This window comes from Pseudomonas sp. WS 5410 (assembly GCF_012985645.1).
In the GTDB taxonomy this organism is placed as follows: Bacteria; Pseudomonadota; Gammaproteobacteria; order Pseudomonadales; family Pseudomonadaceae; genus Aquipseudomonas; species Aquipseudomonas shahriarae.
On record NZ_JAAQWS010000008.1, the window covers coordinates 169,684 to 254,117 of the forward strand.

Below are 84,434 nucleotides of genomic sequence, written 5' to 3' on the forward strand. Positions count from 1 at the left end.
AGCTGGCCCGCGACTACCAGTTGGCGCCCCTGGCCGACGCGATCCGCTACCTGCATCACCCGCCGGCCGATGCCGATGTCGATGAATTGGCCCTGGGTCATCACTGGGCCCAGCATCGCCTGGCCTTTGAAGAGTTGCTGACCCACCAACTGTCCCAGCAGCGCCTGCGCGAAAGCATGCGCTCCCTGCGGGCGCCGGCGATGCCCAAGGCCACGCGCCTGCCCGCGCAGTACCTGGCCAACCTGGGCTTTGCACCGACTGGCGCGCAGCAACGCGTAGGCAATGAAATCGCCTACGACCTGAGCCAGAAAGAACCAATGCTGCGCCTGATCCAGGGCGATGTTGGCGCCGGCAAGACCGTGGTCGCCGCCCTGGCCGCGCTGCAGGCCCTGGAGGCCGGTTATCAGGTGGCCCTGATGGCACCGACCGAGATCCTCGCCGAGCAGCACTTCATCACCTTCAAGCGCTGGCTCGAACCCCTGGGCCTGGAAGTGGCGTGGCTGGCGGGCAAGCTCAAGGGCAAGAACCGCACGGCCGCCCTGGAACAGATCGCCGCCGGCGCACCGATGGTGGTGGGTACCCACGCGCTGTTCCAGGACGAAGTTAAATTCAAGAACCTGGCCCTGGTGATCATCGACGAACAGCACCGTTTCGGCGTGCAACAACGCCTGGCCCTGCGCGAAAAGGGCGTGGGCGGGCGGATGAACCCGCACCAGTTGATCATGACCGCCACGCCGATCCCGCGCACGCTGGCCATGAGTGCCTACGCCGACCTCGACACCTCGATCCTCGACGAGCTGCCGCCCGGCCGAACGCCGGTCAACACGGTCCTGGTCACCGACACCCGACGGGTCGAAGTGATCGAACGGGTGCGCGGCGCCTGTGCCGAAGGGCGCCAGGCGTATTGGGTATGCACGCTGATCGAAGAGTCCGAAGAGCTGACCTGCCAGGCCGCTGAAACCACCTATGAAGACCTCACCAGCGCCTTGGGCGAGCTCAAGGTCGGGCTGATCCACGGGCGCATGAAGCCTGCGGAAAAAGCCGCGGTGATGGCCGAGTTCAAGGCCGGCAACCTGCAATTGCTGGTGGCCACCACGGTGATCGAAGTCGGCGTGGACGTGCCCAACGCCAGCCTGATGATCATCGAAAACCCCGAACGCCTGGGCCTGGCACAGTTACACCAGCTGCGCGGCCGGGTCGGCCGGGGCAGCGCCGCCAGCCACTGCGTGCTGCTCTACCATCCGCCGCTGTCGCAGATTGGTCGCCAGCGCCTGGGGATCATGCGCGAGACCAACGATGGCTTCGTGATCGCCGAAAAAGACCTGGAACTGCGTGGCCCCGGCGAAATGCTCGGCACCCGCCAGACCGGCCTGCTGCAATTCAAGGTGGCCGACCTGATGCGCGATGCCGACCTGCTACCCGCCGTGCGCGATGCGGCCCAGGCCCTGCTGGAGCGCTGGCCGCACCACGTCAGCCCGCTGCTGGATCGCTGGCTGCGCCACGGCCAGCAATACGGCCAGGTCTGACAGACCGCCAATAGCCGACACCATCACAAACCGCAGTTAGACACCCCCGGCCGGACCAAGCTGGTTATACTCCAAGCAAATGTAGAAAATTGGATCCGGCCATGTCAGAAGTTGCCCACGCCACAGCCCCGCCGACCGCACCCCCGGTCATTCGGGACTTGCTCGCAAAACTCGCCGTCAACTACACGGAAGTCACCGACCACCCCGGCCTGAACCCGGCCCGAAAGGTTCAAGCGGTGCTGCTCGATGACGCGGTGGGCGCCCTGATGGTGCTGTTTCCCCAGAGCCAGTTGCTGGATCTCAATCGCCTCACCGAACTGACCGGCCGCAACCTGACCGCTGTCGCGCCGGAGCGCCTGGATCGCATGCTCGGCAAACACAGCCTGAGCCTGCTGCCCGGCCTGCCGCCGCTGACCAGCTCGCCTTGCCTGTACGAAGAAAGCCTGCTGCGCGAGCCGACCCTGCTGGTGCACTCGGGCGAAGCCACTGTGCTGCTGGAAATCGCCAGCGACGACTTCAAGCGCCTGCTGAACAAAGCCAGTGCCGCCAACTTCGGCGAACCCCTGAGCCGCATCCTGCCCAACTTCGACCGTCCCAACGACGACCGCGACGAAATTACCCAGGCGATGCAGGCGTTTACCGCGCGCCGCATCCAGCAACGCCTGGAAGCCACCATTGAAATTCCACCGCTGGCCGATACCGCGCAGAAGATCATCAAGCTGCGGGTCGATCCCAACGCAACCATCGACGACATCACCGGCGTGGTCGAGACCGACCCGGCCCTGGCCGCGCAAGTAGTGAGCTGGGCGGCCTCGCCGTACTACGCCTCACCGGGCAAGATCCGTTCGGTAGAAGACGCAATTGTGCGTGTGCTGGGCTTCGACCTGGTGATCAACCTGGCCCTGGGCCTGGCGCTGGGCAAGACCTTGAGCCTGCCCAAGGACCATCCGCAACAGGCCACGCCCTACTGGCACCAGTCGATCTACACCGCCGCGGTGATCGAGGGCCTGACCCGCGCAATGCCCCGCGCCCAGCGCCCGGAAGCCGGCCTGACCTACCTGGCGGGCCTGCTGCACAACTTTGGCTACCTGTTGCTGGCCCACGTCTTCCCGCCGCACTTCTCGCTGATCTGCCGGCACCTGGAGGTCAACCCGCACCTGTGCCACAGCTATGTCGAGCAGCACTTGCTGGGCATCAGCCGCGAGCAGATCGGCGCCTGGCTGATGCGTTACTGGGATATGCCGCAAGAGCTGTCCACGGCCCTGCGCTTCCAGCATGACCCGAGCTACGACGGCCAATACGCCGAGTACCCGAACCTGGTATGCCTGGCCGTGCGCTTGCTGCGCGGGCGTGGGATTGGCTCCGGGCCTGAGGCCGAGATTCCGGACGAACTGCTGGAGCGCCTGGGCCTGAGCCGCGACAAGGCCGAGGAGGTGGTGAGCAAGGTGCTGGATGCCGAGGTGTTGTTGCGCGAACTGGCGTCGCAGTTCAGCCAGGGCTGAAGCCGGCGCCTGCTGTACCGCTATCGCAGGCACGCCAGCTCCCACAGTTGACCGGGTTCCAACGTTGGAATGCACTCAACCGGTGGAAGCTGGCTTGCCTGCGATGAATCCAACCCGGTCTCTCAGGCCTTCTTTTTCTTCGGCTTCAGATACTTGGTCAAGCCCTGGAACCACATCACCAGGGCCGGGTTGCCCTTGATCTGGATCGACTTGTCCTGAATCCCCGTCATGAACGCCAGTTGCTTGTTCTTCGCCTGCATCGTGGCGAAGCCGTAGGCGGCGTCTTTAAAAGCGATGGCAAATGCCGGCTCCGGGTGGACACCCGAGCGGCTGGTGATGCGCTGGTCTTTGACGATGAAGTGACGGGCAACCTTGCCGTCAAGGGTCTGCAGCTGGAATGCCAGATCCTTGTCACCCAACTGCTGCTGGAACGCAGGGTTGTTGCGGCTGGCTTTGGCCATCATCAGGCCCAGCACCCACAGAAGAAAACGAAATTTCATGCACACGGCCTCAGTGTAATTATTGGGTGGCCGCAGCAGTTTAACGATTTGTGCGCGGAACGCTACCGATCTCCCGCGTTAGCAGGAGATCGGCTGGCGTTTACCGCTTATAGCAACAACTTGGCTTAAACGTTAGGGCAAGGTACCGGTGCCCAGTCGGCCAGGTTCGGGTCGCGGCAGGTGCCTTCGATCTGTGCTTTACCGGCGCTGGCCACTTGCTTACTTTCAGTCTGCTTGACCTTGGCGGTCTGGATGCTTCGCTCGGTGCTCACCGCTTCGGTCGGCACCTTGGGCAGTGGCGGACGCTTGGTCACGACCTTGCCGGTCGACTTGCCTTTTTTCGCCGGCACCACCGCCGGGGCGGTATCTGCCGTGGCCACGGTCACCACGTCATTGCGCTGCACACCCACCTGTTGCAGGTCTTTCTCGTAGGCCTGGGTGTAGTTGTTCAGGTCTTCGCTGGCCTTGCCGTTGACCGCGACGATCAGGTCGTTGGATTCCTTCAGGCCGGCGACGATTTCTGCCAGGCGCTTGCGGCCTTCGGTGTCATTGACGGTCTTGGCCTTGCGGTCAGCCACCAGCTTGGTGAACGCGCTCTGGTAGCACTGCTGGGACGCCTTGGCGTACGCGGTGCTACGGTCGATATCGGAAGCGCTTTTGTTGAAGTCCGTGGCGTAGGACGCGATGCGCTGGTTGTCATCGCTGATCTGCTTCTGGCGCTCGGTGTAGTAACCCGCCGCGCCGCCCGCCAGGGCTCCGCCCGCCGCGCCAATGGCGGCATTGCGGCCACGCTTGTCCGAATCGCCGGTCAGGGCACCCAACAGCGCACCACCGGCCGCGCCGAGGGCGGCGCCGGTGACGACCGACTTGGTCATGTCCGAATCAGTAGCGCGCAGGTGCTGCACCGGCTCGTAGCAGCTGGGGTAGTACTCGACCTTGGTGCTCGACGCGACCTTGGAAGCCGGCGACGTGGCGCAACCGGTCAGCACGGTGCTGAAGCCAGCCGCGATCAGCAGCAAGTAACGCTTGGAAACCGCCTTACGGGAAAAAAGCATAGGTGTGTTCTCTTTTAAGTTTGTCTTGCCCAGCACGGCCCATGCCGCCTGAGTCCCTTCCAAGCTCGCTATACAACCAACGGTCAAGACCGCTGACCGCTCGCTGCGAGCAATTCCTTCAAAATCGTTGCCGGGTCGGCTCGCTGTTGTTTGCGATAGTTGCCGACATGGCGAACGAATAACGTCGCGCGTGTCACCAGGCTCTTGCCCAGTACCGGCTTGCGCTCCAACTCTTGCTGGATCCGTTGAAACTGCGCCTGGATCACCGCATCGGTGTAGCGCGTGCCGGTGGCCAAGTTGTCGATATAGATCGCCACTGCGCCGTCGAGCGCGCTGCGGCCATTGGCGATGGCCGTGGCGAACAACTGCGCGCTGGCCTCGTCCTTGGCGTCCAGGGACTGCTGGCGACTCTTCTGCAGATTGATCAGGCGGATGTTGTAGTTATTGATGGTCTCGGCCACCAGGGCGGCAGACTGGATCAGGTTGCCAGCCGCCTCCTCACGCTGCTGGGCGATCAGCGACACGTTGCGCTTGAGCTCTTCGTTGACCAGCCCCAACTCGGCCTGCAGCCGTGGGTCGGCGCTGGCGGCAATGATGCTGTCCAGGCGCTTGGTCGGGTCCTGGGCGTCGTCGATGGCGTCGGTCAGCGCGGCCAGGCGCCCCTCTTTCTGCCACTGCGCGAACAGTTCGTTGTAGCGTGAGCGCGGTGCCGACAGCGCGCCAATCGCCACCCTGAAGCCCGTGGTCTCGTTGCTTTGCTCCGTGCCATCGGCGCCGAACAGCGGGTATTCGCGGCGCATGCCGCTGAACAGCGTGCCCTCGCCCTCCAAGTAGTTGCCGCCCTTGACGATAAAGCCGCCATAGGTGCCCTGGCGGCGCCCGGCGTGAACCAGTTGGAACGACTCCTGGACCATCTCCGCGGCGTTGCCGATCACATCGAACATGCCGATGGGGTTCGGTAACTTGGTACCGATAGGCATCAGCCGCGCCGCCTGGCCGGTGCCGCCGGCGACCTGGTTGAACACCGCCCAATCGCCCAGCGGGCCGTCGCTGTCGCTGCCCTCGATACGCCGGGGGAACAAGCGGCCTTCCAGATCCTGGCGGCTCACTGCCTGGCCGCCGCGCGCGGCGAACTCCCATTCCACTTCGGTAGGCAGCCGCACAAACCCCAGGCCGCCATCTTGCGCCGAAGCACCGCGGCCACTGACCGGCAGCAAGTCGCGGTGATATTTCATCAACCAGGCGCTGTAGACCGCCGAGAAACGCTCGGCTTCAAAGCGCGACAGCTTGACCTTGGGCAAGCGCCCGGCCATGCCCTCAGGCACCTCGCACGCTGGCGCCGGCTCACCACTGGCCAGGGACTGGGCCTGGGACATGACCTGGGCGTACTGGCGCGCGGTGACTTCGTACTTGCCGATAAAGTAGAGCATCGGCTTGAGCGGGGTCTTGGCGTCGGTCTTGGGCATCAGCGGCGCAATGACCTTGTTCCAGCTCTTGGGCAAATCCTTGAGGGTGAATTGGCCGTTGATAAAGTCGCGGCGGTAACCCGAGATAAACGACTGCTTGTAGCCCGCCTCGCCTTCGCTGAACGGGTAGCCGAGGCTGACCTCTCGGTCGTCCAGGGTGCCCTGGGCCAGGACATAGGCGTAGCGGAACACCATGTTGCCCTCACACGGCAGCGGCAGGCTGACGTCATCGGCCAACGGCTTGGGGTTGTCGAGCTTATCGCTTGCCTCGTCGGCCCAGGCCACAGTGGCCAGGCTCAGCGCCACGGCGGCGCCCAATAACTTATACATCTCTGATGCCCTCAGAAGCCTGGATACGCGCGACCCGCCACCCCCCACACAAGGCCGCCACGGCGCTGACGCCGAGCACCGCGACCAGGGCCAGGGCGTAATGCCGCGCCAACAGGTGGCTGGCGTATTCGCCCGGCACCTGCACGAATAATTGATTCAAACCCGCCTCGGCCAGGCCATACAGCCCGGCGCTGAGCACAGCGGCCAACCCCGCGCTGTAGAGCGCCTGCAGCGTCACGAACAACAACAGCGCGCCAGTGGAAACCCCCAACAGGCGCAACACCGATAACTCCCGGCGCTTGCGCGCGACAGCGGCCAACGCCCCGGCGAAAATCGCCGCAAATGCCCCCGCCAAGGCCAGGCCGGCGATGATCCAGAACACGATCGCCAAGTTGCGACTCAGCGACTGCACCTGGGCGATGCTCAGCGCCTGGGTCGAGACCAACAGGTTCTGCGCGGCGAAATACACCCGTAGCGGCTCAACATCGGTAAGGCTGCGTGCATACAAACGAAACGCCGGATACACCCGCTGCTCGCTCACGCCCACCACGTCACCCTCCCAGCCCAACGCCGGCACCGCACGGCCATCGCGGTAGTCTTCCGCCGCTTCCAGCAGGCTCAAGTCGGCAAACAAACCGTCCCGCGCAAACGCTTCCAGGGGCAGCACTGCCACCACCTGCAACCGTGCATCCAGGGCCTCGACGCGCCCGGCCACTTGCCGCGCAAAGCGGGTTTGCAGCCAATCTCCCGGCCGCGCCGCCAGCTTCTCGGCGGCGGTGTGGCTCAGCACGATCTGCTCCAGGCCCGCCGGGATAGGCAAACCGCCCAGCAACGGATCACCCGGCGCGGTGGGCAGCATCTCCAGGGTCAACGCGCCCACCTGGGCCGTGGCCGCAATCTGCCGCGTGCGCGGGATGGCAAACGCCACATCGCTGCGCCGGCCAAGTTGCTCGACAAAGGCGCGACTGAACCGCCCCCCGCCCAACGGGATGATTTCGCGGGTCGCCGGGTCATTCTCCAAGCGCTCGGTCAAGCTGCTGACCAGTCCGAATTTCAGGCCGAACAACACCAGCAACGGCGCGATCACCGCCACCAGCGCCAACACCGAACAGGCCGACAGCCAGCCATCATTGCGGTAATCCTGCCAAGCGAGGGAAGCCAACAGAGGGATACGCATCAACATGCCTCCCCGAGAGTCGCCGTGACGCCACCGTCGCTGTCGCGCTGGCAACTGATGCGCCGCACCTGCAAGCCACTGGCGCGGGCCAGGGGCTCGTCATGGGTGGCGATCACGCACGCGGCGCGGTGCTCACGGGCCTGGGCCAGCAGCGCCTGCATCACGCGCTCGGCATTGAGGGGATCCAGGGACGCGGTCGGCTCATCGGCCAGCACCAATTGCGGGGCATGGGCCAGGGCGCGGGCGCAACTGACGCGCTGGCGCTGACCCACCGACAACGCGCCAGGCTTCTTGGCCAACTGGTCGCTGATTTGCAACTGCGCAGCCAGCCGCGCCACGCTGCCATCGTCCTTCAGGCCCAACAGCTGCCGGGACAGAGCGATATTGCTGCGCACATCGAGAAAGCCCAGCAGGCCACCGGTTTGCAGCACGTAACCGAGATGCCGGCTGCGCAACCCGGCCAACGTGGATTGCTGATTGGCGCGCCACAGCCCGCCGATATCCAACTGGTTGAACTCAAAACGGCCCACCTGATCAGGTGCCAGGACCAACGCCAGCAGATCGAGCAAGGTGCTTTTGCCGCAACCGCTCGGCCCGACAATCGCCAGCTGTTCACCTGCACCCAGGTGCAGTGCCGGAATCACCAGGCCATAGCGCTGGCTACCGAGGCCCCGGTTCTTGTGCACCGCGCTCAGGTTCAACATCAAGGCAGCGTCGACAGTGGCACGCGGTACAACGCATCGCCCGGTTCGGCATCACCGAAACGGACCCAATTGGCCACGTCGTTATGGAAGGTTTCATAGAGGCGGATCTTCGAATCCAGCTCGTCGATAAAGTCTTCCTGTTCGGCCACGCTCAATGACAGCCACAGGTCCTGGGTCATGTTCAGGGACTTGCTGCGGTACGGCAGACCTTCCAGGTATTCACCCAGAATGCCGCCGTCGGCGAGGTTGCCACCCTTGCGCAGGGCCTGCGGGTCGCGGCTCATGTAGGCCGAGGCGCTGGCGATTTCCTGGAAGAAATCCCTGGGCGAAGTCTGGGTCTTGCGTGCCGCATCGACGATCAATTTCAGCGATTGCTGCAAATCGTTGAGCTGCAGTTTGGTCAGCATCACGCAGACCTGGAACGCCGGCAGGGCCGGGTTGGTCAGGTCGCGGTCGGCGGTCCAGGCGCTGACCAGTTGCGGCGCCTGGCTCGCGCCTTTGTGGCCGAGGAAGTCCATGTGCATGGCATAGCCGACGGCGGCGGATTTATCCGCCAGGCTCGGCGCACTGCTGAGCAACGGCACCGGCTGCGGGGTATTGCTGCGTACCTGATGCACCAGGTTGGCGAACACCGTGCCGATCTCATCGACCCGCTCGCCCAGCTTGCGCACATCACCGCCCGGCACTGCCGTGTACAGATCGCCGATCCGTGGGTTGGCGTCGGCGGTCAGGGTGCGGTACTGGGATTCGGCGCCGCCATGGGTTTTCTTGCCGGCGTCGGTGCGCAGGTGCAGGGCATAGATCTTGATCTGCTTGCCCAGCGCCGCCTGGCGCACTTCGGCTTCGTTCATCTGGGTCGCGGCAAACGGGTCGTTCTTGCGCAGGGCCCCGGCATCGGTCACCAGCAGGATCAGGCGCCCGCCATAGCCGGACCAATCCATGCCTTCCACCGCCTGCATCACCCCGGCAAACGCATCTTCATTGAACGAGTGGCTGGAGACGGTGGAGGCTTTGACCTGCCGCGCCATATCCAGAAACCGCTGGGGGTCGCGGCCCTGGTCGAGGGTGATCAGGGTCTTGGCCACGTACTCCAGGCCCGGGGTTTTCTTCACGCTGCTGCGAAAGCCGACCATGCCAAAGCTGACGCTGTCCAACTCGCCGCGCTCGGCAATGCGGGTTTGCAGTTCATGGACCACATCGCGCACCTGGTCGATATACGGCTGCATCGACACCGTGGTATCCACCACCAGCACCACGGCGGTGCGGAATGCATCGGCATTCGCATTGATCAGCGGGGTGGCCGGCTTGGCGGCCGCAGTGCCGGGGTCGATGGACGCCACATTGAGCAACTGCACCGGCTGGCCATTCTCGTCGAAGCTCTCTTTGGCATCGAAGATCGGCAACAGGTAGAACTGGTTCTGCGGCACGGCACTGGCTGTGGGCTCCAGGGCCAGGACCTGTTGATTGTCCTCAGGGTTTTTCTGCGCCTTGAGCAGCAGGTTTTTCGCGGCGGCCGGGTCAGCCAGGAGTTTTTCCACCTCGCCAGGCTGGCGCAGGAACATCACCGGTGCCCGTCCCGAACGCTCAGTGAACTTGAGCACCAGGCTCTGCTTCCAGTCGCTGACTTGCGCGGCCGGCAACCAACCGTCACTGCGCCCATCGGTGGCGGCGCCAATGCGCAGCCATGGGCTGCCGTCGACATCTTTGCGCTGGTACACATAAAGCACCGAGAACGCGGGCAAGGCCTTACCCGGTGCGCCGCCCGCCTCGCTGGAGAGCTTGGCGCCGGGCTTGCTCAGGACGCGCTGGAACAGGGTTTTCTTGCCGGCCATCAGCAAGGGGCGCTGACCGCCGTCGCTATCAGCGGCCAGCGGTTTAACCGCAGCCGGCGTAGCGGGCACGACCGCAGCAGGCGGCGGCGCAGGGGCGTCGTCACTCAGCCACCAGTAACTGGCGCCACCGATGGCCAGCGCGACCGCGACGGCCACGGCGGCCAATGCCAGGACCGGGCCACGCCGCTGCTCGGACTCCGCGCGATGCTGCGTGGGGCTCACCACCGGCTGGCGCACTGCTTGCGACTGCGGTTGCGGTTGCGGTTGCGGTTGCGGTTGCGGTTGCGGTTGCGGTTGCGGCGCAGCATTGGGAATTTCGATGGACACCGGGGTCAACCCGGCCAGATCCTGACCGGCCGGCATCACGGCAGGGCGAATCAAGGTCGCCTCCAAGGCTTCTTTCGGCGCCTCCAGGGGCAACCGATCCAGAGCCAGCAGCAGCGCGGCGGCATCCGGGAAACGCTGCGCCGGATCCTTGGCCAAGAGTTTTTTCAGCACCTCTTGATAACGGCCATGGTGCAGCGGCAGTTCCGGCAAGGGCTCGGTCAGGTGCGCCAGGGCGGTGGAGAGTGCATCGGTGCCGTTGTAAGGCAGCTTGCCGACGAGGATTTCGTAGAGCACCACCCCGAGGGCGTACAGGTCGGCGCGGCCGTCGATTTCCTGGCCCCGCGCCTGTTCCGGGCTCATGTAGCTGGGGGTGCCCACGGCAAACCCGGCCTGGGTGAACTGGGTGCGGTCATCCAGGGACTTGGCGATCCCGAAGTCCGACAGCACCGCCGTGCCATCGGCGCGAAACAGGATGTTCGCCGGCTTGACGTCGCGGTGCACCAAACCCTGGGCATGGGCGTAACCCAGGGCCGAGGCGATCTGGCGGATATACACCAGCCCATGTTCCGGCGTCAGGCCGGCGGCGATGCGCTCCTTGAGCGTGCCATTGGGCAGGTATTCCATGGCCATGTAATACAACTCGCCGACATTGCCGATGTCGTGGATGGTCACGGTGTGCGGGTGCGACAGCCGCGCCAGGGTCTTGCCCTCGCGCAGGAAACGCTCGCAGAAACTCGGGTCGGCAGCCAGCGCGGCGGCCATGACTTTCAACGCCACCTTGCGCTCCAGCGACCGCTGGGTCGCCAGGTACACGCTGGCCATGGCGCCTTCGCCGATTTCGCCGTCGATGTCGTAGCCGGGGATGATCAGGGTCATGGCGACACCTTCACGACGAGGGTGGTGATGTTGTCGGGCGCACCGCGATTGAGCCCCAGGTGCACCAGGCTGCGGGCGATTTCGTCAGGCTCGGCATGGCTCAGCACGTCACGGATTTCGTGGTCTTCGACGGTCTTGTTCAGGCCATCGCTGCACAGCAGGTAGCTGTCACCGGGGGCGATCAACAGGTCGACCACCGACAGCTCCAATTGCGCCTCCACACCAATGGCGCGGGTGACGATATTGGCCCGCGGATGCACCCGCGCATCGGCTTCGCTGAGTAGGCCGCTGTCCTGCAGGTCCTGCACGTAGCTGTGGTCGCGGGAGATGCGTTCCAACTCGCCATCGCGCAGGCGATACAAGCGGCTGTCGCCGGCCCACAGGCACACACCGCGCAGGCCGCGTGCGGCCAACACCACCACGGTGCTGCCCATCATGGTCACGCCACGGTTGGCGGTTTCTTCACGTACGGCCGCGTTGACCCGGGTCAGCTCGGTGCGCAGCGCCGCCGTATATTCGTCCAGGGACCGACCCACGGGCAGGCCGCGCAGGCTGTCGACGATCAGGCTGCTGACATAGTCGCCGGCCGCGTGCCCGCCCATGCCGTCGGCCACCACCCACAGGCGGTTTTCCGGGAGGTCCAGGCACGCGTCTTCATTGACCTGGCGCACCATGCCCACATGGCTTTTGCTCGCGGATTTGTACGTCGACCCCATCTACACCACACCTTCTTGTCCGAGCAGAAATTGCGCAAAATCGCCGGCAGCAGGCAAACCCTGGCACCGTAATAAACCGGGGGAAATACGTTGCGAACCACGCCCCCACCACAGGCTGGCGCCTTCGCAGGCCTGTTCGGCAAGGGCGGTCATGCGCCCATGGGGCACGGTGGCGGCGACCCGTTGCAGGCTGGCGAAGCGACTGTCCAGGGCACGCGGTTCACTGGCCGGCAAGCCCAGGCGGTCAACGCCGTGGTTAAACCCTTCGAACGTGGCGCCGGGCTGCAAGGTGCTGAGCAGCAGCTCCTCGATCTGTTCGAACCAGGCATCCGGGCCACCCACCAGGGACGCCGGATTGGTGTCGTGATCCAACAAGGCGACCACCGCCAGCGGGAAATACCGCCCGACCCGATCAATGCTCGGCATCACGACACCCGCCGCCGCATCCGGCCCGCACACCCCCGGCGCCAGTACGAAACGCCACAGCGGGCTGACCAGGTAAGCGTTGAGCCAGTTGTCGCCCAGGCTGTGCTGGCTGGCGAGCAAACCAGCAGCCAGCCAACTGTCCCAGGGGCCGATAAAGCTCTGGGGCAAGGCACGGCTGACAAAGTCCCCGCGACTGGCCAACTTGCCGTAGAACCCCAGGGTGGTCATAGCCGCTCCGGCAGGCTGAAGCCACTGAGCACGCGGCTCTTGAACGGGTTGAAAGCGCTGTTGGCACGCAATTCATAGGCGATGCTCGCGCCGTCGACCCGCAGACGCAGGTTGAAGCGGTCCGGCGAATTGCCGGCAGAAAGCTCCGATTGTTCTAACAGGCGGAACCACGCCCATGGGCCATCCAGGGTGACGCCGGAGCGACCGCTGGCCGATGGCGGCATGATCGAGATGCGCACCCCGCCACTGCTGCCGGGATTCGGCCATTGCATCGCCACCGGCCGGCTCGGGCCGTGGTCGTAGCTCAGTTGCTGGCCGTCCAGGTCAAGCAGGAACTGGGTGATGGTCGCGTCCATCGCCACCGGCTTGAGCTCGAAACGCACGATGGGCTGCGTGCCCCCCGCGCGAAAGAACGCATCCCGAATAGTCGCCGCGCGCTGGAAGGTTTGCAGCACGCCCGGCGCGATACCGAGCTTCTGCGCCGCCCCCGGCTGCCAGCGCCAGGTCTGCGCGGAGGTATCGACGTAGGGTTGCAGGTATTTGCGGAAGTAGTTGTCCATCACCCCGCCCACCCCAAAGAACTGGCCGAAGTCGTCCAGGGTGGCGTCCCGAGCACTGCCGGGGGACATCGGGTAGCGCCCGGCCAGGGACTGGCGATACACATTCACCACTTCACTGACCCAGGCCGCGTTCAGTTGATTGCGCACCCCGCCCATCATGCTGTTGGTGGTGGAGTTGACCACCGACTTGACCATGCCCTGTACCAGCGGCGGCTGGCGTTCGGCATTCAGGCTGACCCGGGTGGCGGCCGCTGCGGCCTGGTTCTTGGCTTCGCCGAGCAAGGCATCGCCACTGGCGCCGACCATGGCGCTGACCTGCACATACAGCGCATTCATATCCGCCAGCAGGCCGTCGATGGCCGCCGGCTCGCCTTCGTTCTTGGCGACGATGCTGTTGAGTTCGGCAAAGTGCGCGGTCACCGGGTCTTCCGTGAGGGCCGGTGCACTGGCCGTCGGCTGGGCCTCGCCGAGCAGGCTGCCGAGGCGCTCCTTGAGCTTGTCGACGCCACCTTCCACCGGCACGCCCTTGGCCGCCAATTGGCGTTCTTCAGCTTGCAGGTCGGTTTCCTTGGCCACCGCCACCAGCAGCTTTTTCAGCGGCGAGGTCGGGCCGGAGATCACCCGCAACACGTCCGCCGCCTGGGCCACGCTGGTGATGGGTACAAAGTCGATATCCGCCAGCAAGGCGTCCCATTGGCGCTGATAGTCCTGGAAGTACAGGCGTCGCACGTCGGCGGCAAGGCTCGCCACATTCTGTTGATCTGCCGGCGCCTGGCCCAACACCCATTGCTCTTCGGCCAGGGTCCCGGCCTGATTCAGGCTGGTCAGCAAAAAGCCCTGGCGATAGCCCTTGGCGGTAAACAAGCCACTCAACGGCTCGCCCAGCGGCTTGCCACTTTTGCGGCTGAACACCAGCGCAGCATCCCGCCCAGCGGCTTCGTTGATGCGGAAGTCAGTCACGCCGTCGGGCAGTTTCTGGCGCTTGACCCGGTCGTACACACGCTGGGCCACCGGCAGTTGTTGCAGTTGCCGGCGCAAGTCGTCGATCAGCCGTGGGTCGAGGCGCGCATTCGGCGGATGGCGGTCGAACAGCGCCTGCAGGTGAGCGCTGAGGGCCTGGCGCTGGTCGGCGGGCAGGTCGCGCGGCAGGTTGCGGTCCCAGTCCAGGGCGATCCAGGCCTTGATAAAGTCCGGGTCGTAATGCTCGCTGTCCGCCAGCATCAGGTAGGCCTTCAAGCCTTCGTAGAGGAAATCGGAACTGCCACCACCGTGCAGTTGCTCTTCGATGCGCGTCACCAGGCGCGGGGCGAACACCGCGATCAGCAGCTTGCGGTAGACACTGGCAGATTCGGCTTCGAGCATGTCGCCCTGATACAGGCCCAGGCCCTCGGACCAGCTTGGCGAATCGCCCGCCAGGTTCTTAACCGCGTTGAGCAGCGGCAACACCGCCAGCACATCACGCTGTGCCGGGCTCAGGCTCTGCACGGCCTGGCCCAGTGGTGCGACCTTGTGGTCGACCTGGGCGATATACGCCTGGTTGGCGCGATAACTCAGCCACCACAGACTGCTGACCACCAGCACCAGCGCAACCGTCGCGGCGAGCACGCCACGGGCGACCCATTTGCGGCGGCGCTCGACCTTCGGGTTGACCCCCACCAGGCCACGCTCGGCAAAGGCCACGGCGCTGAACAGTTTCTCGATGAAGTAGCTGCGCCCAGTACCGCTCTGGCGCGCCAGGTGCTGGCGGTCGAGGTTCATGCTCTGGGCCATGGCGCCGATCAGTCGGTCAATCGGGCTGCCTTCCTGGGTACCGCTGGTGAAATAGACGCCGCGCAGCAGCACGCGCTCTTCAAAGGCATTGGGCTTGAACACGCCCTCGAGGAAGCTTTGCAGGCAATCCTTCAGCGCACCGAATTGCTGCGGGAAGCCATAGATCAGGTCGCGCCGCGCCGGGTCGCGCTCCTGTTGCAGGCGTTCCACCAGGCGCTCGTTGAGGCGCTGCTCCAGGCCGGCGAATTCGCTTTGCAGATGGGCCAGGGGGCTGTCGCTGTGCTTGCCGTCGTCCAGGGCAAAGGTCATGCCCCACACCTGGGCGCGATCTTCCTTGCTCAGGTTGTCGAAAAACTCCATGAAACCCGGCACCAGATCGAGCTTGGTGAGCATCAGGTAAATCGGGAAACGCACGCCCAACTGGGTGTACAACTCCTGGATGCGCAGGCGGATTGCGGCAGCGTGGGCGGCGCGCTCGGCGTCAGTGCCCAGCAGCAGGTCCGACAGGCTGATGGCGATAAAAGCGCCATCGATCGGGCGGCGGGCGCGCTGCTTTTTCAGCAGGTCGAGGAAGCCCAGCCAGGCGGCTTTATCCACCGTGGAGTTGCTGTCCTGGGTGGTGTAGCGCCCGGCGGTGTCCAGCAGCACCGCTTGATCGGTAAACCACCAATCGCAGTTACGTGTACCGCCCACGCCGCGCACCGCACCGGCACCCAACTGGGCAGCCAGGGGGAAGTGCAACCCGGAGTTGACCAGCGCGGTGGTCTTGCCCGAGCCCGGCGGGCCTATGATCACGTACCACGGCAACTCATAGAGGTTGCGCCGTTCGTCACCGCCCAACTTGGCCTTTTTCAACAGCGCGAGGGCTTCGTCCATGCGTTGGCGCAGGGTGGCCAACTCTTCGGCAGTGGCGACACTGTTGGGGTCGGCCGGGGTTTCAGCGGCCAGGCTGCGCATCACTTCGGCGGCCTGACGGCGCGCCTGGATGATGCGAAACACGCGGTAGGCAATCCACACCGCGAAGACCAGGATGATCAAGGCCCAGCGCCGGCCTTCCGGCACCAGCACGTCGAGCAACGGCCCGACAAACCAGATGATCAGGCCCAGGGCAATCAGGCCCAGCACGGGGATCACCCAGCGAATCATGAAACTGAAAAACGCCTTCACTCGACGCCCTCCGCCAATACGGTGATTTCAACCCGACGATTGCGGGCACGGCCTTCGGCTGTGGCGTTGGTCGCCACCGGCTCGGTGTCGCTGCGGCCCTCGGCGCTGAAGCGCTCGCCCTGGCCGGTCTTGGCCGCGAGGATTTCCAGCACCGACTTGGCCCGCGCCTCGGACAAGGCCCAGTTGGACGGGAAGCGCAGGGTGGCAATCGGCCGATTGTCGCTGTGCCCGGTCACCCGCACCTGGCCCTTGACCTTGCGGATGGCGTCGGCGATGCGCAGCATCAGGGGTTGGTAGTCATCGACAATGCTGGAGCTGGCCGAGGCGAACAGTTCATCGCCACGGATCGTCACCACGGAGCGGTCGACGGCATCTTCCACCGCGACCCGGCCCGCCTTGATGTCCTCCACCAGAAAGCCCGCCAGGCGCGGGCGCTCGATGATTTTCGGCTGCGCCACCGGGCGGTCGATGGCCTGCACCGGGATTTCCCCCAATGCATGGATGTTCTTGAACACCGGCTCGGCATCCGACGCCAGTTTCAGGCGCAAGCCAAACAGTAGGGCCAGCAGCAAAGCCAGGCCGATGGCCACGGCGATCCACGGCGGCATGAATTGCGCCAGGCGATCGCGGGCCACGGTCACGCCGCGCCAATGGGGCGACAGCTCGCGCTCATGCTCGCCACGGGCACTGCGAATCGCCGCCGCCGTGCGTTCGCGCAGGGCTTCGAGCTGGCTGCGGCCGTCGTTCATTACCCGGTAGCGGCCTTCGAAACCCAGGCACATGCACAGGTACAACAGCTCCAGCAGATACAGACGTTCGCGCGGGCTTTGCAGGCAGTGGTCCAGCAGTTGGAAGACCTTTTCGCCGCCCCAGGCTTCGTTGTGCACGGTGATCAGCAGGCTCTGCTTGCCCCAGTCACTGGCGCTGCCCCAGGGCGTGCTCAGCACCGCTTCATCGAGGGCGGTGCACAGCGCGTAGCGAGCCAACAGCACTTCGTTGCGGGCCACACCGGCCGCCTCGGCGCGTTCTTCGAACTGGCGCAGGTAGGCCAGCAACTGCGCGCGCAGGCTTGAGGGTGCGGGATGGGCGATGGTATTGCGCAGGCGCGTCAGCAGTGCCAGCAAGGGGCCGGCGGCGCTTTCCAGCGGGTTGAGGCCCTGGCTTTTGCCGGTGAGGATCGGCGCCGCCGGCATCGACAAAGGCGCTGGTTCTGCGCGGGCAGGCTCCGGCGCTCGGCCACCCGGACGCGGCATGAACTGGGTGCGGTCGTCATCATTGGGATGCATCGCGGATTATCCTCGGATCGCCCAGAAGGCCAGGTTCAAGCCCGGGAACTGCCCGGCGATATGGAAGGCGAAGCCGCCGGAGTGAATCAGTTGCTGCCAATGCTCACTGCCGCGATCCAGCTCGTAGTAGGTGGAGCCCGCGTGGTAAGGGATCTGCCGTGGCGCCACCGGCAACGGCAGCAGGCCGATGCCCGGCAGTTGCAGGTTGACCAGGTCGCGGATGTGCTCCACCGAGCCGACCTTGCTCTGCTGGCCGAAGCGCGCACGCAGGGTTTCGCCCGGGACATCGGCACGCACCACAAGGATGAAGCTGGCGCTGTCGATCAGGGTTTTGTCCGCCAGCATCGCCACATGCACGCCATAGGCTTTTTCGACAATCGGGATAGGCGTGGCCTTGCTGTCGATCAGCATCGACAGCGCCTCGCGCAGGGCCTGCATCACCGGGGCGAAGCTGAGGGCCAGGTCGTCATGCTGGTAGCGCGGGTATTCCTCGGGGCGCCGCCCCGAGGTGGAGAAGGTCGAGAACTCGCCGGCCAGGCTTACCAGCTCACTGAACAAACGCTCCGGGTGCAGCGGGCTCAACTGGCTCAGGTGCTGGATCAGCGGCTGGGCGCGATTGACCAGTTGCAGCAGCATGAAGTCGGCAATCTCCGAGGCGCCACCGGCACCCGAGGCCACCACCCGCCCGGCCAGGGCTTCGCCGCGCTGGTGCAGCAGGCCCAGCAGTTCGCTGCGAAACGCCGTCAGCGGCTTGCTCGCGGCCACATCGAGCACCGGCGGGATGTAGCTGTCATCCAGCACCAGGGCGCGGTCCGCGCGTTTTTCCTTGATGCGCACCAGGCCGATGGCGGCGTAGTCGCTGATGCCATCGGCGGCGGTCAGCAAGCGCAAGGCACGGGAGCCGACGGCCACCGGCGCGCGGTTCTCGAAGGGTGCGTTGTCATCCCGCACCTCGCGCACCTGGCTCAGGTAACGTGCAGCGCCCAGGGGCTCGCCTTCGTCGACCGTATCGCGGGCACCGGCACGCTTGAGGGGCAAGGCCAGGTAAACCAGGCCGTCACGCAGGTTGTCGTCGATGTTCAGCGGGCTCGGCGCCAGGTCATCCTGGGGGATATTGAACGGTGTGCCATCGGGCAACAGGCCACGGGCCGAGACAATGGCCAGCTTGCCCTGGGCCAGCAGGCCCTGGTCGATCAGCAGTTCGGAAAACCCCCAGGCGCCGGCCGACAGCGGGCGGCTGCGGGCATCAATCAGGTTTTCCAGGTAACGGTCATGCTGCTGGAAGTGCTGCGTTCCGATAAACATGCCTTCCGACCAGACCACGCGATTGTTCCAGGACATGGGGGCTCCGATTGCTTCTTATTGGGCAGGGCTGGATGGGGAAACGCTGAGGTGCGCACGTACGGCGCGCACATCAAGGCTGATCTGGTATTCGCTGGCCTGGCGGGGCGGCACGCTGAGCACCGTGCGCCACTGCGCGCGGTCCAGCTCGCGATAGCCCACCAGCAGGCCGATCTGCCGGGTGGCCGGATCGAGGTCGCGCTGGATGCTCAATTGCTGCCCGGGCTGGATCACCACTTCATCCTGGTCCAGCAGGTCCAGGCCAAGGGTCGGCTGGGCGCGATCTGCCAGAGCGAAATAGTCGGCACGGCTGAAGGCAGCGGCGTTTTTCAGCTCGAAAATCCGCACCCGCACCGGGGCTGGCTGGCCCGTGGTGCCGGGGTTGAGCCCAGCGATGGCATGGAAGTGCAACTCGACACGGGTGGTGTCGATTTGTGCCTCTGGCGCCTGGGGCGGCGCGGCATCCTTGGCACAGGCCGTCAGCAGCAACACGCTGGCGGCTGCGAGTAAAAACCTGAAAATCATCCTGCGTCCTCAATGACGTATGTGGCTGTCCGTTGTTCCGGTTTCAGCGCCGCTGTCGTGCGCTGTGTGCTTCATAGGCCCGGCTGAATTCACGGCCGAACAGGTCCTGGAAATCCTCCTGGGCCTCACGGGAAATACTGTTGTAGAGCTCAGTGAACTGTTGCCAGTACTGGGCCTGGCGCGAACCGTTGAACAGGCTCGACAGCCCGCCGGGCTTGCCCATGCGCTCTTCCAATTGGGCCGGCTCGAAGCGCGTCAACAGATGCTTGATGGCCGCTTCGACACCGGCCATCACCGCCAGTTGGTGCGCGCGCAGGTCGTCGAAACTGTCGCGCACGGCCAGGTCCGGCGCCATAAACGCTTGGTTGCCGTGGCGTAGCAGCAGCAGTAACGCTTCGTCGGCATTCGGGGCGAATTTCAACGGATTGTTTTCCACCGGCTGGATCGTCGTCTGCTGCATGCGGAACTCGCCCTTGAGGCTGCTGCGTGCGCGCAGTACATCGATCAAGCCTTCGACCATCAGCCGGTAGCTGCGGCCGATGCTTTCCATCTGCGCCTCGGCCTGGGCCTTGTCCAGGCGCAGTTGATCGAGACCGGCACCACGCAGGAAGGCTTGCAGCAAATCGGGCTGGTTGGCGTCTGCCACAGGGCGCGCAGGCTCGAGCACAGGGGGCGCAGGTGGCGGCTCAGGCGGCGCAATGACAGGTGGTGGCGGGCTGATCGACGGCGTAGGTGTTTCGCCAAACAGATCCCAGTCTTCTGGAATCACCGAGCCCGAGTTCAGCGGCTGCTCGGGTGTGGGCACGGTAACCGCGACGGGCGGGCGGAAATCATGCTGCTCAGCCGGCACATGGTCAGGCTGGGTGGGCGGCGGCACGGCCGTCGGCGTGAGGAAATCAAACAGGTCCGGTAGCGTGTCCATTGACGACGCACCCTGGAACTGTGGGGCGATCACCGGGGTCGGCAGCGGCGTGACCACACCGGCACCCTGGCGCCCCATGAGGGCTTCGAAACTGTTGGAGCCGTCAGTGCCGAAAGGCTGGCTGTCGGTCACCTTCATCCCGGAATCAATCCGTGCCTGGATCTCGTAGTCGCCGATGCGGATCAATTCACCATCTTGTAATGGCTCACTGTTTCCCCGGCGCAAACGAATGCCGGCGTTAACCAATTCCACACCATTAGTACTGTTATCGGTTAGATAGTAACGACCATCTTTGTATTGAATAACGCAATGTTGCGCGGAGACCAAACGTTCTGGATCAGGCAATATCCAGTCGTTTTCACTGGAGCGGCCAATTGCCATCACTCCATTATCCATGGACTTTTCCGGACATTGACCTGGGGTGATCTTGTGATAACTAGTAATAGTCAAACACAGTGACATCTTGCCTCCTTGCTGTACCTCACGCGCGGGCGGCCCAAGGGAAATACCTTCCCAAGCGCGCCCTGGCAAATCCTTTAAACCACGCCAAAAAGGCTGGCTTATCAGCATGATCGCCGATTTTAACCAGTCAATGTGACAAAAAGCGTCAGGGAATTCCTATTTTGACTCATAGGTCGCACAGGTTGTTAAACACCGCACATCTGTCACACAGGACGAATAGCTTACCTTGACAACGCATAACTACTACACCAAAAATGCACAACTTCTTGAAGATGAGTAGTGGCACATTGAAATCAATGCGCTGACCTGACCAGGAAAACATGCCGATAAATTGCGCAACTAGCCGCGCAACTAACGCATGAATTGCCCAAGACTAAAGGGCCGATATGGAGATCGAATTTGGTGGATGTGCCGTTGCTGCTCACCGCTGTTTCTGCGACTTCGCCGTGTGGCGAAGACTTGGAATATGACGCGGATTTCCTGCACTTGGAACGTGCTGCCCAGGGTCAACCCGAGCGCAGCATGGGCGACGCCATTTTGCCCGCCGAGCCGCCAGACTGGCGCAGTATCCAGCAACAGTGCCTGGACTTGCTGCAGCGCAGCAAAGACCTGCGCATCACTCATTTTTTGCTGCAAAGCTCCCTCGCCCTGCAAGGTGTTGGCGGGCTGGCCAGCGTCCTGACCCTGATCAGTGAACTGCTCCAGCAGTACTGGGCCGATCTGCATCCACGCCTGGATGCCGATGACCACAACGACCCCACCGTACGCATCAACGCCCTCGCGGGAATGACCTGCGACACGAACATCCGCCTGCTGCGCGAAAGTGTCCTCACGCGCTCGCGGGCCTTTGGCCCCGTGAGCCTGCGTGGCGCCCTGAACGCCAGCGGCCTGCAAAGTTTCCCCGGCGAAACCCTTGGTACCGAGCAACTGGCCGGGGCCTTCCTCGACAGTGACCCAGAGCAGCTGCAAGCCACCCACGCAGCCCTCGTCGAGGCCCGTGCGGCCTGTGAAACCATTGAAAAACACGTCAGCGAGCAAGTCGGTTCCGCCCAGGGCGTAGACCTCGGCGCGCTGAAACACCTGCTCAAGCAGGCCCTGCAGATCTTCAGCCAGTTCGCTGCGCAGAGCGGCGACAGCCGTGAACCCGAGGTTGTCAGTGACGACAGCCACGCCTCGGTCGAACACGCCACCGCCCCTGCCGCTCCCCGCAATACTGGCGAGATCGCCAGCCGCGATGAGGTGCTGCGCGACCTGGACCGAATCCTTGCGTACTACACCCGGCACGAGCCTTCCAGCCCGTTGCCGGTGCTGTTGAACCGGGCGAAAAATCTGGTGCACGCCGATTTCGCGACCATCGTGCGCAATCTGATTCCCGACGGCATGTCCCAATTTGAAAACCTGCGCGGCCCGGACGGCGAGTAAGCCGCCCGACTGAGCAGTAACAACACCGTCGCTCAAGCGACCAGGAGCAGCAACGTGGCGAAGCAAAGTTCTCAGAAATTCATCGCGCGCAACCGCGCGCCTCGAGTGCAGATCGAGTACGACGTCGAGCTTTACGGCGCCGAGAAAAAGGTCCAACTGCCCTTCGTGATGGGTGTGATGGCCGACCTCGCCGGCAAGCCCGCCGAGCCTCTGGCGCCGGTCGCTGATCGCAAGTTCCTTGAAGTGGACGTCGACAACTTCGACTCACGCCTCAAGGCCATGCAGCCGCGCGTAGCCTTCCACGTACCCAACGAGCTGACCGGCGAAGGCAACCTGAGCCTGGACATCACCTTTGAAAGCATGGACGACTTCAGCCCGGCTGCCGTGGCGCGCAAGGTCGACTCGCTGAACAAGCTGCTCGAAGCGCGTACCCAGCTGGCCAACCTGCTGACCTACATGGACGGCAAGACTGGCGCTGAAGAAATCATCATGAAGGCGATCAAGGACCCGGCACTGCTGCAGGCCCTTGCGAGCGCGCCAAAACCTGCTGGGGACCAGTAATCATGAGCGAGAATACCGCCCGCGAAGGCGCACAGAACCTGGGCGCCACCGAAGAAACCAGTGAGTTCGCCTCGCTGTTGCTGCAAGAATTCAAGCCCAAGACCGAGCGTGCCCGCGAAGCCGTCGAGACGGCCGTGCGCACCCTGGCCGAGCAGGCCCTGGCGCAAACCGACCTGGTCTCCAACGACGCGATCAAGTCGATTGAGTCGATCATCGCCGCCATCGACGCCAAGCTCACCGCCCAGGTCAACCAGGTGATTCATCACCCGGATTTCCAGCAGCTGGAAAGCGCCTGGCGTGGCCTGCACTACCTGGTCAACAACACCGAGAGCGACGAGCAGCTGAAGATTCGCGTGCTCAATATCTCCAAGACTGACCTGCACAAGACCCTGAAGAAATTCAAGGGCACCGCGTGGGACCAGAGCCCGATCTTCAAGAAGATGTACGAAGAAGAATATGGCCAGTTCGGTGGCGAACCTTACGGTTGCCTGGTGGGCGATTACTACTTCGACCAGTCGCCACCTGACGTGGAACTGTTGGGCGAGCTGTCGAAAGTCTGCGCCGCGATGCACTCACCGTTCATCGCAGCTGCATCGCCGACCGTGATGGGCATGGGCTCGTGGCAGGAACTGTCGAACCCGCGTGACCTGACCAAGATCTTCACCACCCCGGAATACGCCGGCTGGCGCTCGCTGCGCGAATCGGAAGACTCGCGCTACATCGGCCTGACCATGCCGCGTTTCCTGGCACGCCTGCCGTATGGCGCCAAGACTGACCCGGTGGAAGCCTTCGCCTTCGAAGAAAACACCGACGGCGCCGACAGCTCGAAGTACACCTGGGCCAACGCCGCGTACGCGATGGCGGTGAACATCAACCGTTCGTTCAAGCACTACGGCTGGTGCTCGCGCATCCGTGGCGTGGAATCTGGCGGTGAAGTGGAAAACCTGCCGGCCCACACCTTCCCCACCGATGACGGTGGTGTGGACATGAAGTGCCCGACCGAAATCGCCATCAGCGACCGCCGTGAAGCAGAGTTGGCGAAGAACGGTTTCATGCCACTGCTGCACAAGAAAAACACCGACTTCGCCGCGTTCATCGGCGCCCAGTCGTTGCAGAAACCGGCCGAATACGACGACCCAGACGCCACCGCCAACGCCAACCTGGCCGCGCGCCTGCCGTACCTGTTCGCCACCTGCCGTTTCGCCCACTACCTGAAGTGCATCGTGCGCGACAAGATCGGTTCCTTCAAAGAGAAGGACGAGATGCAGCGCTGGTTGCAGGACTGGATCCTCAACTACGTCGACGGCGATCCGGCGCACTCCACCGAAACCACCAAGGCCCAGCACCCATTGGCTGCGGCGGAAGTGATCGTGGAAGACGTCGAAGGCAACCCGGGGTACTACAACTCCAAGTTCTACCTGCGTCCGCACTACCAGCTCGAAGGGCTGACCGTGTCGCTGCGCCTGGTATCGAAACTGCCTTCGGCAAAAAGCGCGTAAGTCATTCGCTTGTTCCCACGCTCCGCGTGGGAATGCCGCCCGGGATGCTCTGCGTCCCGGTGACGCAGAGCGTCACAGGATGCGTTACCACGCAGAGCGTGGGAACGATCACCAAATCAAGTGGCCCGTGCCACACAGGGAGAAAACATGGCTGTTGATATTTTCATCAAGATCGGCGACATCAAGGGCGAGTCCATGGACAAGGCCCACAAGGACGAAATCGACGTGCTGAACTGGAGCTGGGGCATGGCCCAGTCCGGCAACATGCACGTTGGCAGTGGCGGCGGTGCGGGCAAGGTAAATATCCAGGACCTGTCGCTGACCAAGTACGTGGACAAGGCTTCGCCTAACCTGATGATGCATTGCGCCAGCGGCAAGCACATCGACAAGGTCAAGCTGACCGTGCGCAAGGCCGGCGGCGAAAGCCAGGTCGAGTACATGATCATCAACCTCGAAGAAGTACTGATCACCTCCCTGAGCACCGGCGGTTCGGGCAGCGATGATCGCCTGACCGAAAACGTCACCCTGAACTTTGCCCAGGTGATGGTCGACTACCAGCCGCAGAAAGCCGACGGCACCAAGGACGGCGGCCCGATCAAGTTCGGCTGGAATATCCGTTCCAACACCAAGCGTTGATACGAAGCCCCCCGGCGCCACACGCCGGGGGATTTTGGTGCTTGCTCGAATTTCGACCTTCCTCTTTTCGGTATCTGAGTCATGGCCAAACCTTCGTTTATTAATTTGTGGAACAGCTATCCGCGCTACACCTATGCCGACCCCGCGTGCAACGATGGCTGGGCAAACCAGTGCGCCATTCGCGTGAGCATCGCGCTGTGCGGCGAACGCACGCTACCGGTCAACTCGTCGACCTATAACCTCGGCCCGCTCTGTGTGCACGGACACGCCCGAGGCGCAGAATCGCTGGCGCACTGGCTGTCGAAAAAACGCCAGCTCAGCCCACCAAAGACCTATACCACTAGCGTGGCCGACCGCGCCATATTGCGGGGCAAGACCGGCATCATTTTCTTCAAGGACTGCTACCAGACCAATACAGATCGGGCTGGCCGGCCCACTGGCGACCATATCGACCTGTGGAACCGTGGCCTGACCAAGAGTGGTGATCTGTCCTCAAGCGCCAAGGAAATCTGGTTCTGGGAGCTTTTGTAATGCGCAGGCCTTTTATTGTTGCAGTCCTGGCCGCGAACCTAGTGAGCCTGAGCGCATGCGCGGCAGAAGACGCACCTACGCCAACCGCTTCCACACAAGCGATGTTTGTCGGCCAGCCCCTGAGCCTGATGGACGACCAAGGTCGCTGCACACTGGTCAAGCCCGACCAGACTCGCATGCAGTTAGACATGGAATGGCCTTGCAGCTTCAGCCTGGATGCACAGCAGAAGCTGCGGGTAGAGACGTTCAACAACACTCCGATTTTTGCGGTCTGGCGTAGCGAAAAAATGCCTGCGCCCAGCCATGACTGCCTGAGCAAGATGCAAGCTGTTCGCCAGTTTCAGGGGACTTTTGAGGCAGGGGCAGTTAGCACCTTTGCGGCCTGCGGCTCGGGTGGTGACCAAAAAATGTATGTAGCGCCCTTTACGTGGTAACCGAAATCGCCACCCGCGACCGCCTGCAACCGTCCCTGTTGGACCGGTTGACCGACGACGAGCCGAGCAATCCCAAGGAAAGCGCGGACAAGCGCGTGCTGTCCCTGACCCAGCTCAAAGCCTCGGTGCTGCGGGACCTGGCGTGGCTGCTCAATACCACGTCGCTGCTCAGCGCCGATGCCACGTTGCACACCCCGGCGGGGACGTCGGTGATTAATTACGGCCTGCCGGCGCTGGCGGGCAACAGTGCATCGAGTGTCGATATCAGTGCTCTGGAAGCCCTGATCTACCAGGCGATTGCCACCTTCGAGCCGCGCATCCTGCGCCACACCCTACGGGTCAAGGCGCGCGTGGCCCATGGCGAGATGAATCACAACGCCCTGAGTTTCGAGATCGAAGGCGACCTGTGGGCGCAGCCGGTGCCCTTGCGCCTGCTGCTGCAGACCGACCTGGACCTGGAGTCCGGCCATGTACGCGTGGTCAATGCCGACCAGCGGAGACGCCCATGAACCCGCGCCTGCTGGAGCTGTACAACCAGGAACTGCACCATGTGCGCGAGAGCGCTGCGGAGTTCGCCAAGGAATACCCGAAGATCGCCAGCCGGCTGACCCTGTCCGGCATGGACTGCGCCGACCCGTACGTCGAGCGTTTGCTCGAAGGCTTCGCTTATCTCACCGCCCGGGTGCAGCTCAAGCTCGATGCCGAGTACCCGACCTTCACCCACAATCTGCTGGAAATCGCCTACCCGCACTACCTGGCGCCGACCCCGTCGATGACCGTGGTGCAGCTGCAGGCCGATCCCGATGAGGGCTCCCTGGCCAGCGGCTTTCCACTGCCTCGCGACACCGTATTGCGTGCCGCCCTGGGCCGCGAAACCCAGACCTGCTGTGAGTACCGCACCGCGCACCCGGTGATGCTGTGGCCGTTGCAGGTCAGCCAGGCCGATTACTTCGGCAACCCGTCCGCCGTGCTCGGGCGCCTAGCCGCCAGCGAACCCAAGGCCAAGGCCGGTTTGCGCCTGACCTTGCGTACCGGCGCCGAGTTGCCCTTCAACAGCCTGGCCCTGGACAGCCTGCCGCTGTACCTGAGCGGCGCCGATGAGCAACCGTTCCGCCTCTACGAGCAGTTGCTCGGCAATGTTTGCGCGGTGTTTGCGCGCCAGCCCGGCGGTGACTGGGTGGAGCGTCTGCCACAGGACGCACTGCGTCCGCGCGGGTTCGACGACGCCGAGGCGGCGATGCCAGTGGTATCGCGGGCGTTCCAGGGTTATCGCCTGTTGCAGGAATACTTCGCCCTGCCCCATCGCTACCTGTTCGTCGAGTTCGCGGAACTGAGCCGCGCGGTACGACGCTGCGATGGCCAGGAGTTGGAGTTGATCGTGCTGTTCGACCGCCACGACCCGAGCCTGGAAGGCAGTGTGGGGGCCGCGCAATTCGTGCCGTTCTGCACCCCGGCGATCAACCTGTTCCCCAAGCGCGTGGACCGGATTCACCTGTCCGAACGGGTCAACGAGCACCATGTGATTGCCGACCGCACCCGGCCCATGGACTTCGAGATTCACTCCCTGAGCGGCATCACCGGCCATGGCACCGGGCCGGAACAAGCCTTTTTGCCGTTCTACGCCGTGCGCGATCCGTCGCGCTACGGCCGCGACCAGAGTTATTACAGCGTGCGCCGCGAGCCGCGCGTGCTATCCAGCGACCAGCGGCGCAATGGCCCGCGCTCCACGTATGTGGGCAGCGAGACCTTTGTCAGCCTGGTCGACAGTCAGCAGGCGCCCTACCGCCACGACCTGCGCCAACTGGGCGTGACCGCGCTGTGCACCAACCGCGATCTGCCGCTGTTCATGAGTGTGGGCAACGGCAAGACTGACTTCACCTTGTCCGACAGCGCCCCGGTGCTGGCCGTGCGCTGCGTCGCCGGACCCAGCCGTCCGCGCGCCAGCCACGCCCATGATGCCAAGGCCTGGCGGCTGATCAGCCAGTTGTCGCTCAACTACCTGTCCCTCAGCGAGGGCCAGGGCGCCGCCGCGTTGCGTGAACTGCTGCGCCTGTATGGCGACAGCAACGACGCCGCCCTGCAACTGCAGATCGAAGGCCTGCGCGAGGTCAGCAGCAAAGCGGTGACCCGCCGCCTGCCGATGCCCGGCCCGATCGTGTTTGGTCGTGGCCTGGAGATCACCCTGGAATTTGATGAAAACGCGTTTCGCGGCACCGGCGTGTTCCTGCTCGGTGCGGTACTGGAACGGTTCCTGGCGCGTTATGTGTCGATCAACAGTTTTACCGAGACGGTGATCCGTACCACCGAACGCGGCGAGATCATGCGATGGAAAGCCAAGCCCGGACGTCGTCCGACCCTGTGAGTACCCTGGAGGCGATGCACCAGGAGCCCTGGGAATATGACTTCTTCCAGGCGCTGCGCCGTATCGAGTGCGAATCGCCGGACTTGCCGCGCCTGGGCCATTCCCTGCGCCTGGCCGATGACCCGTTGCGCCTCGGACAACAGGCCGATTGCACCTTCGCCCCGGCCACCCTGGCGTCGGTAGCGCCCGGCGCCGACGGCACGCCTGCGCGCCTGGAGCAGTTCTTTTTTGGCCTCGGCGGCCCCAATGGCCCGCTGCCGCTGCACATCACCGAATACGTGCGCGAACGCCAGCGCAACAACGCCGACAGCACCAGCAAGCGCTTCCTGGATGTGTTCCACCACCGCCTGCTGACCCTGTTCTACCGGGCCTGGGCCGAAGCACGGCCGACCGTCAGCCATGATCGGCCCGACGATGATTACTGGTCCGCACGCCTCGCCGCCTTGAGTGGCCGGGGCATGCCCAGCCTGCTCGACCAGGGCCTGATCCCCGACACCGCAAAGCTGCATTACAGCGGCCACCTCTCGGCACAAACCCGCTACCCGGACGGCCTGAAGGCGATTCTCGGCGAGTATTTCGGCCTGCCGGTGGAGATTGAAGAGTACGTCGGCCAATGGCTGGAGCTGCCCGAGCGCAGCCGGGTCAGCGTCAGCGCCAATCAGTTGGGCGTGGACTTCTGCCTGGGCAGCCATGTGTGGGACCGCCAGCATAAATTTCGCATTCGCCTGGGCCCGCTCATGCTGGACGACTACATGGGCATGTTGCCCGGCAGCCAGCCGTTCAACGAACTTGTGGCCTGGGTTGCCGAGTACCTGGGCCATGAACTGGACTGGGACTTGAACCTGGTTCTGCAACAACCCGAAGTCCCGGCACTGCAACTCAACGGCCAGTTCCGCCTGGGCTTCAACACGTGGCTCGGCCAACCCGGGCACGACGCCAACGACCTAATCCTGGCCCGGCATTACGCCGATCAGGCCACCACCTCAAGGAATTCAGAGCATGGGTGAAATCAGTCGCGCCGCACTGTTCGGCAAACTCAACAGCGTGGCCTACAAGGCCATCGAAGCCGCCACGGTGTTCTGCAAATTGCGCGGTAACCCCTACGTGGAGCTGGCCCACTGGTTTCACCAGTTGCTGCAACTGCAGGACTCGGACCTGCATCGCATCATCCGCCAGTTCAACGTCGAGCCGGCGCGCCTGGCCCGCGACCTCACCGAAGCCCTGGACCGCCTGCCCCGTGGCTCGACCTCGATCACCGACCTGTCGTCCCACGTGGAAGAAGCAGTAGAGCGCGGCTGGGTGTACGGCAGCCTGATGTTTGGCGAAAGCCAGGTGCGTACCGGCTACCTGGTGCTGGGCATTCTGAAGACGCCGAGCCTGCGGCATGCGCTGCTGGGTTTGTCGGGGGAGTTCGACAAGATCAAGGCCGAGGCCCTGAGCGAGCGCTTTGATGAATATGTCGGTGATTCGCCGGAAAACGCCCTGAGCGCCAGTGACGGTTTCAACGCCGGTGCCGTGCCGGGCGAAGCCAGCGGCGCCATGGCGCCGAGTGCCATGGGCAAGCAGGAAGCCCTCAAGCGTTTCACCGTGGACCTCACCGAGCAGGCGCGCAGCGGCAAGCTCGACCCGATCGTGGGGCGTGACGAAGAAATTCGGCAACTGGTGGATATCCTGATGCGTCGACGCCAGAACAACCCGATCCTCACCGGTGAGGCGGGGGTGGGCAAGACGGCGGTGGTCGAAGGTTTTGCCCTGCGCATCGTCGCCGGCGACGTGCCGCCGGCGTTGAAGGACGTAGAACTGCGCAGCCTGGATGTGGGCCTGCTGCAAGCCGGCGCCAGCATGAAAGGCGAATTCGAACAGCGCCTGCGCCAGGTCATCGAAGACGTCCAGGCCTCGCCAAAACCGATCATCCTGTTTATCGACGAAGCCCACACCCTGGTCGGTGCCGGTGGCGCCGCCGGCACCGGTGATGCAGCCAACCTGCTCAAGCCGGCCCTGGCCCGTGGCACCTTGCGCACGGTGGCGGCCACCACCTGGGCCGAGTACAAGAAGCACATCGAGAAAGACCCGGCCCTGACCCGCCGCTTCCAGGTAGTGCAAGTGGCCGAGCCGTCGGAAGACAAGGCGCTGCTGATGATGCGCGGCGTGGCCTCGACCATGGAAAAACACCACCAGGTGCAGATCCTCGATGAAGCCCTGGAAGCCTCGGTGAAGCTGTCCCACCGCTATATCCCGGCACGCCAGTTGCCGGATAAGTCGGTGAGCCTGCTGGACACCGCCTGCGCCCGCGTCGCCATCAGCCTGCACGCGGTGCCGGCCGAGGTGGACGACAGTCGCCGCCGTATCGAAGCCCTGGAAACCGAGCTGCAAATCATCGCCCGTGAGCATGCGATCGGCATCGCCATTGGTGCACGCCAGAGCAATAGCGAAGCCTTGCTGAGCGCCGAGCGCGAGCGCCTGGCAACGCTGGAAAGCCGCTGGGCCGAAGAGAAAACCCTGGTGGACGAGCTGCTCGCCACCCGGGCGACCCTGCGCGAGAAGGCTGGTGCTGTCGACAGCGGCAACGACGAGTTGCGCGCACAACTGGTGGACCTGCAACAGCGCCTCAGCGCCCTGCAAGGCGAAACCCCGCTGATCCTGCCGACCGTGGATTACCAGGCCGTGGCCTCGGTGGTTGCCGACTGGACCGGCATCCCGGTGGGCCGTATGGCGCGCAATGAACTGGAGACGGTGCTCAACCTCGACCAGCACCTGAAGAAACGCATCATCGGCCAGGACCACGCGTTGCAGATGATCGCCAAGCGCATCCAGACCTCCCGCGCCGGCCTCGACAACCCGAGCAAGCCGATTGGCGTGTTCATGCTGGCCGGCACCTCCGGCGTGGGCAAGACCGAAACCGCCCTGGCCCTGGCCGAAGCCATGTACGGCGGCGAGCAGAACGTGATCACCATCAACATGAGCGAGTTCCAGGAAGCCCATACCGTGTCGACCCTCAAAGGTGCGCCACCGGGCTATATCGGCTATGGCGAAGGCGGCGTGCTGACCGAAGCCGTGCGGCGCAAACCCTACAGCGTGGTGCTGCTGGACGAAGTGGAAAAAGCTCACCCGGACGTGCATGAGATTTTCTTCCAGGTCTTCGACAAGGGCGTGATGGAGGACGGCGAAGGCCGGGTGATCGACTTCAAGAACACCTTGATCCTGCTGACCACCAACGCCGGCACCGAGCTGATTTCCCACGTCTGCAAAGACCCGGCAAACGTGCCCGACCCGGAGGACATCGCCAAGGCGCTGCGCCAGCCACTGCTGGAAATCTTCCCGCCGGCCCTGCTCGGGCGCCTGGTGACGATTCCGTATTACCCGCTCAGCGACGTGATGCTCAAGGCGATCACCCGCCTGCAACTGGACCGCATCAAGAAGCGTGTAGAGAACACCCACAAAGTCGCGTTCGACTACGACGACGCGGTGATCGACCTGATCGTCTCGCGCTGCACCGAAACCGAAAGCGGCGGGCGGATGATCGACACTATCCTCACCAACAGCCTGCTGCCGGACATGAGCCGCGAGTTCCTCACGCGCATGCTCGAAGGCAAGGCACTGGCCGGGGTACGGATCGGCACGCGGGATAACGAATTGCACTACACCTTCAGCGACACCGAATAACCTGACGAAGTGCAATCCAAATGTGGGAGCGGGCTTGCTCGCGAATACGGTGAGTCAGTCGCCGGATGTATCAACTGATACACCGCATTCGCGAGCAAGCCCGCTCCCACATCGGATTCGGTTTCTTCAGTTATTAAGACACTTACGGGACAACCGATGCTTTTCAACCAAGCCTCACGCCTGGCCAAGATCACCAGCCCCCTGGGGCCGGATGTGCTGCTGCTCAATGAAATGGGCGGTGACGAAGAGTTGGGGCGGCTGTTCAGCTACGAGCTGCAACTGAACTCGCTGGACGCCAATATCGATCTCAACCAGTTGCTGGGCAAGCCGATGAGCGTCAGCCTGCAACTGGCGGATGGCGGCGCGCGGTATTTCCATGGGCTCGTCGCACGCTGCAGCCAGAACATCGACCAGGGCCAGTTCGCCAGTTACCAGGTGACCCTGCGCCCGTGGTTATGGCTGCTGAGCCGCACCTCCGACTGCCGGATTTTCCAGAACCTGAGCATCCCGCAGATCATCAAGCAGGTGTTCCGCGACCTGGGCTTTTCCGACTTCGAAGATGCCCTGAGCCGGCCGTATCGCGAGTGGGAATACTGCGTGCAGTACCGCGAGACCAGCTTCGATTTCGTCAGCCGCCTGATGGAACAGGAAGGCATCTACTACTTCTTCCGTCACGAGCAGGACCGCCATGTGCTGGTGCTGGCCGACGCCTATGGCGCCCACGCCACGGTGCCTGGCTACACCTCGGTGCCCTACTACCCCAAGGACGAGCAGCAGCGCGAACGCGACCATATGCACAACTGGCACCTGGTGCAGCAAGTCCAGCCCGGTTCCCTTGAGCTCAACGACTACGACTTTCAGCGCCCCAGCGCCAGCATCGACGTGCGCTCGGCCATGCCGCGCCCGCACACCGCCGGCGACTATCCGCTGTACGACTACCCCGGCACTTACGTCAAAAGCGAAGACGGCGAACACTACGCACGCACCCGTATCGAAGCCCTGCAAACCCTGCACGAACAAGTGGAGTTCAGCGGCAACGCCCGGGGCCTGGGCTCCGGCCATTTGTTCAGCCTCACCGGCTTCAGCCGCCGCGACCAGAACCGCGAGTACCTGATCCTCGGCGCGCGCTACTACATCACCCAGGAGCGCCTGGAATCAGGAGGCGGCGCGGCGTCGGCGCAGTTCGACAGCAGCCTGACCTGCATCGACGCTCAACAGAGCTTCCGTCCGCTGGCCAACACCCATCGGCCCATCGTCAAAGGCCCGCAGACCGCACTGGTGGTCGGGCCCAAGGGCGAGGAAATCTGGACCGACCAGTATGGCCGGGTAAAGGTGCATTTCTATTGGGACCGCCACGATCAGTCCAACGAAAACAGCTCCTGCTGGATTCGCGTCTCGCAATCCTGGGCCGGCAAGAACTGGGGTTCGATGCAGATCCCGCGCATCGGCCAGGAAGTGATTGTGAGCTTCCTTGAGGGCGACCCGGACCGGCCGATCATTACCGGGCGGGTGTACAACGCCGAACAGACGGTGCCCTACGACCTGCCGGAAAACGCCACCCAGAGCGGGATGAAAAGCCGCTCCAGCAAGGGCGGCAGCCCGGCGAACTTCAATGAAATCCGCATGGAGGACAAGAAGGGCCTGGAGCAGCTGTACATCCATGCCGAGCGCAATCAGGACATCGTGGTGGAGGTGGATGAAAGCCACTCGGTGGGGCATGACCGCAACAAGAGCATTGGGCATAACGAGACGGTGACCATTGGCAATAACCGCCTGCGCATCGTCAAGCAGGAAGACGTGCTCTCCGTTGGCCAGAAGAAGACCGACAGCATCAGCCAGAGCTATGTCATCGAGGTCGGCGAAAACCTGCGCCTGGTGTGCGGGGAAAGCATCCTCGAGTTGAACGCCAGCGGGCAGATCAACCTCACTGGCGTGCAAATCAGCTTCTACGCCAGCGGCGACGCCGAATTCAACACCGGCGGCGTGCTGCACCTCAACAACGGCGGCGGGCCTGGCGCCACACCGGATGGCCAAGGCATAAAAACCAGCATCGACGCCAATATCAAAGCCGCATTCCCCGCGCCTAAAAGCTCCTGACGAGACCTGTTTGCCATGACGTACCGCATCAACGAATTCCAATTTCAACTGCCCGCCGGCGAGCTGCAGGACGCGACGATCAATATCCTCAAGTTTCCGGAACTGGGGACTTCGCTGATCGTCAGCCGCAGCTTGCTGGCGGAAGGCGAAACCTTGCACAGCAACTTCGACGACCAGCTCAAGCGCCTGGAAAAACAGGTGCAGGACCTGCGCTGCCTACCCAGCGTGCCGGTACGCCTGGGCGCCGCCCAGGAGGTCGAAGGGATCGAGCTGCGCAGCCAGTTCAACAGGGGCAACGACAAGGTGTTCCAGTACCAGTTGGCCCTGGTGTTGCCGGGGACGCGCAAGATGCTTGCCTTGAGTTATGTAAAGGCCGACAAGCTTGGTGATGCTGAGGCGGCGCATTGGGCGATCATCAAAAACTCGTTGTCGTTCGACGTGCCTGCGTGATGGGCATCCTGCATGTCTGACGCGTTATGGGCCGCCCGAATGGGCGATGCCATGGACCACACGTCGATGATGGCCGACATTCTCGGCGGCGTGCTGGAGGTGGCGGCGAACATCGCGATTACGGCGCTGGCCACCGCTGCAGTAGTCGCCGCCACCGGGATCACGGTTGTCACGGGCGGGCTGGGGTGCTTCCTCCTCGGCGCGGTCGTGGGCGTGGTCGTGGGGCTTGCGATGAGCAAGAGCGGGGCCGACAAGGGCCTGAGCAATTTATGCGAGGGCATCGGCAACGCGCTGTTCCCACCGACGGTGCAGGCCAATATCCTCACCGGTTCCTTCGACACGTTTACCAATAACATCCCCTCGGCCCGTGCCGCCGGGGCGGTTGTGTCCCATGTGGCACCGGCCGGTACCGAGCTGGAAATGCAGGCGCCGGAAGAAGCGCCTGAAGCCGAAGCCAGTTACCTGGACATGGCAGGCGAGTTCTTCTCACAGATGTGGCGCCCCACCGTGGCTTCACCTGCGCCAGGCACAGAGACCAAGCCCGAAGACCTGGTGCTTTGCATGAAGCACCCACCGATGCCGCCACAGTTCATGGCCGAAGGCTCGGCCAAGGTGACCATCAATGGTCAGCCCGCGGTACGCAGTGGTGACCGCAGCACCTGCGATGCGAAAGTGGTGTCCTCCGGGCTGATCTCCTCCGACGTCACCATCGGCGGCGGTTCGGTGGTGGTGCGCGAGATTCGCAGCGGCAAGACCCCGGGGGTCGGGCTGGCCGTGACGGTGCTGCTGATGCTCAAGGGGGGCAAGGGCAAGTTCTTCAGCAAATTGCCGTGCATGCTGGTTGGCGGGGCGGTGTCGATGGCCGTCAGCAGTGCCATGGGTGCTGCGGCCAACGCGGCCATGGGCTCGTCGAACCCGGTACATGCGGCCACCGGGGCCAAGGTGCTCGGCGGCGATGACGAGCTGGATTTCGTTCTGCCCGGCCTGTTGCCGATTGACTGGCAACGCGTCTACAACAGCCGCGACGAACGCCAAGGCAGCCTGTTCGGCGCTGGCTGGAGCGTGCCGTATGAGATGTGCGTTGAAATCCAGCCCCACCCCGAAGGCGGCGATACGCTTGTCTACACCGATGAACAGGGCCGGCCCATCGACATGGGCACCATCCCCTTGGGCGGCGCGGTGTTCAGTGCCGGTGAAGGGCTTGCTGTACGGCGCCACTGCGATGGGCCGTTACTGATTGAAAGCGACGATGGTGTGTATCGCCTGTTCGAAGCCACCCCGGCAAACCCGTCGCGGCTGCGCCTGAGCCAACTGGGTGACCGCAACGACAACCGCATCTACCTTGATTATGACGAGGCCGGAAGCCTGGTGCGGCTGCGCGACACCTTCGACCTGGTGCAGGTCGAACTGATCCGCGACCCGCTCCACGTAACCCGCATCGAGCGCGTGTACCCCGATCAACGCCGAGAAGTGCTCGTCAGCTATGGTTACGACGCCATCGGCAACCTGGCCGAGGTACGCGATGCCAGCGGCCAGGTGCAACGGCGCTTCGCCTACGACACCGGGCAGCGCATGGTGGAACACCAACTGCCCACCGGCTTGCACTGCTTCTACGAGTGGGCCCTGATGGATGGCCAGGAATGGCGGGTGGTCAAGCACTGGACCAATGAAGGCGATGCTTACCGGTTCGACTATGACCTGCTGGCCGGCACCACACGCATTACCGACAGCTTGCAGCGTGTCAGCACCCGGCACTGGAACAGCCAGCACCAGATTACCCGCTACAGTGACAACCTCGGCCAGACCTGGCTGTTCGAATGGAACGACGAGCGTCAATTGCTCAACGCCACCGACCCTCAGGGCGGCCGCTATGAATACAGCTACGACGAGGCCGGCAACCTCATCGGCGAAACCGACCCACTGGGGCGCAGCGACTCGACGTTATGGCTCGAGCACTGGGCCCTGCCGTTGGTGCAAACCGACGCCGCCGGCAACAGCTGGCGCTACCGCTATGATCAGCGCGGCAACTGCACCGTCGCCATTGACCCGCTGGGCCATGTCACCCGTTATCGCTATGACGCCCATGGCCAAGTCGTCGAGATCATCGACGCCACGGGCAAAAGCAAAAAACTGCGCTGGAACCCGCTCGGGCAACTGCTCGAGCACATCGACTGCTCGGGTTACCCGACACGGTTCAGCTACAACGAACAGGGCTTTTTGCAAGTCATCACCGACGCCCTCGGCGAACGTACCCAATTCCACTATGACGCCCAAGGCCGCCTGCTCAGCAGCCAATTACCCGACGGTCGTCGCGAGCAGTACCAGCGAGATATCAGCGGCCAACTGACGGCTTACACCGACCCGGCCGGCCACACCACACACTATCAACACAACCGTCGCGGCCAGGTGCGCCAACGCACCGACGCCCATGGCCGGCAGGTGCAGTTCGGGTATGACAGCTTTGGTCGGCTGCAGGCGCTGATCAACGAGAACGGCGAACGTTATCGGTTTGTCTGGGATGATGGGGATCGGTTGACGGAGCAGCAAGATCTCGACGGCAGCGCCAAGCGCTACAGCTACGACCGCCTGGACAACGTCACCACCATGACCGCCCTGGCGGCACCTTACGGCACAGGCATGGCCGTGGTCCCCGAGACGCCGCCCGCCCCCATCGTGCATCGACTGGAACGCGATGCGGTTGGCCGATTGATTGCCAAAACCACCGAAGATGGCCGTACCGACTACACCTACGATCCATTGGACCAGCTTACGGACGTGTCCTTCACCGACCTGCAGGGCAATGCCCAAGCCTTGAGCTTTGCCTATGATGCGGTTGGCCAATTGCTCACCGAACGCAGCTCGGCCGGCGAACTGCAGCACCACTACGATGAACTCGGCAACCTGATCCAGAGCCAACTGCCGGACGGCCGCTGGCTCAACCGCCTGTACTACGGCAGCGGCCATCTGCACCAGATCAACCTCGACGGCCAACTCATCAGTGACTTTGAGCGCGACCGCCTGCACCGCGAAGTCCTGCGCACCCAAGGCCAGATCAGCACCCGCAGCGAGTACGACCGCAGCGGCCGCCTGCGCGCGCGCCAACGCCGCCACACCAGCCAGCCGGCGTTGTTGCCGGCGGCGGTACAGAAGCACTTCGAATACGACCCCGCCGACAACCTGATCGGCAAGCTCGACCAGCAACCCTCTACGCAGCATCGCCAACTGCTGCACTACGACGCCACCGGCCGCGTCATCGCCAGCCAGGACAGCCTGCACGGCCAGCGCGAAACCTTCGCCTACGACGCGGCCGCCAACCTGTTGGACGGCCCACAGTCCGGGGCCGGGCTGGTGGTGCATAACAAGCTGCTGACCTATCAGGACAAACGCTACCGCTACGATGCCTTTGGCCGGATGATCGAAAAACGCAGCGGCGCCCGTGGCGTACAATACTTTGCCTACGACGCCGAAAGCCGGCTGATTGAAGTGCGCAATGAAGGCGGCAGCGTGGTGCGCATGGCCTACGACCCGCTGGGCCGACGCATCGGAAAAACCGAACATGACAGCAATGGCTATCCACTGGGCGAAACCCAGTTCATGTGGGACGGTTTACGCCTGTTACAGGAGCAAAAGCACAGCCAGACCAGCCTTTACCTCTATGAAGACGAAGGCTACCAACCCCTGGCCCGCGTCGATGGCATCGGGGCGCTGCAAAAAATTCGCTATTACCACAACGACCTCAATGGCTTGCCGGAGCAACTGACCGAGGCTGATGGGCACACCCTGTGGCAGGCGACTTATCGGGTGTGGGGCAATACCGTGGAGGAGGTGCGGGAGCCTTACTTTATTGAAGAGCAGAACCTGAGGTTCCAGGGGCAGTACCTGGATCGGGAGACGGGGCTGCATTTCAATACGTTCAGGTTTTATGATCCGGATGTGGGGCGGTTTACTACGCCGGATCCGATTGGGTTGGCGGGAGGTCTAAACACCTATGCCTACTCACCCAACCCATTCATGTGGTCAGACCCCTTGGGCCTGGCAGCCTGCGCCAAGAAAGTGGACGCCCTGCGTAACGGCCCTCAAAAAACCGTCGTAAAAGTGAAAACTAAAAAAGAAGCGAACGAGTTATTGAAAGAAGCATTTCCAAACAGCCAAAAAGTCAGAGGCATAGGATCGCAAGACGCCCAAGGTATAAGAAAGAAAAACAAGATGGACCAATTCAAAAAGAGAGATGGAAAAGTACGATACAGAAAAGATTACCCCATTAATAAAGAAACAGGTCGTGTTTATGGCCACGACGATCCGAAAGGTACAGGCCACGGTGAACTACCGCACGTCAACATTAAGCGCGCCGATGGCACAATGGTCCGCATTGATATTACAGGTTAGAGTATGAACAATCTCATAGAGGCACTCAACGCTGGGAAACGCCGAGGCTACGAGGAAAGACGTGAAATAGATGGGGCCTCATTTCTATTTCAATACGCCATAAAAAAACAGAACAATCTGTATTACACCTATTTTTTCTCAATAGACGAGTCCCAAATGGAAGTCATTGAAGATGATGAAAACGAAGAAATACTGACATTTCCGAGTCTCGATGAAGCATTGAGTCACTTAATCAGCAGAGGTGCCATAGTGGAGAAACTTTCAGCCATCAAAAACACCTTGCCTTTTTAAGAGCAAAGTGGCCAGCTGATAGTAAGCGAGCAAACTTACCAAAGGGGAAAACGGGACTATTTTATTTAAAGTCCATTACACTCCAATCCCCATGATTTCATTCATAGAAATCAACCTTGGCAGGTGAAATTTGTGAATATAAAAGAGATTATTGAACTGGACTTTTCTAAAATAGAAGGCGTGGATCAACTGTACGTAGCTCTTGCTGAAAAAATCGGGTTCCCTGAGGACTATGGCAAAAATGTCGATACAGTAATTGACTGCTTATTTGGTTTACGCTATCCCGAGGATAGGTATGACCATAATAAATTCAGACCTAACAGAAAAATAACAACTCATACAAAAAACATCACGAACGCTCAAAAACAAACGACAGAATCACTTATTCTTATCATTTAATTCGTAAATTACAAATGCCAATTCAAAGAAACTCCCGCATTAACCTTTTTACTCCTTGAGCGCTGCCCCTTAAAATTCTCAATTATTCCGCCGGGCACAGGAAAAAGCTTAAATATTTATTTAAGATATTTAGAGATAACCTGACAGATCACGATCCTCATTTGATAAAGTGCTGTGATATTCGTCCCGTCCAACACGGAAATTTTTATGCCCCTTGACTTTATGGCAGCAGAAAATCAGAAAGACATTAATGAGAACACTCCAGTTTTTTGCTTGAGTGAATCTACCCATGGCGCTCTTATGGGCGCATCAGCACCAAGAAAAGATTTCCCAAAGACGCACAAATTTTCTGATTATTACGCCGACACAAGTATTCTATTCGGCGAAATTCTACCTTTAGTGACTGAAATCGAAAAAGCGACAAAGTTAAAAAACTTAAACTCCAGCGAATTGAAAGATCTAGTCAAGTTCCTTCAAAGTGCTTATAGCAAAAAACTGAATGTTTTTATTTATTGCGACTAACCCAATTCATGACGGATCTGACAGCACCTAAGCCCGGCGATTTATTTTACTTTCCGGCCGTCAATGCAAACGATGAACCGGGCTTCGTGATCGCACGCTACATTGAGCTCATACCACCAGCGCTCGGCCATTTGATCGAGGTGTTCGCCCATTTTTGTACAAAGATCCCTGCCTCTATCGAGGATAGTAGACACGTCGCGCCGATTATTCAGGCCGATATTCTGCAGCCTGCGCTCGTCGGGCATTCCAAGCTGGAAGATACTTTTCAGTGATCCGGGGTATAAAAAACCCAACTCCCATTACGAGAAAATCCAATTTGCCTTTATAAAGGCGAATCTGGATGGGTGGTATCAGCCATCCAGCGACCGCAGAACAACTTTCGGGGATAGAGCATTCCCTCTGTTGGCGAAGGGACCATGTTGTTTTTCGCGTAATTACTCATCTACGAGAAGCCATCGGGGAAAACGAATGCATGGGGCACTTTGATTTACCGGAAGACTTGCGAGCTGATAGAAACATTGCACTTGAACGTGTAAACAAGGCAGCGTACAGCATGCAGTTGCTGTTCAAGAGCAAATAAAAATGGGCACCCAACCCAGTCAGCGTGCCCATTTTTCATACCTCCCCGCCTCCCTTCGAGACGGTGCCGTGCTTACGGGTTGACGCTATCTTTAAGCGACTTGCCCGGTTTGAACGCTACGGTGTTGCTCGCCTTGATTTTCACCGGCTCACCGGTTTGCGGGTTTTTGCCGGTGCGGGCGCCGCGGTGGCGCTGCAGGAAGGTGCCGAAACCAACCAGGGTGACGCTGTCCTTGCGGTGCAAGGCGCCAGTGATTTCTTCAAGAACGGCGTTGAGGACGCGGTTGGCCTGTTCTTTGGTCAGGTCTGCTTTTTCTGCAATGGCGGCTGCGAGTTCTGGTTTACGCATAGGTGAAGCCTCTTTGACGGTTTTTTGTTGTTATGTCCGTGCTGCTCTCTGCTGGAGCAGCGCCAAGGCGCCGCAGGCTCTACTCTGCGGCAGACGGGAGTGAGAATGGCATGCCATTGGTGCCTGCGCCAGTCTCGCGGCGACCTTTCTAGGGGGAAAAAGGTGCTTATTCCGACAGAACGACCAGCATTTACGCCAGCAGAGGCGGAAGTTCCTTATTTAGGGCCAGTTTTTCCATGACCGCAGTGCCCGTCAGGGCGTAACCCAGCAGGCGCCCGCTGGCATCGCGGCACAAGGCCTTGATGTCACCGCCCTGCCCTTCGACGCTCCACACGCCTTCAAGGCCCCGTGGTGGCGGCGAGACTACCAGTGGGCACGCCGGGGTTTTCACCGTGACGGGCATCGGCCCGTAGTTGACCGCCGTGGCGTTGCCCGCCAGGGTCTGGGCCAGGGCGCGGGCGCAGCTCATCAGGGGCATGACGTACAGCAGGTTTAGGCCATCGACCTCGGCGCAGTCGCCCAGGGCGTAGATATTGGCGTGGGAGGTCTTGAGGTGGCGGTCAACCATGATTCCACGGTTGATTTGCAGGCCGGCCGCAGCCGCCAGGTCCACCCGTGGGCGCAAGCCAATGGCGGAGACCACCAGGTCGCACTCGATCACCGTGCCATCGGACAGATGGGCTTCCAGGCCGTCCACCGTGCGTTGCAGGCGGTTGAGCACCGGCCCCAGGTGGAAGCGTGCCCCAAGGCCTTCCAGCCCGGCTTGCACTGCTGCGGCCGCGGCCGGGTGCAGCAGGGTCGGCATGACTTGCTCGCACGGTGCCACCAGATCGATGGTGTAGCCGCCCAGGATCAAGTCGTTGGCAAACTCACAGCCGATCAGGCCCGCGCCCAACAGCAGCACACGACGCTTGCCGGCAGCGGCGTGGCGAAAGCGCGCGTAGTCTTCCAGGTCGTTGATCGGGAAAATCAGATCAGCGGCATCGCCCTCGACCGGTACCTGTACCGTCTGGGCGCCCCAGGCCAGGATCAGGTCGCGGTAGACCACCGCCTCCTCGCCGATCCACAGGCGCTTGTGGCCAGGGTCGATGCCGCTGATGCGGGTATGGGTGCGCACTTCGGCCTTGAGTTGCTCGGCCATCGCGCCTGGGGTCGCCATGCTCAGGCCATCGGCGTCCTTGTTTTTGCCAAAGCCGGTGGAGAGCATGGGTTTGGAGTAGGAACGCCCGTCATCCGCGGTGATCAGCAACAACGGAGTTTCGCTGTCGAGTTTACGAAACTCCCGAGCCAGGTTGTAACCGGCCAAGCCCGTACCGATGATCACGACAGGTGCGCTCATTCCATTCTCCTTGTAGTACGTTTCTTAAATTCAGCGAATCAACCGATTTCGATCATTTCGAAATCCATTTTGCCGACGCCGCAGTCCGGGCACAGCCAGTCTTCCGGGACGTCCTGCCACAGGGTGCCGGGGGCGATCCCGTCATCCGGCCATCCGTCCGCTTCGTTGTAGATCAGGCCACAGACTACACATTGCCACTTCTTCATTACTTACTTCCTCAGGGTCCAGGCGTACTGGCCGACAGTCGATAGATCCAGCATTGCTGTGCGGCTCAGGGCGTTTTGTACTGATCGGGGCGCCCAGATGCAAGCACGTTCGACCCAATGTCCTGGCGCAACCCGGCAAAAATCCGGGTGAGCATGGTAAGCTCGGCGCCTCATTAACTGCCAATAATGACTCCCCGTGCCGCATTCGATTGCCGTTCCCGATGCTTGCCAATGGCTGAACCAGAGCCTTCTGCACCCCCTGCCTCCGCCTCCTGCCCTCGACTGGCTGTTCGATGAGGGCTCTCTGACCCGCCGCCTGACGCACCTGTCCAACGACGGCTTCAGTGTCACGCCATTGTACGAAGGCTGGCAGCCCCTGCGAGACGACGAATGCGCCGCCCTCGACCTACCCGTCGCCAGTATTGGCTGGGTGCGCGAGGTGTATTTACGCGGTCACGGCCAGGCCTGGGTCTTCGCCCGCAGCGTTGCAGCGCGCAGTGCCTTGCAGGGCGATGGCTTGCATATGGATGAGTTGGGCAGCCGCTCCCTGGGTGAGCTGCTGTTCTGTGACCGGGCCTTCAGCCGCCAGGCCATCGAAGTCTGCCATTACCCACGGGCCCGGCTGCCGAAGGCAGATCAGGCCAGTGGCTTATGGGCGCGGCGCTCGCGTTTTGATCGCGGGGCGTTGAGCGTGTTGGTGGCGGAAGTGTTCCTGCCGAGCCTGTGGCAAGCGGTGCAGCAATCTGCGGAGAATGGCTGATGTACCAGCGCCTGCTCCAATCCCTGAACCGCCTGAACCCACGGGCCTGGGACTTCGTGCAACTGACGCGGATGGACAAGCCCATCGGCATCTATCTGCTGCTGTGGCCCACCCTCTGGGCGTTGTGGATTGCCGGCGAGGGCTCGCCTTCGTTGAGCAATATCGTGATCTTCGTGCTCGGCGTCGCGCTGACCCGAGCCGGGGGTTGCGTGATCAATGACTGGGCTGACCGCAAGGTCGACGGCCACGTGAAGCGTACCGCGCAACGCCCGTTGGCGAGCGGCAAGATCAGCTCGAAAGAAGCCCTGGTGTTTTTTGCCGTATTGATGAGCATCAGCTTTGTGCTGGTGCTGCTGACCAACGCCGCGACCATCTGGCTGTCCCTGGGCGGCCTGGCGCTGGCGGTCAGCTACCCGTTCATGAAGCGCTACACCTATTACCCGCAAGTGGTGCTGGGCGCGGCGTTTTCCTGGGGCATGCCCATGGCGTTTACCGCCGAGACCGGCAGCCTGCCAGCCATTGCATGGTTGCTGTATATCGCCAACCTGCTGTGGACGGTGGCCTACGACACCTATTACGCGATGACTGACCGCGACGACGATTTGAAAATCGGCGTCAAATCCACCGCGATCCTGTTTGGCGATGCCGACCGGATGATCATCCTCACCCTGCAGGGTTTGGCGCTGCTGTGTCTGCTGCTGGCGGGCTCACGCTTCGAGCTGGGCGGTTGGTTCCACCTGGGGTTGCTGGCGGCAGCAGGGTGTTTTGCCTGGGAGTTCTGGTACACCCGGGATCGGGACCGGATGAAGTGCTTCAAGGCGTTTTTGCACAACCATTGGGCAGGGCTGGCGATCTTCCTCGGGATTGTCGCTGACTACGCCCTGCGATAAACGTGGCGAGCGGGCCGCACCCTCATCACGAGGAGCCCGCATGCCACAGTAATGGCTTAGGGTTTGGCGATCTTCCAGGCGCCGTCCATTTTGCCGTCGCCGGTCGCGTCGCCAGCTTTTTTGTCCATGATGAAGGTGTACAGCGGCTTGCCGCCATAGGCCCACTGGCTGGTGTTGTCGTCACGGGTGATCACGGTCCACTTGCCCATCGGTTTATCGGTGGACTCGGCCTTCAACGGCGGCCAGTTGGTCGCGCACTTGTCATTGCACATGGACTTGCCGTCGGCATCCTTGGCGAAGGTGTAGAGGGTCATCTCCTTGTGATCCACCAACATCCCGTCTTTAGTCATGGCGGGCTCTGCCGCGAAAGCCAGTGTTGGCAGGGTCAACGCCGCTGTGACCAGCAGAGCTTTCCAGGAAAAAGTACGTTGATTCATCGGAACCTTCCTTTTGCGGTTGTCAGGATTCGGACTCAAAGCGTAGTTCAGGACCACGCCTATTGCGCAGGCCAGTAAAATACTGTCACACGACTGCAATAATTCCGTTATCTAATGCGGCGCAAGACAGTTAAATGACAAGAGGACTTAGCATGGTTGGCAGGAGCATTCTGATCGTTGACGACGAAGCGCCCATTCGCGAAATGATCGCCGTTGCGTTGGAAATGGCCGGCTATGACTGCCTGGAGGCAGAGAACTCCCAGCAGGCCCACGCCATTATCGTCGACCGCAAGCCGGACCTGATCCTGCTGGACTGGATGCTGCCCGGCACCTCCGGCATCGAATTGGCCCGACGCCTCAAGCGCGATGAGCTGACCGGGGATATCCCGATCATCATGCTCACCGCCAAGGGCGAAGAGGACAACAAGATCCAGGGCCTGGAAGTCGGCGCCGACGACTACATCACCAAGCCATTTTCCCCACGGGAACTGGTTGCCCGCCTGAAGGCCGTGCTGCGCCGTGCCGGCCCGACCGATGGCGAGGCACCGATTGAAGTCGGTGGCCTGCTGCTGGACCCGATCAGCCACCGCGTGACCATCGACGGCAAACCTGCCGAGATGGGCCCCACCGAATACCGCCTGTTGCAGTTCTTCATGACCCACCAGGAGCGCGCCTACACCCGCGGGCAATTGCTCGATCAGGTGTGGGGCGGCAATGTGTATGTCGAGGAACGCACCGTGGACGTGCATATCCGCCGCCTGCGCAAAGCCTTGGGCGATGCCTACGAGAATCTGGTACAAACCGTGCGCGGTACCGGTTATCGGTTTTCCACCAAGGGCTGAGCCAACCCCACCCAGACTTAACAGCCGACAAGGACGCATGTTCAAGTGAATCAAAACTGGCATGGCACCCTGATCCGCCACATGCTCTTGCTGGTCACCGGCTGCCTGTTGGTGGGCCTGATCAGCGGCTACTACGGCTGGAGCCTGGCCATTGGCCTGGGCCTTTACCTGGGCTGGACCCTCAAGCAATTGCTGCGCCTGCACGAATGGCTGCGCCAGCACAAACCCGACGAGGCACCACCCGACGGCTACGGCCTGTGGGGCGAGGTGTTTGACAGCATCTACCACCTGCAACGCCGCGATCAGCGGGTACGTGGCCGCCTGCAGGCGGTGATCGACCGGGTCCAGGAGTCGACTGCCGCGCTCAAGGACGCGGTGATCATGCTCGACAGCGACGGCAACCTGGAATGGTGGAACCGCGCCGCCGAGACCCTGCTGGGCCTGAAGACGCCCCAGGACAGCGGCCAGCCGGTGACCAACCTGGTACGCCATCCGCGCTTCAAGGAATACTTCGAGCAGGAAAACTATGAGGAAGCCCTGGAAATCCCCTCGCCCACCAACGACCGGGTGCGCATCCAGCTGTACCTCACGCGCTACGGCAACAACGAGCATTTGATGCTGGTGCGCGACGTCACCCGCATCCATCAGTTGGAACAGATGCGCAAGGATTTCGTCGCCAACGTCTCCCACGAATTGCGTACGCCCCTGACCGTGATCTGTGGCTACCTGGAGACGCTGCTGGACAACGTCGAAGAGGTCAACCCGCGCTGGAGCCGTGCCTTGCAGCAAATGCAGCAACAAGGCTCACGCATGCAGACCCTGCTCAACGACCTGCTGCTGCTGGCCAAGCTGGAAGCCACCGACTACCCCTCGGACAACCACCCCGTGGCCGTACAGGGCCTGCTGCAGACCATCAAGAACGATGCCCAGGCCCTGTCCGGCGAGCGCGGCCAGATCATTACCCTGGAAGCCGACCCATCGGTGCTGCTCAAGGGCAGCGAGGGCGAGTTGCGCAGCGCCTTTTCCAACCTGGTGTTCAACGCCGTGAAGTACACCCAGGACAAAGGCACGATCCGCATCCGCTGGTGGGCCGATCACCAAGGGGCGCACCTGAGCGTGCAGGATTCGGGGATTGGTATCGACAGCAAGCACTTGCCACGCCTGACCGAGCGTTTCTACCGCGTCGACTCCAGCCGTAACTCCAACACCGGCGGCACCGGGCTGGGCCTGGCGATCGTCAAGCATGTGTTGCTGCGTCATCGGGCCCGCCTGGAAATCAGCAGTGTGCTGGGCCACGGCAGCACCTTTACCTGCCACTTCGCGCCGACCCAGGTCACCCATGCGCAAACAATCGCGGTGAAGGATTAATCTGAAAATACCCCCCACCGCCTGTGGGACCGGGCTTGCCTGCGATAGCATCACCTCAGTGCTTCTGTAAGCGCCAGGCGCCTGCATCGCAGGCAAGCCAGCTCCCGCATAAGCCCGCTGCAGCAGGCATTCACGGTTCCACCCGGCAGCCGCCACTAGGCAAGCGCCCCTTCAGCCGCTACATTGCCTGACTTGTGCCCGCCCTTGAGGCACAGCCATCACCCCTTTTTGAATACACGGAACCCGCAAAACCCCATCATGGACCCTTCCCCTGGTATCACCCTCGCGACACTCTTCGCCGATTTCGGCATGATTCTTTTTGCACTGATCCTGGTACTGCTCAACGGTTTCTTCGTTGCGGCGGAATTTGCCATGGTCAAACTGCGCGCCACCCGTGTCGAGGCGATCGCCCACACCAATGGCTGGCGCGGGCAGATCCTGCGCACCGTACACAGTCAGCTCGACGCCTACCTGTCGGCCTGCCAGCTGGGTATCACCCTTGCGTCCCTGGGCCTGGGCTGGGTCGGTGAGCCGGCCTTCGCGCACATTCTGGAGCCGATGCTGGGCGCCATGGGCGTCGAATCGGCCGAAGTGATCAAGGGTGTGTCGTTCTTCGCTGCCTTCTTCGTGATTTCCTACTTGCACATCGTGGTCGGTGAGCTGGCCCCCAAGTCCTGGGCCATTCGCAAGCCCGAGTTGCTGTCGTTGTGGACGGCGGTGCCGCTGTACCTGTTCTACTGGGCCATGTACCCGGCGATCTACCTGCTCAACGCCAGCGCCAACGCGATCCTGCGCATCGCCGGCCAGGGCGAGCCCGGCCCGCACCACGAGCACCACTACAGCCGTGAAGAGCTCAAGCTGATCCTGCACTCCAGCCGTGGCCAGGACCCGAGCGACCAAGGCATGCGCGTGCTGGCCTCGGCCGTGGAAATGGGCGAGCTGGAAGTGGTGGACTGGGCCAACTCGCGGGAAGACCTGGTGACCCTGGACTTCAACGCGCCGCTCAAGGAAATCCTTGCACTGTTCCGCCGCCACAAATTCAGCCGCTACCCGGTGTACGACCCGGTGCGGGGTGAGTTTGTCGGCCTGCTGCACATCAAGGACCTGCTGCTGGAACTGGCGGCCCTGGACCATATTCCCGAGTCGTTCAACCTGGCCGAACTGACCCGCCCACTGGAGCGCGTATCCCGGCACATGCCGCTGTCGCAACTGCTCGAGCAGTTCCGCAAGGGCGGCGCGCACTTTGCCCTGGTAGAGGAAGCCGACGGCAACATCATCGGCTACCTGACCATGGAAGACGTGTTGGAAGTGCTGGTGGGCGATATCCAGGACGAACACCGCAAGGCCGAGCGCGGCATTCTTGCCTACCAGCCGGGCAAGCTGCTGGTGCGTGGTGATACGCCGCTGTTCAAGATCGAGCGCCTGCTGGGCATCGACCTGGACCACATCGAAGCCGAAACCCTCGCCGGCCTGATCTACGACACCCTCAACCGGGTGCCGGAAGAGGAAGAAGTGCTGGAAGTGGAAGGCCTGCGGATCATCATCAAGAAGATGAAAGGCCCGAAAATCGTGCTGGCCAAGGTCCTGATGCTCGACTGAGCCCCTGTAGGAGCCGGCTTGCCGGCTCCTACAACCCCGACGCAAAGTTGGGCAAGGCCTGTACCGGCTGCGTGAACTCATACGGAATCGACACCCACCCCGCCCCCGTATCGCGCTGCACCACAAAATGCAGGTGTGGCCCGCTGCTGTTGCCGGTATTGCCCGACAGCCCCAGCAGGCTGCCCACCCCCACGCGCTGCCCGTCCCTGACGCTGACCGACCCTTGCTTGAGGTGCAGATACACGCCCTGGGTGCCGTCATCGTGCAACACCCGCACGAAGTTGCCCGAAGGGTCACTGCCGCGCCCGGCTTGGTTGTTCTCGGTCTTCACCACCAAGCCGCCCCGCGCAGCGATGATCGGCGTGCCCTCAGGCATGGCGATATCCATGGCGTAGCGACTCTTGACGTCAGAGTGACTGAACGTGCCCCCAGGGCCCTGGGTCAGGCGGAACGGACCGCCACGCCAGGGCAAGGAGTAACGTTGGAACTGGGCGGGCCGCAGGTGACGTGGCGGCTGAGGATCAAGCGCCTGGCGCTTTACCGGCGCCACCCGGCGCTCCTGGAAGACAAACGCCTGGGCGCCAGGAGTCTTCTGGTCGCTGAAAAACACCACGCCACGGGCATCGGTGGAACGATAGAGGGTCATGGCCAGGGTCGATGAGGCGACCGCGCACAGGCCACAAAACAACATAAAACGCACAAGCATCGGATAAACCTGCCGGGTATGACTGAACGGCAGGCTAGCAAGGGTTCATGACAATGTTGTGTGGACTAACGACCCCTGTAGGCGTCGGCTTGCCTGTCACTGATGCAGCGACAGACAGACCGAGATCGCTGGCAAGCCAGCGCCTACAGGTGATCGAGGTTTTGCTTCAGGCACCCGGCACAAAATGCTTCTGCGCGGTGCCTCGGGCAATCAGCCGGGAGATGTAGTCGAGCTTCTGCGCGTCCTGGTCGATAAAGCGGAAGGTCAGTTGCAGCCAGTCGCTGTCAGGGCGCGGCTCGTAGGCGACGATGGCGTGCAGGTAGCCGTTGAGGCGTGCGGTTTCGGCGTTCTCGCCTTGTTCAAGGTCGAGCACCGCGCTTTCCAGCACTTGTGGCAGGACGTCGCCCCGGCGTACCACCAGCAGCGCCTCCTTGATGCTCAGGCCCTTGATCACACATTGCTGGGTGCCACTGGACAGGCGCAGTTGGCCCTGGCCGCGACCGCTGGCGGCCGAGGGGGCGGCGGTGGGCTGCACTGCCGGGCTGTTGAGCAAACCTTTGCTCGGCGCGGCCACCGGGGCCGGCTTGACCGCTTCGGGCTTGCCGCCGGTCAGGGCGCTGAGGGAGTCGTTGCCAAAGGCCGAGTTCATCTTGGTCGGCGCGCTGGCCAGCAAGGCGTCGAGGCGGCCGATCTTGTTCAGGGCCTGCTTGACCTTGTTCAGCAATTGCTCGTTGGTGAACGGCTTGCTGACATAACCGGAGACGCCGGCCTGGATGGCCTGGACCACGTTTTCCTTGTCGCCGCGGCTGGTGACCATGACAAACGGCATGGACTTGAGCTGAGGCTGCTCACGGCACCAGGTCAACAGTTCCAGGCCAGACATTTCCGGCATTTCCCAGTCGCACAGCACCATGTCGAAGGTTTCGCGCATCAGGATGGCCTGGGCCTTTTTGCCGTTCACCGCATCTTCAATCTTGATACCGGGGAAGTAGTTACGCAGGCACTTCTTCACCAGGTCGCGAATAAACGAGGCGTCATCCACCACCAATACACTGACTTTACTCATCGACCCTTCATCCTCTCAAAACCCCGGCAAGCAAAACGCTTAACTGATGGCATTTTGCCAAAAACTCGTCAGTCACGCCGGGACTTTACAGCCGCCCGCAGCGCAAAACTCATACGCCACAAACGCAAACGCCCGACCAGAGGTCGGGCGTTTATTTCTCGGGCAATCTTACTTATCGTCAGATTCGGCCGGAACATTAGGGATTTGATCGGCTGTGCCTTCAACTTCGGCTTTCATGCGCTTGAGGCCCATGTGCCGTACGTCGGTGCCGCGCACCAGATAAATCACCAATTCCGAGATATTGCGCGCGTGGTCGCCGATCCGCTCCAGGGAACGCAGCACCCAGATGATGCTCAACACCCGCGAGATAGAGCGCGGGTCTTCCATCATGTAGGTCGCCAGCTCACGCAGGGCGGTCTTGTACTCGCGGTCGATGATCTTGTCGTACTGGGCCACGGACAATGCCAGGTCGGCGTCAAAGCGCGCAAAGGCATCCAGCGCGTCGCGCACCATGTTGCGCACCTGGTCGCCGATGTGGCGCACTTCGACGTAACCGCGTGGCGCTTCACCTTCTTCGCACAACTGGATAGCGCGACGGGCGATTTTGGTGGCTTCGTCGCCGATACGCTCGAGGTCGATCACCGACTTGGAAATGCTGATGATCAAACGCAGATCGGACGCCGCCGGCTGGCGACGGGCGAGGATGCGCAGGCATTCCTCGTCGATGTTGCGCTCCATCTGGTTGATCTGGTCGTCGATCTCGCGCACTTGCTGGGCCAGGCCCGAGTCGGCCTCGATCAGCGCGGTGACCGCGTCGTTGACTTGCTTCTCCACCAGCCCGCCCATGGCCAGGAGGTGGCTGCGCACTTCCTCAAGCTCGGCGTTGAACTGCGCGGAGATGTGGTGGGTAAGGCCTTCTTTACTAATCATGTTGGCGTCCTTGGAGCGTCCGGTAAGGTGCGGAGAACCGCAGCGTCAGTGCAATCAGAACCACAGCTTCCTAGCCGTAACGACCGGTGATGTAGTCTTCGGTCTGCTTCTTCGCCGGATTGGTGAACAGGGTATCGGTATCGCCGAATTCCACCAGTTTGCCCATGTACATGAACGCGGTGTAGTCGGAAACCCGTGCCGCCTGTTGCATGTTGTGGGTCACGATGACAATGGTGAACTTGGACTTGAGCTCGTAGATCAGCTCTTCGACTTTCAGCGTCGAGATCGGGTCGAGTGCCGAGCACGGTTCGTCGAGCAGCAGTACTTCCGGCTCCACGGCGATGGTCCGGGCAATCACCAGACGCTGCTGCTGGCCGCCGGACAGGCCGAGGGCCGATTCGTGCAGGCGGTCCTTGACCTCATCCCACAGCGCCGCGCCCTTGAGGGCCCACTCCACTGCTTCGTCGAGGATGCGCTTTTTGTTGATGCCCTGGATGCGCAGGCCATAGACCACGTTTTCGTAGATGGTCTTGGGGAACGGGTTGGGCTTCTGGAACACCATGCCCACCCGGCGACGCAGCTCGGCCACATCTTCGCCCTTGCGGTAGATGTTGCTGCCGTAGAGGTTGATCGCGCCTTCCACACGGCAACCGTCCACCAGGTCGTTCATGCGGTTGAAGGTGCGCAACAGCGTGGACTTGCCGCAGCCCGACGGGCCGATAAAGGCGGTCACGCGCTGCTTGGGGATGTTCATGCTGACGTCGAACAGCGCTTGCTTCTCACCGTAGTACAGGCTCAGGCCCGGAACTTCGATGGCCACGGTTTCTTCGGCCAGGCTCAGGCTCTGCTTGTCGCGACCCAGGGCTGACATGTTGATGCCGTGGGAATGGGTTTCATGTTGCATGGGATGCTCCCTGTGCTACCAATTCGTTTCGTTGAACCGCGGCTTCATAGTGGGCCTTGCGGTTTACCTCAAATCTGTTTCCAACTCGGTTCCCTGTGGGAGCGGGCTTGCTTGCGAAAGCGTCAGGTCAGTCAACCAATCTATTACTGAGACACCGCATTCGCGAGCAAGCCCGCTCCCACATTAGGTCCGCGTTCAATTCAATCAGCTGTCCAGCGCCTTGTATTTTTCGCGCAGGTGGTTACGAATCCATACCGCCGACAGGTTCAGCGTGGCGATCACCAGCACCAGCAGGAACGCGGTGGCGTACACCAGCGGGCGGGCCGCTTCGACGTTGGGGCTCTGGAAGCCGACGTCGTAGATATGGAAGCCCAGGTGCATGATCTTCTGGTCCAGGTGCAGGTACGGGTAGTTGCCGTCCAGCGGCAGCGACGGCGCCAGCTTGACCACACCCACCAGCATCAGCGGTGCGACTTCACCCGCGGCGCGGGCCACGGCGAGGATCATGCCGGTCATCATCGCCGGGCTGGCCATGGGCAGGACGATTTTCCACAGGGTCTCCGCCTTGGTTGCACCCAGTGCCAGGGAACCTTCACGCACGGTGCGTGGGATTCGCGCCAGGCCTTCCTCAGTGGCCACGATCACCACCGGCACCGCCAGCAGCGCCAGGGTCAACGAAGCCCACAACAGGCCCGGCGTACCGAAGGTTGGTGCCGGCAGGGCTTCGGGGAAGAACAAGCGATCCACCGAACCACCCAGCACGTAGACGAAGAAGCCCAGGCCGAACACGCCGTAGACAATCGCCGGGACGCCCGCCAGGTTGTTCACCGCGATACGGATGATGCGGGTCAAGGTGTTCTGCTTGGCGTATTCACGCAGGTAGACCGCCGCCAGTACGCCAAACGGGGTCACGATCATCGCCATGATCAAGGTCATCATCACGGTGCCGAAGATCGCCGGGAAAATCCCGCCTTCGGTGTTGGCTTCCCGTGGGTCATCGCTGAGGAATTCCCAGACCTTACTGACATAGAAACCCATCTTGGTCAGGGTGCCCATGGCGTTCGGCTGGTAGGCGTGCACCACGTGGCCAATATTGATTTCCAACTCTTTGCCGTTGGCATCGCGGGCCGTGAGGCTGTCGCGGTTGAACTGGGCGTGCAGGTCGGTCAGGCGCGCTTCGACGGCCTGGTAACGGGCATTCAGCTCGGCGCGATCGGCATCCATATCGGCCTGGGCGGCGGCGTCGAGCTTGCCGTCCAGCTCCAGCTTGCGACCGTGCAGGCGGATGCGCTCGAGACCGGCGTTGATCGCGCCGATGTCGACTTTCTCAAGGGTCTTGAGATCGGCAGCCAGCTTGTTCACCCGCTCAACCCGCGCCTGCAGCTCTGGCCACGCAGCCTCGCCTTCGGCGATGACTTTGCCATCCTGCTTGACGTTGACCAGGGTGCCGTAGAAGTTGCCCCACTCACGACGCTCGATGACCATCAACTCGGCAGGCGTGGTCTGGTTGGTCAGCCACTCGCCGACGATCCAGGTGAAGTCATTGCCGTTCAAGTCACGGTTGCCGACCTTGATCAGCTCGCGGGTCATGAACTCCGGACCTTCGTCCGGCACCGGCAGGCCAGCGCTTTTCAGGCGCTCGCGCGGCACTTGTTCTTTCTGTACCACTTCGCCGATGACGATGTGGTTGGCCTGGCCCGGCACGCCGTAGTTGGCCTGGATCAGGTCAGCCGGCCAGAAGTGACCCAAGCCGCGCACGGCAATCACAGCCAGCAAACCAATGGTCATGATGACCGCGATGGCCACCGCGCCACCGCTGATCCAGACGCCGGGGGCGCCGCTCTTGAACCATCCATTCAGGGAGTTCTGTTTCACAGACTTCTACCTTTCTTAAAGCGACGAGTATTTCTTGCGCAGACGCTGACGGATCAGCTCGGCGAGGGTGTTCATGACGAAGGTAAACAACAGCAGTACCAGCGCCGAGAGGAACAGCACCCGGTAGTGACTGCCGCCCACTTCCGACTCGGGCATTTCCACCGCGACGTTGGCTGCGAGCGTTCGCAGGCCTTCGAACAGGTTCATCTCCATGACCGGGGTGTTACCCGTGGCCATCAGCACGATCATGGTTTCACCCACCGCACGGCCCATGCCGATCATCAGCGCCGAGAAGATCCCTGGGCTGGCGGTCAGCAATACAACGCGGGTCATGGTCTGCCAAGGCGTGGCGCCCAGGGCCAGGGAACCCAGGGTCAGGCCGCGCGGTACGCTGAACACGGCGTCTTCGGCGATGGAGTAGATGTTCGGGATCACCGCAAAACCCATGGCCAGGCCGACAACCAGGGCGTTGCGCTGGTCGTAGGTGATGCCAAGGTCGTGGGAGATCCACATGCGCATGTCGCCACCGAAGAACCAGGTTTCCAGGTACGGGCTCATGTACAGCGAGAGCCAGCCCACAAACAGGATCACCGGGATCAACATCGCACTTTCCCAGCCATCGGGAACCCGCAGGCGGATCGACTCAGGCAGGCGGCTGAAAGCAAAACCAGCCACCAGGATGCCAATCGGCAACAACATCAGCAGGCTGAAAATCCCCGGCAGGTGCCCTTCGACATACGGCGCCAGGAACAGGCCGGCGAAGAAGCCGAGGATCACCGTCGGCATCGCTTCCATCAGTTCGATCACCGGCTTGACCTTGCGGCGCAGGCTCGGGGCCATGAAGTAGGCGGTGTAGATCGCCGCGGCAATGGCCAGTGGTGCAGCCAGCAACATGGCGTAGAACGCGGCCTTGAGCGTACCGAAGGTCAGTGGCGCGAGGCTCATCTTGGGTTCGAAGTCGCTGTTGGCGGCGGTCGATTGCCAGACGTATTTAGGCTCGTCGTAGTTTTCGTACCAGACCTTGCTCCACAACGCGCTCCAGGACACTTCCGGGTGTGGGTTGTCGAGGGCCAACGGCTGCAGCTTGCCGCCGGCTTCGACGATCACACGGTTGGCCCGTGGCGACATGCCGAAGATGCCTTGGCCTTCTACAACCGGGTCCACCAGCAGGGTGCGATGCGCGGTGCTGTGGAACACACCGAAGTTGCCGGAGGCATCCAGGGCGGTAAAGCCTTTACGACGCTCTTCAGCGGTGATTTCCACCACGGGTGTGCTGCCCATCTGGAACGTGCGGATCTGCTTGAGGTGTTGCTCGCCATCCGGGTCGCGGGCCATGAACCACTGTGCCAGGCCGCCCTTGGAGTCGCCGACGATCAGCGAGATACCGCCCACCAGCTGGGTGCTGGCGGTGATTTCGGCGCTGCCATCTTCCAACAACTTGTATCGACCGTTGAGGCTGTTGTCGCGCAGGCTGAACACATCGGCCAGGGCGCGACCGTTGATCACATACAGCCATTGCTGGCGCGGATCGACGAAGATCGCTTTCACAGGCTCAGTCATTTGCGGCAAGTCGATGCGCTTCTGCTCGCTGACCACTTCGCCGGTCATCATGTTTTCTTCGCGGCTCACCGACAGCACGTTCAGGTGCGAACCAGAGGAACCGGCAATGACCAGCGTGGTGTCGGTGGCGTTGAGGGCCACATGCTCCAGCGGACGACCGGCCTCATCGAGCACCATCGGCGCTTCGCCGTAGGGGTATTCGATTTCCGGCGAAATGGTCTTCTTACCGTCCGGGTAGGACACTTTATAAGTGTGGCGGAACACCAGGGACTGGCCGTTGGACAGACCGAGGATCACCAGCGGGCTGCCCGGCTGGTCTTCACCGATGGACACCACACTGGCGCCGGCCGGCAGAGCCAGGTCGACCCGCTTGAGCTCAGCGCCGGTGTCGACAGTGAAGAACAATGCCTGGCCCTTGTCGGAAACCCGCATGGCGACCTGGTTCTGTTCTTCCAGCGAGATCAGCAACGGCTTGCCGGCATCCTGCATCCAGGCAGGCGTCAGGGCCTCGTCCTTGGTCAGGCTGGCACCCTGGAACAGTGGCCCGACCACGTAGGCCAGGAAGAAGAAAATCAGGGTGATAGCGCCGAGGACGGCGAGACCGCCGACCAGCACGTACCAACGGGTCAGGCGGTCCTTGAGCGCGCGGATGCGGCGCTTGCGTTGCAGCTCAGGCGTATTGAAGTCAATGCGCTTGGGAGGAGAAGTCGTCGTCATGGTGGAATTGGCCAGATCATTCATGCGCACACCCTAGCGATCCTGTATGACAGAAAGATGACAATGCAGTGACGCAAGAAATCCGCCGCGTAGCAGGGCTGGCAGCGGACCGAAAAATTAGGGGTGTAGGCACGCTTGTTGTGAGGGCGGGCAAGCCCGCTCTCACACAAGAGCATGCGTCTACACCAGGTAATGCAGGCTTATTTGCCTTCTTTCAGACCCAGCTCAGCCAGGGTCTTTTCGACCACTTTAGCTGGCAGTGGGATGTAGCCGTCTTTCACTACAACTTCCTGGCCCTGTTTGGACAGAACCAGTTTCACGAACTCGGCTTCCAGCGGGGCCAGAGGCTTGTTCGGGGCTTTGTTGATGTACACGTAGAGGAAGCGCGACAGCGGGTATTTGCCGTTCAGGGCGTTCTCTTCGGTGTCTTCGACGAACTCGCCGCCTTCTTTCTTGGCCAGGGCCACGGTTTTCACGCTGGCGGTCTTGTAGCCGATGCCCGAGTAACCGATGCCGTTCAGCGAGGAGCTGATGGACTGCACGACCGAAGCCGAACCTGGCTGTTCGTTGACATTGGGCTTGTAGTCACCTTTGCACAGGGCTTCTTCCTTGAAGTAGCCGTAGGTGCCGGATACCGAGTTACGACCGAACAGTTGCACCGGCTTGTTGGCCAGGTCACCGGTCACACCCAGGTCGCCCCAGGTCTTGACGTCAGCCTTGGCACCGCACAGACGAGTCGACGAGAACACGGCGTCGACCTGAGCCATAGTCAGGTGCTTGATCGGGTTGTCCTTGTGTACGAACACAGCCAGGGCGTCCACGGCCACCGGGATAGCAGTCGGCTTGTAGCCGTACTTCTGCTCAAAAGCCTGCAGTTCGTTGTCCTTCATCTTGCGGCTCATCGGGCCCAGGTTAGCGGTGCCTTCGGTGAGTGCAGGCGGCGCGGTGGAAGAACCGGCGGCTTGAATCTGGATATTGACGTTCGGGTATTCTTTTTTGTAGTTCTCGGCCCACAGAGTCATCAGGTTGGCCAGAGTATCGGAGCCGACACTGGACAGGTTGCCCGATACACCAGAGGTCTTGGTGTAGGGCTTGATCGCAGGGTCAACAGCGGCGACCGCGTTGGCAGTGGCTACGCCAGCAGCGACAAAAGTCATTGCCGCCATCAAACGCTTCAGTTTCATGCCTTACTCCTAGCAGATAGGGATAGTTGGATCGGGGCCAAGTATCGGTAGGCCGTGTGAACACTCTATGTCTGGAATATGACAATTAGATGAAAGGCCAGTATTGGCAGGAAAAGCGGATGCGGGAGAGAAGCTGAGTAAATGCGGGGGCGAAGCGAGGAGTTGCGGTTATTCAGAAATACTCTGTAAACGTTGTAAGAGCCGACTGCCGGCAATGGGGCCCTTGAATTGTGCGCCGTTCAAGGAGCGCCATGGCCGGCAAGCCGGTTCCTACAGGGGACTTGCCAGGATCAACGCCCGCGTTTCCACAGGTAGGCACCCACCAGCATCCCCATCGTGCAGATCACGGCGACGTAGTACGCCGGGCCCATCGGGCTTTCTTTCATCAGCAGCGACACCACCAACGGCGTCAGACCACCGAACACCGCGTAGGCAACGTTGTAGGAAAACGACAGGCCGCTGAAGCGCACCACCGGTGGGAAGGCCTTGACCATCACGTAGGGCACCACGCCGACCACGCCGACGAACAGGCCGGTAAGGGTGTACAGCGGGAACAACCAGTTTGGGTGGTCCAGCAGGCTGTGATACAGCGTCCACGAGGTCGCGAGCAGCAACGCGCAACCGGCGATCAGCACGCGCCCGGCGCCGAAGCGGTCAGCCAGTGCGCCGGAGAGGATGCAGCCCAGGCTCAGGGTGACGATCGCCAGGCTGTTGGCCTGCAACGAGACTGTCGGGCTGAAGTGGTAGATGGTCTGCAGCACGGTCGGGGTCATCAGGATCACAACGACAATGCCGGCCGACAGCAGCCAGGTCAGCAGCATCGACAGCACGATGGCGCCACGGTGGTCACGCAGGACCGCACGCAATGGCAGCTCGGCGGCCAGGGTCTTGCGCTGCTGCATTTCGGCGAAGATCGGGGTTTCGTGCAGCCAGCGGCGCAGGTACACCGAGAACAGGCCGAACACACCGCCCAACAGGAACGGGATCCGCCAGGCGTAGTCCGACACTTGCTCCGGGGTGTAGATCGTGTTGATCGCGGTGGCCACCAGCGAACCCAGGAGGATCCCGGCGGTCAGGCCGCTGGTCAGGGTGCCGCAGGCATAGCCAATATGGCGTGGCGGTACATGTTCAGAAACAAAAACCCACGCGCCCGGCACTTCTCCACCAATCGCCGCGCCCTGGATCACGCGCATCAGCAACAACAGGATCGGGGCCCACAGGCCGATCTGCGCGTAGGTCGGCAACAGGCCCATGATCAGGGTCGGCACCGCCATCATGAAGATGCTCAGGGTGAACATCTTCTTGCGCCCCAGCAGGTCGCCGAAGTGCGCCATGATGATCCCGCCCAGCGGCCGCGCCAGGTAGCCGGCGGCGAAGATGCCGAAGGTCTGCATCAGGCGCAGCCATTCGGGCATGTCGGCGGGGAAAAACAGTTTCCCGACCACAGTGGCGAAGAACACGAAGATGATGAAGTCGTAGAACTCCAGCGCGCCCCCCAGGGCGGACAGCGACAGGGTTTTGTAGTCGTTGCGGTTCAGCGGTCGTGCGGGCGGCGCAATGCTTGAAGGCACTGTGGTCATGGCAAGGCTTCTCTTATTAGGTCAGATCAGGAATCCGCAACAGTGCTGGTTTGGCCTGGCAGGTCCGGCAAGATAACAAATTGCCCGCAAAAGCACAGTCTAAACACCTGCACAGCGACTGGCGTCGACTCGCAAAGTCACCACCTTGCAAGGCCCGCCTATTCCCTCTTCGAATTATTATCGGGGACCGAAAACGCCAGCAAATACTGGAGCGCAGAGTTCAAAAGGCACAATGGTCAAACCCCTCAAGTTGCATGACTGTTTTGGCCATTTCCTTGACGCCTGTAAAGCCGTGCAGATAGATGTACAAAATCAGGGCCGGACGGTCGTCGCGCAGGCTATCGACCGATATACTGCCCACCTTGCACCGGCATATCCGTGGAAGTTGCGCGAAAACGTCGTTGGCACCGGCCAGCCGATTTCGCAGAGTTTCCCTTCAGGCGCCTTTCGAAAAACGTGACGAACGTAGTATGTTCGGGGCTGAATCGTTTTTCCAAGACGGCTATTCACCGATTACATAGTCCAAGAGTCACGGGTCAGAGGCACCCCCGGCATGATCGAACTCGAACAAGAAGATCCTATCCCGCAAGGCGATCTCGCCCTGCAAATCACCGCACTCCCCCGTGAAACCAACGGTTTCGGCGATATTTTCGGCGGCTGGCTGGTGGCGCAGATGGACCTCGCTGGCACGGCAATGGCCAGCAAGGTCGCCGGTGGTCGCGTGGCTACCGTCGCCATTGACCGCATGGCCTTCCTGGTTCCGGTGGCAGTGGGCGCGCAGCTGTCCTTCTACACCCAGGCCCTGGAAATCGGCCGCAGCTCGATCCAGATGATGGTCGAAGTGTGGAGCGATGACCCGCTGTCCAGCGAATGGCGCAAAGTCACCGAGGCGGTGTTTGTGTTCGTCGCCATTGATGGCAGCGGTCGCACTCGCTCGGTTCCGTCGCGGGCGCGTTAAACCTCGCGGCGGTTTGGCGGTCCATTGCCCCATTGCCTGTCACTAAGAGAGCCTTGTATGCCTACGCCCCACCTTGAAACCGTGAAAATGGATGAGCTGGACTGCTGGCGCATCCGCCACAACGGCGCCGAAGTGCTGGTGGCCCAACAAGGCGCGCACATCTTCAGCTACCAGCCCGCGGGCGCCAAGCCGGTGATCTGGCCCAACGACCAGGCCGTGTTCAAGGCTGGCAAAGGTATCCGTACGGGTGTGCCGGTGTGCTGGCCGTGGTTTGGTGTGTTTGACCGCAACCCGCAAAGCGTCAAGGCGATGCGCCAGAGTGATCAGCCGGCCGGCGCCCATGGTTTCGCGCGCACGGCCATCTGGACCTTGTCCGGCGTCGAAGACAATCGGGTTGAGCTGGTATTGCCGGTACCTGCTGGCGGCTTCCCGGATTGGCCGCATCAGGTCGATCTGAAAATGAGCATCCTGCTCGACGAGCAACTGCATATCCGCCTGACCAGCCACAACCGTGGCACCGACAACGTGACCATCAGCCAGGCGCTGCACAGCTACTTCGCAGTCAGCGACGTGCGCAAGGTGCAGGTCGAAGGCCTGGACGGATTGGACTATATCGATACCGTCGACGGCTGGGTGACCAAGCAACAGGCCGGCGCACTGCACTTCGCTGCAGAGACCGATCGTATCTACCTCGATACTCCAGCTCAATTGAACATCGTCGATCAAGACTGGCAACGCCGGATCCAGCTCACCAGCGAAGGGTCCAAATCGACCGTGATCTGGAACCCTTGGACCGAACGGGCCAAGGCTTTCGATGATATGGCCGACGATGGCTGGCAGGGCATGCTGTGCATCGAGACGGCGAACGTGCTGGACGATGTGGTGGCATTGGCACCGGGTGCTAGTCACACCATGGGTGTGAGCATCGCCAGCCTGCCCCTGTAAACCCAATCGAATGTGGGAGCAGGCTTGCTCCCACAAGGGGATTTTTGGCGCCGGTTACAGGTCCGATTCCTGCACCACCCGCACCACCCCCGCATCCAGCGCATACGCTGCATCCGCCAGGTCGTTGTTGACCGTCTCCACCTTCAACGTGCCAGTGACCCACAACGGCGTGTAGATATCGTCCAGCTTCAAGCCTTTGGGATAGCGCACCAGCACCAGTTGATTGGGCGGCGGCGGCGGTACGTGAATGCAGGCGCCCGGGTAAGGCACCAGGAAAAACAGGGTGCTGCGGCCCTTGGCATCGGTTTCCAATGGCACCGGATAACCGCCAAGACGGATGTGCTTGCCGTTCATGGCGGCCACGGTCTTGGTCGAATACATCACCGCCGGCAAGCCCTTGCTCTGTTTCAGGCCACCCTTTTCGGTAAAGGTGCCCAGGGCTTCTGGGGAGTTGTGGTCGATATCCGGCATTTGTTCGAGAGCCTTCTGGTCCGACTCGGGCATCAGTTCCAGCCAGTCGGTTTCCGTAAGCTCAGCGGCGTGGGCCAGGCTTGAACCCAGCAAAAGGACAGTCAACAGAAGGCGGCGCATGAAGGGGCTCGGCAAATAAGAACAGTGCCGGCATTCTAGCCCTCTGCGCCTGCGCAGCGCAGAGGGCTTGTCGCTAAATTACTTCTTTTTCAGCAGACCGTAGATCACCAGCAACACAATGGCACCCACCAGCGCGCCAATGAAACCTGCACCCTGACCTGCCTGGTAGATACCCAGGGCCTGACCGCCATAGGTCGCCGCCAGGGAGCCGGCGATACCCAGCAGGATGGTCATGATCCAGCCCATGCTGTCGTCGCCTGGTTTCAGGAAACGCGCCAGCAGGCCGACGATCAAACCGATAAAGATGGTCCCAATGATACCCATGGCATTTCCCTCTGAATGAAAGTTAGCTGAAGCCTAGTCAGACTTTGGCGTCCTGCAATCAGAGGATGGCGGTCACCAATGGTTCCCGCCAGCCCGTGGGTTATTGCGCGGCGATCAGCGCCTGGACCTTGGCGATCTGCGCGTCGAGTGTCGCGCGGTCCTTGCAACGCAGGTTGGCGTGGCCGACCTTGCGCCCGGCCTTGAACGCCTTGCCGTAGTGATGCAGGTGGCAGTCATCAATCGCAATGACCTGCTCTACCGGCGGCACCACGCCAATGAAGTTGAGCATCGCGCTCTCGCCCACCTTGGCCGTGGAACCCAGTGGCAAGCCCGCTACCGCCCGCAGGTGGTTTTCGAACTGGCTGCACTCGGCGCCTTCGGTGGTCCAGTGCCCGGAGTTATGCACGCGCGGGGCAATTTCGTTGGCCTTGAGGCCACCGTCGACTTCAAAGAACTCGAATGCCATCACGCCGACATAATCCAGTTGCTTGAGCACTCGGCTGGAATAGTCTTCGGCCAGGGCCTGCAACGGGTGGTCGGTGCTGGCCACGGACAGCTTGAGAATGCCGCTGTCGTGGGTGTTGTGCACCAACGGGTAGAAGCGCGTTTCGCCATCACGGGCGCGCACGGCCACCAGCGAGACTTCGCCGGTAAACGGCACGAAGCCTTCCAGCAGGCAGGCGACGCTGCCCAGTTCGGCGAACGTGCCGACCACATCGGCTTCGGTACGCAGGACTTTCTGGCCCTTGCCGTCATAACCCAGGGTGCGGGTTTTCAACACCGCCGGCAGGCCGATGCTGGCGACCGCCGCATCCAGGTCCGCCTGGGACTGGATGTCAGCGAAGGCCGGAGTCGGAATGCCCAGGTCCTTGAACATGCTCTTTTCGAACCAGCGGTCACGGGCGATGCGCAGCGCTTCAGCGCTCGGGTACACCGGGACGAATTGCGACAGGAACGCCACGGTTTCGGCTGGCACGCTTTCGAATTCGAAGGTCACCAGATCGACTTCATCGGCCAATTGGCGCAAGTGGTCCGGGTCGCTGTAGTCCGCCCGCAGGTGTTCGCCCAGGGCCGCCGCACAGGCGTCCGGCGCCGGATCAAGAAACGCGAAGTTCATCCCCAGCGGCGTACCCGCCAAGGCCAGCATGCGACCCAGTTGGCCGCCACCGATTACACCGATTTTCATCAATCAACAACCTCAGGCGATGCGTGGGTCTGGATTGTCCAGGACGCTGTCAGTCTGTTCGGCGCGAAATTTCTTCAGGGCCGCGTGGAACTGTGGATGCTTGGCGCCCAGGATACTGGCCGACAGCAATGCCGCGTTGATCGCGCCGGCCTTGCCAATCGCCAGGGTGGCCACCGGAATCCCGGCGGGCATCTGCACGATGGACAGCAGCGAATCCACACCCGAGAGCATCGACGACTGCACCGGCACGCCGAGCACCGGCAAGTGGGTCTTGGCCGCACACATGCCCGGCAGGTGGGCTGCGCCACCGGCACCGGCGATAATCACCTCGATGCCACGGGATTCTGCTTCATCGGCATACTGGAACAGCAAGTCCGGCGTGCGGTGGGCGGAAACCACCTTCACTTCAAACGGAATGCCGAGTTTTTCCAGCATATCGGCGGTGTGGCTAAGGGTGGACCAATCGGACTTGGAGCCCATGATCACGCCAACCAATGCACTCATCGTCGTGCCTCTTCTCTCTGGGCGCCCGCAGGCGCGTCAAAAAACAACAAGCCACGCGGGAAATCCGGCGTGGCTTGTTGTACGAATTAAGGCCGGTTGGACCGGCCGAAGGCCGCGCAGTATACCGTAATAATGCAGATAAACAGCCCCTGTGCCGACCATCTGTCTTACGCTTCAAACCTGCGGTTTTATTGACTTTAGAGTCAGCGAAAACACCCCGAAATACTCTGGGAGCTGGCTTGCCTGCAATGTCGGCTGATACACCGCTATCGCAGCATAGGTATCTACACAACTCTCTATCTAGTGCTTATTGGGTTTGTGTGCATATCCGTTGCTGCGGTAATGGCCACTTAGGGTTCCGCCCTTACGGCGGGTCACTTTCGAAGAGCGCGAAGCTGCCTTCCCCTGTGGGAGCGGGCTTGCCCGCGATGACGGTGTATCAGTCGATAAATCTATTGGCTGACCTGCCGCCATCGCAGGCAAGCCAGCTCCCACATTTGTTCTGTGTTGGGCTCAGCTATTCTGCGCCGCCCCACCTTCCAGCTTGCGCCACAGCAATCGCACGTTCGCCTTGCGCACCAACGCACAGCGATACAGGCGAATCTCCAGCGGCACATGCCACTGCGGCCCGCCACACACCACCAGCTCGCCCCGGGCCAGTTCGGCGCGCACGCTCAACTGTGGCACCCAGGCAATCCCCAACCCTTCCAGGGCCATGCTTTTCAGGCTGTCGGCCATGGCGGTTTCATACACCGTGGTAAAGCGCAGCGCGCGCTGGCGCAACAGCAGGTTCACCGAACGGCCGAGGAACGCCCCGGCGCTGTAGGCCAGCAGCGGCACACTGCCCTCGCCTTCCAGGTCGAACAACGGCTTGCCATCGGCATCGGCGGCGCACACCGGGAGCATTTCAGTGTTGCCCAAGTGCAGTGACGGGAAAATCTCCGGATCCATTTGCATGGCTGCGTCCGGATCGTAGAACGCCAGCATCAGGTCGCAGCCGCCTTCGCGCAGGGCATGCACCGCATCGCCGACGTTGGTGGCGACCAGGCGCGTGGCGATGTTCAGCCCTTCGTTGCGCAATTGCGCGATCCAGCGTGGGAAAAAACCCAGCGCCAGGGAGTGCGCTGCCGCCACTTGCATGACTTCGCCCTGGCCGCCTTCAAGGTGATGCAAATGCCGCAGCACCTCGCCCAGTTGCTCGACCACCGTGCGCGCCGTGACCAAAAACAACTGCCCCGCTGCCGTCAGCTCGACGGGCGTGCGCGAGCGGTTGACCAGGGTCAGCCCCAGGGCCGCCTCAAGGCTGCGGATGCGTCGACTGAAGGCCGGCTGGGTGACAAAGCGCCGCTCCGCCGCCTGGGAGAAGCTGCGCGTGGCCGCCAGGGCGCTAAAGTCTTCCAGCCATTTGCTTTCAAGGTTCATCTGATTCTCCAGGGCATGCACCATTTTGGCACACACGCCCGCCATGATAACCGGGTCACATCAACATTATGCCGTTTGTGCATAGGCCAGCGCTTAATAGCATTGGCCCAAAAATTTCCACAAGCCTAGCATTCACAGCGTTCCGGCCTAGCCCGGGTCCATATCGAGATGATTTCCGTCATGTCCTCTGCTGCATCATTCCGTACAGAAAAAGACCTGCTTGGCGTACTCGAAGTACCTGCCCAAGCGTACTACGGCATCCAGACCCTGCGAGCGGTGAACAACTTCCGTCTCTCCGGCGTTCCGATTTCGCATTACCCGAAATTGGTGGTCGGTCTGGCAATGGTCAAGCAAGCCGCCGCTGATGCCAACCGCGAGTTGGGCCAGCTCAGCGAAGCCAAGCACGCTGCCATCAGCGAAGCCTGTGCCCGCCTGATACGCGGCGACTTCCACGAAGAGTTCGTGGTGGACATGATTCAAGGCGGCGCTGGCACTTCAACCAACATGAATGCCAACGAAGTCATCGCCAACATCGCGTTGGAGGCCATGGGCCACAACAAGGGCGAATACCAATACCTGCACCCCAACAACGACGTGAACATGGCGCAGTCGACCAACGACGCCTATCCGACCGCGATCCGCCTGGGTCTGCTGTTGGGCCATGACGCGCTGCTGGCCAGCCTCGACAGCCTGATCCAGGCGTTCGCCGCCAAAGGTGTCGAGTTCGGCCACGTCCTGAAAATGGGCCGCACCCAACTGCAAGACGCCGTACCGATGACCCTCGGCCAGGAATTCCGCGCCTTCGCCACGACCCTGGGTGAAGACCTGGCACGCCTCAAGACCCTGGCTCCGGAGCTGCTGACCGAAGTCAACCTGGGCGGCACCGCCATCGGTACCGGCATCAACGCCGACCCGCGTTACCAGGCCCTGGCCGTGCAACGCCTGGCCACCATCAGCGGCCAGCCGCTGGTACCGGCGGCCGACCTGATCGAAGCCACCTCCGACATGGGCGCGTTCGTGCTGTTCTCCGGCATGCTCAAGCGTACCGCGGTGAAGCTGTCGAAGATCTGCAACGACCTGCGCCTGCTGTCCAGCGGCCCACGCACCGGGATCAACGAAATCAACCTGCCAGCGCGTCAGCCAGGCAGCTCGATCATGCCCGGCAAGGTCAACCCGGTCATCCCGGAAGCCGTGAACCAGGTGGCCTTCCAGGTCATCGGTAACGACCTGGCCCTGACCATGGCGGCCGAAGGCGGCCAACTGCAACTGAACGTGATGGAGCCGCTGATCGCTTTCAAGATCTTCGACTCGATCCGCCTGCTGCAACGCGCCATGGACATGCTGCGCGAACACTGCATCGTCGGCATCACCGCCAACGAAGCACGCTGCCGCGAACTGGTGGAGCACTCCATCGGCCTGGTCACCGCGCTGAACCCGTACATCGGCTATGAAAACGCCACCCGCATCGCCCGTATCGCCCTTGAAAGCGGCCGTGGCGTGCTGGAGCTGGTGCGCGAAGAAGGCTTGCTCGACGACGCCATGCTCGACGACATCCTGCGCCCGGAAAACATGATTGCCCCGCGTCTGGTGCCTTTGAAGGCCTGAACGCATGTAGCACCGCTCACCAGGTTGAGGGACTAGACACCTCTCACCCTTTTGAGGGCTTGAAGATTTCGATCTTCAGGCCCTTTTTTTTGCTTTTTTAACGCCTGCCCCCTGAGCGAGTTGGCTCGCTCCCACTCGCACCTATATAGAAGCGCGCAACTGCGTTTTATATATAAAACAAATAAGCCGATTATTAACTTCCCCGCGTTACCTGAAAAAGCACCGACCTCTCGCAACTTCCCATTACATGCCCGAACAGTGTGCAAATTCGTGCCATATAATAACCAACGTTTCATATATGAAACGTCAAACTTTCAACTACTTAACCCCAAGTCATTCATATAAAAGGACATTTACTAAAAACCTGTAGGAAATAAACCCCTGGCATTGTTCATGCACTAAACGGCGTATCACCTATAAAACAGACCAGAGTACCTTCCTGATGGCTGTGAAAGAGATGTACGCCGTGACGCCCCAATGGAATAACCAAGCTCTCAGGGAAGAGCTGGAGCCGACTGAAATTGAATTTCGCAATGTCGGTAAATGTTTCCCTGCCAAGGGTAAAGCGGACGCGCCCTTCGCCATTCGCGAGGTGAACTTCAAGATTCGCCGGGGTGAAGTGGTGTCGATCATCGGCCCTTCCGGTTGCGGCAAGAGCACCATCCTGAACATGGGCTCGGGTCTGTACCGCCCCAGCGAAGGTGAAGTGTTCGTCGGTGGCGAGCCGGTCACCGGGCCGGTGCCGCAGGTTGCGTTCATGCTGCAAAAGGACCTGCTGATGCCCTGGCGCAGCATCCGCCGCAACGTCGAACTGGGCCTGGAAATCCAGGGTGTGCCTGCCGCCACCCGGCAGAAGGTGGCCCTGGACCTGCTCGACCGCTGCCACCTCAATGGCTACGCCGATCACTACCCGTTCCAGCTCTCCGGTGGCATGCGCCAGCGCGCCGCCCTGGCCCGCACCCTGGCCATCGACCCGCAGGTGCTGTTCCTCGACGAGCCGTTCTCGGCCCTCGATGCCCAGACCAAGATGATCCTGCAACAGGACATGGCACGGATGCTCTTCGACGAGAAGAAAACCGCGCTGTTCATCACCCACGACCTGATCGAAGGCATCGCCATGTCCGACCGCTTGCTGGTCATGAGCGCCCGCCCCGGCACGATCATCGAAGAGATCAGCATCGACCTGCCGTTTCGCGACAACCCCCTGGAGCGCCGCAAGCTGCCGGAAATCGGCCCGCTGGTAGGCCGCCTGATGGAGTTGCTCCAGGTCGGCGCCGACACCGAACTGCACTGATCACCGCCCTTGCGGCCCCCAACCGATTCCGGAGTCCCCATGCTCAAGTCTCTGTTTCAACGTCTTTGCGCCCTCAGCCTGGGCCTCGGTGTGGCCTGTGCCGCCCAGGCGCAGCCGACCAAGGTCACCTACCTGCTGCCGGCGCCGCCCAACTCGCCCGCGTTCGCACCGTGGATCATCGCCAAGGAAAAGGGCTACTACACGGCCCAGGACCTGGACCTGACGTTCATCGCCGCCAAAGGTGGCGTGGATGTGGCGAAGCAGATCGGCGCCGGTAACGCGTTGATCGGCGGGGCCATCGGTGACACGCCTATCGTGGTGCGGGCCAATGGCATCCCGGTACGCGCCGTGGCGGTGCTGGGCGACGGCGGCGTGACGATGATCGCCACCAACGCCAAGGACAACATCAACAGCGTCAGCGACCTCAAGGGCAAGACCATGACGGTGATGTCGTACTCCGACACCACCTACTACGCCCTGCTCGCTTCGCTGCGCAAAGCCGGGTTGGGCAAGAACGACGTGAACATCCAGGCCGCCGGCCCCGCCGGCGTCTGGCAGTTGTTCTCCGCCAACAAGGCCCAGGCCATGGCCGGGGTGCCGGACTGGGTGATCAATGCCGAGGAAGCCGGGGTGCAGATCAAGTTGATCCCCCAGGACCAGATCTTCGAAAGCATGGCCCAGGCGATTCTCGCTTCCGACGACGCCATCAAGAACCAGCCCAAGCTCGTGCGCGGCGTGGTCCAGGGCACCCTGCAAGGCATGCGCGACATCATCCAGGACCCGCGCGCCGCTGCCGTGACCTTCGCCAAGGCGGTACCGGCGTATGCCGGCAAGGAGGACTCGCTGGAGAAGATCTTCAAGCTCTACGTCGAACACGTCTACGCCAAGCAGGCCGTGCTCGGGCACATCGATCCGCAGCACCTGGACAAGGTTCTGCAGTTCTATGTCAGCGAAGGCATCGTCACCCAGGCGACCCCGCTTGAAGACCTCTTCACCAACCAATTCGTCGACAGCCCGGTCGCCGCACAGTGAACCACCGGGACATTGAGGTACGTACACGATGAAAAACAATAACTCCGTGCTCGGTAGCGTCGCGCTGCTGATCCTGTTCCTGGTCCTCTGGCAATGGGGCCCCGGCCTGCTCGGCATGCCCGAGTTCGTCATGCCCAAACTCAGCCGCGTAGCCCAGGAAGGCCTGGTGATGTGGCAGACCGGCGGCCTGCTGCAACACACCCTGATCACCGCGCTGGAGATCGTTGTCGGCTTCGCCCTCGGCGCCCTGCTGGGGGTGGTGATCGGTGTCTCGCTGGGCCTGTCGCCGGCTGCCGAGGCCATGTTGTCGCCGTACATCCTGGCCTTGCAGATCGCGCCGAAAGTCGCCTTCGCGCCGCTGTTCGTGATGTGGCTGGGCTACACCATCTACCCGAAGATTCTGATCGCGATCCTGATCGTGTTTTTCCCGGTGATGATCAACGTGCTCTCGGCGATCCGCACCGTCGACCCGGACATGATCAACCTGGTACGCACCATGAACGCCAACCGCTGGCAGATCTTCCGCCTGGTGGAGTTCCCCTCGGCCATGGCCGCACTGTTTTCCGGCCTGCGCATTGCCTCGACCCTGGCCGTGATCGGCGTCACCGTCGGTGAACTGGTCGGCGGCAACCAGGGCCTGGGCTTTTTGCTGGTGGACGCCGAGGGCCAGGGCAATACCGCCGGGGTGTTCGTCGCCATTGTCGCGCTGACCCTGATTGGGGTGATCGCCTACGGCGCAGTGGTGTGGGCGGAAAAACGCGTCCTGCACTACATGCCCAAAGCCATGTTGAGCACCCAATGATGAGCCGCCATGACCTTTTGCTTGCAGGCCGTCGCGTGCTGGTCACCGGTGGCGCCCGTGGCCTGGGCTATGCCTTTGCCCAGGCCATCGGCCAGGCCGGTGCCCGAGTGGTGATTGCCGATGTGCTGCACGAACGTGTGCAGCAGGCCGCCTGTGAATTGCGGGCGCTGGGCCTGGATGTGCAGGCCGTCACCGTCGACCTGGCCCAACCCGCGTCGATCCAGGCCTGTGTCGACGCGACGATCAGCCTGTTGGGCGGCCTCGATGGCTTGGTGAACAACGCCTCGATCACCAACTCCGGCGGCAAGGGCTGCGAAGCATTGAGCATCGACACCTGGGACCAGGTGATGCAGGTCAACGTGCGCGGCACCTGGCTGATGACCACCGCCTGCCTGCCGGCCCTGCGCGCCAGCGGCCAGGGCGCCATCGTCAACCTGGCCTCGGACACCCCACTGTGGGGCGCGCCGAACCTGTTGGCCTATGTCGCCAGCAAGGGCGCGATCATCGCCATGACCCGCAGTCTGGCGCGGGAGCTGGGCAGCGACAACATCACCGTCAACGCCATCGCCCCCGGCCTGGTGCTGGTGGAAGCCACCGCCTACGTGCCCGAGGCGCGCCACCGTTTGTACAACGACCAACGGGCCCTGCAACGCCCGCAATTGCCCGAAGACGTCAGCGGCGCCGTGCTGTTCGCGCTGTCCGACCTTGCCCGCTTTATCACTGGACAAACCCTGCCGGTCAACGGCGGGTTCGTCATGCCTTGATCTGGAGACTGTCATGACTGATCTATCTGCCCAAAACGACACCCCGAAAAGCTGGGACCGCCCTGCCGGCGCCAGCCTGGAAAGCTGGATGAGCACGCGCATCGCCCGTTACGAGACGCGCAAGTACGACTGGGATGCCCTGAAGTTCCAGGCTGACTACGACCCCAAGTTCCGCCGCGCGCAAATGCGCTACATCGGCACGGGCGGCACTGGCATCAGCACCGACATGAACACCATCCCGTCGGAGCACTTCACCTTTTCCACCATGGTCATCCCGGCCGGCCACGAAGGCCCGCCGCACCTGCACATTGACGTCGAAGAAGTGTTTTTCGTGCTGCGCGGCAAACTCAAGGTGGTGCTGGAAAAGGACGGCGAGCGCTTCGAGACCATCCTCACCGACCGCGACGTGATTTCCGTGCCGCCCGGCGTGTACCGCGAAGAAATCAACATCGGCGATGAAGACGCGCTGATGTGCGTGATGCTCGGCGCGAAAAAACCGATCACCCCGACCTATCCGCCAGAGCACCCTCTGGCCTCGATCAAGCGCGGGTAAGCCCATGTTGCCAGGACTCACGCACGCCGCTTCGACGGCTGACCTGCAAGCCCAACTGCAGCGCGACTTCCCCCAGCAACGGGTCGCGTCAGCAGGTGGTCAGCAGGCCCTGCGGGTATGCGGCACGGGACCGGCAGTGGTGTTGCTGCACGGCATCGGCTCCGGCGCGGCGTCCTGGCTGCAGGTGGCACAACATCTGGCGGCCCAGGCGCGGGTCATCGCCTGGGACGCGCCCGGCTATGGCGACTCCAGCCCCCTGGAATCGCAAGTACCCAAGGCCGAGCAATACGCCGCGCGCCTGGTGCAGATGCTCGATGCGCTGGAGGTGGACGAGTGCGTACTGGTCGGCCATTCCCTGGGCGCACTGACCGCCCTGGCCTTGGCCCGCAGTGCCCAGGCCAGACGCGTGAGCCGCCTGGTACTGATCAGCCCCGCTCGTGGCTATGGCGCGCCCGAGCGCAACGCGCAGCGCCAGCAAGTGCGCCAGCAACGCCTGGACAACCTGCAACGCCTGGGCATCGCCGGGCTGGCCGAGCAGCGCAGCGCCCACATGCTCTCGCCCAGTGCCCAGCCCCAAGCGTTGGCCTGGGTGCACTGGAACATGGCCCGCCTAAACCCGCTGGGCTATCGCCAGGCCATCGAACTGCTGTGCGGCGACGACTTGCTGCGCCACGGCCAACCTGCAATGCCCTGCGAGGTGCATTGCGGCGAAGCCGACAGCATCACCCCACCCGACACCTGCCTGGGCGTGGCCAAGGCCCTGGGTGCCAGCTTCAACCTGATCGCCGACGCAGGCCATGCCAGCCCCATCGAACAACCGCTGGTGGTTGCCGGTCGCCTGGCCTACGCCCTCAAACAATCCCTGACAGGTAGAACCCTATGAACGACTCAGATCTGCTGAAGGATGCTCAGGACAAATACATCGTGCCGGGCCTGGAGCGCGGCTTGTTGCTGCTCTGCGAGTTCAGCCGGCGCAACCGGACCCTGACCGCGCCGGAGCTGGCGCGGCGCCTGGCGCTGCCGCGCTCGACGATTTTCCGCTTGCTGACCACCCTGGAAACCATGGGCTTCGTCACCCGCAGCGGCAACGAATACCGCCTGGGCATGTCGGTGCTGCGCCTGGGATTCGAGTACCTGGCGTCGCTGGAGCTGACCGAACTCGGCCAGCCACTGCTGGCCCGTTTGTGCGACCGGGTTAACTACCCGAGCAACCTGGTGGTGCGCGACGGGCGTTCCATCGTGTACGTGGCCAAGGTGTCGCCGCCTTCGGTGTTCTCCAACGCGGTCAACGTCGGCACCCGCCTGCCGGCCCATGCCACGGTGCTGGGGCGCATCCTCCTCGAAGACCTGTCACTGGCCGAACTGCGCGAGCTGTACCCCGAGGAGCACTTGGAACAGCACTCCCACTGCACCCCGAAAACCGTGATGGAGCTGTTCGACATGCTCCAGGCCGACCGCCAGCGCGGCTTTGTCAGCGGCGAAGGGTTCTTTGAATCGGCGATTTCCACAGTGGCCGCGCCCGTGCGCGACCAGAGCGGCGACATCGTGGCCGCCCTCGGCGTGACCATCCCGACCACGCAGATCGGTCATGTGAATTTTGAAGAGCTGCTGAACCAAGTGCGGCGCAGCGCCGACGAGCTGTCGCGCCTGCTCAACTACAACGGCGGCGCCCACAGCGGGCAGCCCCGCGTCACTGCCTTGATGAGAGATTGAGATGAGCCTTTATTCATTGCAGGGCCGCACCGCAATCGTCACCGGAGGCTCCTCGGGCATAGGCCTGGCATGCGTCGAACTGCTGCTGGAAGCCGGTGCGGCCGTTGCGTTTTGCGGCCGCGATGCAGAACGCCTGCGCCGTGCCGAAAGCGACCTGCGCCAACGTTTCCCGCAAGGCCAACTGCTGGCCCAGGTGTGCGATGTGCTCAATGGCGAATCGGTCAACGCCTTTGCCAGCGCCAGCCAGGCCGCGCTGGGCGCCGCCAGCGTGCTGATCAACAACGCCGGGCAAGGCCGGGTCTCGACCTTTGCCGACACCACCGACAGCGCCTGGACCGAAGAGCTGCACCTGAAGTTTTTTTCGGTGATCAACCCGGTCCGCGCCTTCACGCCGCAGCTGCAAAGCCAGGCCGACGCCGCGATTGTCTGCGTCAACTCGCTGCTGGCCAGCCAGCCGGAACCGCACATGGTCGCCACCTCCGCTGCCCGCGCCGGGATCAAGAACCTGGTGCGCTCGATGGCCACCGAGTTCGCCCCGCTAGGCATCCGCGTCAACGGCATCCTGATTGGCCTGGTGGAGTCCGGGCAATGGCGCCGCCGCTTCGAGGCGCGTGAAGAACGCGACCTCGACTGGGCGCAATGGACCGCCCGCCTGGCCCAACAAAAACATATTCCCCTGGGGCGCCTGGGCCTGCCGATTGAAGCGGCCCGCGCGATCCTGTTTCTGGCCTCGCCTCTGTCGGCTTACACCACAGGCAGCCATATCGATGTCTCTGGAGGCCTGTCCCGCCATGCGTAATGAAAACACTGTCACCGTGGGCGCTGCCATCACCGCCTTTCTCGAACAATGCGACGTCAAGGCCGCGTTTGGCGTGATCTCGATCCACAACATGCCGATCCTCGATGCCTTCGCCGTGCGCGGCAATATCCGCTTTGTCATGGCCCGGGGTGAAGCCGGCGCCGCCAACATGGCCGACGCCTATGCCCGCACCACCGGTGGCCTGGGTGTGTGCCTGACCTCCACCGGCACTGCCGCCGGCAATGCGGCTGGGGCCATGGTTGAAGCGCAGACTGCCGGCACCCCGGTGCTGCACATCACCGGGCAGATCGAGACGCCGTACCTGGACCAGGAACTGGCGTATATCCACGAAGCCCGCGACCAGTTGAACATGCTCAAGGCCGTGTCCAAGGCGGCCTTCCGCGTGCGCAGCGTCGAGACCGCCATCAGCACCCTGAAGCTCGCGGTGCAGACCGCGCTGACCGCGCCCACCGGCCCGGTCAGCGTCGAGATCCCGATCGACATCCAGTCGGCCTTTATCCCAATGCCCACCGACCTGTCGCCACTGCCGATCCCGGTCGCTGTGCCGGCACCGGAAGCCCTCGACCTGGTGGCCGCGCGCCTGGCCAGTGCCAAACGCCCGATGCTCTGGCTCGGTGGCGGCGCGCGGCATGCCGGGGCGCAGGTCAAGCGCCTGCTGGCGATGGGCGTGGGGGTGATCACCTCGACCCAGGGTCGCGGCGTGGTTAACGAAGACGACGAACGTTGCCTGGGGGCCTTTTCGCAGAACAAGCGGGTCGAGCAGTTCCTGCAAACCTGCGATGCACTGCTGATCGCCGGGTCGCGCCTGCGCAGCAATGAGACCTTCAAGTACGCGCTCAAGCTGCCGCAGAACACGCTGCGCATCGACGCCAACCCGGCCATCGAAGGCCGCAGCTATGCCAGCGAACTGTTTATCTGCGGCGACGCGGCCCTGGCCCTGGAAGGGTTGGCTGACCGCCTGGAAGGCCGCCTGCACACCGACCCGCAGTTCCTCGCCGAACTCAAGGCCGTGCGTGAACAGTCGCGCAGCCAACTGGTCGCGGACCTGGGCCCGTACTCGGCGATGGTCGAGCAATTGCAGGCCAGCACCGGGCGCAACTTCTCCTGGGTGCGCGATGTGACCCTGTCCAACAGCATCTGGGGCAACCGCCTGCTCAACCTGTACCACCCGCGCGCCGGGGTTCACGCCTTGGGCGGCGGTATTGGCCAGGGCCTGGCGATGGGCATCGGTGCCGCGGTGGCAGCCGCTGAAACCGCGCCCGAGCGCAAGGTGTTTGCCCTGGCGGGCGATGGCGGTTTCATCCTCAACCTGGGTGAGCTGGCGACCCTGGTCCAGGAGCGCGCCAACCTGGTGATTCTGCTGATGAACGACCAGCGCTACGGGGTGATCCGCAATATCCAGGACGCGGTCTACGGCAGCCGGCATTGCTATGTCGACCTGCACACCCCGGACTACACCAAGCTCGCCGAATCCATGGGCCTGCGCCATGGCCTGGTCACCGACCTCAAGGATTTCGGCAAGGTGGTTGACAGCGCCTTGAGCCAGCCCGGCCCGTTCCTGCTGGAAGTGGACATGCTCAGCGTGGGCAACTTCGCCACCCAGTTCGCCGGCCCGCCCAACAGCGAAACCAAAGCCCAGAAGGCCACCGCCTGAGGATCGTCGCATGTTGCATATCACCATGATCGGCTGCGGCGCCATTGGCGTCGGCGTGCTGGAGCTGCTGGAGAACGATCCGCAGTTGTGCGTGGATTACGTCATCGCTTCCGAGGGCTCCGAAGCCCTGGTGCGCCAGCGCCTGGCCAGTTTCAAACAACCGCCGCAGGTGCTGACCGCCTTGCCGGCCGATACGCGCCCGGATTTGCTGGTGGAGTGCGCCGGCCACCGCGCCATCGAAGAGCATGTGCTGCCGGCCCTGGAGCGTGGGATTGCCTGCCTGATTGTGTCGGTCGGCGCCTTATCCGAAGTGGGCCTGGTGGAACGCCTGGAGGCCGCCGCCGAGCGCGGCAAGACCCGCATCGAGCTGCTGCCCGGGGCGATTGGCGGTATTGATGCGTTGTCGGCGGCCAAGGTCGGCGGCCTGGACTCGGTCAACTACACCGGGCGCAAGCCAGCCCGCGCCTGGAAGAACACTCCCGGCGAGCAGGCTTGCGACCTGGACAGCATCCGCGAAGCCACGGTGATCTTCCAGGGCAGTGCCCGTGAGGCCGCGCGGCTGTACCCGAAAAACGCCAACGTTGCGGCCACCCTATCCCTGGCCGGGCTGGGCCTGGATCGCACCCACGTCACGCTGATCGCCGACCCCCACAGCGACGAAAACGTCCACCACTTCGAAGCCCGTGGCGCCTTTGGCCGTTTCGAGTTGAGCCTGCGCGGCAAGCCGCTTTTGGCCAACCCCAAGACCTCGGCGCTGACCGTGTACAGCGTGGTCCGTGCCTTGGGCAACCACGCCCATGCCATCTCAATTTAGGAGCCCGTCGATGACCCTCGAACAGACTTTACCGATCTGCATCGCCGGCCACTGGCGCCTGGGCCGTGGCGAGCGCTACGCCAGCCGCTACCCGGCCACTGGCGAGGCCGTGGCCTGGCTTAACGCTGCCGATTTGCAGGATGTGGAAGACGCCATCCAGGGCGCGCACCAGGCCTTCCTGCACAGCGGCTGGGCCCAGCGCAAACCCCATGAGCGGGCCGGTGTGCTGTACCGCATCGCCGAGCTGATCCGCCTGCACAGTGAGGAACTGGCGCAGCTGCAACGCCAGGACAACGGCAAGCCGATCAATGAAACCCGTGCGCTGGTGGCCAGTGCGGCCGGCACTTTCCAGTTCTTCGCCGCCGCCTGCGAAACCCTGGAAGAAACCATCACCCCGTCGCGCGGTGATTTCGTCAGCATGAGCGTGTATGAGCCGATGGGCGTGGTCGCCGCGATCACCCCGTGGAACTCACCGATTGCCAGCGAGGCGCAGAAGGTCGCGCCAGCCCTGGCGGCGGGCAATGCGGTGGTGATCAAACCGGCGGAAATCACCCCGCTGCTGGCCCTGCGCCTGGCCAGTCTGTGCGAAGAGGCCGGCCTGCCCAAGGGCCTGATCAGCGTGCTGCCCGGCAAGGGCTCGCTGCTGGGCGACGCCCTGACCCGCCACCCGCTGGTCAAGCGCGTGTCGTTCACCGGCGGCACCCGCACTGGCAAGCACATCGCCCATGTCGCCGCCGACAAGATGATGCCGGTGTCTTTGGAGCTGGGCGGCAAGTCGCCGACCATCGTCCTTGATGACGCCGACCTCGACCACGCGGTGGCGGGCGTGCTCTACGGCATTTTCAGCTCCTCGGGCGAGGCCTGTATTGCCGGCTCGCGGCTGTTTGTCGCGCGCGCCCTGTACGAGCCCTTTATGCAACGCCTGGTAGCCGCCGCCGCGAACCTGCGCATGGGCGACCCGGCCGACGAAAACACGCAGATGGGCCCGCTGATCAGCGCCGGCCATCGTGAATCGGTGGAACGTTACGTCGCCCTCGGCCTGGCCGAAGGCGGGCGCCTGCGCCTGGGCGGGCAGCGCCCCAGCGGTGGCCTGTATGACCAGGGCTACTTCTACCCGCCGACCATCCTTGAGGGCCTGCACAACCAACAACAGGTATGCCAGGAAGAAATCTTCGGCCCGGTGCTGGTGGCCATGCCCTTCGACGACGAAGAGCAATTGCTGGAGCAGGCCAACGACAGCCTGTACGCCCTCGCGGCAGGCATCTGGACCCGCGACTACAAGCGCGCCTGGGCCCTGGGCCGGCGCTTGCAGGCCGGCACCGTGTGGATCAACACCTACAAACAGTTCTCGATTTCCACGCCGTTCGGCGGTTGGCGCGACAGCGGCCTGGGCCGCGAAAAAGGCCGCCTGGGGATCCTGCAATACATGGAACAGAAGAGCCTCTACTGGGGCATGAACCAACAGCCACTGGCCTGGGCCGGTGTGCCACACGAGGTAGCGTGATGAGCGTTTTAGGTATTGATGAAGTCACCTATGGCGTCGAGGACCTCGACACCTGCGTGCGTTTTTTCAGCGACTGGGGCCTGACCCAGGTCAGCACGCAACCCGATGAGGTGATCTTCGAGACCCTCAATGGCTGCCGCGTAGTGCTCGCCGACCTGAACAAACCCGGCCTGCCGCCCGCCATCGAGGCCGGCTCCACCGTGCGTGAAGTGGTGTGGGGCGTGGCCGACGCGGCGGACCTTGCGCTGTACGCCGAACGCATCGCCAACGACCCGGGGTTTGTCGAAGGCAACGGGCGCATCGGCTGCACCGACCCCAACGGCCTAGCGATCCGCCTGCAAGTCACGCGTAAGCGCGAGCTGGAGATCGAGTGCAGCGGCCACAACACCTGGCAGACCAAGGGCCGGATCAACAAGGCGGCGCCGATCTACGAGCGCGCCACGCCGATTGAAGTCGGTCACGTGGTGTTTTTCGTCAAGGACGTGAACGCCTGCGAAGCCTTCTACCACGAGCGTTTCGGCTTCCAGGCCTCGGACCGCTATCCGGATCGCGGGGCCTTTTTGCGCACCGCCGAGGAAGGTGGCCACCACGACCTGTTCATGCTGCAACTGCCGGCGCCACGGGCGGGACTGAACCATGTGGCCTTTACCGTGCGCGATGTGCACGAGGTGTTTGGCGGTGGCATGCACGTGTCCCGCAGCGGCTGGCCGACCGAGATCGGCCCTGGGCGTCACCCGGTGTCTTCGGCGTTTTTCTGGTACTTCAAGAACCCCGCCGGCGCGCTGGTGGAGTACTACGCCGACGAAGACCAACTGACCGGCGAATGGCAGCCACGCACCTTTGAGCCGGGCCCCACGGTGTTCGCCGAATGGGCGATTGCCGGCGGTATCGACGGCAATACCCGGCGCCAACAACACGTCGAGGCGCCGCAAGGCAAGTTCCTCACCGACAAACCCAAATCCTGAGCAGGAGTCGCCCATGCCTTCCCTGAATATTGCTATCGCCGGTGCCGGTATCGGCGGCCTGACCGCCGCCATCGCCCTGCACCGCGCCGGTCACCAGGTCACCGTGTTTGAACAGTCCAAGGCCTTTTTGCGGGTCGGCGCCGACATCAACCTCACCCCCAACGCGGTACGTGCGCTGGATGGCCTGGGGATTGGCGCCGCCGTGCGCATCCCGGCCGCCCGGCCGACCCATCGCATCAGCCGGATGTGGGACAGCGGCGAAGAGACTTCACGCCTGGAAATGTCCGACGCCGCCGAGCAGAAGTACGGCGCCCCGCAACTGACCATCCACCGCGCCGACCTGCTGGCGGCCCTGGCCGAAGTGTTCCCGCTGGAGCAGGTGAAGTTCGCCAAACGCGCCGAGCGGGTTGAGCACACTGACGACGGCATCTGCCTGCACTTCAAGGACGGCAGCCAGCACCGCTGCGATGTGCTGATCGGCGCCGACGGCATCCACTCGGTGGTGCGCAACGCGCTGTTTGGCGAAGAGCACCCGCGCTTTACCGGGGTGGTGGCGTACCGCGCGGTGGTGCCGGCCGAGTTGGTGGCCCATGTGCCGAATATCCAGGCCTTTACCAAGTGGTGGGGCCCCAACCCGCAGAGCCAGATCGTTACGTTCCCGCTCAACCAGGGCAAAGATATTTTTATCTTCGCCACCACCGCCCAGGACAGCTGGCACGAAGAATCGTGGACCAGCGCTGGCGATGCCGACGAGCTGCGCAGCCACTATCAGGCGTTCCACCCCGACGCCCGCGCCCTGCTGGATGCGTGCAGCGATGTGCTCAAGACCGCGCTGTATGAGCGCGACCCGCTGCCGTTCTGGTCCAAGGGCCCGATCACCCTGCTGGGCGACGCCTGCCACCCGATGATGCCGTTCATGGCCCAGGGTGCCGGCCAGGCCATCGAGGATGCGGTGGTGCTCGCCCGTTACCTGCAAGACCTCGACAGCCCGTCCCAGGTCGCCACGGCCTTGCAGGGCTATCAGCAGGCGCGCCTGGAACGCACCAGCCAGATCCAGATCGGCTCGCGGGGCAACCAGTGGCTCAAGGACGGCGGCAACGCCGATTGGGTCTATGGCTACGACGCCTGGACCATCCCCACCCAAAGCGCGGCCTGAACATGAGCGACAGCTTGCTGGTGACCGTGCTGCTCAAGCACGACCAATCGAAGAACCTGGAAGACATTCAGCGGCATATGAAGCAGCAGGATTGGTGGGAGCGTTTTCCACCGCAGGGCGTGGAGTTGGTGAGCTGGACCGTGGCCATGGGCCTGGGCCAGATCGTCACCCTGCGCTTGCCGCCGAGCCTGCTGCCAGCCCTTAACGTCGAGCTTGAGCGCTCGGCGTGGGGCGTGTTCAGCACTGAAGTTTTCCCGACATACGACTTTATCCCCGTGCGCGAAACCATCCGCGAACGGGTACGCAACGGAGGTCAATGACATGAGCACTACCGAACGCTTCCTCGAGCCCCATCAGGCGCGCAAACGGCCCAATACCCAGTTTGAAGAGCTGCTGGGCGACTCCATCGAACGCGCCTTCGGCAACGGCGTGACCGAGCTGCCGGCGCTGCTCGCCCACCTCAACCTGGCCGGCCCGCCCTGCCCGCTGACCAGCGGCGAGTGGACGGCAGATGCCTATCAAACCCTGATGGCCCGGCTGGGCGAATGACCCGGCAGAAGGAATAGAACAATGACTATGCAATTGACCGTCGACCCTGTTGAAAACCATCTGGCCAATGGCCTCAAAGACCTCTGGTTCCCGGTGTTGCCTTCGGACCTGTTGGGGGAGAAGCCGGTGTCGGTGCGCCGCCTCGGCTACAAGATCGCTCTGTGGCGCGACAACGATGGCCGCGTACACGCCCTCGAAGACCATTGCCCCCATCGCGGCGCGCCGCTGTCCCAGGGCCCGGTGCTGGGTGATCGCCTGCAATGCCCGTATCACGGCGTCGAAGTGCGCTGTGACGGCACCGTGACCAAGGTGCCCGGCAGCCCCGGCTGCAAACTCGAAGGCAGCCGCCCGACCCGCATGTTCCATACCCGCGAAGCGGCAGGCGCGATCTTTTTGTTCAATGCCACCGACGCGCATTTAGAGGCCCCGCCGGAACTGGTGCTGCCCGAGCAACTGACCTCGCCGGAGTGGAGCAGCTTCGTCTGCTACACCGAGTGGAAAGGCGACTACCGCTACGTGATCGACAACGTCATGGACCCGATGCACGGCACCTACCTGCACAAGATGTCGCACTCGATGAGTGAAGGCGAAGCCACCGCCAAGTTCGTCACCCGCGACACCGACAACGGGTTCTTCTTCGAGAAGGAAGGCCAGCGCGGGGTGAACTTCGACTGGACCGAGTTCATGGACAACGGCTGCCATTGGCTGCGCCTGGAAATCCCCTACCCGAAAACCGGCGGCCCGGGCGGCAACTTCACCATTATCGGCAGCTACACGCCGAGCAGCCGCGCGCTCTCGGCGGTGTTCCACTGGCGCTGCCGACCGCTGACCGGCTGGCAGCGCGACACCTGGCGCTTCCTTTACAAGAACCGCCTGGAAGCGCGGCACTGGGCCGTGCTGGAGCAGGATCGGGTGCTGCTGGAATTCATGGAGCCGGACGCCAACCAGCGCGAAAACCTCTACCAGCACGACCTGGGCGTGGTCCGCATGCGCCGTTACCTGAAAAACGCGGCCAAGGCCCAGCTTGAACTGATCGACGCGAAGCAACTGCCATGAACGCGGTCGTGGTGGCGCCCGCCGGGGCCAGTTGGTCGAATGCGCTGCTGATCGGCCGCGAAGTGGTGATGTCGGGGATGACCGCGCACCCCGCCAGCCGCGAGGCCCCCCTGGATTGCTACGCCCAGACCCTGGTGGTGCTGGGCAAGATCCAGGCGCTGGTGACGGCGGCCGGCGGACACGTGGGCAATATCTACCGGCTGACGGTGTACCTCACTGATATCGCCGACAAAGACCAAGTGGGCCGCGCCCGACGGGATTTTTTCGCCGGGCAGGCCGTGTTTCCCACGTCCACCCTGGTGGCCGTCAGCGCGCTGGTGTTTCCTGAACTACGGGTCGAGATCGAGGCCAGTGCCCGGCTCGATGTCGACCTGCGTACCGTCACAGAGGTGAATGATGTCTAAGCCCTCCCTGCTCAATGCCCGCGTGCATACCCTGCGCTATGAAGCCGAAGGCATCATCAGCGTGGAGTTTCGGCCGTTGGGCGATACCGTGTTCCCGCCGTTCGAGGCCGGCTCGCACATCGACCTGCACCTGGCCAACGGCCTGGTGCGCAGCTACTCGCTGCTCAACTCCCCCAGCGACCAGGGGCGCTACACCGTGGGCATCCTGCGTGACCGCAACAGCCGCGGCGGCTCGGAATATGTGCACAGCCAACTGCGGGTCGGCATGCCGCTGTCGATCTCGGCGCCGCGCAACAACTTCGCGCTGGACCTGAGCGCCAGCCACAGTGTGCTGGTGGCCGGTGGCATCGGCATTACCCCGATCTACTGCATGTTCCGCCAGTTGCTGGCCCAGGGAAAATCCGCCGAGCTGATCTATTGCGCGCGCTCGCGCCAGGAAGCGGCATTGGTGGAAGCCTTGAACGGCCTGGATGCGCGGGTGGTGTACCACTTCAACGACGAGAAAGGCGTGCCGCCGGACCTCGCCGCCTACCTCGCTGGCCAGCCGGCAGATACGCACTTCTACTGCTGCGGGCCGACGCCGATGCTGGATGCGTTCGAGGGCACCTGTGAGCGCCTGGGTTATCCCCATGCCCATATCGAGCGCTTTACCGCCGCCGAACTGCCGCCCAGCGAAGATGCCCAGAGCCGCTATAGCGTGGAGCTGAAAAAGTCCGGCAAGACGCTGTCGGTGGAGCCCGGTTTGAGTTTGCTGGATGTGCTGCTTGAAGCCGGTTGCGACATTGACCACAGCTGCCGCGAGGGGGTGTGCGGCTCCTGTGAAACGCGGGTGGTGGAAGGCGAGATCGACCACCGCGACGGGGTACTGACCAAGGCCGAGCGTGCGGCGAACACGTCGATGATGGTGTGCGTTTCGGGCTGCAAGAGCCGGCGCTTGGTGCTGGACCTTTAGTCTGCATAGGCTCGGTGGTGGGGCTGTTGTGGCGAGGGGGCTTGTCCCCTCGCCACAATGTCAGGCAGACCATCTATCGAGTAAATAAGTAGGCAACTTATTATTCACCCGTAAAACACAAAATTGCCCGTTTCATTGGCAGCGTGCAATAAAGACGCACCTATCACGAGCAACTTTGTTACCGCACTTACAGGTTGTTTCATGGGTTATACAAAGCGCTTTGTTTCCCATATAAACAATTGTTTTCAAGCAGGTTTTTGTAAATCCCCAGTAAATACGCCGCCTGGCACACTTCCTGCTCTACTCCTGTGCATTCACTGATTAAACGGCGTTTCGCCGATAAAACAATAATAACCAACACTTAAACCCGGTAAGACCCGCTCCCTCCTTAGTTGCCTTTAAAGGCAAGCGGACGAGTGTTGCCGATTACCCGGTAGAGAGGTCTCTATGAAGCGTGTCTTGTGTGCAGGATTGATGTTTGCCAGTTTCAGCAGTTTCGCCGCAGAACCCATCCCTTCCGAACCGGTGCGGGCCAACGCCGCCAATAAACCTTTCCCGCATATTGCCTGGCGCAGTGAGGCCGGCGACGCCAGCCTGGATATCGGCGGTGCGTTGCGTACCAACTATCGCGACGAGCATTGGGACACCACCGAGAACAATGGCCGCTTCCTCTTCGACACGTTCCGCCTGGACGTGCAGGCCACCTACAAGAGCCTCTATAGCGATATCGGCTACTGGTTCCAGGACGACGGCAAGCGCTCCATCGACCGTGGTTTCGTCGGCTATCGGCTCAATGCCAACTCCAACGTGCAACTGGGAGCGCCGTTCAAGCCGTTTGGCCTGGAGCCGTATCCGCAATTTGGCTGGAGCTACCACCTGCCGTTTTTCATGGGCTATGCCTCAAGTGCCGGCACCGGCCTCAAGTACAGCTACAAGGACCAGGACTGGGACGTGCAGCTTGGCTTCTTCCCGCGCATGTTGCCCAGCGACCTTCGCTACTCGCCTGAAGTCGGGCGTTACGCCGACCTGAAGGACAATGCGATTGCCGCGATCCAATCGCGCCAGGACAACGAGAAGCGCAACCAACTCAACGCCCGCGTAGCACGGACCTTCAACAGCAATGGCTGGAAAACCGAGATCGGCGCCTCGCTGGCCACCGCCCAGCTGTACAACGCCACCACCCGGGACGACGGCGACTACTGGGCCGCCGGTGTACACGCCATCATCAACAAGGGGCTGTGGACCGTTACCAGCCAGGCCATCCGCTACGAATACGACCCTGAAAACCCCACCGGCGTCAGCAAGGACTCGGTGCTGATGGGCGGCAACGGCCTGACCCCCGCGTACCTGATCGCGTCCAAGGCCACCCTCGCCTCGATCAACCTCGGCTATGACGTCTACACGCCGACGCTGGGGCAGTTGAAGAAGGTCAAGTTGTACACCGACTACAGCCGGATGATGAAAGACAAGAGCGCCTGGGATGATTCGCAGATGTTCACCGTGGGCGCGCAGTTCCTGGCGATGCCGGTGATGGCCTGGGTCGACTTTACCTGGGCGCGCAACGCCAACCCCTATGGCGGGGCCGAGAATGGCAGCGGCTTTACCAATACCAGCTCGGTGGGCAGCAACGAGTGGTATTACCGCACCAACGTGAATATTGGTTACTACTTCTAACCAGGCAACAAAAATCAAAGGTGGGAGCTGTTGAGCTTTGGCGAGGTTGCGATAGGCATGAGTCTCTACATAACTCTTTTCTCTGGTGCTTCTTGGGTTTGTGTACATATCCGTTGCTGGGGTTACGGCGGCTATTGGTTCCGCTCTTACAGCGGGTCACTTTTGGAAAAGAGCCCCAAAAGTAACCAAAAGGGCTCTTGCCCCACCACTCGGTGCCTCGCCTAGGCTCGGCATGCCCGCAGTCAGGCATTGCTCCGTGGGCCCGCCGCGATCGGCCATCCATGGCCGTGTCGCGGCTACCCCGGCATCCTGCCGGGGTGCCCACTGCGCAATACCTGCCTGCGGCCATCG

76 protein-coding genes (1 of these 76 running past the window's edge) are annotated in these 84,434 nt (G+C 62.4%); 46 read left to right on the forward strand and 30 right to left on the reverse strand.

Translation table 11 applies throughout. The annotated features are described in order from the left end of the window. Together recG and HBO24_RS14315 are read left to right on the forward strand one after the other, a co-directional pair. Positions 1-1,526 carry the 3' portion of an ATP-dependent DNA helicase RecG gene (recG, locus tag HBO24_RS14310; protein ID WP_057961010.1) on the forward strand. The gene continues 550 nt to the left of window position 1, outside the view, so only the last 1,526 of its 2,076 coding nucleotides appear in the window; the start codon falls outside the window, past its left edge; it ends in the stop codon at positions 1,524-1,526. A 101-nt stretch (positions 1,527-1,627) separates the two neighbouring features. After that, entirely contained in the window at positions 1,628-3,028 is a 1,401-nt protein-coding gene (locus HBO24_RS14315; RefSeq protein ID WP_057440518.1) for an aminoacyl-tRNA deacylase and HDOD domain-containing protein, read from the forward strand. 122 nt (positions 3,029-3,150) lie between these two features. Here HBO24_RS14315 and HBO24_RS14320 read toward each other — a convergent pair whose 3' ends face one another. The 13 genes from HBO24_RS14320 to tagH all read right to left on the reverse strand — a co-directional run bounded on the left by HBO24_RS14320 (position 3,151) and on the right by tagH (position 20,698). Continuing rightward, the gene (locus tag HBO24_RS14320) at positions 3,151-3,528 is read right to left on the reverse strand and encodes a hypothetical protein (RefSeq protein ID WP_029289848.1); all 378 of its coding nucleotides are present in this window, start codon (positions 3,526-3,528) and stop codon (positions 3,151-3,153) included. Between the two features lie 125 nt (positions 3,529-3,653). Next, the gene (tagQ, locus tag HBO24_RS14325; RefSeq protein ID WP_057961012.1) at positions 3,654-4,583 is read right to left on the reverse strand and encodes a type VI secretion system-associated lipoprotein TagQ; all 930 of its coding nucleotides are present in this window, start codon (positions 4,581-4,583) and stop codon (positions 3,654-3,656) included. A gap of 83 nt (positions 4,584-4,666) precedes the next feature. Beyond that, positions 4,667-6,379, reverse strand: coding sequence for an SUMF1/EgtB/PvdO family nonheme iron enzyme (locus HBO24_RS14330; RefSeq protein ID WP_170059918.1), 1,713 nt, complete (start codon positions 6,377-6,379; stop codon positions 4,667-4,669). Beyond that, positions 6,372-7,556, reverse strand: a complete 1,185-nt coding sequence (locus tag HBO24_RS14335; RefSeq protein WP_170059919.1) for an ABC transporter permease — start codon at positions 7,554-7,556, stop codon at positions 6,372-6,374. Before HBO24_RS14335 ends, HBO24_RS14330 begins: the two co-directional genes overlap by 8 nt. Beyond that, on the reverse strand, positions 7,556-8,260 hold the full coding sequence (locus tag HBO24_RS14340) for an ABC transporter ATP-binding protein (protein WP_170059920.1): 705 nt from the start codon (positions 8,258-8,260) through the stop codon (positions 7,556-7,558). The genes HBO24_RS14335 and HBO24_RS14340 overlap by 1 nt, the downstream gene beginning before the upstream one ends. Then, positions 8,260-11,295: a serine/threonine-protein kinase gene (locus HBO24_RS14345; RefSeq protein WP_170059921.1), complete on the reverse strand. Its 3,036-nt coding sequence runs from the start codon at positions 11,293-11,295 to the stop codon at positions 8,260-8,262. Before HBO24_RS14345 ends, HBO24_RS14340 begins: the two co-directional genes overlap by 1 nt. Continuing rightward, positions 11,292-12,011 (reverse strand): protein phosphatase 2C domain-containing protein, encoded by a 720-nt coding sequence (locus tag HBO24_RS14350; protein WP_057440523.1) that lies wholly within the window; start codon positions 12,009-12,011, stop codon positions 11,292-11,294. Before HBO24_RS14350 ends, HBO24_RS14345 begins: the two co-directional genes overlap by 4 nt. After that, on the reverse strand, positions 12,012-12,665 hold the full coding sequence (gene tagF, locus HBO24_RS14355) for a type VI secretion system-associated protein TagF (protein ID WP_057961017.1): 654 nt from the start codon (positions 12,663-12,665) through the stop codon (positions 12,012-12,014). After that, entirely contained in the window at positions 12,662-16,162 is a 3,501-nt protein-coding gene (gene tssM, locus HBO24_RS14360; protein ID WP_057961018.1) for a type VI secretion system membrane subunit TssM, read from the reverse strand. The genes tagF and tssM overlap by 4 nt, the downstream gene beginning before the upstream one ends. Then, positions 16,159-17,448, reverse strand: coding sequence for a DotU family type VI secretion system protein (locus tag HBO24_RS14365; protein WP_032856783.1), 1,290 nt, complete (start codon positions 17,446-17,448; stop codon positions 16,159-16,161). The genes tssM and HBO24_RS14365 overlap by 4 nt, the downstream gene beginning before the upstream one ends. A 6-nt stretch (positions 17,449-17,454) precedes the next feature. Beyond that, on the reverse strand, positions 17,455-18,789 hold the full coding sequence (gene tssK, locus HBO24_RS14370) for a type VI secretion system baseplate subunit TssK (protein WP_057444220.1): 1,335 nt from the start codon (positions 18,787-18,789) through the stop codon (positions 17,455-17,457). Between the two features lie 18 nt (positions 18,790-18,807). Further along, a complete protein-coding gene (gene tssJ / locus HBO24_RS14375; protein ID WP_057440526.1) occupies positions 18,808-19,314 on the reverse strand; it encodes a type VI secretion system lipoprotein TssJ in 507 nt (168 codons plus the stop codon). 43 nt (positions 19,315-19,357) lie between these two features. Beyond that, positions 19,358-20,698 carry a type VI secretion system-associated FHA domain protein TagH gene (tagH, locus tag HBO24_RS14380; RefSeq protein ID WP_057440527.1) on the reverse strand — a complete coding sequence of 447 codons (1,341 nt, stop codon included), beginning with the start codon at positions 20,696-20,698 and terminating at the stop codon, positions 19,358-19,360. A gap of 402 nt (positions 20,699-21,100) precedes the next feature. Between tagH and tssA the strand changes: the two genes are divergently transcribed. The 17 genes from tssA to HBO24_RS29595 all read left to right on the forward strand — a co-directional run bounded on the left by tssA (position 21,101) and on the right by HBO24_RS29595 (position 40,223). Continuing rightward, positions 21,101-22,120, forward strand: a complete 1,020-nt coding sequence (gene tssA / locus HBO24_RS14385; RefSeq protein WP_057440622.1) for a type VI secretion system protein TssA — start codon at positions 21,101-21,103, stop codon at positions 22,118-22,120. 54 nt (positions 22,121-22,174) lie between these two features. Next, entirely contained in the window at positions 22,175-22,681 is a 507-nt protein-coding gene (gene tssB / locus HBO24_RS14390) for a type VI secretion system contractile sheath small subunit (protein WP_010168268.1), read from the forward strand. A 2-nt stretch (positions 22,682-22,683) separates the two neighbouring features. Further along, a complete protein-coding gene (gene tssC, locus HBO24_RS14395; protein WP_057440528.1) occupies positions 22,684-24,180 on the forward strand; it encodes a type VI secretion system contractile sheath large subunit in 1,497 nt (498 codons plus the stop codon). 147 nt (positions 24,181-24,327) lie between these two features. Beyond that, positions 24,328-24,816 carry a type VI secretion system tube protein Hcp gene (locus tag HBO24_RS14400; protein ID WP_029289879.1) on the forward strand — a complete coding sequence of 163 codons (489 nt, stop codon included), beginning with the start codon at positions 24,328-24,330 and terminating at the stop codon, positions 24,814-24,816. Between the two features lie 81 nt (positions 24,817-24,897). After that, on the forward strand, positions 24,898-25,347 hold the full coding sequence (locus HBO24_RS14405) for a type VI secretion system amidase effector protein Tae4 (RefSeq protein ID WP_076963463.1): 450 nt from the start codon (positions 24,898-24,900) through the stop codon (positions 25,345-25,347). Beyond that, a complete protein-coding gene (locus HBO24_RS14410) occupies positions 25,347-25,781 on the forward strand; it encodes a hypothetical protein (protein ID WP_115129292.1) in 435 nt (144 codons plus the stop codon). Before HBO24_RS14405 ends, HBO24_RS14410 begins: the two co-directional genes overlap by 1 nt. Next, positions 25,775-26,290, forward strand: a complete 516-nt coding sequence (tssE, locus tag HBO24_RS14415) for a type VI secretion system baseplate subunit TssE (RefSeq protein WP_169960053.1) — start codon at positions 25,775-25,777, stop codon at positions 26,288-26,290. Before HBO24_RS14410 ends, tssE begins: the two co-directional genes overlap by 7 nt. Next, positions 26,287-28,143 (forward strand): type VI secretion system baseplate subunit TssF, encoded by a 1,857-nt coding sequence (gene tssF, locus HBO24_RS14420; protein WP_057961025.1) that lies wholly within the window; start codon positions 26,287-26,289, stop codon positions 28,141-28,143. Before tssE ends, tssF begins: the two co-directional genes overlap by 4 nt. After that, complete coding sequence (tssG, locus tag HBO24_RS14425; protein WP_057961026.1) at positions 28,107-29,150, forward strand: type VI secretion system baseplate subunit TssG; 1,044 nt, start codon at positions 28,107-28,109, stop codon at positions 29,148-29,150. Before tssF ends, tssG begins: the two co-directional genes overlap by 37 nt. Continuing rightward, a complete protein-coding gene (gene tssH / locus HBO24_RS14430) occupies positions 29,143-31,806 on the forward strand; it encodes a type VI secretion system ATPase TssH (RefSeq protein WP_170059922.1) in 2,664 nt (887 codons plus the stop codon). Before tssG ends, tssH begins: the two co-directional genes overlap by 8 nt. 156 nt (positions 31,807-31,962) lie before the next feature. Next, on the forward strand, positions 31,963-33,903 hold the full coding sequence (locus HBO24_RS14435; protein ID WP_170059923.1) for a type VI secretion system Vgr family protein: 1,941 nt from the start codon (positions 31,963-31,965) through the stop codon (positions 33,901-33,903). Positions 33,904-33,918: 15 nt separating this feature from the next. Further along, the gene (locus tag HBO24_RS14440; protein WP_057440533.1) at positions 33,919-34,353 is read left to right on the forward strand and encodes a DcrB-related protein; all 435 of its coding nucleotides are present in this window, start codon (positions 33,919-33,921) and stop codon (positions 34,351-34,353) included. 12 nt (positions 34,354-34,365) lie between these two features. Then, positions 34,366-38,739: an RHS repeat-associated core domain-containing protein gene (locus tag HBO24_RS14445; RefSeq protein WP_170059924.1), complete on the forward strand. Its 4,374-nt coding sequence runs from the start codon at positions 34,366-34,368 to the stop codon at positions 38,737-38,739. A 3-nt stretch (positions 38,740-38,742) separates the two neighbouring features. Further along, positions 38,743-39,030, forward strand: a complete 288-nt coding sequence (locus HBO24_RS14450) for a hypothetical protein (RefSeq protein WP_128593294.1) — start codon at positions 38,743-38,745, stop codon at positions 39,028-39,030. Positions 39,031-39,162: 132 nt separating this feature from the next. Then, positions 39,163-39,429, forward strand: a complete 267-nt coding sequence (locus tag HBO24_RS14455; RefSeq protein ID WP_162947778.1) for a barstar family protein — start codon at positions 39,163-39,165, stop codon at positions 39,427-39,429. Between the two features lie 207 nt (positions 39,430-39,636). Further along, a complete protein-coding gene (locus HBO24_RS14460) occupies positions 39,637-39,951 on the forward strand; it encodes a hypothetical protein (protein WP_120734352.1) in 315 nt (104 codons plus the stop codon). An 8-nt stretch (positions 39,952-39,959) separates the two neighbouring features. Then, entirely contained in the window at positions 39,960-40,223 is a 264-nt protein-coding gene (locus HBO24_RS29595) for a hypothetical protein (protein WP_225923827.1), read from the forward strand. A 380-nt stretch (positions 40,224-40,603) separates the two neighbouring features. Here the strand turns inward: HBO24_RS29595 and HBO24_RS14470 are convergent, their stop codons facing one another. From HBO24_RS14470 to HBO24_RS14480, 3 genes are all read right to left on the reverse strand, one after another. Further along, on the reverse strand, positions 40,604-40,879 hold the full coding sequence (locus HBO24_RS14470) for an HU family DNA-binding protein (RefSeq protein ID WP_003213368.1): 276 nt from the start codon (positions 40,877-40,879) through the stop codon (positions 40,604-40,606). A gap of 190 nt (positions 40,880-41,069) precedes the next feature. After that, positions 41,070-42,218, reverse strand: coding sequence for an FAD-dependent oxidoreductase (locus tag HBO24_RS14475; protein WP_057961176.1), 1,149 nt, complete (start codon positions 42,216-42,218; stop codon positions 41,070-41,072). A 38-nt stretch (positions 42,219-42,256) separates the two neighbouring features. Further along, entirely contained in the window at positions 42,257-42,424 is a 168-nt protein-coding gene (locus HBO24_RS14480; protein WP_032856748.1) for a rubredoxin, read from the reverse strand. 196 nt (positions 42,425-42,620) lie between these two features. On the opposite strand from HBO24_RS14480, the gene HBO24_RS14485 reads away from it, so the two are divergent. Continuing rightward, on the forward strand, positions 42,621-43,184 hold the full coding sequence (locus HBO24_RS14485; RefSeq protein WP_170059925.1) for a chorismate lyase: 564 nt from the start codon (positions 42,621-42,623) through the stop codon (positions 43,182-43,184). After that, positions 43,184-44,074 carry a 4-hydroxybenzoate octaprenyltransferase gene (gene ubiA, locus HBO24_RS14490; RefSeq protein ID WP_057440536.1) on the forward strand — a complete coding sequence of 297 codons (891 nt, stop codon included), beginning with the start codon at positions 43,184-43,186 and terminating at the stop codon, positions 44,072-44,074. Before HBO24_RS14485 ends, ubiA begins: the two co-directional genes overlap by 1 nt. A 56-nt stretch (positions 44,075-44,130) precedes the next feature. Here ubiA and HBO24_RS14495 read toward each other — a convergent pair whose 3' ends face one another. Next, a complete protein-coding gene (locus HBO24_RS14495; RefSeq protein ID WP_057444223.1) occupies positions 44,131-44,511 on the reverse strand; it encodes a hypothetical protein in 381 nt (126 codons plus the stop codon). 152 nt (positions 44,512-44,663) lie between these two features. On the opposite strand from HBO24_RS14495, the gene phoB reads away from it, so the two are divergent. From phoB to HBO24_RS14510, 3 genes are all read left to right on the forward strand, one after another. Continuing rightward, entirely contained in the window at positions 44,664-45,353 is a 690-nt protein-coding gene (gene phoB, locus HBO24_RS14500) for a phosphate regulon transcriptional regulator PhoB (protein WP_003176964.1), read from the forward strand. Between the two features lie 81 nt (positions 45,354-45,434). Continuing rightward, complete coding sequence (gene phoR, locus HBO24_RS14505; RefSeq protein ID WP_178112044.1) at positions 45,435-46,721, forward strand: phosphate regulon sensor histidine kinase PhoR; 1,287 nt, start codon at positions 45,435-45,437, stop codon at positions 46,719-46,721. 258 nt (positions 46,722-46,979) lie between these two features. Continuing rightward, entirely contained in the window at positions 46,980-48,320 is a 1,341-nt protein-coding gene (locus tag HBO24_RS14510) for a hemolysin family protein (RefSeq protein WP_057440537.1), read from the forward strand. 28 nt (positions 48,321-48,348) lie between these two features. On the opposite strand, the gene HBO24_RS14515 is transcribed toward HBO24_RS14510, so the two are convergent. The 8 genes from HBO24_RS14515 to HBO24_RS14550 form a co-directional block, all read right to left on the reverse strand. Further along, a complete protein-coding gene (locus HBO24_RS14515) occupies positions 48,349-49,026 on the reverse strand; it encodes a M23 family metallopeptidase (protein WP_057961179.1) in 678 nt (225 codons plus the stop codon). A 166-nt stretch (positions 49,027-49,192) separates the two neighbouring features. Continuing rightward, positions 49,193-50,092, reverse strand: a complete 900-nt coding sequence (locus HBO24_RS14520; protein ID WP_057961180.1) for a response regulator — start codon at positions 50,090-50,092, stop codon at positions 49,193-49,195. A 168-nt stretch (positions 50,093-50,260) separates the two neighbouring features. Further along, the gene (gene phoU / locus HBO24_RS14525) at positions 50,261-51,022 is read right to left on the reverse strand and encodes a phosphate signaling complex protein PhoU (protein ID WP_057961181.1); all 762 of its coding nucleotides are present in this window, start codon (positions 51,020-51,022) and stop codon (positions 50,261-50,263) included. A gap of 70 nt (positions 51,023-51,092) precedes the next feature. Continuing rightward, positions 51,093-51,926, reverse strand: a complete 834-nt coding sequence (gene pstB, locus HBO24_RS14530; protein WP_029289934.1) for a phosphate ABC transporter ATP-binding protein PstB — start codon at positions 51,924-51,926, stop codon at positions 51,093-51,095. 204 nt (positions 51,927-52,130) lie between these two features. Beyond that, on the reverse strand, positions 52,131-53,801 hold the full coding sequence (gene pstA / locus HBO24_RS14535) for a phosphate ABC transporter permease PstA (RefSeq protein ID WP_170044637.1): 1,671 nt from the start codon (positions 53,799-53,801) through the stop codon (positions 52,131-52,133). Between the two features lie 15 nt (positions 53,802-53,816). Next, positions 53,817-55,850 (reverse strand): ABC transporter permease subunit, encoded by a 2,034-nt coding sequence (locus HBO24_RS14540; RefSeq protein ID WP_169960158.1) that lies wholly within the window; start codon positions 55,848-55,850, stop codon positions 53,817-53,819. Positions 55,851-56,278: 428 nt separating this feature from the next. Continuing rightward, positions 56,279-57,262, reverse strand: coding sequence for a phosphate ABC transporter substrate-binding protein PstS (locus tag HBO24_RS14545; protein ID WP_057440542.1), 984 nt, complete (start codon positions 57,260-57,262; stop codon positions 56,279-56,281). 290 nt (positions 57,263-57,552) lie between these two features. After that, positions 57,553-58,833 carry an MFS transporter gene (locus tag HBO24_RS14550; RefSeq protein ID WP_169955454.1) on the reverse strand — a complete coding sequence of 427 codons (1,281 nt, stop codon included), beginning with the start codon at positions 58,831-58,833 and terminating at the stop codon, positions 57,553-57,555. Positions 58,834-59,395: 562 nt separating this feature from the next. Here HBO24_RS14550 and HBO24_RS14555 point away from each other — a divergent pair. Both HBO24_RS14555 and HBO24_RS14560 read left to right on the forward strand, forming a co-directional pair. Beyond that, entirely contained in the window at positions 59,396-59,800 is a 405-nt protein-coding gene (locus HBO24_RS14555) for an acyl-CoA thioesterase (protein WP_003176975.1), read from the forward strand. A 57-nt stretch (positions 59,801-59,857) separates the two neighbouring features. Then, complete coding sequence (locus tag HBO24_RS14560; RefSeq protein ID WP_170059926.1) at positions 59,858-60,745, forward strand: D-hexose-6-phosphate mutarotase; 888 nt, start codon at positions 59,858-59,860, stop codon at positions 60,743-60,745. A gap of 54 nt (positions 60,746-60,799) precedes the next feature. Here HBO24_RS14560 and HBO24_RS14565 read toward each other — a convergent pair whose 3' ends face one another. The 5 genes from HBO24_RS14565 to HBO24_RS14585 all read right to left on the reverse strand — a co-directional run bounded on the left by HBO24_RS14565 (position 60,800) and on the right by HBO24_RS14585 (position 64,772). After that, positions 60,800-61,336: a DUF3299 domain-containing protein gene (locus HBO24_RS14565; protein WP_057440544.1), complete on the reverse strand. Its 537-nt coding sequence runs from the start codon at positions 61,334-61,336 to the stop codon at positions 60,800-60,802. A gap of 78 nt (positions 61,337-61,414) precedes the next feature. After that, positions 61,415-61,660, reverse strand: coding sequence for a GlsB/YeaQ/YmgE family stress response membrane protein (locus HBO24_RS14570; protein WP_029289950.1), 246 nt, complete (start codon positions 61,658-61,660; stop codon positions 61,415-61,417). Between the two features lie 100 nt (positions 61,661-61,760). Then, entirely contained in the window at positions 61,761-62,846 is a 1,086-nt protein-coding gene (locus HBO24_RS14575; RefSeq protein ID WP_057444228.1) for a 5-(carboxyamino)imidazole ribonucleotide synthase, read from the reverse strand. Between the two features lie 12 nt (positions 62,847-62,858). Continuing rightward, entirely contained in the window at positions 62,859-63,350 is a 492-nt protein-coding gene (gene purE / locus HBO24_RS14580; protein WP_057440545.1) for a 5-(carboxyamino)imidazole ribonucleotide mutase, read from the reverse strand. Positions 63,351-63,863: 513 nt separating this feature from the next. After that, positions 63,864-64,772: a LysR substrate-binding domain-containing protein gene (locus HBO24_RS14585; RefSeq protein WP_057440625.1), complete on the reverse strand. Its 909-nt coding sequence runs from the start codon at positions 64,770-64,772 to the stop codon at positions 63,864-63,866. A 180-nt stretch (positions 64,773-64,952) separates the two neighbouring features. Here HBO24_RS14585 and aspA point away from each other — a divergent pair, with 180 nt between their 5' ends. From aspA to HBO24_RS14685, 20 genes are all read left to right on the forward strand, one after another. Then, positions 64,953-66,377, forward strand: a complete 1,425-nt coding sequence (gene aspA / locus HBO24_RS14590) for an aspartate ammonia-lyase (protein WP_038444539.1) — start codon at positions 64,953-64,955, stop codon at positions 66,375-66,377. A 457-nt stretch (positions 66,378-66,834) separates the two neighbouring features. Beyond that, complete coding sequence (locus HBO24_RS14595) at positions 66,835-67,671, forward strand: ABC transporter ATP-binding protein (RefSeq protein ID WP_057440627.1); 837 nt, start codon at positions 66,835-66,837, stop codon at positions 67,669-67,671. Between the two features lie 39 nt (positions 67,672-67,710). Further along, a complete protein-coding gene (locus tag HBO24_RS14600) occupies positions 67,711-68,703 on the forward strand; it encodes an ABC transporter substrate-binding protein (protein WP_057440546.1) in 993 nt (330 codons plus the stop codon). A 28-nt stretch (positions 68,704-68,731) separates the two neighbouring features. Continuing rightward, a complete protein-coding gene (locus HBO24_RS14605) occupies positions 68,732-69,505 on the forward strand; it encodes an ABC transporter permease (protein ID WP_057440547.1) in 774 nt (257 codons plus the stop codon). Next, a complete protein-coding gene (locus HBO24_RS14610; RefSeq protein WP_115129446.1) occupies positions 69,505-70,269 on the forward strand; it encodes an SDR family oxidoreductase in 765 nt (254 codons plus the stop codon). Before HBO24_RS14605 ends, HBO24_RS14610 begins: the two co-directional genes overlap by 1 nt. Positions 70,270-70,282: 13 nt before the next feature. Then, positions 70,283-70,822, forward strand: a complete 540-nt coding sequence (locus HBO24_RS14615) for a cupin domain-containing protein (RefSeq protein ID WP_029289969.1) — start codon at positions 70,283-70,285, stop codon at positions 70,820-70,822. A 4-nt stretch (positions 70,823-70,826) separates the two neighbouring features. Further along, on the forward strand, positions 70,827-71,705 hold the full coding sequence (locus tag HBO24_RS14620) for an alpha/beta hydrolase (RefSeq protein ID WP_057440548.1): 879 nt from the start codon (positions 70,827-70,829) through the stop codon (positions 71,703-71,705). Then, entirely contained in the window at positions 71,702-72,535 is an 834-nt protein-coding gene (locus HBO24_RS14625) for an IclR family transcriptional regulator (protein WP_057440549.1), read from the forward strand. The genes HBO24_RS14620 and HBO24_RS14625 overlap by 4 nt, the downstream gene beginning before the upstream one ends. Position 72,536: 1 nt before the next feature. Then, positions 72,537-73,334: an SDR family oxidoreductase gene (locus HBO24_RS14630; RefSeq protein WP_057440550.1), complete on the forward strand. Its 798-nt coding sequence runs from the start codon at positions 72,537-72,539 to the stop codon at positions 73,332-73,334. Continuing rightward, on the forward strand, positions 73,327-75,009 hold the full coding sequence (locus tag HBO24_RS14635) for a thiamine pyrophosphate-binding protein (protein WP_057440551.1): 1,683 nt from the start codon (positions 73,327-73,329) through the stop codon (positions 75,007-75,009). Before HBO24_RS14630 ends, HBO24_RS14635 begins: the two co-directional genes overlap by 8 nt. A 10-nt stretch (positions 75,010-75,019) precedes the next feature. Continuing rightward, positions 75,020-75,823, forward strand: coding sequence for an aspartate dehydrogenase (locus HBO24_RS14640; protein WP_057444232.1), 804 nt, complete (start codon positions 75,020-75,022; stop codon positions 75,821-75,823). Between the two features lie 10 nt (positions 75,824-75,833). Next, complete coding sequence (locus tag HBO24_RS14645) at positions 75,834-77,327, forward strand: aldehyde dehydrogenase (protein ID WP_115129303.1); 1,494 nt, start codon at positions 75,834-75,836, stop codon at positions 77,325-77,327. Continuing rightward, complete coding sequence (locus tag HBO24_RS14650; RefSeq protein WP_115129304.1) at positions 77,327-78,292, forward strand: VOC family protein; 966 nt, start codon at positions 77,327-77,329, stop codon at positions 78,290-78,292. The genes HBO24_RS14645 and HBO24_RS14650 overlap by 1 nt, the downstream gene beginning before the upstream one ends. A 13-nt stretch (positions 78,293-78,305) precedes the next feature. After that, positions 78,306-79,448: an FAD-dependent monooxygenase gene (locus HBO24_RS14655; protein ID WP_115129305.1), complete on the forward strand. Its 1,143-nt coding sequence runs from the start codon at positions 78,306-78,308 to the stop codon at positions 79,446-79,448. A gap of 2 nt (positions 79,449-79,450) precedes the next feature. Further along, a complete protein-coding gene (locus HBO24_RS14660) occupies positions 79,451-79,768 on the forward strand; it encodes a hypothetical protein (RefSeq protein ID WP_057440555.1) in 318 nt (105 codons plus the stop codon). A 1-nt stretch (position 79,769) separates the two neighbouring features. Further along, the gene (locus HBO24_RS14665) at positions 79,770-79,997 is read left to right on the forward strand and encodes a recombinase-like helix-turn-helix domain-containing protein (RefSeq protein WP_034116488.1); all 228 of its coding nucleotides are present in this window, start codon (positions 79,770-79,772) and stop codon (positions 79,995-79,997) included. A gap of 21 nt (positions 79,998-80,018) precedes the next feature. Further along, entirely contained in the window at positions 80,019-81,053 is a 1,035-nt protein-coding gene (locus HBO24_RS14670; protein WP_115129307.1) for an aromatic ring-hydroxylating dioxygenase subunit alpha, read from the forward strand. Then, positions 81,050-81,457, forward strand: coding sequence for a Rid family hydrolase (locus HBO24_RS14675; protein WP_057440557.1), 408 nt, complete (start codon positions 81,050-81,052; stop codon positions 81,455-81,457). The genes HBO24_RS14670 and HBO24_RS14675 overlap by 4 nt, the downstream gene beginning before the upstream one ends. Then, complete coding sequence (locus HBO24_RS14680; protein ID WP_057440558.1) at positions 81,450-82,409, forward strand: PDR/VanB family oxidoreductase; 960 nt, start codon at positions 81,450-81,452, stop codon at positions 82,407-82,409. Before HBO24_RS14675 ends, HBO24_RS14680 begins: the two co-directional genes overlap by 8 nt. A gap of 447 nt (positions 82,410-82,856) precedes the next feature. Further along, a complete protein-coding gene (locus HBO24_RS14685; RefSeq protein ID WP_170059927.1) occupies positions 82,857-84,083 on the forward strand; it encodes a hypothetical protein in 1,227 nt (408 codons plus the stop codon). The last annotated feature ends 351 nt before the right edge of the window (positions 84,084-84,434 follow it).

Excerpts from the sequence above, each read along its gene's own strand:
- tagF (WP_057961017.1), bottom strand. The coding sequence starts at position 12,665 with ATGACCACCCTGGGGTTCTACGGCAAGTTGGCCAGTCGCGGGGACTTT.
- tssJ (WP_057440526.1), bottom strand. The coding sequence starts at position 19,314 with ATGATTTTCAGGTTTTTACTCGCAGCCGCCAGCGTGTTGCTGCTGACG.
- HBO24_RS14405 (WP_076963463.1), top strand. The coding sequence starts at position 24,898 with ATGGCCAAACCTTCGTTTATTAATTTGTGGAACAGCTATCCGCGCTAC.
- HBO24_RS14555 (WP_003176975.1), top strand. The coding sequence starts at position 59,396 with ATGATCGAACTCGAACAAGAAGATCCTATCCCGCAAGGCGATCTCGCC.
- HBO24_RS14605 (WP_057440547.1), top strand. The coding sequence starts at position 68,732 with ATGAAAAACAATAACTCCGTGCTCGGTAGCGTCGCGCTGCTGATCCTG.
- HBO24_RS14655 (WP_115129305.1), top strand. The coding sequence starts at position 78,306 with ATGCCTTCCCTGAATATTGCTATCGCCGGTGCCGGTATCGGCGGCCTG.
- HBO24_RS14470 (WP_003213368.1), bottom strand. The coding sequence starts at position 40,879 with ATGCGTAAACCAGAACTCGCAGCCGCCATTGCAGAAAAAGCAGACCTG.
- ubiA (WP_057440536.1), top strand. The coding sequence starts at position 43,184 with ATGTACCAGCGCCTGCTCCAATCCCTGAACCGCCTGAACCCACGGGCC.
- HBO24_RS14670 (WP_115129307.1), top strand. The coding sequence starts at position 80,019 with ATGACTATGCAATTGACCGTCGACCCTGTTGAAAACCATCTGGCCAAT.
- HBO24_RS14365 (WP_032856783.1), bottom strand. The coding sequence starts at position 17,448 with ATGCATCCCAATGATGACGACCGCACCCAGTTCATGCCGCGTCCGGGT.
- HBO24_RS14570 (WP_029289950.1), bottom strand. The coding sequence starts at position 61,660 with ATGGGTATCATTGGGACCATCTTTATCGGTTTGATCGTCGGCCTGCTG.
- HBO24_RS14630 (WP_057440550.1), top strand. The coding sequence starts at position 72,537 with ATGAGCCTTTATTCATTGCAGGGCCGCACCGCAATCGTCACCGGAGGC.
- HBO24_RS14480 (WP_032856748.1), bottom strand. The coding sequence starts at position 42,424 with ATGAAGAAGTGGCAATGTGTAGTCTGTGGCCTGATCTACAACGAAGCG.
- purE (WP_057440545.1), bottom strand. The coding sequence starts at position 63,350 with ATGAGTGCATTGGTTGGCGTGATCATGGGCTCCAAGTCCGATTGGTCC.
- HBO24_RS14565 (WP_057440544.1), bottom strand. The coding sequence starts at position 61,336 with ATGCGCCGCCTTCTGTTGACTGTCCTTTTGCTGGGTTCAAGCCTGGCC.
- HBO24_RS14560 (WP_170059926.1), top strand. The coding sequence starts at position 59,858 with ATGCCTACGCCCCACCTTGAAACCGTGAAAATGGATGAGCTGGACTGC.
- HBO24_RS14445 (WP_170059924.1), top strand. The coding sequence starts at position 34,366 with ATGTCTGACGCGTTATGGGCCGCCCGAATGGGCGATGCCATGGACCAC.
- HBO24_RS14450 (WP_128593294.1), top strand. The coding sequence starts at position 38,743 with ATGAACAATCTCATAGAGGCACTCAACGCTGGGAAACGCCGAGGCTAC.
- HBO24_RS14400 (WP_029289879.1), top strand. The coding sequence starts at position 24,328 with ATGGCTGTTGATATTTTCATCAAGATCGGCGACATCAAGGGCGAGTCC.
- HBO24_RS14660 (WP_057440555.1), top strand. The coding sequence starts at position 79,451 with ATGAGCGACAGCTTGCTGGTGACCGTGCTGCTCAAGCACGACCAATCG.
- HBO24_RS14680 (WP_057440558.1), top strand. The coding sequence starts at position 81,450 with ATGTCTAAGCCCTCCCTGCTCAATGCCCGCGTGCATACCCTGCGCTAT.
- HBO24_RS14335 (WP_170059919.1), bottom strand. The coding sequence starts at position 7,556 with ATGCGTATCCCTCTGTTGGCTTCCCTCGCTTGGCAGGATTACCGCAAT.
- HBO24_RS14320 (WP_029289848.1), bottom strand. The coding sequence starts at position 3,528 with ATGAAATTTCGTTTTCTTCTGTGGGTGCTGGGCCTGATGATGGCCAAA.
- HBO24_RS14475 (WP_057961176.1), bottom strand. The coding sequence starts at position 42,218 with ATGAGCGCACCTGTCGTGATCATCGGTACGGGCTTGGCCGGTTACAAC.
- HBO24_RS14665 (WP_034116488.1), top strand. The coding sequence starts at position 79,770 with ATGAGCACTACCGAACGCTTCCTCGAGCCCCATCAGGCGCGCAAACGG.
- HBO24_RS14685 (WP_170059927.1), top strand. The coding sequence starts at position 82,857 with ATGAAGCGTGTCTTGTGTGCAGGATTGATGTTTGCCAGTTTCAGCAGT.
- pstB (WP_029289934.1), bottom strand. The coding sequence starts at position 51,926 with ATGCAACATGAAACCCATTCCCACGGCATCAACATGTCAGCCCTGGGT.
- tssC (WP_057440528.1), top strand. The coding sequence starts at position 22,684 with ATGAGCGAGAATACCGCCCGCGAAGGCGCACAGAACCTGGGCGCCACC.
- HBO24_RS14440 (WP_057440533.1), top strand. The coding sequence starts at position 33,919 with ATGACGTACCGCATCAACGAATTCCAATTTCAACTGCCCGCCGGCGAG.
- HBO24_RS14315 (WP_057440518.1), top strand. The coding sequence starts at position 1,628 with ATGTCAGAAGTTGCCCACGCCACAGCCCCGCCGACCGCACCCCCGGTC.
- HBO24_RS14510 (WP_057440537.1), top strand. The coding sequence starts at position 46,980 with ATGGACCCTTCCCCTGGTATCACCCTCGCGACACTCTTCGCCGATTTC.
- HBO24_RS14410 (WP_115129292.1), top strand. The coding sequence starts at position 25,347 with ATGCGCAGGCCTTTTATTGTTGCAGTCCTGGCCGCGAACCTAGTGAGC.
- HBO24_RS14635 (WP_057440551.1), top strand. The coding sequence starts at position 73,327 with ATGCGTAATGAAAACACTGTCACCGTGGGCGCTGCCATCACCGCCTTT.
- HBO24_RS14645 (WP_115129303.1), top strand. The coding sequence starts at position 75,834 with ATGACCCTCGAACAGACTTTACCGATCTGCATCGCCGGCCACTGGCGC.
- tagH (WP_057440527.1), bottom strand. The coding sequence starts at position 20,698 with ATGTCACTGTGTTTGACTATTACTAGTTATCACAAGATCACCCCAGGT.
- HBO24_RS14435 (WP_170059923.1), top strand. The coding sequence starts at position 31,963 with ATGCTTTTCAACCAAGCCTCACGCCTGGCCAAGATCACCAGCCCCCTG.
- HBO24_RS14600 (WP_057440546.1), top strand. The coding sequence starts at position 67,711 with ATGCTCAAGTCTCTGTTTCAACGTCTTTGCGCCCTCAGCCTGGGCCTC.
- HBO24_RS14340 (WP_170059920.1), bottom strand. The coding sequence starts at position 8,260 with ATGTTGAACCTGAGCGCGGTGCACAAGAACCGGGGCCTCGGTAGCCAG.
- HBO24_RS14540 (WP_169960158.1), bottom strand. The coding sequence starts at position 55,850 with ATGCAGGATGCCGGCAAGCCGTTGCTGATCTCGCTGGAAGAACAGAAC.
- HBO24_RS14520 (WP_057961180.1), bottom strand. The coding sequence starts at position 50,092 with ATGAGTAAAGTCAGTGTATTGGTGGTGGATGACGCCTCGTTTATTCGC.
- HBO24_RS14615 (WP_029289969.1), top strand. The coding sequence starts at position 70,283 with ATGACTGATCTATCTGCCCAAAACGACACCCCGAAAAGCTGGGACCGC.
- tssG (WP_057961026.1), top strand. The coding sequence starts at position 28,107 with ATGGAAAGCCAAGCCCGGACGTCGTCCGACCCTGTGAGTACCCTGGAG.
- HBO24_RS14595 (WP_057440627.1), top strand. The coding sequence starts at position 66,835 with ATGTACGCCGTGACGCCCCAATGGAATAACCAAGCTCTCAGGGAAGAG.
- HBO24_RS14515 (WP_057961179.1), bottom strand. The coding sequence starts at position 49,026 with ATGCTTGTGCGTTTTATGTTGTTTTGTGGCCTGTGCGCGGTCGCCTCA.
- HBO24_RS14675 (WP_057440557.1), top strand. The coding sequence starts at position 81,050 with ATGAACGCGGTCGTGGTGGCGCCCGCCGGGGCCAGTTGGTCGAATGCG.
- HBO24_RS14640 (WP_057444232.1), top strand. The coding sequence starts at position 75,020 with ATGTTGCATATCACCATGATCGGCTGCGGCGCCATTGGCGTCGGCGTG.
- HBO24_RS14350 (WP_057440523.1), bottom strand. The coding sequence starts at position 12,011 with ATGGGGTCGACGTACAAATCCGCGAGCAAAAGCCATGTGGGCATGGTG.
- HBO24_RS14495 (WP_057444223.1), bottom strand. The coding sequence starts at position 44,511 with ATGAATCAACGTACTTTTTCCTGGAAAGCTCTGCTGGTCACAGCGGCG.
- HBO24_RS14625 (WP_057440549.1), top strand. The coding sequence starts at position 71,702 with ATGAACGACTCAGATCTGCTGAAGGATGCTCAGGACAAATACATCGTG.
- HBO24_RS14620 (WP_057440548.1), top strand. The coding sequence starts at position 70,827 with ATGTTGCCAGGACTCACGCACGCCGCTTCGACGGCTGACCTGCAAGCC.
- tssK (WP_057444220.1), bottom strand. The coding sequence starts at position 18,789 with ATGTCCTGGAACAATCGCGTGGTCTGGTCGGAAGGCATGTTTATCGGA.
- tagQ (WP_057961012.1), bottom strand. The coding sequence starts at position 4,583 with ATGCTTTTTTCCCGTAAGGCGGTTTCCAAGCGTTACTTGCTGCTGATC.
- HBO24_RS14460 (WP_120734352.1), top strand. The coding sequence starts at position 39,637 with ATGCCCCTTGACTTTATGGCAGCAGAAAATCAGAAAGACATTAATGAG.
- HBO24_RS14610 (WP_115129446.1), top strand. The coding sequence starts at position 69,505 with ATGAGCCGCCATGACCTTTTGCTTGCAGGCCGTCGCGTGCTGGTCACC.
- tssF (WP_057961025.1), top strand. The coding sequence starts at position 26,287 with ATGAACCCGCGCCTGCTGGAGCTGTACAACCAGGAACTGCACCATGTG.
- tssH (WP_170059922.1), top strand. The coding sequence starts at position 29,143 with ATGGGTGAAATCAGTCGCGCCGCACTGTTCGGCAAACTCAACAGCGTG.
- phoB (WP_003176964.1), top strand. The coding sequence starts at position 44,664 with ATGGTTGGCAGGAGCATTCTGATCGTTGACGACGAAGCGCCCATTCGC.
- HBO24_RS14585 (WP_057440625.1), bottom strand. The coding sequence starts at position 64,772 with ATGAACCTTGAAAGCAAATGGCTGGAAGACTTTAGCGCCCTGGCGGCC.
- phoR (WP_178112044.1), top strand. The coding sequence starts at position 45,435 with ATGCTCTTGCTGGTCACCGGCTGCCTGTTGGTGGGCCTGATCAGCGGC.
- phoU (WP_057961181.1), bottom strand. The coding sequence starts at position 51,022 with ATGATTAGTAAAGAAGGCCTTACCCACCACATCTCCGCGCAGTTCAAC.
- HBO24_RS14650 (WP_115129304.1), top strand. The coding sequence starts at position 77,327 with ATGAGCGTTTTAGGTATTGATGAAGTCACCTATGGCGTCGAGGACCTC.
- aspA (WP_038444539.1), top strand. The coding sequence starts at position 64,953 with ATGTCCTCTGCTGCATCATTCCGTACAGAAAAAGACCTGCTTGGCGTA.
- HBO24_RS29595 (WP_225923827.1), top strand. The coding sequence starts at position 39,960 with ATGACGGATCTGACAGCACCTAAGCCCGGCGATTTATTTTACTTTCCG.
- HBO24_RS14575 (WP_057444228.1), bottom strand. The coding sequence starts at position 62,846 with ATGAAAATCGGTGTAATCGGTGGCGGCCAACTGGGTCGCATGCTGGCC.
- HBO24_RS14345 (WP_170059921.1), bottom strand. The coding sequence starts at position 11,295 with ATGACCCTGATCATCCCCGGCTACGACATCGACGGCGAAATCGGCGAA.
- HBO24_RS14545 (WP_057440542.1), bottom strand. The coding sequence starts at position 57,262 with ATGAAACTGAAGCGTTTGATGGCGGCAATGACTTTTGTCGCTGCTGGC.
- HBO24_RS14330 (WP_170059918.1), bottom strand. The coding sequence starts at position 6,379 with ATGTATAAGTTATTGGGCGCCGCCGTGGCGCTGAGCCTGGCCACTGTG.